At 60.4% G+C, this 112,047-nt stretch carries 114 protein-coding genes and 1 pseudogene (2 of these 115 cut by a window edge); 27 read left to right on the top strand and 88 right to left on the bottom strand.

The features are described from left to right. Positions 1-332, top strand: the 3' portion of a protein-coding gene (locus AC3I65_RS05335) for a PA3611 family quorum-sensing-regulated virulence factor (protein ID WP_047230027.1). It extends 91 nt beyond the left edge of the window; 332 of the gene's 423 nt are visible here — the last part of the coding sequence; its start codon lies beyond the left edge, outside the window; it ends in the stop codon at positions 330-332. On the opposite strand, the gene AC3I65_RS05330 is transcribed toward AC3I65_RS05335, so the two are convergent. Continuing rightward, entirely contained in the window at positions 333-527 is a 195-nt protein-coding gene (locus tag AC3I65_RS05330; protein ID WP_076386115.1) for a hypothetical protein, read from the bottom strand. Positions 528-977: 450 nt separating this feature from the next. On the opposite strand from AC3I65_RS05330, the gene AC3I65_RS05325 reads away from it, so the two are divergent. Then, on the top strand, positions 978-2,096 hold the full coding sequence (locus tag AC3I65_RS05325) for an LOG family protein (protein ID WP_274090923.1): 1,119 nt from the start codon (positions 978-980) through the stop codon (positions 2,094-2,096). Between the two features lie 46 nt (positions 2,097-2,142). Here AC3I65_RS05325 and recX read toward each other — a convergent pair whose 3' ends face one another. The 39 genes from recX to AC3I65_RS05130 all read right to left on the bottom strand — a co-directional run bounded on the left by recX (position 2,143) and on the right by AC3I65_RS05130 (position 32,638). Continuing rightward, positions 2,143-2,610, bottom strand: coding sequence for a recombination regulator RecX (recX, locus tag AC3I65_RS05320; protein WP_047230024.1), 468 nt, complete (start codon positions 2,608-2,610; stop codon positions 2,143-2,145). An 8-nt stretch (positions 2,611-2,618) separates the two neighbouring features. Then, a complete protein-coding gene (recA, locus tag AC3I65_RS05315; RefSeq protein WP_047230023.1) occupies positions 2,619-3,671 on the bottom strand; it encodes a recombinase RecA in 1,053 nt (350 codons plus the stop codon). Between the two features lie 83 nt (positions 3,672-3,754). After that, positions 3,755-4,255: a CinA family protein gene (locus AC3I65_RS05310; RefSeq protein WP_047230022.1), complete on the bottom strand. Its 501-nt coding sequence runs from the start codon at positions 4,253-4,255 to the stop codon at positions 3,755-3,757. A 69-nt stretch (positions 4,256-4,324) separates the two neighbouring features. Next, a complete protein-coding gene (locus tag AC3I65_RS05305) occupies positions 4,325-4,861 on the bottom strand; it encodes a lysis system i-spanin subunit Rz (RefSeq protein ID WP_047230021.1) in 537 nt (178 codons plus the stop codon). Further along, the gene (locus tag AC3I65_RS05300) at positions 4,843-5,406 is read right to left on the bottom strand and encodes a glycoside hydrolase family 19 protein (RefSeq protein ID WP_488523523.1); all 564 of its coding nucleotides are present in this window, start codon (positions 5,404-5,406) and stop codon (positions 4,843-4,845) included. The genes AC3I65_RS05305 and AC3I65_RS05300 overlap by 19 nt, the downstream gene beginning before the upstream one ends. A 20-nt stretch (positions 5,407-5,426) precedes the next feature. Further along, positions 5,427-5,876, bottom strand: coding sequence for a tail fiber assembly protein (locus AC3I65_RS05295; RefSeq protein WP_047230019.1), 450 nt, complete (start codon positions 5,874-5,876; stop codon positions 5,427-5,429). Further along, entirely contained in the window at positions 5,877-6,776 is a 900-nt protein-coding gene (locus AC3I65_RS05290) for a gp53-like domain-containing protein (protein WP_047230018.1), read from the bottom strand. 120 nt (positions 6,777-6,896) lie between these two features. Then, positions 6,897-7,457 (bottom strand): tail fiber assembly protein, encoded by a 561-nt coding sequence (locus tag AC3I65_RS05285; protein WP_047230017.1) that lies wholly within the window; start codon positions 7,455-7,457, stop codon positions 6,897-6,899. A gap of 8 nt (positions 7,458-7,465) precedes the next feature. After that, positions 7,466-8,560 carry a phage tail protein gene (locus tag AC3I65_RS05280; RefSeq protein ID WP_305467581.1) on the bottom strand — a complete coding sequence of 365 codons (1,095 nt, stop codon included), beginning with the start codon at positions 8,558-8,560 and terminating at the stop codon, positions 7,466-7,468. Positions 8,561-8,571: 11 nt separating this feature from the next. Beyond that, a complete protein-coding gene (locus AC3I65_RS05275; RefSeq protein WP_305467579.1) occupies positions 8,572-9,171 on the bottom strand; it encodes a YmfQ family protein in 600 nt (199 codons plus the stop codon). Beyond that, a complete protein-coding gene (locus AC3I65_RS05270) occupies positions 9,159-10,199 on the bottom strand; it encodes a baseplate J/gp47 family protein (protein WP_419417656.1) in 1,041 nt (346 codons plus the stop codon). The genes AC3I65_RS05275 and AC3I65_RS05270 overlap by 13 nt, the downstream gene beginning before the upstream one ends. Beyond that, a complete protein-coding gene (locus tag AC3I65_RS05265; RefSeq protein ID WP_488523522.1) occupies positions 10,189-10,587 on the bottom strand; it encodes a phage GP46 family protein in 399 nt (132 codons plus the stop codon). Before AC3I65_RS05265 ends, AC3I65_RS05270 begins: the two co-directional genes overlap by 11 nt. Next, a complete protein-coding gene (locus tag AC3I65_RS05260; protein WP_076386133.1) occupies positions 10,587-11,096 on the bottom strand; it encodes a phage baseplate assembly protein V in 510 nt (169 codons plus the stop codon). The genes AC3I65_RS05265 and AC3I65_RS05260 overlap by 1 nt, the downstream gene beginning before the upstream one ends. Before the next feature lie 252 nt (positions 11,097-11,348). Then, positions 11,349-12,389, bottom strand: coding sequence for a phage baseplate assembly protein (locus AC3I65_RS05255; RefSeq protein ID WP_417693658.1), 1,041 nt, complete (start codon positions 12,387-12,389; stop codon positions 11,349-11,351). Positions 12,390-12,392: 3 nt separating this feature from the next. Continuing rightward, positions 12,393-13,631 (bottom strand): DNA circularization protein, encoded by a 1,239-nt coding sequence (locus AC3I65_RS05250; protein WP_076386137.1) that lies wholly within the window; start codon positions 13,629-13,631, stop codon positions 12,393-12,395. Then, positions 13,618-15,192 carry a phage tail protein gene (locus AC3I65_RS05245; RefSeq protein WP_488523521.1) on the bottom strand — a complete coding sequence of 525 codons (1,575 nt, stop codon included), beginning with the start codon at positions 15,190-15,192 and terminating at the stop codon, positions 13,618-13,620. The genes AC3I65_RS05250 and AC3I65_RS05245 overlap by 14 nt, the downstream gene beginning before the upstream one ends. 130 nt (positions 15,193-15,322) lie before the next feature. Then, positions 15,323-15,619, bottom strand: a complete 297-nt coding sequence (locus AC3I65_RS05240; RefSeq protein ID WP_047230006.1) for a phage tail assembly protein — start codon at positions 15,617-15,619, stop codon at positions 15,323-15,325. Further along, positions 15,616-15,963 (bottom strand): phage tail tube protein, encoded by a 348-nt coding sequence (locus AC3I65_RS05235; protein ID WP_003198314.1) that lies wholly within the window; start codon positions 15,961-15,963, stop codon positions 15,616-15,618. The genes AC3I65_RS05240 and AC3I65_RS05235 overlap by 4 nt, the downstream gene beginning before the upstream one ends. A gap of 67 nt (positions 15,964-16,030) precedes the next feature. Beyond that, complete coding sequence (locus AC3I65_RS05230; RefSeq protein ID WP_047230005.1) at positions 16,031-17,527, bottom strand: phage tail sheath subtilisin-like domain-containing protein; 1,497 nt, start codon at positions 17,525-17,527, stop codon at positions 16,031-16,033. Continuing rightward, entirely contained in the window at positions 17,527-17,709 is a 183-nt protein-coding gene (locus AC3I65_RS05225; RefSeq protein WP_047230004.1) for a DUF2635 domain-containing protein, read from the bottom strand. The genes AC3I65_RS05230 and AC3I65_RS05225 overlap by 1 nt, the downstream gene beginning before the upstream one ends. After that, positions 17,706-18,290, bottom strand: coding sequence for a phage tail terminator protein (locus AC3I65_RS05220; RefSeq protein ID WP_488523520.1), 585 nt, complete (start codon positions 18,288-18,290; stop codon positions 17,706-17,708). Before AC3I65_RS05220 ends, AC3I65_RS05225 begins: the two co-directional genes overlap by 4 nt. 139 nt (positions 18,291-18,429) lie before the next feature. Further along, positions 18,430-19,446 (bottom strand): phage late control D family protein, encoded by a 1,017-nt coding sequence (locus tag AC3I65_RS05215; RefSeq protein ID WP_488523519.1) that lies wholly within the window; start codon positions 19,444-19,446, stop codon positions 18,430-18,432. A gap of 9 nt (positions 19,447-19,455) precedes the next feature. Then, positions 19,456-19,668, bottom strand: coding sequence for a tail protein X (locus AC3I65_RS05210; protein WP_047230001.1), 213 nt, complete (start codon positions 19,666-19,668; stop codon positions 19,456-19,458). Next, a complete protein-coding gene (locus AC3I65_RS05205) occupies positions 19,661-20,044 on the bottom strand; it encodes a phage tail protein (protein ID WP_047230000.1) in 384 nt (127 codons plus the stop codon). The genes AC3I65_RS05210 and AC3I65_RS05205 overlap by 8 nt, the downstream gene beginning before the upstream one ends. Continuing rightward, entirely contained in the window at positions 20,044-22,203 is a 2,160-nt protein-coding gene (locus tag AC3I65_RS05200; protein ID WP_488523518.1) for a phage tail tape measure protein, read from the bottom strand. The genes AC3I65_RS05205 and AC3I65_RS05200 overlap by 1 nt, the downstream gene beginning before the upstream one ends. A gap of 128 nt (positions 22,204-22,331) precedes the next feature. Continuing rightward, on the bottom strand, positions 22,332-22,907 hold the full coding sequence (locus tag AC3I65_RS05195) for a phage tail assembly protein (RefSeq protein ID WP_047229997.1): 576 nt from the start codon (positions 22,905-22,907) through the stop codon (positions 22,332-22,334). 179 nt (positions 22,908-23,086) lie between these two features. Beyond that, positions 23,087-23,593, bottom strand: coding sequence for a phage major tail tube protein (locus AC3I65_RS05190; RefSeq protein WP_047229996.1), 507 nt, complete (start codon positions 23,591-23,593; stop codon positions 23,087-23,089). Beyond that, the gene (locus AC3I65_RS05185) at positions 23,593-24,759 is read right to left on the bottom strand and encodes a phage tail sheath protein (RefSeq protein ID WP_047229995.1); all 1,167 of its coding nucleotides are present in this window, start codon (positions 24,757-24,759) and stop codon (positions 23,593-23,595) included. Before AC3I65_RS05185 ends, AC3I65_RS05190 begins: the two co-directional genes overlap by 1 nt. A gap of 2 nt (positions 24,760-24,761) precedes the next feature. Beyond that, a complete protein-coding gene (locus AC3I65_RS05180; RefSeq protein WP_107321584.1) occupies positions 24,762-24,971 on the bottom strand; it encodes a hypothetical protein in 210 nt (69 codons plus the stop codon). 98 nt (positions 24,972-25,069) lie between these two features. Further along, positions 25,070-25,498, bottom strand: a complete 429-nt coding sequence (locus AC3I65_RS05175; protein WP_488523517.1) for a phage tail assembly chaperone — start codon at positions 25,496-25,498, stop codon at positions 25,070-25,072. 2 nt (positions 25,499-25,500) lie between these two features. Then, positions 25,501-27,390: a phage tail protein gene (locus AC3I65_RS05170; RefSeq protein WP_488523516.1), complete on the bottom strand. Its 1,890-nt coding sequence runs from the start codon at positions 27,388-27,390 to the stop codon at positions 25,501-25,503. After that, positions 27,391-28,026 (bottom strand): phage tail protein I, encoded by a 636-nt coding sequence (locus AC3I65_RS05165; RefSeq protein WP_047229992.1) that lies wholly within the window; start codon positions 28,024-28,026, stop codon positions 27,391-27,393. Next, a complete protein-coding gene (locus tag AC3I65_RS05160) occupies positions 28,023-29,018 on the bottom strand; it encodes a baseplate J/gp47 family protein (RefSeq protein WP_488523515.1) in 996 nt (331 codons plus the stop codon). The genes AC3I65_RS05165 and AC3I65_RS05160 overlap by 4 nt, the downstream gene beginning before the upstream one ends. After that, positions 29,015-29,347: a phage baseplate protein gene (locus AC3I65_RS05155; RefSeq protein WP_076386161.1), complete on the bottom strand. Its 333-nt coding sequence runs from the start codon at positions 29,345-29,347 to the stop codon at positions 29,015-29,017. The genes AC3I65_RS05160 and AC3I65_RS05155 overlap by 4 nt, the downstream gene beginning before the upstream one ends. An 11-nt stretch (positions 29,348-29,358) precedes the next feature. After that, positions 29,359-29,970 carry a phage baseplate assembly protein V gene (locus tag AC3I65_RS05150; RefSeq protein WP_281459505.1) on the bottom strand — a complete coding sequence of 204 codons (612 nt, stop codon included), beginning with the start codon at positions 29,968-29,970 and terminating at the stop codon, positions 29,359-29,361. A 3-nt stretch (positions 29,971-29,973) separates the two neighbouring features. Then, positions 29,974-30,486, bottom strand: a complete 513-nt coding sequence (locus AC3I65_RS05145; protein WP_488523514.1) for a hypothetical protein — start codon at positions 30,484-30,486, stop codon at positions 29,974-29,976. A gap of 46 nt (positions 30,487-30,532) precedes the next feature. Next, complete coding sequence (locus tag AC3I65_RS05140) at positions 30,533-30,883, bottom strand: phage holin family protein (RefSeq protein WP_305467553.1); 351 nt, start codon at positions 30,881-30,883, stop codon at positions 30,533-30,535. Between the two features lie 89 nt (positions 30,884-30,972). Then, positions 30,973-31,392: a tail fiber assembly protein gene (locus AC3I65_RS05135; protein ID WP_305467552.1), complete on the bottom strand. Its 420-nt coding sequence runs from the start codon at positions 31,390-31,392 to the stop codon at positions 30,973-30,975. Between the two features lie 511 nt (positions 31,393-31,903). Further along, a complete protein-coding gene (locus tag AC3I65_RS05130; protein ID WP_047230040.1) occupies positions 31,904-32,638 on the bottom strand; it encodes a LexA family transcriptional regulator in 735 nt (244 codons plus the stop codon). A 781-nt stretch (positions 32,639-33,419) separates the two neighbouring features. Between AC3I65_RS05130 and AC3I65_RS05125 the strand changes: the two genes are divergently transcribed. The 3 genes from AC3I65_RS05125 to fdxA all read left to right on the top strand — a co-directional run bounded on the left by AC3I65_RS05125 (position 33,420) and on the right by fdxA (position 37,646). Next, entirely contained in the window at positions 33,420-33,773 is a 354-nt protein-coding gene (locus AC3I65_RS05125) for a DUF6124 family protein (protein WP_305467550.1), read from the top strand. A gap of 827 nt (positions 33,774-34,600) precedes the next feature. Then, the gene (gene mutS / locus AC3I65_RS05120) at positions 34,601-37,180 is read left to right on the top strand and encodes a DNA mismatch repair protein MutS (protein WP_076386171.1); all 2,580 of its coding nucleotides are present in this window, start codon (positions 34,601-34,603) and stop codon (positions 37,178-37,180) included. Positions 37,181-37,322: 142 nt separating this feature from the next. After that, on the top strand, positions 37,323-37,646 hold the full coding sequence (fdxA, locus tag AC3I65_RS05115; protein ID WP_076386173.1) for a ferredoxin FdxA: 324 nt from the start codon (positions 37,323-37,325) through the stop codon (positions 37,644-37,646). 495 nt (positions 37,647-38,141) lie between these two features. Here the strand turns inward: fdxA and rpoS are convergent, their stop codons facing one another. The 8 genes from rpoS to AC3I65_RS05075 all read right to left on the bottom strand — a co-directional run bounded on the left by rpoS (position 38,142) and on the right by AC3I65_RS05075 (position 45,333). Continuing rightward, the gene (gene rpoS / locus AC3I65_RS05110; RefSeq protein WP_047227588.1) at positions 38,142-39,149 is read right to left on the bottom strand and encodes an RNA polymerase sigma factor RpoS; all 1,008 of its coding nucleotides are present in this window, start codon (positions 39,147-39,149) and stop codon (positions 38,142-38,144) included. A 106-nt stretch (positions 39,150-39,255) separates the two neighbouring features. Beyond that, on the bottom strand, positions 39,256-40,101 hold the full coding sequence (locus tag AC3I65_RS05105) for a peptidoglycan DD-metalloendopeptidase family protein (protein ID WP_047227587.1): 846 nt from the start codon (positions 40,099-40,101) through the stop codon (positions 39,256-39,258). 226 nt (positions 40,102-40,327) lie between these two features. Beyond that, positions 40,328-40,963: a protein-L-isoaspartate(D-aspartate) O-methyltransferase gene (locus AC3I65_RS05100; protein ID WP_171061419.1), complete on the bottom strand. Its 636-nt coding sequence runs from the start codon at positions 40,961-40,963 to the stop codon at positions 40,328-40,330. Positions 40,964-41,004: 41 nt separating this feature from the next. Continuing rightward, the gene (gene surE / locus AC3I65_RS05095) at positions 41,005-41,754 is read right to left on the bottom strand and encodes a 5'/3'-nucleotidase SurE (protein WP_047227585.1); all 750 of its coding nucleotides are present in this window, start codon (positions 41,752-41,754) and stop codon (positions 41,005-41,007) included. Further along, positions 41,742-42,800: a tRNA pseudouridine(13) synthase TruD gene (truD, locus tag AC3I65_RS05090; RefSeq protein ID WP_047227584.1), complete on the bottom strand. Its 1,059-nt coding sequence runs from the start codon at positions 42,798-42,800 to the stop codon at positions 41,742-41,744. Before truD ends, surE begins: the two co-directional genes overlap by 13 nt. Next, on the bottom strand, positions 42,797-43,270 hold the full coding sequence (gene ispF / locus AC3I65_RS05085; RefSeq protein WP_076386175.1) for a 2-C-methyl-D-erythritol 2,4-cyclodiphosphate synthase: 474 nt from the start codon (positions 43,268-43,270) through the stop codon (positions 42,797-42,799). The genes truD and ispF overlap by 4 nt, the downstream gene beginning before the upstream one ends. Positions 43,271-43,363: 93 nt before the next feature. After that, complete coding sequence (gene fghA, locus AC3I65_RS05080) at positions 43,364-44,212, bottom strand: S-formylglutathione hydrolase (RefSeq protein WP_488523513.1); 849 nt, start codon at positions 44,210-44,212, stop codon at positions 43,364-43,366. Between the two features lie 8 nt (positions 44,213-44,220). Then, positions 44,221-45,333 carry an S-(hydroxymethyl)glutathione dehydrogenase/class III alcohol dehydrogenase gene (locus AC3I65_RS05075; RefSeq protein ID WP_025212132.1) on the bottom strand — a complete coding sequence of 371 codons (1,113 nt, stop codon included), beginning with the start codon at positions 45,331-45,333 and terminating at the stop codon, positions 44,221-44,223. 107 nt (positions 45,334-45,440) lie between these two features. On the opposite strand from AC3I65_RS05075, the gene AC3I65_RS05070 reads away from it, so the two are divergent. Next, entirely contained in the window at positions 45,441-46,337 is an 897-nt protein-coding gene (locus AC3I65_RS05070; RefSeq protein ID WP_047227581.1) for a LysR substrate-binding domain-containing protein, read from the top strand. Between the two features lie 136 nt (positions 46,338-46,473). Here the strand turns inward: AC3I65_RS05070 and ispD are convergent, their stop codons facing one another. The 23 genes from ispD to rpsB all read right to left on the bottom strand — a co-directional run bounded on the left by ispD (position 46,474) and on the right by rpsB (position 72,652). Then, positions 46,474-47,181 (bottom strand): 2-C-methyl-D-erythritol 4-phosphate cytidylyltransferase, encoded by a 708-nt coding sequence (ispD, locus tag AC3I65_RS05065; protein WP_076386179.1) that lies wholly within the window; start codon positions 47,179-47,181, stop codon positions 46,474-46,476. Next, positions 47,178-47,456 carry a cell division protein FtsB gene (gene ftsB / locus AC3I65_RS05060; RefSeq protein ID WP_047227579.1) on the bottom strand — a complete coding sequence of 93 codons (279 nt, stop codon included), beginning with the start codon at positions 47,454-47,456 and terminating at the stop codon, positions 47,178-47,180. Before ftsB ends, ispD begins: the two co-directional genes overlap by 4 nt. 170 nt (positions 47,457-47,626) lie before the next feature. Beyond that, positions 47,627-48,916 (bottom strand): phosphopyruvate hydratase, encoded by a 1,290-nt coding sequence (gene eno, locus AC3I65_RS05055; protein WP_047227578.1) that lies wholly within the window; start codon positions 48,914-48,916, stop codon positions 47,627-47,629. Positions 48,917-49,075: 159 nt separating this feature from the next. Continuing rightward, positions 49,076-49,921, bottom strand: a complete 846-nt coding sequence (kdsA, locus tag AC3I65_RS05050) for a 3-deoxy-8-phosphooctulonate synthase (RefSeq protein ID WP_047227577.1) — start codon at positions 49,919-49,921, stop codon at positions 49,076-49,078. Positions 49,922-49,925: 4 nt separating this feature from the next. Further along, positions 49,926-51,557, bottom strand: coding sequence for a CTP synthase (gene pyrG, locus AC3I65_RS05045; RefSeq protein WP_047227576.1), 1,632 nt, complete (start codon positions 51,555-51,557; stop codon positions 49,926-49,928). A 298-nt stretch (positions 51,558-51,855) separates the two neighbouring features. Then, the gene (gene tilS / locus AC3I65_RS05040) at positions 51,856-53,160 is read right to left on the bottom strand and encodes a tRNA lysidine(34) synthetase TilS (protein ID WP_488523512.1); all 1,305 of its coding nucleotides are present in this window, start codon (positions 53,158-53,160) and stop codon (positions 51,856-51,858) included. A 135-nt stretch (positions 53,161-53,295) separates the two neighbouring features. Beyond that, positions 53,296-54,243: an acetyl-CoA carboxylase carboxyltransferase subunit alpha gene (locus AC3I65_RS05035; protein ID WP_047227574.1), complete on the bottom strand. Its 948-nt coding sequence runs from the start codon at positions 54,241-54,243 to the stop codon at positions 53,296-53,298. A 151-nt stretch (positions 54,244-54,394) separates the two neighbouring features. Next, entirely contained in the window at positions 54,395-57,916 is a 3,522-nt protein-coding gene (gene dnaE / locus AC3I65_RS05030) for a DNA polymerase III subunit alpha (RefSeq protein ID WP_281459506.1), read from the bottom strand. A gap of 96 nt (positions 57,917-58,012) precedes the next feature. Continuing rightward, the gene (gene rnhB / locus AC3I65_RS05025) at positions 58,013-58,657 is read right to left on the bottom strand and encodes a ribonuclease HII (protein WP_160891751.1); all 645 of its coding nucleotides are present in this window, start codon (positions 58,655-58,657) and stop codon (positions 58,013-58,015) included. Positions 58,658-58,668: 11 nt separating this feature from the next. After that, entirely contained in the window at positions 58,669-59,799 is a 1,131-nt protein-coding gene (gene lpxB, locus AC3I65_RS05020) for a lipid-A-disaccharide synthase (RefSeq protein ID WP_488523511.1), read from the bottom strand. 2 nt (positions 59,800-59,801) lie between these two features. Continuing rightward, positions 59,802-60,578, bottom strand: coding sequence for an acyl-ACP--UDP-N-acetylglucosamine O-acyltransferase (gene lpxA / locus AC3I65_RS05015; RefSeq protein WP_107321575.1), 777 nt, complete (start codon positions 60,576-60,578; stop codon positions 59,802-59,804). Next, positions 60,575-61,015, bottom strand: coding sequence for a 3-hydroxyacyl-ACP dehydratase FabZ (gene fabZ / locus AC3I65_RS05010; RefSeq protein WP_047227569.1), 441 nt, complete (start codon positions 61,013-61,015; stop codon positions 60,575-60,577). Before fabZ ends, lpxA begins: the two co-directional genes overlap by 4 nt. 108 nt (positions 61,016-61,123) lie before the next feature. Continuing rightward, the gene (gene lpxD / locus AC3I65_RS05005) at positions 61,124-62,179 is read right to left on the bottom strand and encodes a UDP-3-O-(3-hydroxymyristoyl)glucosamine N-acyltransferase (RefSeq protein WP_047227568.1); all 1,056 of its coding nucleotides are present in this window, start codon (positions 62,177-62,179) and stop codon (positions 61,124-61,126) included. A 3-nt stretch (positions 62,180-62,182) separates the two neighbouring features. Then, on the bottom strand, positions 62,183-62,686 hold the full coding sequence (locus AC3I65_RS05000) for an OmpH/Skp family outer membrane protein (RefSeq protein WP_047227567.1): 504 nt from the start codon (positions 62,684-62,686) through the stop codon (positions 62,183-62,185). Positions 62,687-62,731: 45 nt separating this feature from the next. Further along, positions 62,732-65,107 carry an outer membrane protein assembly factor BamA gene (gene bamA / locus AC3I65_RS04995; RefSeq protein ID WP_047227566.1) on the bottom strand — a complete coding sequence of 792 codons (2,376 nt, stop codon included), beginning with the start codon at positions 65,105-65,107 and terminating at the stop codon, positions 62,732-62,734. Positions 65,108-65,181: 74 nt separating this feature from the next. Beyond that, positions 65,182-66,534 carry an RIP metalloprotease RseP gene (gene rseP / locus AC3I65_RS04990; protein WP_076386185.1) on the bottom strand — a complete coding sequence of 451 codons (1,353 nt, stop codon included), beginning with the start codon at positions 66,532-66,534 and terminating at the stop codon, positions 65,182-65,184. 52 nt (positions 66,535-66,586) lie between these two features. After that, positions 66,587-67,777: a 1-deoxy-D-xylulose-5-phosphate reductoisomerase gene (ispC, locus tag AC3I65_RS04985; RefSeq protein ID WP_488523510.1), complete on the bottom strand. Its 1,191-nt coding sequence runs from the start codon at positions 67,775-67,777 to the stop codon at positions 66,587-66,589. After that, positions 67,774-68,580: a phosphatidate cytidylyltransferase gene (locus AC3I65_RS04980; protein WP_047227564.1), complete on the bottom strand. Its 807-nt coding sequence runs from the start codon at positions 68,578-68,580 to the stop codon at positions 67,774-67,776. The genes ispC and AC3I65_RS04980 overlap by 4 nt, the downstream gene beginning before the upstream one ends. Beyond that, a complete protein-coding gene (gene uppS / locus AC3I65_RS04975; protein WP_047227563.1) occupies positions 68,580-69,335 on the bottom strand; it encodes a polyprenyl diphosphate synthase in 756 nt (251 codons plus the stop codon). The genes AC3I65_RS04980 and uppS overlap by 1 nt, the downstream gene beginning before the upstream one ends. 13 nt (positions 69,336-69,348) lie before the next feature. Then, positions 69,349-69,906 carry a ribosome recycling factor gene (gene frr, locus AC3I65_RS04970; RefSeq protein ID WP_047227562.1) on the bottom strand — a complete coding sequence of 186 codons (558 nt, stop codon included), beginning with the start codon at positions 69,904-69,906 and terminating at the stop codon, positions 69,349-69,351. Further along, the gene (gene pyrH / locus AC3I65_RS04965) at positions 69,903-70,646 is read right to left on the bottom strand and encodes a UMP kinase (protein WP_024779012.1); all 744 of its coding nucleotides are present in this window, start codon (positions 70,644-70,646) and stop codon (positions 69,903-69,905) included. Before pyrH ends, frr begins: the two co-directional genes overlap by 4 nt. 210 nt (positions 70,647-70,856) lie before the next feature. Next, positions 70,857-71,723, bottom strand: a complete 867-nt coding sequence (gene tsf, locus AC3I65_RS04960; protein ID WP_047227561.1) for a translation elongation factor Ts — start codon at positions 71,721-71,723, stop codon at positions 70,857-70,859. A 191-nt stretch (positions 71,724-71,914) separates the two neighbouring features. Continuing rightward, on the bottom strand, positions 71,915-72,652 hold the full coding sequence (gene rpsB, locus AC3I65_RS04955) for a 30S ribosomal protein S2 (protein WP_003198231.1): 738 nt from the start codon (positions 72,650-72,652) through the stop codon (positions 71,915-71,917). A 350-nt stretch (positions 72,653-73,002) separates the two neighbouring features. On the opposite strand from rpsB, the gene map reads away from it, so the two are divergent. The 5 genes and pseudogenes from map to AC3I65_RS04930 all read left to right on the top strand — a co-directional run bounded on the left by map (position 73,003) and on the right by AC3I65_RS04930 (position 78,527). Then, a complete protein-coding gene (map, locus tag AC3I65_RS04950; RefSeq protein WP_047227560.1) occupies positions 73,003-73,785 on the top strand; it encodes a type I methionyl aminopeptidase in 783 nt (260 codons plus the stop codon). A 42-nt stretch (positions 73,786-73,827) separates the two neighbouring features. Further along, a complete protein-coding gene (locus AC3I65_RS04945) occupies positions 73,828-76,530 on the top strand; it encodes a [protein-PII] uridylyltransferase (protein WP_047227559.1) in 2,703 nt (900 codons plus the stop codon). 123 nt (positions 76,531-76,653) lie between these two features. Continuing rightward, positions 76,654-77,853 (top strand): succinyldiaminopimelate transaminase, encoded by a 1,200-nt coding sequence (gene dapC, locus AC3I65_RS04940; RefSeq protein ID WP_488523509.1) that lies wholly within the window; start codon positions 76,654-76,656, stop codon positions 77,851-77,853. Positions 77,854-78,040: 187 nt separating this feature from the next. Continuing rightward, positions 78,041-78,214 (top strand): annotated as a pseudogene (locus tag AC3I65_RS04935) (type II toxin-antitoxin system RelE/ParE family toxin); the annotation flags it as partial. A gap of 10 nt (positions 78,215-78,224) precedes the next feature. Beyond that, the gene (locus AC3I65_RS04930; RefSeq protein WP_419417670.1) at positions 78,225-78,527 is read left to right on the top strand and encodes a Fis family transcriptional regulator; all 303 of its coding nucleotides are present in this window, start codon (positions 78,225-78,227) and stop codon (positions 78,525-78,527) included. A 260-nt stretch (positions 78,528-78,787) separates the two neighbouring features. Here the strand turns inward: AC3I65_RS04930 and AC3I65_RS04925 are convergent, their stop codons facing one another. After that, positions 78,788-79,150, bottom strand: coding sequence for a DUF6124 family protein (locus AC3I65_RS04925; protein ID WP_047227557.1), 363 nt, complete (start codon positions 79,148-79,150; stop codon positions 78,788-78,790). 484 nt (positions 79,151-79,634) lie between these two features. On the opposite strand from AC3I65_RS04925, the gene AC3I65_RS04920 reads away from it, so the two are divergent. Continuing rightward, positions 79,635-80,030, top strand: coding sequence for a type II toxin-antitoxin system PemK/MazF family toxin (locus tag AC3I65_RS04920; protein WP_210643046.1), 396 nt, complete (start codon positions 79,635-79,637; stop codon positions 80,028-80,030). A 9-nt stretch (positions 80,031-80,039) separates the two neighbouring features. Here AC3I65_RS04920 and AC3I65_RS04915 read toward each other — a convergent pair whose 3' ends face one another. Then, positions 80,040-81,686 (bottom strand): Na+/H+ antiporter, encoded by a 1,647-nt coding sequence (locus AC3I65_RS04915; RefSeq protein WP_488523508.1) that lies wholly within the window; start codon positions 81,684-81,686, stop codon positions 80,040-80,042. Between the two features lie 319 nt (positions 81,687-82,005). Between AC3I65_RS04915 and AC3I65_RS04910 the strand changes: the two genes are divergently transcribed. The 4 genes from AC3I65_RS04910 (at position 82,006) to AC3I65_RS04895 (ending at position 85,118) form a co-directional block, all read left to right on the top strand. After that, on the top strand, positions 82,006-82,368 hold the full coding sequence (locus AC3I65_RS04910; RefSeq protein ID WP_076386191.1) for an ArsC family reductase: 363 nt from the start codon (positions 82,006-82,008) through the stop codon (positions 82,366-82,368). Positions 82,369-82,400: 32 nt separating this feature from the next. Then, a complete protein-coding gene (gene dapD, locus AC3I65_RS04905; protein ID WP_047227554.1) occupies positions 82,401-83,435 on the top strand; it encodes a 2,3,4,5-tetrahydropyridine-2,6-dicarboxylate N-succinyltransferase in 1,035 nt (344 codons plus the stop codon). Between the two features lie 76 nt (positions 83,436-83,511). Further along, positions 83,512-84,717 (top strand): aminotransferase class V-fold PLP-dependent enzyme, encoded by a 1,206-nt coding sequence (locus AC3I65_RS04900; RefSeq protein ID WP_188251271.1) that lies wholly within the window; start codon positions 83,512-83,514, stop codon positions 84,715-84,717. Next, positions 84,714-85,118, top strand: a complete 405-nt coding sequence (locus AC3I65_RS04895; RefSeq protein WP_488523507.1) for a SufE family protein — start codon at positions 84,714-84,716, stop codon at positions 85,116-85,118. The genes AC3I65_RS04900 and AC3I65_RS04895 overlap by 4 nt, the downstream gene beginning before the upstream one ends. A gap of 117 nt (positions 85,119-85,235) precedes the next feature. Here the strand turns inward: AC3I65_RS04895 and tcdA are convergent, their stop codons facing one another. Then, positions 85,236-86,048, bottom strand: a complete 813-nt coding sequence (tcdA, locus tag AC3I65_RS04890) for a tRNA cyclic N6-threonylcarbamoyladenosine(37) synthase TcdA (RefSeq protein ID WP_003198205.1) — start codon at positions 86,046-86,048, stop codon at positions 85,236-85,238. Positions 86,049-86,447: 399 nt separating this feature from the next. Here tcdA and dapE point away from each other — a divergent pair, with 399 nt between their 5' ends. The 3 genes from dapE (at position 86,448) to AC3I65_RS04875 (ending at position 88,868) form a co-directional block, all read left to right on the top strand. Then, on the top strand, positions 86,448-87,599 hold the full coding sequence (gene dapE, locus AC3I65_RS04885) for a succinyl-diaminopimelate desuccinylase (RefSeq protein WP_047227551.1): 1,152 nt from the start codon (positions 86,448-86,450) through the stop codon (positions 87,597-87,599). Further along, complete coding sequence (locus AC3I65_RS04880) at positions 87,599-88,408, top strand: putative RNA methyltransferase (protein ID WP_076386196.1); 810 nt, start codon at positions 87,599-87,601, stop codon at positions 88,406-88,408. The genes dapE and AC3I65_RS04880 overlap by 1 nt, the downstream gene beginning before the upstream one ends. 82 nt (positions 88,409-88,490) lie before the next feature. Beyond that, positions 88,491-88,868 (top strand): hypothetical protein, encoded by a 378-nt coding sequence (locus tag AC3I65_RS04875; RefSeq protein ID WP_047227549.1) that lies wholly within the window; start codon positions 88,491-88,493, stop codon positions 88,866-88,868. A gap of 177 nt (positions 88,869-89,045) precedes the next feature. Here the strand turns inward: AC3I65_RS04875 and AC3I65_RS04870 are convergent, their stop codons facing one another. Further along, positions 89,046-89,255 carry a cold-shock protein gene (locus AC3I65_RS04870; protein ID WP_003184959.1) on the bottom strand — a complete coding sequence of 70 codons (210 nt, stop codon included), beginning with the start codon at positions 89,253-89,255 and terminating at the stop codon, positions 89,046-89,048. 226 nt (positions 89,256-89,481) lie between these two features. Between AC3I65_RS04870 and plsB the strand changes: the two genes are divergently transcribed. The 3 genes from plsB to AC3I65_RS04855 are packed head-to-tail and all read left to right on the top strand — an operon-like array spanning position 89,482 to position 93,155. Next, positions 89,482-91,983, top strand: a complete 2,502-nt coding sequence (gene plsB / locus AC3I65_RS04865) for a glycerol-3-phosphate 1-O-acyltransferase PlsB (protein ID WP_488523506.1) — start codon at positions 89,482-89,484, stop codon at positions 91,981-91,983. A 51-nt stretch (positions 91,984-92,034) separates the two neighbouring features. Next, entirely contained in the window at positions 92,035-92,433 is a 399-nt protein-coding gene (locus AC3I65_RS04860) for a YbaY family lipoprotein (protein WP_047227547.1), read from the top strand. A 32-nt stretch (positions 92,434-92,465) separates the two neighbouring features. Continuing rightward, positions 92,466-93,155, top strand: a complete 690-nt coding sequence (locus tag AC3I65_RS04855) for a DUF4197 domain-containing protein (protein WP_076386199.1) — start codon at positions 92,466-92,468, stop codon at positions 93,153-93,155. Positions 93,156-93,291: 136 nt separating this feature from the next. On the opposite strand, the gene AC3I65_RS04850 is transcribed toward AC3I65_RS04855, so the two are convergent. Both AC3I65_RS04850 and AC3I65_RS04845 read right to left on the bottom strand, forming a co-directional pair. After that, positions 93,292-96,357, bottom strand: a complete 3,066-nt coding sequence (locus AC3I65_RS04850; RefSeq protein ID WP_047227545.1) for an efflux RND transporter permease subunit — start codon at positions 96,355-96,357, stop codon at positions 93,292-93,294. A gap of 6 nt (positions 96,358-96,363) precedes the next feature. Next, on the bottom strand, positions 96,364-97,464 hold the full coding sequence (locus AC3I65_RS04845; RefSeq protein ID WP_160891642.1) for an efflux RND transporter periplasmic adaptor subunit: 1,101 nt from the start codon (positions 97,462-97,464) through the stop codon (positions 96,364-96,366). Positions 97,465-97,558: 94 nt separating this feature from the next. Here AC3I65_RS04845 and AC3I65_RS04840 point away from each other — a divergent pair, with 94 nt between their 5' ends. Next, positions 97,559-98,203 carry a TetR/AcrR family transcriptional regulator gene (locus AC3I65_RS04840; protein ID WP_047227543.1) on the top strand — a complete coding sequence of 215 codons (645 nt, stop codon included), beginning with the start codon at positions 97,559-97,561 and terminating at the stop codon, positions 98,201-98,203. Between the two features lie 120 nt (positions 98,204-98,323). Here AC3I65_RS04840 and AC3I65_RS04835 read toward each other — a convergent pair whose 3' ends face one another. Further along, complete coding sequence (locus AC3I65_RS04835; RefSeq protein ID WP_047227542.1) at positions 98,324-99,106, bottom strand: class I SAM-dependent methyltransferase; 783 nt, start codon at positions 99,104-99,106, stop codon at positions 98,324-98,326. Between the two features lie 108 nt (positions 99,107-99,214). Between AC3I65_RS04835 and AC3I65_RS04830 the strand changes: the two genes are divergently transcribed. Beyond that, positions 99,215-99,835, top strand: a complete 621-nt coding sequence (locus AC3I65_RS04830; protein ID WP_047227541.1) for a hypothetical protein — start codon at positions 99,215-99,217, stop codon at positions 99,833-99,835. Between the two features lies 1 nt (position 99,836). On the opposite strand, the gene AC3I65_RS04825 is transcribed toward AC3I65_RS04830, so the two are convergent. From AC3I65_RS04825 to ppc, 7 genes are all read right to left on the bottom strand, one after another. Beyond that, positions 99,837-100,535 (bottom strand): extensin-like domain-containing protein, encoded by a 699-nt coding sequence (locus AC3I65_RS04825; protein ID WP_047227540.1) that lies wholly within the window; start codon positions 100,533-100,535, stop codon positions 99,837-99,839. 16 nt (positions 100,536-100,551) lie between these two features. Then, positions 100,552-101,373 carry an isocitrate lyase/PEP mutase family protein gene (locus tag AC3I65_RS04820; protein WP_173407347.1) on the bottom strand — a complete coding sequence of 274 codons (822 nt, stop codon included), beginning with the start codon at positions 101,371-101,373 and terminating at the stop codon, positions 100,552-100,554. A 31-nt stretch (positions 101,374-101,404) separates the two neighbouring features. Continuing rightward, entirely contained in the window at positions 101,405-102,265 is an 861-nt protein-coding gene (locus AC3I65_RS04815) for a DUF72 domain-containing protein (protein ID WP_076386203.1), read from the bottom strand. After that, positions 102,265-102,573: a hypothetical protein gene (locus AC3I65_RS04810; RefSeq protein ID WP_047227537.1), complete on the bottom strand. Its 309-nt coding sequence runs from the start codon at positions 102,571-102,573 to the stop codon at positions 102,265-102,267. Before AC3I65_RS04810 ends, AC3I65_RS04815 begins: the two co-directional genes overlap by 1 nt. Positions 102,574-102,834: 261 nt before the next feature. Continuing rightward, on the bottom strand, positions 102,835-103,512 hold the full coding sequence (tsaB, locus tag AC3I65_RS04805; RefSeq protein ID WP_047227536.1) for a tRNA (adenosine(37)-N6)-threonylcarbamoyltransferase complex dimerization subunit type 1 TsaB: 678 nt from the start codon (positions 103,510-103,512) through the stop codon (positions 102,835-102,837). 94 nt (positions 103,513-103,606) lie between these two features. Continuing rightward, on the bottom strand, positions 103,607-104,257 hold the full coding sequence (gene adk / locus AC3I65_RS04800) for an adenylate kinase (RefSeq protein ID WP_047227535.1): 651 nt from the start codon (positions 104,255-104,257) through the stop codon (positions 103,607-103,609). Between the two features lie 290 nt (positions 104,258-104,547). After that, a complete protein-coding gene (ppc, locus tag AC3I65_RS04795; protein WP_047227534.1) occupies positions 104,548-107,178 on the bottom strand; it encodes a phosphoenolpyruvate carboxylase in 2,631 nt (876 codons plus the stop codon). 189 nt (positions 107,179-107,367) lie between these two features. Between ppc and AC3I65_RS04790 the strand changes: the two genes are divergently transcribed. The 3 genes from AC3I65_RS04790 to lptF all read left to right on the top strand — a co-directional run bounded on the left by AC3I65_RS04790 (position 107,368) and on the right by lptF (position 109,319). Beyond that, positions 107,368-107,712, top strand: coding sequence for a hypothetical protein (locus AC3I65_RS04790; RefSeq protein ID WP_047227533.1), 345 nt, complete (start codon positions 107,368-107,370; stop codon positions 107,710-107,712). Positions 107,713-108,065: 353 nt separating this feature from the next. Further along, the gene (locus AC3I65_RS04785; RefSeq protein ID WP_047227532.1) at positions 108,066-108,479 is read left to right on the top strand and encodes a DUF4398 domain-containing protein; all 414 of its coding nucleotides are present in this window, start codon (positions 108,066-108,068) and stop codon (positions 108,477-108,479) included. A 51-nt stretch (positions 108,480-108,530) separates the two neighbouring features. Beyond that, positions 108,531-109,319: a lipotoxin F family OmpA-related lipoprotein LptF gene (lptF, locus tag AC3I65_RS04780; protein WP_160891745.1), complete on the top strand. Its 789-nt coding sequence runs from the start codon at positions 108,531-108,533 to the stop codon at positions 109,317-109,319. A 179-nt stretch (positions 109,320-109,498) separates the two neighbouring features. Here lptF and AC3I65_RS04775 read toward each other — a convergent pair whose 3' ends face one another. From AC3I65_RS04775 to AC3I65_RS04765, 3 genes are all read right to left on the bottom strand, one after another. Next, complete coding sequence (locus AC3I65_RS04775; protein ID WP_047227531.1) at positions 109,499-109,828, bottom strand: PA3694 family proteiin; 330 nt, start codon at positions 109,826-109,828, stop codon at positions 109,499-109,501. After that, positions 109,825-110,730 carry an alpha/beta hydrolase gene (locus AC3I65_RS04770; protein ID WP_139051075.1) on the bottom strand — a complete coding sequence of 302 codons (906 nt, stop codon included), beginning with the start codon at positions 110,728-110,730 and terminating at the stop codon, positions 109,825-109,827. The genes AC3I65_RS04775 and AC3I65_RS04770 overlap by 4 nt, the downstream gene beginning before the upstream one ends. Before the next feature lie 148 nt (positions 110,731-110,878). Next, on the bottom strand, positions 110,879-112,047 hold the 3' portion of the coding sequence (locus AC3I65_RS04765; protein ID WP_047227529.1) for a flavohemoglobin expression-modulating QEGLA motif protein. The gene runs 109 nt beyond the window's last position; the window shows 1,169 of its 1,278 coding nt (coding positions 110-1,278); the start codon falls outside the window, past its right edge; it ends in the stop codon at positions 110,879-110,881.

The raw sequence follows: 112,047 nt of genomic DNA, 5'->3' as shown, positions 1-112,047 counted from the left end.
AGATGCTGCGCAATGTAGCCGCGCAAAGCAGCGCCGGCACGCCCCGGGCAATCAACGAGGACATTCTCGACCAGGGCTACACCGTAGAAGGCACTGAGCTGATCAATCATCTGAGCGTGCAAAGCAGCCACGCCCAGAAAATGCGGGCCGACCCCAAGGCCGTCTATTTCCAGCTGGGTGCCACCGTGTGTACCAACCCAGGCTTGCGCAAATTGATGGCCCAGGGCGCGACCATGCGCTACGAGTTCACCGAAGTTAAGACCAATCGCCCCATTGCGACTGAGCGCTTCCAGGAATCCGACTGCCCGAAACCGGCCAAGACCAAAAAATAATCAACCCGAACTGGCGCGCCGCTGCTCATCGTCGGCGCGCAGTTCCGCCACCAGCGCCTGCAGGTAGCGCGAGCGCCATGCTCGGCCTTCCAACCGGCGACAGCACTCCTCCTCGAGGCTTACCCGATTAGCATGAGCCGCTTCCAACAGCGTCAGGTACAACTGCTTGTCGAGCTCCAAAGTTACTCTGGTCATCAGTCCCGCCTCCATGCCCGATCCACTTCAATCCATCGCGCAGCGTCCAGTCCTGGACGCGCCATAGCATTGAATGCTTGCTAATCAGTTAATCAGAGCGGCGCGCACCTAGTTGGCAATCTGACGAGCGGCATGACATTTGAGCGGTTGCCAACGATGTTTTTTGAGCGCCATGATCAAGACAGCGAAGATCCGCGCGAGGGACTAGATTCAAAAGTATCTCTTTGCTTCAGGCAGAACGAGGCTGCCCTACCGACACCTTTGCGCGTGACAGTTCTTTCATACAAGGGAAACGCAGAACCCGCAGGATGGCTTGGTCGCCTGTCGCACGCCGCGTCGAACCAGGTCGAACGTCCAGGCACGGTCCTGGGCTGACAACGACACACGGAGTGTCGTGGCCCTGACGAATCTCTCGTTCGGGCTGGGGTTTTGCCAAGAAGGAGAAGCTGAATGCCTTACAAACCGAATGACTTGCTGAGTCGTCATTTTGAGAACCATGGACACGACCTCACCCGCAAGGTCGAAGAGCAACTCAACCTGGTCTCCCCCAACAGCCCGAACCTCCCCATCTACCGAGACATGATCCTGACCGTCCTGCGCATGGCCCAGGAAGATCACAACCGCTGGAATGCCAAGATCACGCTGCAGGCCTTGCGAGAACTGGAGCACGCTTTTCGCACGCTCGAACAATTCAAGGGCCGACGCAAGGTCACGGTCTTCGGTTCGGCCCGAACGCCCATCGAACATCCGCTGTACGGCCTGGCCCGGGAACTGGGGGCGGAGTTGGCACGCTCGGACATGATGGTCATCACTGGCGCCGGCGGTGGCATCATGGCGGCCGCCCATGAAGGCGCTGGCCGGGACCACAGCCTGGGTTTCAACATCACCTTGCCTTTCGAACAGCATGCGAATCCGACCGTTGACGGCACGCAGAATCTGCTGCCGTTCCACTTCTTCTTCACCCGTAAGCTGTTCTTCGTCAAAGAGGCCGACGCGCTGGTGCTCTGCCCGGGCGGTTTCGGCACCCTCGATGAAGCGTTGGAAGTCCTGACGTTGGTGCAAACCGGTAAAAGCCCGCTGGTGCCGGTGGTGCTGCTGGACGTGCCGGGGGGCAAGTTCTGGCAAGGCGCCCTGCACTTCATCCGTGAGCAACTGGAAGAAAACCGCTACATCCTGCCCACCGATATGAAGTTGATGCGCCTGGTGTACAGCGCTCAAGAGGCAGTAGAGGAGATCAATCAGTTTTACAGCAACTTCCACTCCAGCCGCTGGCTCAAACATCAATTCGTGATCCGTATGAATCACAAGCTGAACGAGCAGGCCCTTGGGCATTTGCAGGCGGAGTTTGCCGACCTGTGCCTCAACGATTGTTTTCATCAACACGCCTACGCCGGCGAGGAACACGACGAGGCCCGTTTCAGCCATCTGACCCGACTGGCCTTTACCTTCAATGCCCGCGATCACGGTCGTTTGAGGGAACTGGTGGATTACATCAACCTGTCGGAAAACTGGGCCCAGCCCACCACCAAGGTCCAACCCCTCACCTGGGAGCCGATCAAGGTGACCTGAGTCCATAAAAAAACGGCCCGCTATCAAAATAGCGGGCCGTTGTTGTTTAGTCGTCCATGCCGCGACCGCTGAATAAACGGTTGATCATTTCCATGGAATATCCTCGATATGCCAGGAAACGTCCTTGCTTGGCTCGCTCCCTAGCATCGATGGGCAGATGCCCTGAGAACTTTCGACGCCAGGTGTCCGTCAGTTGCGCCTGCCAATCGATACCGCTTTCGCGCAAGGCCAGTTCGATATCCGGACGCTGCAAGCCACGCTGACCGAGTTCCTCACGAATTCGCAAGGGGCCGTATCCAGAGCGAGCGCGATAAGAGACAAAGCTCTCAAGGTAACGAGACTCCGACAACAAGCCCTCTTCCGTCAAACGGTCGAGGGCCGTGTCGATCAACTCATCTGGAGCGCCGCGCTGACGCAGCTTACGCGTCAGCTCGACTCGACCGTGCTCGCGCCTGGCGAGCAGGTCCATCGCGGTTCGCCGCACCGCGACGAGGTTATCGAGTACGACGGTCATCGAATCGATCAGATGTCAGCGTCAGCCAGGTCGTCTGCAGTCTCGCGGTTAGCCACCGACTTGACGTCCGCAACTGGGCTCAGAAGCTTGTCACGCAGTTGCTTCTCGAGGGTTGCTGCAATTTCCGGGTTATCCGCCAGGAACTTGGCCGAGTTGGCCTTGCCCTGACCGATCTTGGTGCCGTTGTAGGCATACCAGGCGCCGGATTTTTCGACGAAACCGTGCAACACACCCAGGTCGATCATCTCGCCATTAAGGTAGATACCCTTGCCGTAAAGAATCTGGAACTCCGCCTGACGGAACGGCGAAGCGACCTTGTTCTTCACAACCTTGACGCGGGTTTCGCTGCCGACAACCTCGTCGCCTTCTTTCACGGCGCCAGTGCGGCGGATATCCAGACGAACCGAAGCGTAGAACTTCAGCGCGTTACCACCGGTGGTGGTTTCCGGGCTGCCGAACATCACGCCGATCTTCATGCGGATCTGGTTGATGAAGATCACCAGGCAGTTGGCGTTCTTGATGTTACCGGTGATCTTGCGCAGGGCCTGGGACATCAGACGAGCCTGGAGGCCCACATGCATGTCGCCCATTTCACCTTCGATTTCCGCTTTTGGTACCAGTGCAGCCACGGAGTCGACGATGATCACGTCAACGGCATTGGAACGCACCAGCATGTCGGTGATTTCCAGGGCCTGTTCACCGGTGTCCGGCTGGGAAACCAGCAGGTCATCGACGTTAACGCCCAACTTGCCGGCATATTCCGGGTCCAGGGCGTGTTCGGCATCGACGAAGGCGCAGGTCGCACCGGCTTTTTGAGCCTGGGCGATCACGGACAGGGTCAGCGTGGTTTTACCGGAAGATTCAGGACCATAGATTTCAACGATACGGCCTTTTGGCAGGCCGCCGATGCCAAGCGCAATGTCCAGGCCCAGGGAGCCGGTGGAGATGGAAGGAATAGCCTGACGGTCCTGATCGCCCATACGCATTACGGCACCCTTGCCGAATTGACGTTCGATCTGACCCAAGGCCGCAGCCAAGGCTTTCTTCTTGTTGTCGTCCATTAAAGTCCTCACGTAATCAATAAGGCCTGACGGCCAACACCTGTATAAGTAGCCAGTATTATTCCACAGCGATTACAGATCGCCTACCCCTGATTTGAGATTTCTACAGCGGCATGTTGCAACAGCCCCTCTAGCGCGGCCTTCACCGTTTGTCGGCGGACCTCGTCGCGGTTACCCGGGAAGAATCGCTGCTCACTGATGACCGTCTCGCCAACGCCCCAGGCCAGCCATACAGTGCCCACTGGTTTGTTCGGCGTACCACCATCGGGGCCGGCCACGCCGCTGACCGCCACGGCAAAACGCGCCAGGCTTTTTTGCTGCGCGCCCCGCACCATTGCCTCGACCACCTCGCGACTGACCGCCCCCACCGTTGCGAACAGCTCGGCCGGCACACCCAGCTGCTGAGTCTTCTGGCGGTTGGAATAGGTGACATAACCCGCCTCGAACCACGCCGAACTCCCGGGAATGCGGGTAATCGCCTCGGCAATCCCGCCTCCAGTACAGGATTCGGCCGTGCTCACATGGGCATTGACCCGCTGCAGGCGTCGGCCCAGCTCAGCGGCCAATTCGGTAATGTCGTCCATGATGCTCTCCTGATTCGATGCAAGGGCCCTACCGTACACGAGCATTCCAGGCTTGCAAGGCTCGCCGGATCAGCGCCCCAATGCCCTGACGTACGCCTGACAGGCCTGCAGAGCGATCAATCCGCGATCCCCTTCGTCGGTGATGGCGATAATTCGTTGAGCATGCGCCGGGTCAAGTCGGGCGCGTGGGGGGCCATGATCCACGCCGCCGGCGCTGGCGGTGGCAGGCACTGCACAACCGGCGGCAACATCGTCGGCGTCGAGGAGGACTGACAGCCGGACATCGGCAGTAGCAAGACGATCGCGCAAGCGATCCTGATCACGTTGGGCATCGCTCAAGGCTCGGTAATGGGATTGTTCGCTGGCGGAGAGTTGTTGTTCCAGGGCTAGGCGCTTGTCTTGCTCGGCCTTCTGTTGAATCGCTGCTGCCTGGGTGATTTGATTCAGCGTCTGCGCCTGGACCTGGGCCGCTTGCGCCAGTTTCCGGTCATAACGCCACGCCTGGACTTGCCAGGCCAACACCGCCGGGCCGCCGGCCACCAACGCCAGCAACACAGCGACGCCAAGGGTGCGGGAAGAAAATGGCATCAGGTCGAAGGCTGACATAACACCGCCCTCGCCCGCGCCCAGAGTTGCAGACGATCCTGCAAGCCATTCAAACCGCCGTTGATACGGCGGGTGATGGTGTTGAACTGATCACGGTCGGCCAGTTCGTTCAAACCGTTCTGATTCCAGAACCAGGCGGCAGACTCAGCCGCCCATTGCGGTTGCTCCAGCAGTTGCGGCAATGCCAACAGTCGTTCATCGCCGAACAAACCCAGGCTGCAACGCCGATAATTGTCACGCCCGGTAATCTGAATCAGGCCGCGACCACGATATTGCTGACCGTCACCGTCGGCCTGGGGCGTATTGCCCAAGCGAACGGCCAACGATCCCGTGTCGTACCTGCTGAGATATTGCTCACTGCCAAGTTCGCGCACGTAGCGCAATTGCCCTGATTCATGGCCAATCTGGGCCAGAAACGCGGCCATGCGTTTGGGTGTGTCGACACGATGGCGCGACATCGCGGTGTTTAGCGCGGAAACAAAAACGCCCGCTTGGGCGCGGGCGTTGGGCATGATGTTGATGAGTTGCTGTTGGGTAACTTCCATAGATCAGTTCATCGAAGGCGTTATTGAAGTTGCTCGGCCAGCCAGGGTGGCGCGACCGGACGATATTCAGCAGTAGGGAAAAGCTCATGCTGTGGCCATTCCCTGAGGGCCCGTCGGTACGTCTGCAGTTGTGTGTATTGCGTCTGGTCCAGTGTGGTGCCGCTACCGTCGTCCATTTCATCGCGATCCCGCGCGACGAGACGGTCCGTTGCCGATAGCTGGGCATTGCGCCACGCATACTCGTTTTCAGCAGCTTGGCCTGACGTCAGAGGAGGTGGATCTACGAGGACGGGATAACCATTGTCAGGATTGACTGCAATTTTCTTGGGCGACATAGCCAGCTGCTGAAGCAACGACAGCCAATAGGCCCTGGGGACTTCGATGACATCTTCTGGGATATCCGAAGTATTGATACCCGGGACATAAGCGCCGCAGGTACTTGGACTGAACAACACAGTGAATTCGTTCACTCAATACCCCTTCGCAAAATAATATACACCCCACCCGGCCATCGCCTGTCCATCCATATTGCGAACCCGGAAACGACAGCCCTGTTTAGTACCGCTTCCTCCAACGAGAATAACCACCGCACCATCACCGCCGACATGGTTGGCTACAACAGAAGCAAAAGCGGTTGGAAATGAAATAGGAAAAGTGACGAACACATCGCCGTTAGCATCGGTCGTGCCGGCTCCCCATTGGTCGATAATCCCACTGGCGTATTTTTGATAACCCGGATTACCGAGATGACCTGAAAACAACGAGGTGTACTTCAGCACAATGGTGCCGCCGATCAGCCGCCATTGGTTGTCGAGTTTGACGAACTCCGCCGTTTCACCCCGCCCCAGATCGATTGGCCCCAAGGCGGCACTTGACGAACCTATCGTATCGGCAGCCGAGGCCGTCGATATGGTGACCACGCCGACACCAACGTTAATAAGTGTCAGCGTCGCCCCATGCATGATCCCGGTAGTGCCAGGCAGCGTGACGCTGATCGGCGTAGCACTGGCAAAACTGACGGCTCCGCCGATGTGCGCCAGTGTCAACGCGGTATTGGTTGCGTACGCAGCAAAGCCGGAATACTGCAGCCCGCTACGTCTCACGAACTCCGTGGTGGCTACTGACCCGTCACTGTCAAACTGCGCGGCGGTGGTAAATAACCCGTTGCCACGCAACGCCGTCAAAAGTTGATTGCTCAGTTGTTCCGAGGGTGTCAGCCCGGCGGCTTGAATGACATTGAGCATCTCCTGCGTGACGCCATTGCCCCAACTGGCGGGGATCAAAGACCCCGGCGTCCCCGTCAAGGGATCCTCATCCACAAACCTGCCATTCACTAAACCCGCACTGGGCACACTTCTTGGATAGTCCACGTTGTCCTCCCTTGATATTCAAACAGCCAAAAAACAGGCAATAGAAAACTGCGCCTGTTGATTCGCCCAACAGAGCCCGAAAAAAATTGAGAAGGTTTAAGCGGTTTGGTCCGTGCCGCTTTAAGCCGCAGACTCAGGCACGACCGGCCAGTTGATGTCGGTTGGAAAACCGGTTTGGTGCTGGATACGGTTCAACTCGACGCAGTAGAGCTTCCACTCCATCAGGGCCAGTTGTTCCTGGTCGTTGGCATCGCCGATGTCTTCGGCGTATTGAAGCGGTGCTATACGCAAAACCGCCTCACGAAGAAATGTATCGCGCTTGGCCAGAACTTGAACCTTGGTATCGTTCAACTGAGATTCGCCATCGAACTGCCAGGCATTATTAGTCCAGATATAGTAATCGCCAGGCCATGGTTCAGCTGTAAAAGCTTCCGGCAACTCTCCAAGCTCACTCCAAATCTGTTGCCCTCCATCGTCCTTGCGATACACCACCCCGCGACAGTCAACTACCTCTCTAGGAACGTTATTCACCAGCGCCCACGTACGCCCGTTCTCAGATGAGGGTAGTTCAAAGGAAAGCTCAATGGCATTACTGGGAAGTTGAACACCAATACCTGGCGTCACGGAAAACTCTACGGGGCCTGACAAGACACCCGCTCTGTCAAATAGATAATAAAACACAAAGCACCTCAAATAAGTTTTATACGCGCTGGATAGGCTATGTTGCGCGGACGAGATTTAAAGGAATAGAGCAATGTATTGGCCGGATCCATCTGGTAAGTGGTCCCGGTGGGAAAAATGGGGCCACCGTTTACTAAATCTCCTATGATTTTAATTTCCTCACGGGTATTAGCACCGAATCCGGTAAGGCTATCGGACCATCTTGATCCAACCGCACCCGCGCCTTGGGCTCCTAATGCATGGGAATGAACAGTGCCAGGTTGAAAGGTACCCATTGTCCGCCCAACGTCTACCGAACGCCCTTCGTCCAAAACTCTTAAGAACTCCCCTCGCCCTTCAGGGCCGCGAAAGGTTAGCGCTCCATCACCAGTGGTCCATCTGCCTTCATTGCCTTCCCTAGTGGCTTCGATGCCAAGCATTCCGGACTGCTGGGCGTGATCCCAGAGCCAAGGCCATTCAGCACGCTTCATGATCGTGCCATTTAGCGCACCGTAGCCTCCCGGGCTCAGTTGGATGGTCGTCTCAAAAAAGGGGCGACCCAAGGGAGTGTTATCAAACCTCCCTACGGGCCACCAGCTCCCAGCACCGTCACTGCGCAAATGCCACCAGTCACCGCCGCCCATCAACACCAGAAATGGATAGCCAGCGACCGAAAGATGAGTATGAAATCTTATTCGATCGGTACCGGCAGTCTGAACCACAAGGCGATTACCGCTGTTATCAAGACGTCGAACGATGACGTCCCGCACACCCAACCCTGCATTCGCCGAAGGCAAACTAACAGTAGAAACACCAGCACTAGCATCAATCAGCACCAGCCCCAGCTCGTCGGCTGTCAGCGCTTTAGAAGCCGTTAACCGCGTCACCACCGAACGCATCGGGCTGCTACGCCCGAGAATAGCCTGCAACGCCTTGATCAACTGGCCGGTGTCCGCTTCAGACGGTGTGATGCCAGCGGCGGAGATCACGCCCAAAATCTCCTGTGTAACGCTGTTACCCCACACGGCGGGAATCAAAGATCCCGGCGTGCCTTCAACGGGATTTTCATCCACAAACCGACCGTTCACCAGCCCGACGCTGGGAACGCTTTTTGGATAGTCCATCTCTCTACTCCTTAGTCATAATTGATATGCACCCGCGTATGCGCCGGCGCACTACGATGAATCAGGCACTCGAGCGCCGATCCCGGATTGACGCCGAAACGCTCCCCCCAATAGCTGGCGCCAAAACGTCGGCCGAGCAGCAGGCGGCCTCCGGTGTTGAGGGTCCACATGAATTGCGCCTGCCAAGTGCCGAAGTGCGCTTCGCCGAAGCGGGCGCGGCCCATACGAGGGGCCTTGAGCTCGGTGATGGTGGCGTTGGGATAGCCCTGGCTCTTGGCGATTTCCACGTAATAAGCGATGGCCTGACTGCCCACCGCCAACAACCGCCGACGCACCGCCAACCGGCGATCGTCATACAGCGGTGTAGCGCCGAGGCACGGGTCGGGCAGGTTCATCACCCGCTCCCAATCCGGCACCAGCTCACTCACCCCCGCCGGGTCCATTTCGTGGAGCAGGTCGGCGGCGCGGGCGTCGAGACGCGCCAATTCCTGGGCGATGCCTTCGAGCACCTCTTCCAGTTCCGGCACACGCTCCGGGTCCCACGCCGGGCCGCTGGGCAGCAGGCTGCGCAGTTGGGCCTGGTACTGCTCGGCGGTTCTTATTCCAGCCATACGCAGCCTCCGAAGGTCAGCAACTGATTGCTGGCAGCGACCACGTCAGCGATGGGTGCGGTGAGTTTGTGGTCGGTTTCGCCGGTGGCGCTGCTGATGGCTTCGGCGATGTGGGTCAGCAACAGGGTTTCGCCGAGGCCAGCTTCGCGGTTATGCAGGTCGCGCAGTTGCGCTTCGATGGCGGCGCGCACGGCGCTGGTGTCCGGGGTAATGCGCAGCCGGTAGGTCACCGGCACCTGGGTTGGCGCCAGCACATGCACCTCGGCGGTGACCGGGCGCAGCGGCTCGATATAGGCCCGGACTTCTTCCAGTTGTTCGGCGTTGGGAATCGGCAGTGGATCGTCGTCACGCATGACGAACACGCCAACGGTGCCGGGCCCCAGGTAACTGCCACGACACCAGGCGCGGGTGATGCCAGGGCATTCCAGGGCCCAGGTTTCATAGTCCTGCGCGGAACCGCCGTGGGGAATGATGCGGTAGGAGCGGATCACCCTGGCTCGCAGGGATTCGAGGCTTTCCCGGGCGAGACCGCCGGTCAGCCCGGGCGCGAGCACGGTGAAGCTGTTGCCGATCCCAAGGATCGGCTGCACCGGCGTCAACACCAGGCCGGCATCGGCATTCCCCAGGCTACCGGCGTCCAACGCGGCGACAGTGGTGCTGTTCAGGCCATTGCTGGTGGTGCGGGCGCTGGTCACTTTGTAGGTGCGCCCATCGCTGGATTGCAGCAGCGTGTCGACATCCAGCACCGCACCAGTGGTGGCGGTGAAACTGACACTGCCGCTGGCCACCTGGGCCGCTTTGCGCGCCTGGTTCAGGCGCAGGGCGGCGATGCGCTCCAGGGTGGATTCGTCGGCCTTGTCCGGGAGGATCTGCTCAGCGATCCAATCCAGGTAGCCATACAGGCCATAGGCGGCGCCACCCAGGGTGCGGGCCAACACTTGGGCATCGGACTGGCGCAGCGAATCGCTGGCCAGGTCGCTTTGGGCGCGCTTGATCAGCACCGGCAGCGAAGGGGTTTCAAAAGGCATAGGTCACCTGCCAACTGTTATCGGGGTTGATGTCCAGGCGCTCGCCGTCGGCCAGGGTCAAAACCGTGCGCAGATTCAGGCGCTGGGCGTCGAGGCGTTCGCTGATGATGTCGATGGCGCTGCAATGGCCGTCGTCGATCAGCCATTGCAAGGCTTCGCGGGCATAGAATTCGGCGTCGAGCTGGGTCTGCCGGGTCAGCTTGACCCGGCGCAACAGCCACAGCCGCGAACCGATGCGGTCGTCGGCGACGGTGGGAAAAGTGTCGCCCCACCAGCCGAAACGTTGCTCGTCATCCACGGCATCGTCGTCAGCGGCGCGGCGCCAGGTGAACAGGCTGATCAGCACCGAGCGGGTCAGCGCGGCGTGCAGGTTCTGGCTGATGAACATCATTGGCCTCCCGCCGGCACGCCGGTCTGGCCGTTACCGGCCTGCACGCCGACGTGCACATGCTTGATCTGGCTGATGCCGCCGGCGATCTGGTCGCCCTGGGAAACGAGCTTGCCGGTGTGGTTGATGACCGGGCTGTCGATATTCACCGCGCTGCTGGCGCGGATGTTCAAGGTCGCGGTGTCGATGTCGATGACCCGACCGCGCTTGAAGTGGATCTTGTCGCCTTCATCGGTGTAGATCGCCACTTCGCCAGGGGCCAGGGCCTTGAGGCGGAAACGACGGTCGGCGACCACCAGCACCACGGCATGGGAACGGTCACCGCCCAGGAACGTGGCGATGCCCTCGGCACCCGCCAACGGGTTGCTGGTGAAGCCGTAGGGTTCGAAGTGCTCCATGTCGTCGTTCACTTCACCGGCGGTGAGGCGCATTTGCAGCGATTGCAACTTGGTGGCCGAATTGGCGAGCACGACAGTGCCGCGCGCCAGGAGTCGGGTCAGTAGGCTCATTGAGGTTTCCTTCGGAATCGGAAGTTTGAAAGCGGTGTTTATTGGCCATAACTTCGGTTGGCTGTACCGACGCCATCGCGAGCAGGCTCGCTCCCACAGGGGGATCTGTGCCGAACACACAACTTGTATCCACTGGAGATCCCTTGTGGGAGCGAGCCTGCTCGCGATGGCCTGGGCTCATTCAACATTGAGGCAAGCTGACCCACCGCTTTCGCGAGCAAGCCCGCTCTCACAAGGAGTTTTGCGTTGGGCTCAGGTTTTGGGCGGCACCGGGTTCGCGTCGAACGTATGGGGCGGGGCGACTTGCAGGGTGGTGACGGAGCCTTGGGCGGACAGTGAATACGTCACTTTGGAGATCAGCATGTCGCCGTCAAACCCCAGCACCGGGTCGATCACTCGCACCAGAGTGTTATGTCGCCACAAATCACCATTGGCCTGACGCCAGCCCTGCACGCGGTAGGTCGTGGTCAGGGCCTTGCCAGTGCGGATGGCGCTTTCCCAATCGGCCCGTTGCTGGGCCAGCTCGAAGGTCAATTGCGCGCTTTCGCTGATCACCGTGACCCGCTTGCGCTTGAAGCCCAGGTCGGTCGCGGTGCCGCAGACTTCGCTCACCGCCGCCCCGCTCTGCTGGTCATTGCCTTTGTGCTGGCCGATGACCCGGTATTCGGAGAACACCTGGCTGTAGTCCATCGGTGCATTGCCCGAGAGAATGTTTTTCCCCAGTTCCAGCACATCACTGGCTCGCCCGCCACTCCCGGGTTTGGCCAGCAACACGCGGCCTTCGGCATCGTCAGTGGAAAACACCCGGAACAACGTCAGCAGACGGTCGATGGATTGAAAGACCGTTTCCCCCGGCACGATGCTGTGTTCGCTCAACCGAGCGGTTTCAGGGATCTCACTGATCACTCCCACGCCATATTGCGAGGCCAGGGCCTGGACGATGCTCAGCACCGTTTGCCCGCGCCATTGGCTCGGGCGATTGATCGCCGCGCAGTCCACCAAGTCCTGGGTCCTGGAACCACCCTCGATGCTCAGGCTGATCTGGCGCCCGTCATAACTGACCGGGGCTTTGAACACGTAGCCGCTGAGCACCAGGTCGGCACCGATGCGCACCTGACATTCATCCCCAGGTCGAATCGGCACCGACTGAGTCTGCCCCGGCCATTGCCAGGTGATGTCGAGTTTGAAGGTGCGGAACTGCCGCTCCAGGTCCGCACTGATTTCCACGCTTTTCCAGCCGCCGTAATCCAGCCCGCCGACGGTGAGCGAGACAGCGTTGTCGAGCTCGTTCATGGTTTATTCCCCCGAGACTTTCAGGTCGTTGGGCGGCAGGAAACCAGGGTGAGCCACGCCATTGCGCTGGGTCACTTCGGTGACCCGGGTAGCATCGGCAAATTGCTGATACGCCACCACCAACGCCGGCAGGCTTTGCTTGAACGACAGGTTGATCAGCCTTACGCCCGACGACGCTACCGCCGTCAGGTGCGCGGCCATCTGCTGACGCAAATTGTTCATTGCCTGGTAGTGATCCGGATCGGCCTTGAGCGAGGCTTGCCAGATGGCCTCGTTGAGGGCATCGCGCAGGGCCAGCACATCGTCGGCCACCGGCACGTCACGACGCTGGACCGGCTGCACCGCCTGCTGCGCCACCGATGGGGTGGCGCCCAACTTGACCGCCGGTGCGGCCACCGGCATCGCCGCAATCCATTGCGCGGCCTGCACCAACAGCGTGTCCTGCACCAGATCGGCCACGGCCTGGGCCGCCGCCGTGGTGTCCTTGCCAGTGGTGAGTTTGGGGGCGTCCGCCTTGCGAATCGCCTCGACCTGTTGCGACACGCTGGCAATCACGCCGCGATAGCCGTCACGGGCAAAGTCCTTCAATTCCCGGATGTCCCCCAGCAACCCTTTGAACTCGGCCGCCACTTCCTTGGGCAGCTCCTTCACCGCCTTGACCAGATCGCTGAGTTGCCGATAAGTCTCGATCAACGGTTTGAGTTCCTGCTCGATGACGCCGTAGACATCCTTGAGGCTGTTGCGCAGGTCAGCGATGCCGATCCGCGCGGCCTTGATCAGCGTCATCGCGTCTTCGAAGCGCCGCACCGCCGCCCCCAGGAAACTGTCAGCCGACACCAGCAACAGTTTCTGGCTGTTGATCGCGGCCGACGGGAATTGCAGCGGTTGGTCGGGATAGAACTTCAGGGCAAAGGTCACCAGGCCACCGTCCTGACGGGTGTGGGTCATGTCGCATTCACCGACCTTGACCTGCAAGCGCCCCAACCACGGATGCACCAGTTCGCCGCTGCCCTGCTCCAGGGCCTTGAGCAACTTGTCGCGTTGCTCCAGGCAATCGGGGCCGACGATGAACGCGGTCAGCTCATGAATCTTCGCTTGCTGACCGAGACCTTCGAAGAACGGCTGGTCACGCTGGGGATATTCATGCAACTGACCCTTGTGGCCGACCGGGGTTTTCGCCTGATCGACCCAGAACCCGACACCACGAAACGACGCCGGCAACAAACGATCACGCCAGCTCATTGGAACCTCCTGTGGAAAGTGAGCGATAGCCGATGCGCGAACTCACCGCCAGGGCCGGTTGATTGGTCTGTGGTGGATCGGCGCGCAAACCGGCCGGCGCGTTTTCGAAGCGCACGGTCAGGCCGCCTTCGAGCTGCGTGCGATTGTTGGCGGCGCTTTGTTGCACCAGGGCGCTGGAGGTTTGCGGCAATGCGCCTGGCGTCAATGAGGTTTTCATCGGCAGGTTGCCGGACGCCGGCGCAAGACTGGAAGACAGGCCCGCTGGCGGCTCACTGGCCCCACCAAAAAACGCCGGCGCCAGCTCGCCCTTGCCTTCGGCATTGGTCTGGCGCTGCGCCTCGGTCAACCCTTCGACCTTGCCGGTGAACGAGGTGATGATTTCGCCGAAGCCGCCGTTGAAGAACGCCTTGATCGGTGCAATCACGCCCTGCAGTTCGTCCCACCACTGGCTGAACCATTCACCCACCGGCCCCCACTGTCGGGTCAGGCCCTCAATGGGCGACCAGTCGAACAAACCGCTGAACACCGCCAGCATGATCGACACCTGATTGCGAATGCCTTCCCAGATCCCGGCGAAGACTTCCCCGATCGTGCCCCAGTTGGCCATGATCAGCCCCAGCGGCGTCCAGTCGAACAGACCTTTCAGCGCGTCCATTACCGGCACAGTCAACGCCTTGAGCAGATCCCAGATCGCTGCGAACAACCCGCTCAGGGGAGCCCAGTTGCTGACGATCAAACCCAACGGTGACCAGGCGAACAGCGTCTGCATGAAACCGATGACCGGCGTTGCGGCCGCCACGATGACATTCCAGAGCGCGCCAAAGAAGCTGCTGATCGGGCCCCAGTTGCTGATCACCAGCCCCATCGGGGTGAAGGCGAACATCGTCTTGAAGAACTCGACCATCGGCATGACGATCGGCGCTAGCTTCTGCCAAAGCCCGGCGAAGAACGCCGAGATTGGTGTCCAATGGGCGATGATCATTCCGGCCGCCAAGGCGATGCCCATGGCAATCAAGCCGATGGGGTTCATCTTCAAGGCCAGGTTGACCACTTCCAGCGCCTGGCTCGCACCACTGACCGCCGTTTGAATCGCATTGAACGCCACGACGCCAGTCGCCAGGCCCTGCACCAATTGCGGGTTATCCTGCAGCACCTGGGCCACACCCGTGACCATCGGCTGCAAGCTGGCTGCCGCCGCGTTGACCGCCGGCCCCAGGGCCGAACCGAACTGTACCGACACATTGCTGATGGAAGTCTTCAATCCATCCAGGCTTTGTGCCGCCACACGCGGCGCCTCAGGTGCCTTCAAGCTGCTGGCCGCCGCGTTCGCCGCGCCCACTTCACCTTTGAAAGCCTCTGCTGACGTGAGCCCCTCCATGAACGGTTTGGCCAGGCCGCCCTCGGGGAGCAGAGCGGAAATATCCAGGCTGCCAAGGCCCGTGGCATCGAGGTTCTGCTTGAAGCTGGCGACCTTCGCTCGAAGACTGGCAAGCTTGGGCGACAGCTCATCGATGCCGGTCAGCAGCACTGCTTTTTTCTCTACCTTTTGTGTCTCTGCCATCACTGCACCTGCTGCATCGCATTGATCCGTTGCGCGTGCTCCAGGGACTCGCGGAGCACATCCAGTGGCCTGGCCATCATCTGTTCGGGGTCAACCTTCCAGAACCAGGCCAGGTCATAGGCGGCTGCGATCAGGTCGCCGATGGCTGCGACGCCGCACTCATGAAAAAACTCGCGACGGCCCAGCTCAATGCGTTGAGGTCAGCCAGGTCCAACTGGTTGACCGACGACGGCGGGATGCCGGCGCAGACCGCGATGTATTTGGCCGCGACGTCCATGTCCAGGCTCACCTCCTCGCTCTTGTCGATCTTGTACGGCAGCGCCTTGATCGCACGGACCTCCTGCACCGTCGGACGGCGCAGGGTCAGTTCGCTCAGCGGCTCGCCGTGGGCCTCAATGGCCACGCGCAGCGTCACGACATCGCTCATTGCCAGGTCCCCTTGATGCCTTCGAATTTCAGTTCGATGGTGGCGTCGTCGCCCTTGGACACCGGCTCTTCCACCAGGTAGGCGCCGGCCAGTACGTAAACCTTGCCGTTGTTGAATTCGCAGGTGACGGTCATGTCGGTGCCAGCGACCAGTTGCTTGAGCGGGAAGTCCGCGGTGTGCAGCGCCGTCACCTTGAAGGACGGGGCAATGTCGGTTTCCTTGTAGAAACCCGGTACGACGGTTTCGCGTTTGGTGAACATCAGTGGCGCTTCGCAGCCGCCGTTGATGGTCAGTTGAGCGCCGTCCACTTTGACGTAGCAGGTGCCCGCAATCAGTTGACCCATGGTGTTTCTCCCTTCAAATAAAAAGCCCACACGAGGTGGGCGCAGTTCATACGTTCAAACGCGACTTTCAGGCGGCGTCGTCGTATTGCAGACGGAACTGGTTGAGCAGTGCGAACACCCGCAAACCATTGATGTAGTCCGGCGGGAACAGCACATTGACCCGGCTCGGGTCCTGACTGTCACGCTCGACAACCAGGTGCTCGGCGAACAGCTCGGCGTTTTCCACGTGGCCTTCCAGCTCCAGCTTGGCGTACTGGGCGATCAACTCGCCGCGAATGGTGCTCGGCGTCACGATGGGCTGGCCGGCGCCGAAACGGGTGCCGTCGGCAGCCAGTTTGTGGCGCCCATATTTGCTGGTGATCACACTTTGCAGGCGACGCACGATGAACGCCGACTGGTGCATGGTTTCGCTGTCCAGGTAGGAATTGTCAGCCTGGCCAAAAGCGTTCTTCTGATAGGTGGTGATCGAACGCTGGATGCGCACGTAGCCACCTTCGTAGTACGCCGTGGCGATACCGTAGTTGAGCAGCGACTGACGCTCGGTCAGGGTGAAACGTTCGCTGGCCGGCGCCGGATCCAGGCCTGGCAGACTGCCGCTCTGGGTCGGACGGCTGGCGTCGGCGGAAATGAACACCGCAGTACGGGCGGCCAATGCAGCGGCCTGGACCCAGAACGGTTGCGGCACACCCAATTCCAGGGCCTGGATAGTCATGTGCTGGTCGTTGCGCGCCTGACCGGCCGCCACCAGGGTGCCGATGGTGCCGCGCTTGGCGCTGTAGACATGGCCGAACAACTGCTTGGCCCAGGACCAGCGACCAGTGCTGTCGTCCATGACCGCTTGCCAGGTGTTGAGGCTTGCCACGTCGGACCACGGCATCGCGATGAATTCGAACGGCTCGTCACCCAGCGCCGCGACGGCGGCCGTCTGGTCCGGCACACCGGCCCCACCGGTCATTGCCGTGATGGCGGTGGTCAGGCCGGCCGGGGTGTCTTCGCCATTACTCTTGCCCAGGCGATTGAATTGCAGGCTGATGTCGTTACCGCTGTCGCCGGTCCATTTGGCGCTCAGGGTCACAACACCCTCGGCAGCCGCAGCAATCACCGGCAGATCGGCCGCCGCGTTGATCTTCAAGGCCAGCGCAGTGGCGGCTTGAGCGGCCGTCGCTCCATTGACGATAGCCGCTTGAACACGCACGCCACCCACATACAGATTGAGCATGCCGCTTTGAGTGGCGGCGCCGGTCAGGGTCAGCACGCCCTGGGCAATGGCACCTTCGACGTTGTGCAGCGGCAGGCACCAGATCTCGCCCAGCGGGTCGGTCTTGCGCCAGGTTTCGTACATCGAGGCAAGCATCGAACCTTGACCGCCGATGTTTTTGGCCAGCGCAACGCTGGACACCAGCACCAGTTTACCGACCTCGGCCGGGGCCACGTTGTCGTTGACCTGAGCCACGATCAACCGGCGCATGGCCGACGACGCGCTATTGGCCGCCGAGTTGTCCATTTCGGCGTAGAACAGCGGAACACGAATGTCCGCGGGAATGTTGCTGAATCCGATCGCCATTATTTGGCTCCCTGTGGTTTTGCCGCTTTCACGGTTTTGGTAGTGATATCGCCATCGGCCAGACGTCGACGCCACCAGGCGCTGTCCGGTACTTCACGGCCCTCGAGGGGCAACAGATCGCCCGCTTCCGGGTCCGGTACGGCACGGCCCGGGGCCGGCAGCACGGTGATGCGTTTGCTCATGGGGTTACGTCTCCAGAGAAGGTCAGTTCCACGCGCCCATCAGGGCCGGGACGTTTCAGGTTGGGGTCCGCCGGGTCGATGGCATCGACCCGCACGGTGGCCCCGGTAAAGGACGACAAGCCGTCCAGTTCACGCTCGTGCCAGCTTTCGGCAGGCTGGCTCGCCAGATTGCGGCCCAGCTGGAACTCGGCGAAAAAGTGCAGCCGGTACAACACGCGGCTGCTGTTGATGGAAACCAGTTCGCTGCCGTCGTACTCGATGCCGGTGTAGTCACCACCGGGCTTGAACCCCACCAGCGCCCGCCATAGTTCGGCGCGCAGGTCGTGCAGCAGATCCAGCGCTTTTGTCGCATCGGTGGCGTCGAGCACCAGTACGGTGTCGAAACGGTCACGCACCGCTTGCAGCGTGGCGTTCTGGGCGGCGTTCTTGCTGGCAACGTCGGCGCTTGGCAGGACATAGGCGCAGGGGGGTTGCAACGGCATGTCGGCTTGCAACGTGGCGAGGTCAAACCCTGCTGCCACGCGATTGCCGAGCGCAGGACATTGCTCACGCAGTTGCGTGAGGATCGGAGTGATCTTCATGGAGGTGCTCCAGTTGTATGGAAGGCGCAGTCAGAACTGTGGGAGCGAGTCTGCTCGCGATGGCGGTGTGTCAGGCAACATCAATGCTGGCTATGACGGCCTCATCGCGAGCAGGCTCGCTCCCACAGGGGAGTGGTGTTTAGGCCCCGGCATCCAGGCAGGTTGCATCAATCCTGCTGCGATAGCTTTTTTCCCGATCGCCGCTGGCGGTGACTTTGTCGATCGACCAGCGCCCGCGCATGAAGTCCGGCCAGGAGGCGTCCAGCAGCACGATGCCTTCGGCGCACAAGCCTGGATTGCCGGGGCATTCGATCGCCACCTTGAGTGCTTCGCGCATCATCCGGCGTACCTCGCCTTCACCGGCGGCGCGAGCATCGTTGGCGCTTTGAAAGCGCTGGCGAAGGGTCTTGAACGGCGCGATGCCGCTCTCCTCGACGCGCATTTTCCCTGCCGCCGCATCCCACCAACTGGCCTTGCAGCCCTGGTATTTCGCCCGGGCGGTGTCATCCAGGACGGCGGAGATAAAGGCGTTGTCGCCCGGGCGGTTATTCGTCGTCACCGACAGTTTTGTCTCGGGCAGGACTTTGCCCGACAAAGACTTCGCCTGCCCCCGGCGCGCCAGCACATACAGCTCGTTGACCGGCTTGGCGACGGCGTCATAACGGTGAGCCAGTCGCGTCAGAAAACCCATGTCGGTTTCGTTGGACTGATCGATGTGCTCGATTTTTATCAGCGCCAGGTCCGGCGCCACACGCGGGGAAAACCCGTGTCTGGAGGTCAACTGACGAAACAGCGCGCCCAGGGTCGTCGGACCATGACTGACGGATCGCCGTTGCTTGAAACCGGTCTGATCGGCCGCACTGAACGGCGCCGCCGTCGCGACAAGCGTCAGGCGCAGGGGAAACAGCGTCGGCGTGCGCCGGGTCACGACGAACTCACCTTTATCCACCAGCCCCGACTCCAGATAACCGACCCGCAGGCCGATTTTCCCGCCCAGGCTGGGCAATCCTTCAAGCCCTTCCAGGCTGATGGTGAGCGTCAGTTGATCGGACTCAATCCCCGCCGCGTCGATGTGCGTCCAACTGAGCAAGCGTTCGTTGAGCAGCGCCGCGTTCGCACCGTAGATTTCCACCGCTGGCGTGAAACCCAGTGACATATTGCCTCCTTAATCCCAGGCCGAAACCGGTGTGGGTGCGACGGGCTGTAGATCCACTTCCGGCAGGACAATCCATACACCCGCCGGCAATACCGGCCCCCACTCGGCCAGCTTCGGATTGAGTCGCCAGAGCGCCTCTTCGGCGGCATCGTCACAACGCTCAAGCTCGCGGTACAGCAACAGATTCACCGAATCACCGGCGATACTTCGAACCCTACGCATTGGCGAACTCCGTCAATTCAATCACCCAGCCGACCACCATCGCGGTGCCGTCATCAATGATCTCGGTCTGGGTTTCCGACACCTTGTTGATCTGCCATAGGCCCCAGTTGCGGCCGATGCCGTCAACCAACGGCACCGGAGCGCGTCGGGCCTGTAATGCACGCAGCTCATCGAGTCGGTCCATGGCAGTGGCGTACATCGACTTGCCGGTGATCGTCAGCGCTTGCAGCCCTTGACCGACCTGACTGGATTTGGGTTTGCTGGTGAGGATGTCGATGCTTTTCCAACCGCCATCCGAGGTGCGGACCAAGGAGTGGTAGGCGAAGTTTCTGGACAGACCGAAAATGAAACTGCCCAGTGCCATTTGCTGACGCATCACGTACCTCCGTCAGTCAGCGCCGCATCACTGCGCATGGCGAGTGAGTTGGGCATGGTTGTCAGGCCGAACTGGCCCGAGAGCTGTTGCACAACCAGGTTGGCCAACTGACTGGCACTGGCCTGGTCCTGGCCGTTGATGTAGATGTTTGCGGTCATGGTGTTCTGATGAGTGCTTGTCGGGGTGCTGGTCAGGTCTTTGCTGACCTGCTCTGGAGCGGCGAGTCTGTCGGTGGGTGCGACGAGTTTTTCGCCCAGAGACGCCCCGGCATCGCTCCCCAACCAACCGCCCAGCAGTCCGCCGATCAGCCCACCAATGGCAGTGCCGATCACCGGAACGACGCTGCCCAAAGCGGCACCGGCCGCGGAACCTGCGGCAGCGCCTGCCCAGCCGCCACCTGCGGCTCCCAGGCCTGCGCCCATCATCCGTTTGTCGCCGGTGAGCACTCCCTCGGCTACATCAGCGACGGCGCCGACGACTTTCAACGGGCCGGGCGCCTTGCGAGTCATCGAGCGCAATGAGGCCGTTGGCGCGAGTGAAAAACGCCCTGCGCCTCCCTGTGAGCCTCGTGGCCTTCTCGTGGATTCGGGACGCTGGTTGGCATTGCTTGTATCCAGCTTGCCCACACGAGGATTTCTGAGATCTTCGGAGATCACCTCACCCAATCGGCCGGGAAGGTGCGGGGCGGCCCTACCCAGCACTCGCTTGGCCACCTGACTGGACATTTCATCCACTACGGCCTTGAGCAGCACACCCACCAGCGGTTTGATCGCTGCGGCAACAAGCACAATTGCAGCGGTGGCTTTAGGTGAGGATTCAGCCAATTCACTCATGCCATCGGCCAGCGAACCCAGCCACTGGGACGAGGTATCCGCCGAAGGCATCAGGGCATTTCCCGTAGCCACCGACAAACGCTCGCTACGGGCGTTGAGGATGTTCAGCTGGCCTTGTTGGGTTTTCGACAGCGCCAACGCGTCCTGCCGCACCGAGCCGTCGTTGCCCAATTGCGACGTGGCATATTGGCCTGGGTCTTTCACCTGCAAGAAGGCTGCGTTCACATCAGGCAGTTTCTGCGCCATGCGCAGCACCGCCTCATCGCCATTGCCGAAGAGCGTGCCGGCAAGGGCCGAGCGCTTGTCGGCCGGTTGCGCGTTCAAGGCCGCCAGCACCGTCATCACCGTGCCAGACGCCGTGTCCTTGTCACGCAAGCCGCTCGCCACCGCCGTGGGCGCCAGACCCAGCTGTTTCCAGGCCGTTTGCTCGGTGGCGGAGGCCTGGTCACCCTTGCCCAGGGCCGTCGTGAAACTATCCAGCGCCACCCCGGCTTCAGCTTGTTGGGTACCGGTATTGAGCAATGCCGCCGTCAACGCGGCGGCTTGTGCAGGGGCCAGGCCCGCCGTCGTCGCAGCGGCACCTTCACGCTGCAAGACCGCACCGATCTCAGCCGCTTTCGCACCGTTGGGTAATTTGCCCAATTGGTTAGCGGCATCCGCCAGGTCAAAGGCTTGCGCGCCGCTGAGCTTCATGGAGATGCGCCAGTCGGCCAGCATTTCGGCGGCCTTCATGGCCGGCATCTCGAACGCCGCCGCGGTGACGCCAGCATCCGAGGCGAAGTTCGACAGGACCAACTGTCGCTCCGAGGCATCGTGCACATCGCTACCGATGCCTTTCCTGGCCGCCAGGCTTTGCATCCTCACCACTTCAACCGCCGTGGTGCCCCCGCCCGCCACCAGCGGTGCGGTGGCGATCTGCGGGGTTGACTCAGCCACCTGTTGAATCTGGCGCGGTCCGAATTGGCTGGCCTTTTTCAGATCGGCCATGGCCGAATCCATCGCTATCGCAGGTTTGAGCAGCGCCGGTGGTTCGATACCGCCACCCGACTTCCCCTTGGGCTCACTGGCTGACTCACCCTTGGCGCCGGCGCCCATCGTTTGGGAGAACAATCGTTGCGCCGACAGTTTCACGGTCAGCGACTCGATCGCCGTGGTCAGCAACCCGAGTTTGAGCCCGAGTTTGTCCAGCACCCGATCGAGGCTCAGCAGCTGATCCCCGGCGAACGCACCTTGCGCTGCCACACCACTCGTGAGGCTGGTATTACCGAACGCCAGCCCGCTCTCATTGAAGGCTGCGTATTTGAGCGAATATTTATCGTCCGCCATCCGGCCCTACTCCTTTTTCACGCCAAGGCGAGTCATCGCGATGTCGTAACGACGTAATGCCTTGCCGACGTCCCACTCCAGAATTTCCGCTTCACTTACCGGGTAAATGAGCGGCACCACATCGAGGATCACTTCGATGTCGCGCTCCGAAAGAAGTCCGCCGGTTTGTTTAAAAAATCGTCGATGCGTACCTGAAGCTGTGTCCAGTCGGGCACGGTCAGCAGGTCCAGATCGGGAATCATCAGGCCGGTGCAATGGGCGGTGATGAACTCGGCGCGTTCCTTGGCCGTCTTCAGTTTTTTCATCGCCTTGGTCGCTCGCAGCACGGGCATTTCCAGGGTCAGCGAGGTCAGGCTGCGGCCAGCGACGTTGAGCGTTTGGAGCAGTTGTACCTGGTCGGGGTCGACTGCTGCGCCATCCGTCGATTCCAGAAAGTGGGACGTCGGGCGAGTGGACATTTCGTGCACGTATTGCGCGATGCTCACGTAGTCCGGGCGCTTGAGCTGATCCAGCTCCTTGACCGACAGGCCGGTGGCCAATTTGGCCAGCTCGAAAAACTGATCGTCCTCATCGTCGCCGGCACGGGCCAGGGCATCTTTCTGTGCGGCGTAGTGCAGCGGCTTGAGCTGAAGCTGCTCGATTTGCGCCCCGTCATCACCGGTGATCGGCGACAGCAAGACGTGAACAGGAGGTGTCCAGGACATGAAGTGAATTCCTTGGTCAATCATGGGAAGTTGCGCGGTGCCGGTCAGTGGAGGACGCAACCTGTGGGAGCGAGCCTGCTCGCGATGACGGCGGTACACCCAGCATCAAGGTGTCTGACACACCGCTATCGCGAGCAGGCTCGCTCCCACCGGATTGCGTTCAGTTGCCAGGCATTTGCTTAGGGCAACAACACCGCACGACGGGCGTCGCCGAGGATGTCGACGCCGTTGAGCACGAACTTCTGGGTGCGCACGTCGATGTCGATCACCGGGACACCATTTTCGAGACGGTTGTAGGTACGGCAGGCCAGCTCAAGTGTCGTGGTGGGTTTGTCGCCCATCTTCAGCTTGGCCTCTTCCAGGGATTTGAGCTTGCCGCCGACGGTGTGGTAGGTGAACCAAGTGTTGCCATCCTGATCCTGACCGGCTTCACGCACGTTCAGCAGAATGTCGTCGCCCAACTGCACACCCAGGGCGAGCATGATTTCCGGCCCGGCCCCTTGCAGTACGAGGGTAGCGTTCAGCACCTTGCCGCTCTTGGCCATTTCTTCGGCAATGAAGCGTCCACCGACCATCGCCTCCATGTCGAATTCGATCTTCGGCGGGCTGAACTCTTCCACCGTCGCCGACAACGGCAGGCCTTGCAGGGTGGCCGCGATGGCCTGTCTTACGCGGTTGGTAAACATTAGAGAACGTCCTCCAGGAACTGCTCGATGATTTCATCGCGGGCATTGAGTTGATAAATCATGTGTTCGTTCGGCGCGTAGCGGCCGTAGTCGATGACCACGTACCAGGTGCCGTTCTTGTACTTCTCGACGCTGTTCAATTCCGGGTGCAGGTACACGCTGCCGCCGGGGATGGTTTCGTCGGCGACCAGGGTTTGCAGCCAGTCGTTGATGCGCTTGACCTCCTGGTCCATGAAAGATTTGGTCAGGTTCTTGGCCATGGCCTTTTGGCCGGCTTTCACCAGCTTGCGGCTGATGGCATCTTCAAGGCCGACGTAGCTGATGAACTTGCCAGTGACGGAGCGGTTACCCAGCAGCGAGAAGCCGCCGAGAATGGTCCGGGCGTAGTAGCAAACGCCGTAGCGGTTGAGCAGATCACCTTCGGTGGAGGTGTCGAGGATGTTGTATTCCACGGTGCGCGACACGTCTTCGGCGTAGGTCACCTGGTTGCCCGGGCTCTCCCATTGCTTGACCTTGGCCAGCGCGGCGATGGCCAGGCTCGACGGCGCCAGGAAGACATTTTTCTTCGCCGCTTTCGAGTACACCGCTGGCATGTTGTGCACCACCAGGCAACGGTCGAAACCGAGGTCCGCGCCACCCAGTTCCTGGCTGTAGGTCACTTGATCAGCAACTGCCGCGTCCTTGCCGTCGAGCACCACGCGCGCCTTGATACGCTTGCCGAACGAGGCGAACTCGCTCGCCACCGCCTTGGTGCCGGTGAAGCCTGGCGCGCCGATGATGGTCAGGTCTTCAGCGACCCCACTGAGCGCCGCCAGACCGAGTTTGCGCCCGGTCTCGGGCTCGATGCCGCCAATCACGTTGTTCTGCGTATCGGCCGGTGTGGCGCCCTCTTCGACGATGACCACGTAGACCGGCACCTTGACCACTTTGAGGATCTGGTAAACCGCCTGAAACAGCGTCCCCGCCTCAGCACCGGTCGGGTCCAACTGGGCCTGAGTGGTGAAGCTGTTGATGCGAAATGGGGTGTTTTTCGGAATCAGCAGATTGGCATTCGGCGCGGTGCCGACCAGCCCGATGACGTTGTCACCCAGGCCACCCATGGCCTCGGGAGATTCAGTGGCATTGACGGTGATGCCGTTGTGCTCGAAGTTCAAAACCTCAGCCATGGTTATTCAGCCTTTTTGGTGGTGGCCTTTTTGGCCGGGGTGGATGCAGAAGCCGGTTCGACGGCTTCGGTTTTTTTCAGCTCCAGGCGACCAGCGCTGCGCAAGGCGTTGGCCTCGACGTCGAGCAGGTCGAGTTCCTGGCCGACACTCGACCAATGGCCGCCGCCGGTGGGAAATGGGAGGAGCACGGTGTAGGTTTGGCGTAGTGCCATTTGGGGTTCTCCAGATACGAAAAAGCCCCGTGTGTGCGGGGCTGTTGTCAGGTTTGTGATGTTGCGGAAAAGAAAACGCCCCGTCGGTGCGGGGCGTTTTATTGGGGTTGGTCAGCGAGCCAAGGGGGTGCAATCGGCCGCGACTCCAACAAAGGAAAGTCAGACGCTTGCGGCCAGTCCCGAAGCGTCTGGCGGTAGGAGAGCAACTCGGAAAATTGCTCTGCATTCAACGTAGGCACCATTCCTAACTCCTGTTCTTCACGGTGACGTGCGACCAACCATTCAGTGCTTCGAATTTCAGAATCGCGCCAGCTACGCTCGAAGGCAATCATTTGATCAGGCGCTATCACCCGGTCAAAGGCCTGGGGCCAACCATTGACGACCCTTATTTCTTTGCCTTGATCAATCTCATCTCTCAAGGCTTGGTACGCCCCCTGAGAAAGCTCTACACACTCCTTCCCGACCGCATCGCCATAAGGCTCTCCGGGATAAAAGCCGCCTGTTTCTGCGCAAAAAAATACAGTCATGATCAATATCCCCAATATTCCCAGGTTCCACTGGTGTTAGTTAGCGCCAACGTGGAGTTGTTGTTAACACAGACGACAACTGTGGTTTTTGAAGACCCGTTCGGGCGCGGCTGTGCACTGCACAAGCCTTGACTATGAACTGACGCCGAGGCAGAAAGAAGACCATTCGGGAAAGCTTTGGGCAAGGTAATTACTAGCCCGACGTACGCACCGCTTGCAATAGAGGGCGCGTTAAAAGTTCCCCATTGACGGATCAGCCCGCTCGGAAAGTCTTGACTGCCACTAGGCCCGATACTAGTGGAAAACATCCCCGAGTACTTATTAAGTACGGTCCCCGAAACCACCCTCCATCCACCGACATGGGAAACCAATATGATGCTTTCGAAAACATCAATAGGGACTACGGAGAGAACAGATAATCCGATAGATATCAGGTCGTCCGCAAAGGCTCGTAAATTGAAACTTCCTGCACCTGCGGAAATAATGATTGACTGGCCTGATGTTGTCGTTGACAACTTTGGCAACGTGACATCTAAACCAGCTAACCCAGCGGATCCGATAATTAGACATCCTGTATCGTTTACCGTCAGCGCTGTTGATGATGTAATGATCTTGACGCCCGAATAGTTTCCAATTAGGGAGTTAATGGCTGTCGAATCTGCAATCTGGGCGGAACCTGATGCCCACCATCCACTGGTGCCGTCAGTAGTAAGATCCAGCGTGGAACCCGCGGGCATAACCATCGTAGTTTTAATGAGACTGCCCGACTTAATATTGTCTGAGCCTGGGCAAAGAATGGTTACTACACCCGTCCCCCGGTTTCGAAGACTTACTGTTCCGCCTGCACCGCCGCTGTTGGCAGCAGGTAGAGTGATGTTAAACGTCCCAAGGCAGGACACCATAGAACCGAACGCCGTAGAAGCTACCAGCGTCGTATTGGATGTTGCGTTAAGGAATCCTCGATAGTTCCCTTTTGCGCGCTCTACAAATTCGGTAGTGGCCAGCAACTTGCTGCTATCGAAAATCGATGGTGTGTTTGCCGTAGGGTCTACCAGAGCTGGAGAGTTAATCGGCGCAAACCCTTGAGTGATGTTCTGAAACGCCAACGCCGTAGTACCCAGAACAATCCCACCATCTGTTATTAACTGCCAGATCGTATTGGCAAGCGTCGTGCCCTCCTCCACCGAGACAATCAATCCTGAAGTAACCTCGGCGTTCGCATCAGCATCCTTTGCCCGAACCCAAGCGCTGTTCGCGGCAACGTAGATACCGTTGTCTTTCGCCAAGGTCTGTGATTTAACAAGCACCCGATTCCCGGCAACCACGGCAATACCATCAATCGCCTGCGCACCACTCAAAACAATATTGGTCGTCGTCGCCACCCGCACCGACTGCTTCCTGTCGAGCTTGGCCAGCTCATCAGCGACGTAGCTGGCAACCCAGGCCCGCGTCGCCTTGACCACCGTGTCATCAATCAGCAGCGTCACCAACTCAGCATTACTGGTCTCGAAAATCGACCGGATATAAAACTCTTTCCCCGAACCCGACGTCGCCAACACCGGCTTGAACGACTCCGGATATTTGACGATCGCATACAGAATCCCGGTATCGGTCCAGATCCCGGCCTCACGTACATACCAGCCGCCCACGTCGGGCGGGATGGTGACTTCAGCGAGCAACCAGCTCGGGTTTTTCTCATCCTGGAACAGCGCATTGAGTGGCCCGCGCCACACTTCGCGTTTGAGCGCCGTGGCAGTTGCGGCCGGGTTGTAAACTTCGCCGCCGCCGTCACCGACAGAAATCTGCGACAGCTTGATCGGTGTGCCCGCCGCCTTGCAGGCGGTTTCGTAGGCGATCCCCGCATCGGTGAGCAGGGTGTAATAGTCGGCCATTTAGGACCCCTGTGGATAAATAGTGGAGGTTTCGACGGTGTAGAGCGCGGCGGCCTTGAAGGCCTGGCCCGAGGCTTCAAGCCCTTCGATGACAATCGGATAAACCGTGGTCAGCTCGCCGCAAAGAGTGGCGGCGCCGATGACGTGACGGCCGAACGCACTCAAGCCGACAGAGACCGTCAAGGTGTCGCGCTCGCTTTTGGCATCGGCCAGACGGCGGTCGAGACGGGCGTCGATGGCTTCGCTGTAGGGCTGTTCGGTAAACGCCCTGACAGAAAAGCTGTAGGGTGGGCCGGGGGGCGTTTGCTCATGCCAGGCGCGCACCTCAGGCATCAGTTGCAAACCCTTGGCGGCGTTTTCCAGCGCCTTTCGCGTCCCGGCTTGCCGTGCGGTGGGCCAGGCCACTTCAACCGTCAGGCGCTTTTCAGCTTCGGGCGCTGAGGAACTCCATTCACTGACCCCGCGATCCGCCGCGAGATAGGGCAGGAACGCCAAAGGCGTGGCTGCCGGATTCATCAACTCGGGAAACGGCGGATCGATACGCTCCAGCAGCCGGGCGAAACCCAGATCGAGCGCCCTTTCCAGCGGCGAGCTGTTGGCTGGCAGCAGGCTTGGGCGAGGTGTGTCGTCACTCATAACGTATCCACCTCGACCTCGACACCCGTGCAGTACGGGGCTTGAAAAGCCGTTGTCACAATCGGCTCGAGCGGTTCGAGAATCTGCAGCTGAACCGCCCCCGCGCTGTGCAGCGTGTAGTCGATCCAACTCGGGTCCACCCGGCCCTCCAAGTGATGACAGGCCTCGGCGTACGCCTGCAGCTGCTGTTGTGCCGCAACCTGGGTCAAGCCCGAATCCGGGCCGGCATTGATCTTCGCCACGACGCGGATTTTGTAGGGTTTGATTTGCGCAGCCTGAACGATGATGTGATCCGTCTCCGGTCGCACATCAGGACGAGCGAAGTGCTGACGAACACCCTCAAGGAGTGTCTCGGACGGTGTGCCATCTCCCTCCCGGGACAGCACCGTGACCGTGACTTCGCCCGGCGCGGTGCGGCGTCCATTGCCGTCCTTGACCTGCGCCGCATAGCCATCCGGGTTGAAGGTGTAGGTAACCGTCACGACACCGGCCGAGGCGTTTTCCACCTTCACGACGGGCCGTTCACCCAAGGTAAAAATCTCCCGCCGATACTGCATGCGCGAGCCGGCCGCCGGGGCATGGGGCGCCAGGTAATAGCGCAAGCGGGCGTCATCATCGCTCTCGTAAACCGGAGGGATGGGCGGGAATGCTGCCGGGTCGCCAGGATCGAGCAGCTGGCGTTCGAGACCCATGTCCGCGAGGCGCGCATCGAGGTTGGTCCCCGTGGCCCACCACGCCAGCATCTGCTTGATGCGGGCGTTGTATTTGCGTTCGTGGGTTTGCAGGCGGACGCAGAATGCCTCGAGGGCCAAGGTCAGCAATTCGCTTTCGTTTTCCAAGCTGCCCACAAGCTTGGCCGCACTCTCGGGAGAGCGAGCGCCGACGTACTCGACCACAAAGGTTTTGAATTCGGCGAGCAGATCCTCGAACGCTTCGACAGTGACGATTGCCGGTTCGGCCAACTGGTTCTGGCCGGGTATCAACATGCTCATGTCACCACCTCGAAAGTCTGTTTGCGGTTTTTCCAGGTGCCGGCGAAGCGCAACAACAAACCGGCACCCTGTCGGCTGGCGACAATGACCTGCGGCTCGAAGTCTCCAATGCCGTTGTCCGGGTTGTAGAACGCTTGGGCCGCGTGGCTCTGGGCAAGGATCAGCAGGTCATCGCCGAGGTTCTGCCCTAGCAACTGCGTGAGGGCGCAGCCATACAGAGGGCGCTTCTGGCGAGTGCCCAGTGGCGTGGTCAATGCACGGGTGGCGCGCTGCACGAACTGCAGCCAGTCGTCGACCGTGGCGCCGGTATTTCGATCGATTCCAATCATGAGGAAATCTCTTATGCGGTACTGATGACGCGCCCCTGGTGATCCACTACCGGGCCGCTCAGGTGCACACCGGACGCGTCGAGCCGTATGCCGACGGCGCCCAGTTGCAGTTCGATGGCCTGCGGCGTCATCGCCAGCCTCGCCGGGCCAATGCTTAAGTCGATGGACTCACGGGAACCGGTGAATGCCGTCGGGCCGTTTTGCCAGTGCAGGACATGGCTGGCGTGGTCGTAGCCGTTTTCCGTGCCGTCCTGATACAGGCGTCGGGTCAGTGATGCCTGTGTGGACACGGGCGGGAATTGACCGCCATTGAGGCCGAACAACGCAACCGACTGCCCACCGCCCTCGCCGCCGCCATGGTTCAGCAGCAGGCACTGCTCGCCCACGGAGGGAATCCGCGACTCGCTCTGTTCGCCAGCACTGGGATTGAAAAAACGGATCGCGGGGGTCAGCAATTCGCCATGGCTGACCTTGCAGGTGTTGCTGGCCGCGTCGACTTCCTGGCAAACGCCGATGCGACAAAAACTGTCGGCGCGCCGATGCAGGTCTTCCAGCTCGGTTTCCATCTCGGCCAGACGCTCGATGAGCGGCCCCAGATGCATCCGTAATAGCGCATCAAACATGGGTCAGCCCTCAAGTGCGGTGTATTGAGCCGGGTCATCGATGTTCGAGACTTCCCAGATCCGGGCAAATTTCGGGATGCCCAACGGGTCCTCCAGCAGCGTCGGGCCGAGGTAGAGGGTTTGGGTAAATGAAAGGGTCCAGGCGGTGTACGCCCGAGCTTCGTGGGTGAACGTGGATGCAAGGCCATCGATCTCCGTGGGCAGATCACATTGATCGCCCGACAGCCCCCAGCGGTTATCCACCACCAGATGTTTCAGCTCACCGGCCAGATCGCACGCCTCCCATCCCGCAACGGCCATGACCACTTGCAGGGAAACCGTCAGGACATGGGCGATACGTCCGTCGTTGGCGCGGTTGCCTGACGCATCACGTTCGAGGGCAATCAGCACCCAGGGTTGGTCGTCGGTGCCATCGAACTCCTGGGGGCTGCCGATTTTCAAAGTGGGATAAGTGGCGCGTAGCGTCTGGGCAATGGCAGAGAACAACTGCGACGGTTTTTCGATGATGGCAGGCATTGATCGCCTCCTTTTGTAGAGCAACGCGCAGATCAGCAATGTCGATTTAACGTTGGTCGGGCGGAAGGTCTCGCGGTGGCACTTCGCAGACGCCAATCCGCTTGGCAACCCATCGTTCATAAAGTCCGATGGCCACATCGGCACCGGCCATGGCAGTCAGGCAACCCAGGGCGCAAGCACTCCAGATCGACATGCCGAGGGCATACAACAGCATGGTTGCCGAGACCCCGCAGACCACGCAGGCACCAGAGCGCAGAACCACGCGGCGCAGCAACGGCCAGCCACGGGCGCCCTCCTTGTCGGCGCGCCACATCTCGCCGGACACCCCACCCACCAAGGCGAGCACAATGACCAGCCAGATCGGCATGTCCAGCAACGCTTGTTGCTCGTTTGTCATGTCACGCCTCCTGGGGGTGATGGATGAGTGTTTGGAAGACAATGCAAAAAACCCGGCACTGAACCGAGCTTTTCAAACAGACACTCCGTTCAGGGCAGCTCTGGCCAAACAATGCTCAGTGGAAAACCGGGTTGTTTGTTGACCTGAGTGAAGGCGATGCAATACTCCTTGAAGGCAATCAAGTAAGCCTGCTCGGCAGCACTAGCGACGCCCAGATCGACTTTGAATTGCAATCCCGAAGACGCCACGCGGGTCATGATGCTGTCGAGCCGCCTGGCTTTTTCATTACGCATCTGCTCTGCAAGAGCAGTCTGTGGCCAAGGGAAACCGGAGTTAAACGACCAGACCCCATCAGTGTTGACTGCGATGTAGTCATAATCGACCTCCGCGCTGGAACTGCCGGTAACGTCAATCCAAAGTTGGTCTGCTGGGAATTCCTCAGAGATCGGATTGACGGTTTCGTAGATGTTGTCGACTTTACCGTCCACAACCCGTGCGTATTTTTTCATGCTCATATCCTTATTTATTGCCGGCTCTGCGGCGTTCTTCGATCTGCCTGCTTCAGGTAGGCATTCCAAAAAGCCCGGCAACTGACCGGGCTTTTCAGTAATGCGGTCCTTCGCCTTCCCTGGCCGATGGCCAGAAGGAAGTTGATCTTTCGGCGCGACTGGCGCGGTACGGATCCATTCAAATTGTTTTTCCGACCGCGGTCCCTGCCCGCCGGATAACTGCTTCTGGTGCTTTACGCTGCACACCCGGGTCAGTTGCCAACCCTCTGAACCGTTAAGGCCGGTTCATCGCTGCCTGTTGGTGGAACTAAAGAGCTTCGTTGCCAGCCGCTTTGTCGAGCGGCTTGGACACAGAATATGCATGGATGCATATACAGTCAATGCGTAAATGCATTTATTTATGCGCATAGAATGCATAGGCGCATAAAGCCCAGCAAACACAGGGGTCAGGGGATTTTCACAGGCGTAAAAAAACCCGCACGATGGCGGGTTTTATCTGACAGCGGAGGGGTTAACGGGCGTACATGCCCCACCAGAAGACGTGGCCGAGGATGACGATTTGCTCATCCTGCATGTCCTGGAAGGTGTAGTCCTCATCCGGATGCTCGTCGCGGTTGAAGCTGCGCAGACGGATGCCGGTGGGCAAACGATAAAGCTGCTTTACCCGCAGTTGACCGTTGTGGTTGATGGCATAGAGATCGCCGTCGACGATGTCGCCGATCCCGCACTTGCCTGCGTTCACCCCGACCGTTGCGCCATCGCGCAGCACCGGCAACATGCTGTTGCCGCGTACCGTCACGCATTTGGCCTGATCGAACTGCACGCCGTTATGACGCAGGCTGCGCTTGCCAAAGCGCAGGCTTGAGCGCTCGCTCTCCTCGATGACGAATCTTCCTGATCCAGCAGCCAATTCAACCTCACGCAGAAAAGGGACCGACACCTCGTCTTCTTCGACGGGAGTGTCGTCATCCCACAGGCTTATGTCCTTGAGTTCGGAATGCGGCTCGTCGCGGCGCGGATGGCCGGCAGACGCAATGTCCGCGCGCCCGCGCAACTGATCGGTACTCACGGCAAAGTATTCGGCGATCTTCGAGATGTGTTTATCCGAAGGGTCGACAATCTTGCCGCTGAGAATCCGCGACAGGGTTGACTGAGGCACGCCGGTACGACGGTGAAGCTCCGTGGGGGAGATCCCGTGCTGATCGAGCAGTGCCCTTAATACGGTAGAAACGTTGCGTTTTTGCATAACGCGCATGATGCGGGTTCTTTTTGCAGAAGACAAATGCTGTTTTGCATAAGTGTGCATATCGATGGTGAAGTGTTTCCGTCCAACATCAATGCAAGCTGACCCAGCGCTATCGCGAGCAGGCTCGCTCCCACAGGGGATTTGGGGTGTATGCGAGGTCTGTGAACGACTCGGTAAAACTGTGGGAGCGAGCCTGCTCGCGAAGACCACAGCACATTCAACATCAATGCAAGCTGATCCACCGCTTTCGCTAGCAGGCTCGCTCCCACAGGGGATTTGGGGTGTATGCGAGGTCCGTGAACGACTCGGTAAAACTGTGGGAGCGAGCCTGCTCGCGATGACGGCGGCACATTCAACACCGATGCAGGCGGCCCTAACGCGCTGGGCTGGTGTCAGCTATTGTCGGCACTTGGAAAAAACCCCTACAACCTCTTGGGAAACCGCCCGATCTGCCTCCTTCAAATTTGCGAGGCCGGGCTACGTCGCCTTGCGCCTCTGCCTACAACTGCGCCAGAATCCGCCGGCTTGTCCACCTTGGATCCAATTAGTACTTTTGATCCCGTCACTGCCCATCAGTGATCGGGTTTAGTCGCTCGGTATTCCAAGGTGCTCATTGCTCCATTCAGTCAGGTATCCCCATTCCTGCACTTGATGGTGGCTGTGCGCAGGGCGCCCTCGGGCGCGCCGGTTCCTTGGATCCCCGGTCGACTAACCTGCGTACAGCTGCCCCCCCCTCGTTTAGTCGCGAGTGAGTGGTGGCTCAACTTCAAGGATCCATAGAATGCCGAAGAACACACCGAATCCCCCAGACAATCACACCTCCCGCCCCCAGTCGGCCAACGCCAAGAAACTCGACGAAGCCGCCACCCGCGCTCTGGACTACTACCTCAAGCCGCCAGCCGACAAAGAAACATCCGACACACTCGATACCCTTTACGTCATCGCTCCGAACATCGACGCCGAGTGCCTGCTCGCCAACCTCAGCGAAACCCTGGCCTCGGCCAACGCCATGGTCAGTGATCTGGCATTCGACCTGAAGGGCTCGCGGCGGCATATCGCGCTAGGGGTCCAGCAGATGATCGAACTGGGGCAGTTGCTGGCGAATCGGGCGCTGGATGTGGTTGAGCCGAGGTAGGCATTCATGATGCAAGCCGAGACCTAAGAGAAGCCCGAGTAATCACTGTGGGAGCGAGCTTGCTCGCGATAGCTGTAGTCCAGTTACAACTAAGTTGTATTGGCAGCCGTCATCGCGAGCAGGCTCGCTCCCACAATTGGATCGGAGTACGACCGGGAGAACCATGCCGGCTGTCAGGCCGCCTCGCGAGCAAGCTTTGCTCCCACAGATATGATGGGTGTACGACCGGAAGAACCAGGCCGGCTGTCAGGCCGCCTCGCGAGCAAGCTTTGCTCCCACAGATATGATGGATGTACGACCGGAAGAACCAGGCCGGCTGTCAGGCCGCCTCGCGAGCAAGCTTTGCTCCCACAGATATGATGGATGTACGACCGGAAGAACCAGGTCGGCTATCAGGCCGCCTCGCGGTGGACGTTGATCTCGGCGCCCCGTTAACCACGATGGCCGAACGCAGGTATTGCGTAGTGGGTATCCCGGCATGGATGCCGGGATAGCCGCGCTGGACCATGGATGGTCCTTCGCGGCGGGCCCACGGAGCAATGCCGGAGTGAGGGCACACCGAGCCTAGGCGAGGTGCCAAGTGGTGGGGCAAAAGCGTTTTGCTTACTTTTGCGCTTCTCAAAAGTGAGCCGCCGTAAGGGCGGAACCATAAGCAGCCGTTACCGCAGCAACGGATATACACCCAATCCCCGATACACCCAACCCCAAAAACCACTCACATATGGGTCGCACCAGACCGCCCATGTTAACCTTGCGCCCATCGCGGAAAAGCCGGGCCAATGCCCCTCCTTTTGCCCCACACCTTTCAACGAGCCTCCCTGACACCCATGAATACAGCCGTAAACGACCTCTCCAGCCACACGCCAATGATGCAGCAATACTGGCGCCTGAAGAATCAGCACCCCGATCAGCTGATGTTCTACCGCATGGGCGACTTCTACGAGATCTTCTACGAGGACGCGAAGAAAGCCGCCAAGCTATTGGACATCACCCTGACGGCGCGTGGGCAATCGGCGGGCATGGCGATTCCGATGTGTGGGATTCCTTACCACGCGGCGGAAGGTTACCTGGCGAAGCTGGTCAAGCTGGGCGAGTCGGTGGTGATCTGCGAGCAGGTCGGCGACCCGGCTACCAGCAAAGGGCCGGTGGAACGCCAAGTGGTGCGGATCATCACGCCGGGCACGGTCAGTGATGAAGCCTTGCTGGATGAACGCCGGGACAACCTGATCGCCGCCGTGCTGGGCGATGAGCGCCTGTTCGGCCTGGCGGTGCTGGACATCACCAGCGGCAATTTCTCGGTGCTAGAGATCAAGGGCTGGGAAAACCTGCTGGCGGAGCTGGAGCGGGTCAATCCGGTGGAGTTGCTGATCCCGGATGACTGGCCCAAAGACCTGCCGGCGGAAAAACGCCGTGGCGTTCGGCGCCGGGCGCCGTGGGACTTTGAGCGCGACTCGGCGCTGAAAAGTCTCTGCCAGCAGTTCTCCACTCAGGACCTTAAAGGCTTCGGTTGCGAAAACCTGACCCTGGCCATTGGCGCGGCCGGCTGCCTGCTGGCCTACGCCAAGGAAACCCAGCGCACCGCCCTGCCCCACTTGCGCAGCCTGCGTCATGAGCGCCTGGATGACACCGTGGTGCTGGACGGCGCGAGCCGACGCAACCTGGAGCTGGACACCAACCTGGCCGGCGGGCGCGACAACACCCTGCAATCGGTGGTCGATCGCTGCCAGACCGCCATGGGCAGCCGTCTGCTGACCCGTTGGCTGAACCGTCCGCTGCGAGACCTGACGGTGCTGCTGGCGCGTCAGAGCTCCATTACCTGCCTGCTGGATCGTTATCGCTTCGAGCAGTTGCAACCGCAGCTCAAGGAAATCGGGGACATCGAGCGGATCCTGGCGCGTATCGGCCTGCGCAACGCCCGCCCCCGTGACCTGGCGCGCCTGCGCGATGCCCTCGGCGCCCTGCCCGAGCTTCAGGTGGCGATGACCGACCTGGAAGCGCCGCACCTGCAACAACTGGCGCGCACCACCAGCACTTACCCGGAGCTGGCTGCGCTGCTGGAAAAGGCCATTATCGACAACCCGCCAGCGGTGATCCGTGACGGCGGTGTGCTGAAAACCGGCTACGACGCCGAACTCGACGAACTGCAATCGCTGAGCGAGAACGCCGGGCAGTTCCTGATCGACCTCGAAGCCCGGGAAAAAGCCCGTACCGGCCTTGCCAATCTCAAGGTCGGTTACAACCGTATCCACGGTTACTTCATCGAATTGCCGAGCAAACAGGCCGAACAGGCGCCGGCTGACTACATTCGTCGCCAGACGCTAAAAGGCGCCGAGCGTTTCATCACCCCGGAACTCAAGGCGTTCGAAGACAAGGCGTTGTCGGCCAAGAGCCGTGCCCTGGCCCGGGAAAAGATGCTCTATGAGGCGCTGCTCGAAGACTTGATCAGCCAACTGCCACCGCTGCAGGACACCGCCGGCGCCCTGGCGGAGCTTGACGTGCTGAGCAACCTGGCTGAACGCGCGCTGAACCTGGACCTCAACTGCCCGCGGTTTGTCAGCGAGCCGTGCATGCGCATCACCCAGGGTCGTCACCCGGTGGTCGAACAGGTATTGACCACGCCGTTCGTGGCCAACGACCTGAGCCTGGATGACAACACCCGCATGCTGGTGATCACCGGTCCGAACATGGGCGGTAAATCCACCTACATGCGTCAGACCGCCTTGATCGTGCTGCTGGCCCACATTGGCAGTTTCGTGCCGGCAGCCAGTTGCGAATTGTCCCTGGTGGACCGGATCTTTACCCGCATCGGTTCCAGCGATGACCTGGCCGGCGGGCGTTCGACCTTCATGGTGGAAATGAGCGAAACCGCGAACATCCTGCACAACGCCACCGAACGCAGCCTGGTGCTGATGGACGAGGTCGGACGCGGCACCAGCACCTTCGACGGCCTGTCCCTGGCTTGGGCAGCGGCCGAACGGCTGGCGCACCTGCGGGCGTACACCCTGTTTGCCACCCACTATTTCGAACTCACCGTACTGCCGGAAAGCCAGCCGCTGGTGGCTAACGTGCATCTCAATGCCACCGAGCACAACGAGCGCATCGTGTTCCTGCACCATGTGCTGCCCGGCCCGGCCAGCCAGAGCTACGGCCTGGCGGTGGCGCAACTGGCCGGCGTCCCCAGCGAAGTGATCAGCCGTGCGCGCGAGCATCTGAGCCGTCTGGAAACCACCAGCCTGCCCCACGAAACACCGCGCCCGAGCAAAGGCAAACCGGCGGCTCCGCAGCAGAGCGACCTGTTCGCCAGCCTGCCGCATCCGGTGCTTGATGAACTGGCCAAAGTGGATCTGGACGACCTGACGCCACGGCGGGCACTTGAATTGCTTTATTCATTGAAGACACGGATCTAACGCACTGGCGTTCAAGCTGGTAGAATCTCGCGCGGTTTGGGATGCTGCGGACTATTAGCCTGGTCCGCAGACTATCGCTCCCGAACCTGGCGAGCCCACCGTGAAGGGGTTCCGCTGCCGCCGCCTGAGGAGAGAATTAGAAATGACCTTCGTCGTCACCGACAACTGCATCAAGTGCAAGTACACCGACTGCGTAGAAGTCTGTCCGGTGGACTGCTTTTACGAAGGGCCGAACTTCCTGGTCATTCACCCGGACGAGTGCATCGATTGCGCCCTGTGTGAACCGGAATGCCCGGCGAATGCCATCTTCTCGGAAGACGAAGTGCCGGCCGGCATGGAGAACTTCATCGAGCTGAACGCTGAACTGGCGGACATCTGGCCAAACATCACCGAAAAGAAAGACGAGTTGCCAGACGCCAAAGAGTGGGATGGCAAACCAGACAAGCTCAAAGACCTCGAACGCTGATATCACCCTGCGCTCGTTGAAAAAGGCCCCTTGCGGGCCTTTTTGTTTTCTCGGATTCAATAAATCGCAGGCAAAAAAAGGGGCGGTTTGACCCGCCCACATTTTTTCCCTAATCCCTTTGATCCTTTTCATCGTCCTGATGAATCGCATCCTGCGATGTCCTTCCTTCCCCATCGTCCGTGACAGGTGTGTCTGTCCGTCGACACAGGACTGATATTAGTATTTTCCCCAGCGAGTGCAATTGGCCAAACGCCGTCGCCGTGCCTCGTCACAGGACTGAAATACATAAAAATATAGCTATATATCAACAACATACGAAAAATACGACGGCCTTTATAGTCGTCTATCCCTTCGACGGGAAACCAAACGCTTACGCAACACTAGGCAAAAGCTTACACGCCAAGCCGGCAAACAGAGTAAGCGCTGCAACAGCCGCCAAAAAAACGAAAAAGCCCCGAACCAGTCGGGGCTTTTCTTATTACGCGTGCGTTCCCGTTATTGGAACAACGACTCGCTCGACAGGCCGTTCTTCTCCAGGATCTCCCGAAGACGTTTGAGGCCTTCGACCTGAATCTGCCTGACCCGCTCACGGGTCAGCCCAATTTCCAGGCCCACATCTTCAAGGGTGCTGCTTTCATGACCGCGCAAGCCGAAGCGGCGAATCACCACTTCCCGTTGCTTGTCCGTGAGCTCCGAGAGCCACTGGTCGATGCTCTGGGACAAGTCATCGTCCTGGAGCAGTTCGCACGGGTCGGTAGGTCGGTCATCGGTGAGCGTGTCCAGCAGGGTCTTATCCGAGTCCGGCCCCAGCGAGACATCAACCGAAGAAACCCGCTCGTTGAGCCCAAGCATGCGCTTGACCTCGCCCACCGGTTTCTCCAGCAGGTTGGCGATCTCTTCGGGTGAGGGTTCGTGGTCGAGCTTTTGGGTGAGTTCACGGGCAGCCCGCAGGTAGACGTTCAGCTCCTTGACCACATGGATCGGCAACCGGATGGTCCGGGTCTGATTCATGATCGCCCGCTCGATGGTCTGGCGAATCCACCAGGTCGCGTAGGTCGAGAAACGGAAGCCTCGCTCGGGGTCGAATTTCTCGACAGCGCGAATCAGCCCCAAGTTACCCTCTTCGATCAGGTCCAGCAGCGATAGGCCACGATTGACGTAGCGTCGGGCGATCTTCACCACCAGGCGCAGGTTGCTTTCAATCATGCGTTTTCGCCCGGCCGGGTCGCCACTTTGCGACAGACGCGCAAAATGAACTTCTTCCTCGGGGGAGAGCAGCGGCGAGAAGCCGATTTCGTTGAGGTACAGCTGAGTGGCGTCCAGCGCCCGTGTGTAGTCGATGTACTTATGTTGTTTAAGCGAAGCGGAGTGTCTGGATTTGGCACGAACGGAAGGTGGAGTCGCCCCTTCATCATTCGACATCGAATCCATAGCGATGCCGGTCTCCATAAGGAGAACCTCATCGTCGATGTCAAACTCCGGCACTTCTTTACTGAGAGCCATTGTTATAGTCCTTTGGTGAGTTCGACCTCAAGCTCAAGCGACGCCTTTATCCTTGGCAACGCTGGAGCCTGTTCCCTCTACGTGACGGAACAGGCTGACAATCAAATCAACGACGTGGCAGGAATTGCAGCGGATCGACTGGCTTACCTTGTCGGCGAATCTCAAAATGCAGTTTCACCCGGTCCGTTCCCGTTGATCCCATTTCGGCAATTTTTTGCCCGACCTTGACCTGCTGCCCCTCCCGAACCAACAGCCTGCGGTTGTGACCGTAGGCACTGACGTAGGTATCGCTGTGTTTGATGATCACGAGTTCGCCGTAGCCCCTTAAACCACTCCCGGCGTACACAACCGTGCCATCAGACGCGGCTAAAACAGGCTGTCCCAAATCCCCGGCGATATCAATTCCTTTATTCAAACTACCGTTTGAAGAGAATTTTCCAATAAGAACGCCATTAGAAGGCCATCCCCAGCCGCTCGGGCTGGGGCCTGGCGCGGGGGTAGGAGCAGGTGTCGGTTTGCTCGCGACGGACGGTACTGTTGCCGTTGCGGCACCGACCGGACGTTGAATCACCGTGGTTCTACTCGACGACGAAGCCGTCGAACCGGACTGAGTCACCACCGCGGTAGGCGTTGAACCACTGCGCCCATCAAAGCGAATTCTCTGACCCGGATGAATCGTATAAGGCGCAGGAATGTTGTTTCGCGCTGCGAGGGCTTTGTAGTCCCAGCCATAGCGAAAAGCGATGGAAAACAGCGTATCACCGCGACGGACTACATACTGACCGGTCGTTACTGTAGGACGTTGAGGCGTTGCGTTGGTGCGATCGACAACCCGGACGTTACCCGACGGGGTACTGGAGCAACCGACCAGCAAGGTACTCAAGACAAGGCCAGTCACCAGGCGCTGAAAGCTCGTGATACCCATACGCTGCGCAATGACTGTGAGACTCACCCGCCGCTCCCTTTGTGGTGGTTGAAAAATTGGAAACTGCCTGTGCAGGCAACGGTATTACAAATACAGCTGGCCGCAACCCCACCTCTATTAATGAAGCGCGAGGCGCTGCCGCACACGTTTGCTGGACGCCGTTGCAATCCGTTTAACCAATCAACGGTTAATTGATCAGCGCCGGTGTAAGACACAACCCACGCCACGGAATTCAGCGTCTGTTTATAAATGCTCAGGCCAATGGCCCGTTAAGCAACGGAACAAACCGAACCGCCCCCAGCACGTGACGTGAAAAACCCTGTTCTTCGCGCACGATCAGCATCAACTGCTGGACTTCACCAGCCCCCACCGGAATGACCAGCCGGCCGCCGGGGGCCAGTTGATCCAGCAAGGCCTGGGGCACATCAGTGGCAACGGCGGTCACGATGATGCCGTTATAAGGTGCCAGGGCCGGCCAGCCTTCCCAGCCATCACCCCAGCGAAACACCACATTGCGCAGGTTCAGTTCCACCAGGCGTTCCTTGGCGCGATCCTGCAGCACCTTGATCCGCTCCACGGAAAATACCCGCTCCACCAGCTGCGACAACACCGCCGTCTGGTAACCCGAACCGGTGCCAATCTCCAGCACCTTGTCCAGCGGGCCCGCCTCCAGCAGCAACTCGCTCATGCGGGCCACCATATAAGGCTGGGAAATGGTCTGGTTGTGGCCGATCGGCAATGCGGTGTCTTCGTAGGCGCGATGGGCCAAGGCTTCATCGACGAACAAATGCCGTGGGGTACGGCGAATCACTTCCAGCACCTGGGCGTTGGAAAGGCCTTCTTCATACAGCCGTTGAATCAGGCGCTCCCGGGTACGCTGGGAGGTCATGCCGATTCCGCGGCGCAGTATATCGTCTTGCTCGCGAGCCATCAGCGCAGCCCCTCCAGCCAGCCATCGAGCGTTCGAAAAGCATCGTTGAAGGTCCGATCCAGCTGCAACGGCGTTATCGAGACATAGCCTTGCATCACTGCATGAAAATCGGTGCCCGGCCCGCCATCCTCGGCATCACCGGCGGCGGCGATCCAGTAACCGGCCTTGCCCCGGGGATCGACCACCTGCATGGGCTTGGCCGCGCGGGCACGATGACCCAGGCGAGTGAGCTGGATGCCTCGGATGTGATCCAGTGGCAGGTTCGGAATGTTCACGTTCAGCACCGTGCGCGGTGGCAGGTCCAGCTCGCCATGGGCCTCGACCAACTTGCGAGCGAAGTAGGCGGCGGTAGGCAGATTATCGACTTGCCGCGAAACAAACGAAAAGGCAAACGACGGATGCCCGAGGAAACGGCCCTCAAGGGCGGCGGCCACGGTGCCGGAATAAAGCACGTCATCCCCCAGGTTGGCCCCCAGGTTGATGCCCGAAACCACCATGTCCGGCTCGCGCTCCAGCAAGCCGTTGAGGCCCAGGTGCACGCAGTCGGTGGGGGTGCCGTTGAGGCTGATGAAACCATTATCCAGATAGCACGGGTGCAATGGTCGGTCGAGCGTCAGCGAACTGCTGGCGCCGCTTTTGTCCTGGTCCGGGGCGATGACCACACATTCGGCAAAATCCGCCAGCGCAGCATAAAGCGCGGCAAGGCCGGGTGCTGTCACCCCGTCGTCGTTAGAAATCAGAATACGCATGGGCTGTCCGTCTGCCCCACCGGCACCAGATCGACGAGTTCGCGCACCAAGACAGTGGCGAAACATCCGGCCGGCAGGACGAATTCCAGTTGCAGAATGTCAGGCGAGGGATAATGCCACGACAGGCCGCCAATGGGCAGTCGCAGGATGCGACGTTCGTGACTCATTCCCGCGTTTATCAACCAGTCGCGCAGATCGGCCTCCGCCTCGGCGATGGCCTGCTCCAGATCATGGACCGCGCCGGCGGCAGGCGAAGGTCCCTCGCCCCACTGCGGCCCGGTGGGGTGCAGGTCGAGAATCGCTAGGCGTGGGTCACTGCACTCGGCCTCGCCGGCGGGGAAAAAACTGCGGCTGTCGGTGAAGGCCAGCAAGTCGCCCACCTGCGCGTGCTGCCAGGTGCCATCGGCCACCCGAGCCGCCAACACCCGGTTGAAGAGAAAACTGCGGGCGGTGGACAACAGCCGCGAACGCACATTGCGCTGTTCCGGCAAAGCCTTGCGCGCCGCCCAGGCGCGGGCATCGACGAGGTTACCGCCGTCATGCCCGAAGCGCTGGGCGCCGAAATAATTGGGAATGCCCAGACGGGCGATCTGTTGCAGACGCGCATCGATCGCCGCTGGATCGCCCTTGAACTGGGTCAGGCGCAAAGTAAAGCCATTGGCCGAGTGCGCGCCGCGTTGCAGCTTGCGTTTATGGCGACCGGTCTTGAGGATCTTCAGCGTTTCGTTTTCCGCCGCCGACAGGTCCGGGTCGGCCTTGCCCGGCAACTGGACGCTGAACCACTGGCGGGTCAGCGCCTGGCGGTCCTTGAGACCGGCATAACTAACGGTGCGCAACGATACGCCGGCGGCCTTGGCAATTCGCCGAGCAGCCTCTTCAGTGTTCAAACCGCGTTTTTCAACCCAGATCCATAAGTGCTCGCCTTCGCCCGTGAGCGGGATGTCGAGCACTTCGTCGACCTGAAAATCTTCAGCAGTGGCCTTGAGTACTGCGCTGCCCAGCGACTCGCCGTAGGCACGGGGGCCTAATAGTTCCAGTTCGGTCATGGGCGCAGCAACAAGGCAACGCTATGAACGGCAATGCCTTCTTCGCGACCGACGAAACCAAGTTTCTCGGTGGTGGTGGCTTTCACGTTGACCTGGTCCAGCTCAACTTGCAGGTCCTCGGCAATCAACCGACGCATCGTTTCGATGTGTGGCGCCATTTTTGGCGCCTGGGCGACGATGGTGTTATCGACATTGCCGACTTTCCAGCCCTTGGCGTGGATCAGCGAGACCACATGGCGCAGCAGCACCCGGCTGTCGGCGCCCTTGAACTGCGGGTCGGTGTCGGGGAAATGTTTGCCAATATCCCCCAGCGCGGCCGCGCCAAGCAAGGCGTCGCTCAAGGCGTGCAGCAGGACGTCACCGTCAGAATGCGCGAGCAGCCCGAAGCTGTGTGCAATACGCACGCCGCCCAGAGTAATGAAGTCGCCTTCAGCGAAACGGTGAACATCGTAGCCGTGGCCAATACGCATAAAAAAACGCCCCGATTTTTGTCAGGGCGTGATTCTACCTGCATTCAGCGTGGGGAGCGCCCTCAATTAGCTCCCTCGCCAAGGGGAAACAGACTAAGAGCCCCCTAAAGCGTGGGCATGATGTTGCAAGTGTTCCTCAATGAAGCTGGCGATGAAGAAGTAGCTGTGGTCGTAGCCCGGTTGCAGGCGCAGCTCCAACGGATGACCGGCAGCCTTGGCCGCTTGCTGCAAGGCTTCGGGCTTGAGCTGGTTGGCCAGGAAATCATCGCGATCGCCCTGATCCACCAGCAACGGCAGCTTTTCGCCAGCTTCGGCGATCAATGCACAGGCATCCCACTCACGCCACTTCGAGCGGTCTTCCCCCAGATAACGAGAAAACGCCTTCTGGCCCCACGGGCAATCCATCGGATTGTTGATCGGCGAAAATGCCGACACCGAGCGGTAACGCCCTGGGTTACGCAAAGCGCAGACCAGCGCGCCGTGGCCACCCATGGAGTGACCACTGATGCCGCGCTTATCCGAGGCCGGGAAATGCGCTTCGACCAAGGCCGGCAATTCCTGCACCACGTAGTCATGCATCCGATAGTGCCGCGCCCACGGTTCCTGCGTGGCGTTCAGATAAAACCCCGCACCCAGGCCAAAGTCCCAGGCACCGTCCGGATCGCCCGGCACGTCGGCGCCGCGCGGGCTGGTGTCCGGCGCGACAATAATCAGGCCCAGTTCGGCAGCCATGCGCTGGGCGCCGGCCTTTTGCATGAAGTTCTCGTCGGTGCAGGTCAATCCGGACAACCAATACACCACAGGCAACTTGCCGCCCTGCTCGGCCTGGGGCGGCAGGTACACGGCAAACACCATGTCACAACCAAGCACTTCGGAACGATGCCGGTAACGCTTGTGCCAGCCGCCGAAGCTTTTCTGGCAGGAAATGTTTTCAAGACTCATGACCGACCTCAGAAATGAATAACGGTACGGATGCTCTTGCCTTCATGCATCAGGTCGAACGCCTTGTTGATATCTTCCAGGCCCATGGTGTGGGTGATGAAGGTATCCAGCGGAATCTCGCCCTTCTCGGCCATTTCCACGTAGCTTGGCAATTCGCTGCGCCCGCGCACACCGCCAAACGCCGAACCGCGCCAGACGCGCCCGGTCACCAACTGGAACGGACGGGTGGCGATTTCCTGGCCGGCCCCGGCCACACCGATGATCACCGACTCGCCCCAGCCCTTGTGGCAGCATTCCAACGCGGCACGCATCAGTTGCACATTGCCGATGCACTCGAAGGAAAAGTCCACGCCGCCGTCCGTCATGTCGACGATGACTTCCTGGATCGGACGGTCGAAATCCTTCGGGTTGACGCAATCGGTGGCACCCAGTTGCTTGGCGATTTCGAACTTGGCCGGGTTGATGTCGATGGCAATGATGCGCGATGCCTTGGCTTTCACCGCACCAATCACCGCCGACAGGCCAATGCCGCCCAGGCCGAAGATCGCCACGGTGTCACCCGGCTTGACCTTGGCGGTGTTGAGGACCGCGCCGATACCGGTGGTGACGCCGCAACCCAGCAGGCAGACTTTTTCCAGCGGCGCTTCTTTGGGGATTTTCGCCACGGAAATTTCTGGCAATACGGTGTATTCGGAGAACGTCGAGGTCCCCATGTAGTGGAAAATCGTCTCACCCTTGTAGGAAAAGCGCGAGGTGCCATCTGGCATCAGGCCTTTGCCTTGGGTGGCGCGAATCGCCTGACACAGGTTGGTCTTGCCCGACTTACAGAATTTGCACTGGCCGCACTCCGGCGTATACAGCGGAATGACGTGATCGCCCACCGCAACCGACGTCACGCCTTCGCCGATAGCTTCGACGATGGCGCCACCTTCATGGCCGAGGATCGACGGGAAGATCCCTTCCGGGTCGGCGCCCGACAAGGTGTAGGCATCGGTGTGGCAGACACCCGAGGCCACCACGCGCAGCAACACTTCGCCCGCCTTGGGCATGGCGACGTCGACTTCAACGATTTCCAGGGGTTTCTTGGCCTCGAAGGCAACGGCCGCGCGTGACTTGATCATGGGGAGTCTCCAGCAAATAAAAACAAGACAGGGAGTGTAATCCCTCACCAGACGATGAATAATCCAACCAAAAGCAAAACATTATTGCTGCACAGGGATAATCATTCATGTCCGATAACCGCTGGGAGGGCATTGACGAATTCGTCGCCGTGGCCGAATGCAGCCAATTCACCGCCGCCGCCGAACGCCTGGGCGTTTCGTCTTCCCACATCAGTCGACAAATCGTACGGCTTGAAGAGCGTCTGCAGACACGACTGCTGTATCGCAGTACCCGCCGGGTCACCCTGACCGAGGCCGGCCAGACGTTCTTGCAGCATTGCCAGCGCCTGCAGGACGGACGCGAAGAAGCACTGCGGGCGGTGGGCGACCTCACCAGCGAACCCAAGGGCATGTTGCGCATGACCTGTGCCGTGGCCTACGGCGAGCGGTTCATTGTGCCGCTGGTGACACGGTTCATGACGCTTTATCCGCAATTGCGGGTGGACATCGAACTGAGCAACCGCCCCCTCGATCTGGTTCACGAAGGCCTGGACCTGGCGATTCGCCTGGGCCGCTTGCAGGACTCACGCCTGGTTGCCACGCGCCTGGCGCCACGGCGCATGTACCTGTGCGCATCGGCGTCCTACCTGGAGCGCTACGGTCGCCCCCATAGCTTGTCGGAATTGAGCCGCCACAACTGCCTGATCGGTAGCTCCGACCTCTGGCAACTGGAGCAGAACGGGCGGGAATTTTCCCAACGAGTGCAGGGAAACTGGCGTTGTAACAGCGGGCAGGCGGTGCTGGATGCGGCTTTGCAAGGGGTGGGATTGTGTCAGTTGCCGGATTATTACGTGTTGGAGCATTTGCACAGCGGGGCGTTGATATCGCTGTTAGAGGCTCACCAGCCGCCGAATACAGCGGTGTGGGCGTTGTATCCGCAGCAACGGCATTTGTCGCCGAAGGTGCGCAAGTTGGTGGATTACTTGAAGGAGGGGTTGGCGCAGCGGCCGGAGTATCGGGGGTAACACTGGTCTTTATGTTATCTGAGCGATTGCTATCGCGAGCAGGCTCGCTCCCACACTGGATCTTCAGCGGCTACAAATTTTTGTGTACAGCCAAAGCCCCTTGTGGGAGCGAGCCTGCTCGCGATGGCGATTCCACTTAATGGCGATTCGCCCAACGCTGGCGCAACCACTCCAGATCTTCAGGGCGTGTGACCTTGAGGTTATCGGCCCGCCCTTCGATCAGGCGTGGCGCCTGCCCTGCCCATTCCATGGCGGACGCTTCATCGGTAATCACGGCATCGGCCACCAGGCTGTCAGCCAGGGCCCGGTGCAAGGCACCGAGATGAAACATTTGCGGTGTGTAGGCTTGCCAGATGACGCTGCGGTCAACAGTTTCCACTACACGGCCGTGCTTATCGACTCGCTTGAGGGTGTCACGCGCCGGCACGGCCAGGAGACCGCCGACCGGATCATTCGCCAGTTCCCTGAGCAATGTGTCCAGATCGTCCCGGGCCAGGTTGGGCCGGGCGGCGTCGTGCACCAAGACCCAGTCGTGATCATCGGCACCCTGTCCGTGAAGATGCAGCAAGGCATTGAGCACCGAATCCGAACGTTGTTCGCCACCGTCCACGCGCTGGATGCGTGTATCGCTGGCACAGGCCAGGGTCGGCCAATAAGGGTCATCGTGTGCAACACTGACCACCACGCCTTTTACGGTCGGATGATCGAGGAAACAGCCAAGGCTGTGTTCGAGAATTGTGCGTCCGCCCAGTTGCAGGTATTGCTTGGGACGGTCCGCAGCCATACGGGCTCCAACGCCCGCGGCAGGAATCACGGCCCAGAAGGCCGGCAAACGGATGCTCATTGGGCCAACTGGTAGAGGGTTTCGCCCTCTTTAACCATGCCCAGTTCATGGCGAGCCCGCTCTTCAACGGTCTCCATGCCTTTTTTCAGTTCACTGACTTCGGCGTCCATCACCCGGTTACGCTCCAGCAACGCCTCGTTTTCGGCATGCTGTTCAGCAATCTGCTGAGTCAGGTCCGCCACTTGCGCCAGACTGCCATTACCCACCCAAAGGCGGTACTGCAGGCCAGCCAGCAACAGGAGCAAGACAAGAAACAACCAATTGGGACTGCGCATCGAATCTCAGGTATCCAGTGAAAAAGACAGCCATGCCACACTTTGAAGCGTCTGATAGCACGAAGCCTGGAAAAACCAGGCTTGTGCTTGATAAGGCATCAGATTAGAGGCAAAACCGCCGCTATTGCGACTTTTTTGACATCATCCGGTGTCTTTTTACCATCTACCGCTTAACCGCGAAACTCGGCACGACCGTTGTACTTGGCCTTGCCGTTCAACTGCTCTTCAATACGCAGCAGTTGGTTGTACTTGGAGACGCGATCGGAACGGCACAGCGAACCGGTCTTGATCTGGCCCGCCGCAGTGCCCACGGCCAGGTCGGCAATGGTCGAATCTTCGGTTTCGCCGGAGCGGTGGGAGATCACGGCAGTGTAGCCGGCGGCCTTGGCCATCTGGATGGCTTCCAGGGTTTCGGTCAGGGTACCGATCTGGTTGAACTTGATCAGGATCGAGTTGGCGATCTTCTTGTCGATGCCTTCTTTCAGGATCTTGGTGTTGGTGACGAACAGGTCGTCGCCTACCAGCTGGGTTTTTTCGCCGATCTTGTCGGTGAGGATTTTCCAGCCGGCCCAGTCGGACTCGTCCAGGCCATCTTCGATGGAGATGATCGGGTAGCGCTCGGTCAGGCCCTTGAGGTAGTCGGCAAAACCTTCGGCGGTGAACACCTGGCCTTCACCGGACAGGTTGTACTTGCCGTCTTCGAAGAACTCACTGGCCGCGCAGTCCAGGGCCAGGGTCACGTCGGTGCCCAATTTGTAACCGGCGTTGGCCACGGCTTCGGAGATCACTTTCAGTGCGTCTTCGTTGGACGCCAGGTTCGGTGCGAAACCGCCTTCGTCGCCAACGGCGGTGCTCAGGCCACGGGCCTTCAGCACAGCCTTGAGGTGATGGAAAATCTCGGTGCCCATGCGCAGGCCTTCGGAGAAGGACTTGGCGCCCACTGGCTGGACCATGAATTCCTGGATGTCGACGTTGTTATCGGCGTGCTCGCCACCGTTGATGATGTTCATCATCGGCACCGGCATCGAGTAGACACCCGGGGTACCGTTGAGGTTGGCGATGTGTGCGTACAGCGGCAGGTCCTGGTCCTGGGCGGCAGCCTTGGCAGCGGCCAGGGACACGGCGAGGATCGCGTTGGCGCCCAGGGTGGCTTTGTTTTCGGTACCGTCGAGCTTGATCATCGCGTGATCGAGGGCTTTCTGGTCGGCAGGATCCTTGCCCAGCAACAGGTCACGGATCGGACCGTTGATGTTGGCGACGGCTTTGAGCACGCCCTTGCCCAGGTAACGGCTCTTGTCGCCATCACGCAGCTCCAGCGCTTCGCGCGAGCCAGTGGAAGCACCGGACGGCGCGCAGGCGCTGCCGATGATACCGTTGTCGAGAAGCACGTCCGCTTCAACAGTGGGGTTGCCACGGGAGTCGAGAACTTCACGACCTTTGATGTCGACGATTTTTGCCATTGTTGTAAACACTCCAAAGTTGACGAAACGCTGTAACAGTAAGGCTTGCCGACGACGGTCCCGAAGGACGTCATCGCTGGCAAGCCATGCTCCCACAAAAGCAGTGCGGCCAGCGGGCCAGAGCGATAATCGAGCGGTACTTTACCGGAGAAAACCGCGTTACGCGGTTTCTATCGTCGGAAAACTCTTGACCAGTTCGTCCAACGCCTTGAGCTGAGACAAGAAGGGTTCCAGCTTGTTCAAGCGCAAGGCACAAGGGCCGTCACACTTGGCATTGTCCGGGTCCGGGTGGGCCTCGAGGAACAGACCTGCCAGGGACTGGCTCATGCCGGCCTTGGCCAGGTCGGTGACCTGGGCGCGACGCCCCCCTGCGGAATCGGAACGACCACCGGGCATTTGCAGCGCGTGGGTCACGTCGAAGAACACCGGGTATTCGAACTGCTTCATGATGCCGAAACCAAGCATGTCCACCACCAGGTTGTTGTAGCCGAAGCTCGAACCACGCTCGCAGAGGATCAACTGGTCATTGCCGGCCTCTTCGCACTTGCTCAGGATGTGCTTCATTTCCTGGGGCGCGAGGAACTGGGCTTTCTTGATGTTGATCACCGCACCGGTCTTGGCCATCGCGACCACCAGGTCGGTCTGGCGCGACAGGAAGGCCGGCAGCTGGATGATGTCGCAGACCTCAGCGACCACTGCGGCCTGGGCAGGCTCGTGGACGTCGGTGATGATCGGCACGCCGAAGGCTTGCTTGATGTCCTGGAAGATGCGCATGCCCTCTTCCAGGCCCGGGCCACGGTAAGAGGTCACGGACGAGCGATTGGCCTTGTCGAAACTGGCCTTGAAGACATAAGGGATGCCCAGCTTCTGGGTGACCTTCACGTACTCCTCGCAGACCTGCATCGCCATGTCGCGGCTTTCCAGTACGTTCATGCCGCCGAACAGCACCATGGGCTTGTCGTTGGCAATCTCGATGTCGCCGACGCGAATGATCTTCTGGGCCATCGTTTTATGCCTTCTTCTGGTGTTGAGCCAAAGCGGCTTTCACGAAACCACTGAACAGCGGGTGGCCGTCCCGAGGCGTCGAGGTGAACTCGGGGTGGAACTGGCAAGCAACGAACCATGGATGATCCGGGGCTTCGACCACCTCCACCAGCGCGCCGTCACCGGAACGACCGGAGATTTTCAGGCCGGCCTCGATCAGTTGCGGCAGCAGGTTGTTGTTCACTTCGTAGCGATGGCGGTGACGCTCGACGATCACGTCCTTGGCGTAGCAATCGTGCACCTTGGAGCCGGCTTCAAGCAGGCATTCCTGGGCACCGAGACGCATGGTGCCGCCCAAGTCGGAGGCTTCGGTGCGTACTTCCACGGCGCCGGTGGCATCTTCCCACTCGGTGATTAGGCCCACGACCGGGTGACCGCTGGCGCGATCGAATTCGGTGGAGTTGGCGTCCTTCCAGCCCATCACGTTACGGGCGAACTCAATGACCGCCACTTGCATGCCCAGGCAGATGCCCAGGTAAGGCACCTTGTTTTCGCGAGCGTATTGAACAGCGGTGATCTTGCCTTCCACGCCCCGCAGGCCAAAGCCGCCCGGCACGAGGATCGCATCGGCGCCTTCGAGCAGACCGGTGCCCTGGTTCTCGATGTCTTCAGAGTCGATATAGCGCAGGTTGACCTTGGTACGGTTGCTGATACCGGCGTGACTCATCGCCTCGATCAGCGACTTGTAGGCATCCAGCAGCTCCATGTACTTGCCGACCATGGCGATGGTGACTTCGTGTTCCGGGTTGAGCTTGGCATCGACCACCGCTTCCCATTCGGACAGGTCGGCGCTGGCGCACTGCAGGCCGAAACGCTCGACGACGAAATCGTCCAGGCCCTGGGAGTGCAGGATGCCCGGGATCTTGTAGATGGTGTCAGCGTCTTCCAGGCCGATCACCGCACGCTCTTCAACGTTGGTGAACTGGGCGATCTTGCGCCGCGAAGAGATATCGATCGGATGATCGGAGCGGCAGATCAGTACATCCGGCTGCAGGCCGATGGAACGCAGTTCCTTGACCGAGTGCTGGGTGGGCTTGGTCTTGGTTTCGCCAGCGGTAGCGATGTACGGAACCAGGGTCAGGTGCATCAGCATCGCGCGCTTGGCACCGATTTCGAAACGCAACTGGCGGATGGCTTCGAGGAACGGCTGGGACTCGATGTCACCCACCGTGCCGCCGATTTCGACCATCGCCACGTCGGCGTCGCCGGCACCCTTGATGATGCGGCGCTTGATTTCGTCGGTGATGTGCGGGATGACCTGGATGGTCGCCCCCAGGTAATCACCACGGCGCTCTTTGCGCAGCACGTGCTCGTAGACACGGCCGGTGGTGAAGTTGTTGTTCTGGGTCATGGTCGTGCGGATGAACCGCTCGTAGTGGCCCAGGTCCAGGTCGGTCTCGGCGCCGTCGTGGGTGACGAACACTTCACCGTGCTGGAACGGGCTCATGGTGCCCGGGTCGACGTTGATGTACGGGTCCAGCTTGAGCATGGTGACCTTAAGTCCCCGCGCCTCCAGGATGGCCGCCAATGAAGCCGAGGCAATGCCTTTCCCCAATGAAGAAACAACACCGCCCGTGACGAATATGTAGCGCGTCATGAAAAACCCTAGAAGTCTGCGTTAAAGCGGTCCGAGCCGCCGGGGAAAGCGAAGGAAGGCCGAAGCCCCCGATCACCTGCATTAATCACAGTGCACCTTTCAAAAAAACCGCCGCGTTGGGACAGACCGGAAGTGAAATCACCGGTACGTTGCTCGCTACACATTTTTTGGAATCGCCCAGCAAAGACTGCTTGGTAATCGGCAACTCCTGCAATTCAGGCGAATCCACAGAAGTTGTATCAAGAAGGGAGCGTAGTCTACCGGAAAGCCCCTTTCAGCTCAAACCCAGATCTTGGTTTCATGGCTGCCAGATCAGTTGCCAGTTGCCATCAATGCCGCTGTCGAGTCCTGGTAAGCCAGCCACTGCCAGCAATTGCTCGTCCCGATACAGCAGCGGCAATCGACCGCGCGCAAACGCCGGCACGCCTCTTTCGTTGAGCAAACGCTTGAGGTCCCGGTGACCACGACCAGGCAACATCATGGCTTCACCTCCCTGACGATAGCGGACGCAGAGCGGTTCGTCGGGCATTTTACCGTCGAGGGTCACCGTGCCGTTGTCTGGCAGGGTCAATGCTTGAGCAGTCAGCGTCCATTCTACGGGGCCTGCGGCCGGTCGCAGCCAGCGGTCGGATAACCACCAGACGCGTCCGCCGGTGCGGTGCAGTTCGCCACCGGCCAGCCGCCAGATCGGCCGGGCGTCGTCCGCTGCATCGCGCAACGAGTCCCAGCCAGACCAATGATCACTGTTGGGCAGCGTTGTCATCGACGCCAGCCAATGACTCAACGCATTACGCTGACGGGCCGGCGACAAGGCTCGCAACGGGGCCAACTCAAGCGACCGCAACCCAAGCCAGTCGAACGCGCTGGGCGTGATGGCTCGGTGCAGATCGATTCGCGCCAGGTCATCCAGCAAGCCTTGGGCCTCACTCAGGTGCGCAGCGCTGCGGGCGAAGGTCGTCGAGGCTTGGGACCACTGCTCGGTCAATACCGGGAAAACTCGCTGGCGCAGGAAATTGCGCGCGTACCGGTGATCGTCGTTGGAAGGGTCTTCGATCCAGTTCAAGCCCTGTTGCGTCGCGTAGGCTTCCAGCTCCGCCCGGGACACATCGAGCAAGGGTCGCAGCAAGTACCCCTGGCCCAGAGGACGCTGCCGAGGCATCGCCGACAAGCCCCTCACCCCTGCCCCACGCAACAAACGAAACAACAGGGTTTCAGCCTGATCGTCGCGATGTTGACCGGTGAGTAGCACTTCATTGCTGTGGAGCAGCGCCACGAAGGCAGCATAGCGCGCCTCCCGGGCGGCACGCTCGACGCTGGCACCGGCCGGGACTTGCACGTTCACTACTTCCAGCGGCACCCCAAGGGCCTTGCAGACCGAGCGACAATGGTCCGGCCATGCATCGGCCACAGCCTGAAGGCCATGATGGACGTGGACAGCACGTAACGGTGGCAGGGCTTCATTTTTGGAGAGAGACGCGAGCAGGTGCAGCAGGACGGTGGAATCGAGGCCACCGGAGAAGGCGATGCGCCAGGTGACGGCGTTGCGCCAGGGGGATAGCTGTGTGAGGAGCCGGGTTGGCAGGTCAATCGTGGGCTGATTCATAGGAACTGGCCTTCACACAAATCAGATGTGGGAGCGAGCTTGCTCGCGATGGCGGTGTATCAGTCAACTTATCTGTTGAATGTTAACCCGTCATCGCGAGCAAGCTCGCTCCCACACAGAGGTACCGCGCTTGAATCAGAGACCGTAGCTCATCAACCGCTCGTAGCGACGGGCCAGCAGCGCTTCGTTGTCGAATTTCTTCAGCATCGACAGTTGCGAACTCAGCTCGGCACGAATCAGCGCCGCAGCCGCGGCCGGATCACGATGAGCGCCGCCTACAGGCTCGCTGATCACTTTATCCACGATACCCAGGCCTTTGAGACGCTCAGCGGTGATGCCCATGGCTTCGGCGGCATCCGGCGCCTTCTCGGCGGTTTTCCACAGGATCGAGGCGCAGCCTTCCGGCGAGATCACCGCGTAGGTGGAGTATTGCAGCATGTTCAGCTGATCGCAGACACCAATGGCCAGCGCACCGCCGGAACCACCTTCGCCGATCACGGTGGCGATGATCGGGGTTTTCAGTCGCGCCATTACGCGCAAGTTCCAGGCGATCGCTTCGCTCTGGTTGCGCTCTTCGGCGTCGATGCCCGGATAAGCGCCCGGCGTGTCGATGAAGGTCAGGATCGGCATCTTGAAGCGCTCGGCCATTTCCATCAGGCGGCACGCCTTGCGATAGCCTTCCGGACGCGGCATGCCGAAGTTGCGGCGCACCTTTTCGCGGACTTCGCGGCCTTTCTGATGGCCGATGACCATCACTGGCTGGTCGTCCAGACGGGCGACGCCACCCACGATCGCGGCGTCGTCGGAGAAATGCCGATCGCCGTGCAGCTCATCGAACTCAGTGAAGATGTGCTCGATATAGTCCAGGGTGTAGGGACGACGCGGATGACGCGCCAGGCGGGCGATCTGCCAGCTGGTCAGCTTGCCAAAGATGTCTTCGGTCAGCGTGCGGCTTTTGTCCTGCAGACGAGAGATTTCATCGCCGATATTCAGCGAATTGTCATTACCGACCAAGCGCAACTCTTCGATCTTGGCTTGCAGGTCGGCGATCGGCTGTTCGAAATCTAGAAAATTCGGGTTCATAGGCGTCCGTCTTGGGTCGACGTCCAAGAGAGCTTGGGCCGGCCGGTTGTCTATTCGCGCCCTACCTTAAGGGAGAGGCGCGTTCAGGTCGAGATTAAAAATTCGGGTCGAGATCAGGGCCGCTCCAAGGTTCAGGAGTGGCACCTGGCCGTCAACGGTATTGGAGGAAGACGTTGTCTTTGCCGAACTGGTCACGCAAGGCTTGAATCAACGCATCCGCCGGATCGATCCGCCAGCCTTCGCCGAACTGCAGCACAGCCTTGGCGTCGGGGCGCACGTACTCCATGGTAATCGGGCAAGCACCGCGATGGCGCTTGAACAATTCCCCCAGCCAGCGTAGCTGATCGCCCTTGAGATCCTGGGTCTGCAATTTCAGGCGCAGGCTCTCGGCCAGGTTGGTCCGGGCATCTTCCATGCTCATCACCCGTTTGACCCGCAGCCGCAGGCCACCGGAAAAATCGTCGTTGCTGACTTCGCCTTCCACCACAACCATCGCGTCAGTCTGCAACAGCGACTGGGCCGAATGGAACGCATCGGCAAACAACGACGCCTCGATGCGCCCGGAGCGGTCGTCGAGGGTGATGAAGCCCATCTTGTCGCCCTTTTTGTTTTTCATTACCCGCAGGGCGATGATCATACCGGCGACGGTCTGCGTGTCACGCGCCGGCTTCAGATCAATGATGCGCTGGCGGGCGAACCGGCGGATCTCGCCTTCGTACTCGTCGATCGGGTGACCCGTGAGGTACAGGCCCAAGGTGTCTTTCTCACCCTTGAGACGCTCCTTGAGCGTCAGCTCCTTGGCCTTGCGGTGATTGCCGTAGACATCGGCATCTTCCTCGACAAACAACCCGCCAAACAGGTCGGCGTGACCACTGTCATGGGTCCGGGCGGTTTGCTCGGCGGCCTTGATCGCTTCTTCCATGGCCGCCAGCAGCACCGCGCGGTTGCGGTCGATATTGGCCTGGTAGGCCTTGGGTTCATCCTGGAAGTACGGGCCCAGACGGTCCAATGCACCGCTGCGGATCAAACCGTCGAGGGTACGTTTGTTGATGCGTTTGAGATCGACCCGGGCGCAAAAATCGAACAGGTCCTTGAACGGTCCGTCCTGACGGGCTTCGGTGATGGCTTCCACCGGTCCTTCACCCACGCCCTTGATCGCCCCCAGTCCATAAATGATGCGGCCTTCGTCGTTCACCGTGAACTTGAACTCCGAAGCGTTCACGTCCGGCGCGTCGAGGCGCAACTTCATGGTCCGCACTTCTTCGATCAAGGTCACGACCTTGTCGGTGTTGTGCATATCCGCCGACAGTACCGCGGCCATGAATGGCGCCGGGTAGTGGGCCTTCAGCCACGCGGTCTGGTACGACACCAGACCATAGGCGGCCGAGTGGGATTTGTTGAAGCCGTAACCGGCGAATTTTTCCACCAGGTCGAAGATGTTACCGGCCAGGTCCGCATCAATGCCGTTGTTCGCACAACCCTCGATGAAACCGCCGCGCTGCTTGGCCATCTCCTCGGGCTTTTTCTTACCCATCGCCCGACGCAGCATGTCCGCGCCGCCGAGGGTGTAACCGGCCATTACCTGGGCAATCTGCATCACCTGTTCCTGGTACAGGATGATGCCGTAGGTCGGTGCCAGGACCGGCTTGAGGCCGTCGTACTGATAATCCGGGTGCGGGTACGCCAGCTCGGCGCGACCGTGCTTACGGTTGATAAAGTCATCCACCATGCCCGATTGCAGCGGGCCCGGACGGAACAGGGCCACCAGTGCGATCAGGTCTTCGAGGCAGTCGGGCTTGAGCTTTTTGATCAGCTCCTTCATACCCCGGGATTCAAGCTGGAACACCGCCGTGGTTTCGGCTTTTTGCAGCAGGCTGTAGGTCGGCTTGTCATCCAGCGGGATGAAGGCGATGTCCAGCGGCTCTTCGCCGACCTTGGCCCGGTCACGGTTGATGGTTTTCAGCGCCCAGTCGATGATCGTCAGGGTCCGCAGGCCAAGGAAGTCGAACTTCACCAGGCCCGCCGCCTCGACGTCATCCTTGTCGAACTGGGTCACCAGGCCGTCGCCCTCTTCATCGCAATAGATCGGCGAGAAGTCAGTCAGCTTGGTCGGCGCGATCACCACGCCCCCGGCGTGCTTGCCGACGTTACGCACCACGCCTTCAAGCTTGCGGGCCATCTCCCAGATTTCCGCGGCTTCTTCATCGACCTTGATGAAGTCCCGCAGGATTTCTTCCTGCTCGTAGGCTTTTTCCAGGGTCATGCCGACTTCGAACGGGATCATCTTCGACAGACGATCCGCCAAACCGTAGGACTTGCCCTGCACCCGCGCCACGTCACGCACCACAGCCTTGGCGGCCATGGAACCGAAGGTGATGATCTGGCTCACCGCGTTGCGGCCGTATTTCTCGGCCACGTAATCAATCACCCGGTCGCGACCGTCCATGCAGAAGTCGACGTCGAAGTCGGGCATGGACACCCGTTCCGGGTTGAGGAAACGTTCGAACAGCAGGTCATATTCCAGCGGGTCGAGGTCGGTGATCTTCTGCACGTAAGCCACCAGGGAGCCTGCACCCGACCCCCGGCCTGGCCCCACCGGCACGCCGTTGCTCTTGGCCCACTGGATAAAGTCCATCACGATCAGGAAGTAACCGGGGAAGCCCATCTGGATGATGATATCCAGCTCGAAATTCAACCGGTCGACATAGACCTGGCGCTTGGCCTCGTAATCTTCGGTGGTGTCCTTGGGCAAGAGAACGCTGAGGCGCTCCTCCAGGCCATCGAAGGATACCTTGCGGAAATACTCGTCGATGGTCATGCCATCGGGGATCGGGAAGTTGGGCAGGAAGTGCTTGCCCAGCTTCACTTCGATGTTGCAGCGCTTGGCAATCTCGACGGTGTTTTCCAGCGCCTCGGGCAGGTCGCTGAACAACTCGGCCATTTCCTCGGCGCTTTTGAGGTACTGCTGATCGCTGTAGTTTTTCGGACGACGCGGATCATCGAGCGCCCGGCCCTCACCGATGCAGACGCGGGTTTCGTGAGCCTCGAAATCTTCCTGCTTGATGAAGCGCACGTCGTTGGTCGCCACCAGCGGCGCGCCGATCCGGTCGGCCAGGGCCACGGCGGCATGCAGGTGTTCTTCGTCGTTGGGGCGATTGGTGCGTTGCACTTCAATGTAGAAGCGGTCCGGGAACACCGCCATCCAATCGCGGGCCAGTACTTCGGCTTCTTCTGGATTGCCACTGAGCAGGGCCAGGCCGATTTCACCTTCCTTGGCCGCCGACAGCATGATCAAACCTTCATTGGCCTCAGCTACCCATTCGCGCTCGATGATGATCGAGCCGTTGCGCTGGCCATCGATAAAACCGCGGGAGATCAACTCGGTGAGGTTGCGGTAACCCACGGCGTTCATCACCAGCAGGCTGATGCGGCTCAGCGGCGCGTCCGGGTCTTTGTTCGACAGCCATAGGTCGGCCCCGCAGATCGGCTTGATCCCGGCGCCCATGGCATTTTTGTAGAACTTGACCAGCGAACACATGTTGTTCTGATCGGTGACCGCCACAGCAGGCATGTTCATGCCCACCAGGGTCTTGACCAGTGGCTTGATCCGCACCAGGCCATCGACCAGGGAGTATTCAGTGTGCAGGCGTAGATGAACGAATGAAGCCGGCATAGTGATCCTGCGTTAAGTCATGAAAACAACAAGGCCCGGATTGTACCGAGCCTTGGGTAAAACATCAGCATGATTGCCTTGCCACAAAAGCCTGCATCAAGAGACCGCAGTCTGATGACTTACGATCAAACCCTCACGGGCTTCATAAGCCAGTCGCACCGGCGCGAACGAGCGCCGATGGATCGGCGTTGGCCCAAGGCGCGCCAGCGCTTCCAGATGAACGGGTGTCGGGTAGCCCTTGTGGCCGCCGATGCCGTAGCCCGGGTAAATCAATTCAAAGGCGCTCATTTCCCGATCACGGCTAACCTTGGCCAGAATCGATGCCGCCGCAATGGCCGGCACCTTGCCGTCCCCCTGAACGACTGCTTCGGCGCGCATAGACAGCTTCGGGCACCGATTGCCATCGATCATCGCCAGTTTCGGGGTGATGTGCAGGCCTTCCACGGCACGCTGCATCGCAAGCATGGTGGCGTGCAGGATATTCAGCTCGTCGATCTCTTCCACTTCAGCCCGGGCAATGCACCAGCTCAGGGCTTTCTCACAGATTTCGTCGTAGAGCTTTTCGCGACGGGCTTCGGTGAGCTTCTTGGAGTCGTTGAGGCCCAGAATGGGCCGGTTTGGATCGAGAATCACCGCTGCCGTCACCACTGCGCCGCACAACGGACCACGACCGACCTCATCAACACCGGCCACCAGTTCTTCAACTTCAGCCACCAGATTGAAGTCCAGGCCCATCTGCAATTTCACGTTACTCATGGTTTGGCGCCGATCAGGGTCAATACTGCGTCGGCGGCCTGGTTGGAGGCATCGCGGCGCAAGGTACGGTGAATGTCATCAAAGCCCCGGGTCTGCTCCTGGCCACCGTCGATCAAGGGCGACAGCTTACGGGCCAGCGCATCGGCGGTTGCCTCGTCCTGCAGCAATTCAGGCACCAGCAAGCGCTGGGCCAACAGATTGGGCAAGGAGATGTAGGGGCTCTTGACCATGCGTTTGAGGATCCAGAACGTCAACGGCGCCAGACGATAGGCGACCACCATCGGGCGTTTGTACAGCAACGCCTCAAGGGTAGCAGTGCCAGACGCAATCAACACGGCGTCACACGCAGCCAGTGCGAGATGAGAGCGGCCATCGAGCAATGTGACAGGCAGATCGCGCCCGGCCAGCAGCGCTTCAAGCTGAGCCCGTCGCTGCGGGCTGGCACAGGGCAGAACAAAACGCACGCCGGGACGCATCGCTCGCAGACGCTCGGCGGCGTCGAAGAACAAGCCTCCCAGGCGACTGACCTCGCCGCCACGGCTACCGGGCATCAAGGCCACCAGCGGGCCGTCGGGCAGGCCCAACGTCTGACGCGCCGCGTCACGATCCGCTTGCAGGGGAATGGTATCGGCCAGGGTATGGCCGACAAACCGTACCGGCACGCCCTTCTCTTCGTAGAATCGGGCTTCGAACGGCAGCAGCGTGAGCATCAGGTCGCAGCCTTCGCGGATTTTCAACACGCGCTTCTGCCGCCAGGCCCAGACCGAGGGGCTGACGTAGTGCACCGTCTTGATACCGGCCTGACGCAACTTGAGTTCGATATTGAGAGTGAAATCCGGCGCATCGATGCCGATGAACACATCCGGTCTTTCGTCGATCAGGGTCGCGATCAGCTTCTTGCGGCGAGCCAGCAGTTCGCGCAGACGTCCGAGCACCTCAACCAGCCCCATCACCGACAGGCGTTCCATGGGGAAATATGACGCCAGCCCTTCGGCCTGCATCAAGGGGCCACCGACACCGATGAACTCCACTGCTGGGTGCTGCGCCTTGAGCGCGCGCATCAGACCGGCACCCAGAATGTCACCGGAAGCCTCTCCCGCCACCAGTGCTATACGCAAGTTAGCCATGGTTAGCGAGTGATGCCGCGAGTCGAGGACTGGATGGAGTCACGGAATATCGCAACTTCCGGGAACTGCGCCGAAGCCTCGGCCAGCTCGACAAGGGCCTGTTCGACGGTCAACCCCTGGCGGTACACAACCTTGTAGGCGCGCCGCAATGCCGTGATCGCCTCTTCGCTGAAACCACGACGGCGCATGCCTTCGAAATTCATACTGCGGGCTTCGGCCGGGTTACCGAACACAGTGACATAGGCCGGTACGTCCTTGCCGATGGCGGTGCCCATGCCCGAGAAGCTGTGGGCGCCGATATGACAATATTGATGGACCAAGGTGAAACCGGACAGGATCGCCCAGTCGTCCACATGCACGTGGCCAGCCAACGCGGTGTTGTTGACCAGGATGCAATGGTTGCCAATGACGCTGTCATGACCGATATGGGCGTAGGCCATGATCAGGTTATGGTTGCCCAGAGTCGTTTCGGAACGATCCTGAACGGTGCCACGGTGAATCGTCACGCCTTCGCGGATCACGTTGTGATCGCCAATGACCAGCCGGGTTTCTTCACCTTTGTACTTGAGATCGGGCGTGTCCTCGCCTACCGAAGAAAACTGGTAGATGCGGTTGTGCCGACCGATCCGGGTCGGACCCTTGAGAATTACATGGGGCCCGATCACCGTACCCTCGCCGATTTCCACACCTGGGCCGATGATCGACCATGGGCCGACCTCGACATCGGCGGCCAGGACTGCCGCCGGATCGATGATTGCGCGAGGGTCAATCAAACTCATAGTTTGCGTTCCGCACAGATGATTTCAGCGGAGCAGACTGGCTTGCCGTCGACCGAAGCCTGGCATTCGAACTTCCAGATCTGGCGCTTGCAACTGATGAATGTGGCTTCGAGGATCAACTGATCGCCCGGGGTGACCGGCTGGCGAAAACGCAGCTTGTCGGAGCCCACGAAGTAGTAAAGCGTGCCGTCGGCAGGCTTCACGTCGAGCATTTTGAAACCAAGGATCCCGGCAGCCTGAGCCATTGCCTCGATGATCAGCACGCCGGGCATGATTGGATGCGCGGGAAAGTGACCATTGAAGAACGGTTCGTTGATGCTGACATTCTTGTAGGCGCGAATCCGCTTGCCTTCAACGTCAAGTTCCACCACCCGGTCCACCAGCAGGAACGGGTAACGGTGAGGCAGGTATTCGCGAATCTCGTTGATGTCCATCATTTCGGGGGGAAGCCTATGTAAAGATTGGAAGCGCACGATCGACGCGCGCCCCTCTAGCAAATCAAGGAGGCAGTCTAGCGGCTGTGCACACTTGATATGGAAATGGTATCAGCCATCTGATGAAGCATTACCGTCAGGGGTCACGTCCCCTACACGCTTTTCCAACTGACGCAAACGCCGCGCGATGTCATCGAGCTGGCGGATTCGGGCCGCGCTCTTGCGCCATTCGGCCGCCGGTTGCATCGCCGTGCCGGAAGAATAAGCACCCGGCTCGGTGATCGAATGGGTCACCATGGTCATTCCGGTGAGGAATACGTTGTCACAAATATCAATGTGCCCCACCAGCCCCACACCGCCGGCGAGCATGCAATGCTTGCCGATCCGGGTGCTGCCGGAAATGCCTACGCAGGCGGCCATGGCGGTGTGATCACCGACCTGGACGTTGTGGGCGATCTGAATCTGGTTGTCGAGCTTGACGCCATTGCCGATGACCGTATCAGACAGGGCACCCCGGTCGATCGCGGTGTTGACACCGATTTCCACGTCATCACCGATGGTCACGCCGCCGATCTGGGCGATCTTTTGCCAGATCCCCTTCTCCTTGGCAAAACCGAAACCTTCACCGCCCAGTACCGCACCCGACTGGATCACCACCCGCTTTCCGATACGCACGTCGTGATACAACGTGACCCGGGGAGCAAGCCAGCCACCCTCACCGATCTCGCAGCGCGCACCGATGAAGCAATGGGCGCCCAGCGTGACGCCCGGGCCTACCCGGGCGGCGCTTTCAATGACGACAAAAGGACCGATGCTGGCCGTGGGATCAACCACCGCATCCGCCGCGATGACCGCGCTGGGATGAATGCCGGGGGCCGACTTGGGTTTGGGGTCGAACAGGTGGGAAATCCGCGCATACGCCAGGTAGGGATCCGGTACGATCAGCGCATCGCCCGCGAACCCGTCAGCATCGGCAGGCTTGAGCAACAGCGCTGCGGCCCGGCTGTCGGCCAGGTATTTGCGATATTGAGGATTTGCCAGGAAGCTCAACTGAGCTGGGCCAGCCTCTTGCAAAGTGGCTAGCCCAGTGATGACCTTCTCCGGGTCGCCACGCAGGGTGGCGCCGAGGAACTCAGCCAGTTGGCCGAGCTTGATAGTCGCTGTCATGGATTACTTCAGCTGATTCATGCGCTCGATAACCTGGCGCGTGATGTCGTACTGGGGTTTGACGTCAATCACTGCACCACGCTCGAACACCAGGTCAAAACCACCTTTCTTGATGACTTCTTCCACCGCCCGATCGAGCTTTGGCTTGAGCTGCTTGAGCATCTCGCGGTCGGCAACGGCTTTCGCTTCGTTCAGCTCCTTGGACTGGAACTGGAAGTCACGGGCCTTTTGCTTGAACTCAAGCTCCAGACGCTCACGCTCGCCCTGGGCCATTTTGTCGCCACCGGAAACCAGACGATCCTGGATACCCTTGGCGCTGCTCTCCAGGCTCTTGAGCTTGGTCAGCTGCGGGCCGAACTTCTTCTCGGCATCCACGGCGTATTTCTTCGCCGCGTCGGATTCCAGCAGGGCCATCTGATAGTTCAGTACGGCAATCTTCATGTCGGCAAAAGCCGGACCTGCGACCATCAAGGTCGCCAGGAGAACCAATTGAGTCAACTTACGCACGATGTACTCCTACAAAATCCATTGTCGTTATCTTGGGTCAGACGCTTAGAACGTCTGGCCGAGGGAGAATTGGAACACTTGGGTTTCAGCGTCATCCGGTTTCTTGATCGGCATCGCCAGGGCGAAGCTCAAAGGACCGAGCGCGGTGACCCAGGTCACACCCACGCCCACGGAACTTGCCATGTTGCTCAGGCTGATGTCGTTGCACTTGGTATTGGACCTGGTGCCGTCGGCGTTGGTGGTGTCCTCGCACGAAGAGTCGAATACGTTACCCACGTCCCAGAATACCGAGGTACGCAAGGAGCGCTGATCCTTGACGAACGGCATCGGGAACAACAGCTCGACACCGCCCTGGATCAGGACATTACCACCGAACGGCAGCGGATCCTGGTCCGGATCACGTATGGTTCCCGGGTTGGTGCCCCGGCTCGGCGTACTGCGCGGACCAAGAGTGCTGTCCTTGAAGCCACGGACCGAGTTGAAACCGCCGGCATAGTAGTTCTCGTAGAACGGCAAGCCGTCGGTGGAACCATAACCGTCGCCATAACCCAGCTCAGTGTGCAGGCGCATGGTGTAATTATCAGACAGCGGCTGGAACAGTTGGCCACGATAGTCGAGCTTGAAGAACGAGAGGTCGCTGCCAGGGGTGGTAGTTTCCAATACCAGGCTCTGGGAACGACCACGGGTCGCCAGCACACCTTTGTTCAGGGTCGATTCGGACCAACCGACAGACGCCTTGAAGTTCAGGTACTTGTCGCCTTCCTTTTCAACGAAGTCAAAAATCTCGTCAACGGTATAACGCCCGGTGCTGATCTCGTCCTGCTGGGCGGTGAGACCGAACGTCAGACGCGAAGTCTCGCTGATTGGATAACCCACGTTGACGCCTGCACCCAGGCTGTCCACGGCATAGCTGGAGATGTCGGAGTCGAGCTCGTCATAGTCAGTGGTGCGATAGAAGGCGTTGTAGCCCAGGCTCACACCGTCTGCAGTCCAGTAGGGGTCGACAAAACCGAAGTTGTAGCGGGTCTGGTATTCGCTGCGGGTCAAGCCAACGCTGACCCGGTTACCGGTACCCAGGAAGTTGTTCTGGGTGATCGAACCACCGAGGATCAGGCCGGCGCTCTGGGCGAAACCGACGCTGGCGGTGATCGAGCCGGACGCCTGCTCTTCAACGCTGTAGTTCACATCGACCTGGTCATCGACGCCCGGTACTGCCGGCGTCTCGACGTTGACTTCCTTGAAGAAGCCCAGGCGCTCCAGACGGGTCTTGGACTGGTCGATCAGGTAGGTCGACGCCCAGCCACCTTCCATCTGGCGCATTTCACGGCGCAGCACTTCGTCTTCGGACTTGGTGTTGCCACGGAAGTTGATGCGGTTGACGTAGGCGCGCTTGCCCGGATCCACGGCGAAGGTGATGTCGACGGTATGGTCTTCATCGTGCGGTTGCGGCACGCCGTTGACGTTGGCGAAGGTGTAGCCCTCGTTACCCAGACGACGGGTGATCAGTTCGGAAGTGGTGGTCATCAGCTTGCGCGAGAACACCTGCCCCTTCTGCACCAGCAGCAACGAGGTGACCTGGTCTTCCGGCACCTTCAGGTCGCCGCTGAGCTTGACGTCACGAACGGTGTACTTGTCGCCTTCGTTGACGTTCACGGTGATGTAGACGTGCTTCTTGTCCGGGGTGATGGACACCTGGGTCGAAGCGATGTCCATGTTGATGTAGCCGCGGTCCAGGTAGTAGGAACGCAGACGTTCCAGGTCACCGGAGAGCTTTTCACGGGCGTACTTGTCGTCGTTCTTGAAGAACGACAGCCAGTTGGTGGTCTTGAGTTCGAACAGGTCGATCAGGTCTTCATCAGGGAAAACGGTGTTGCCCACCACGTTGATGTGCTGGATCGCCGCCACGGTGCCTTCATTGATGTTGACCTTCAGGCCTACGCGGTTGCGCGGCTGCGGCACCACTTCGGTGTCGACGGTGGCCGAGTAACGGCCCTGGGCAACGTACTGGCGTTGCAGCTCGTTACGAACACCTTCGAGGGTGGCGCGCTGGAAGATCTCGCCTTCGGCCAGGCCGGACTGTTTGAGGCCCTTCATCAGGTCTTCAGTGGAGATCGCCTTGTTGCCTTCGATCTCGATACTGGCAACCGATGGACGCTCAACTACCGTGATGACCAGTACATTGCCATCACGACCCAGCTGGATATCCTGAAAGAAGCCGGTTTTGAACAGCGCGCGAGTGGATTCCACCAGACGCCGATCATCCGCCTGCTCGCCGACGTTTAACGGCAAGGCACCAAAGACACTACCCGCGGAGACCCGCTGGAGGCCATTGACGCGAATATCAGAGATAGTGAAGGACTCGGCGTGAACTTCGGCGATCATCAATACGGTGAGAACCGCAGTTAGCAGCAGACGTTTCATGAAGTCCTTTCTTATTCCAACTGGCAATAAACAAACTGCCGCAAAATGCGGCAGATTCGCAATTCAGCGAAGCGTTACAGACGACCCAGATCGTTGACCAAGGCAAGCAACATTACCCCGACCACCAAGCTGATACCGATCTGTATCCCCCAACCTTGCACCCTATCCGACAAGGGACGACCACGCGCCCACTCGATCAGATAAAACAACAAATGCCCCCCATCCAGTACCGGAATGGGCAGCAAATTCAGAACCCCCAGGCTAATACTCAGATAAGCAAGGAAATTCAGGAAATCAGCGACGCCCGACTGGGCAGAAGCGCCCGCCACTTTAGCAATGGTTATCGGTCCACTCAAGTTTTTTACCGAGAGCTCGCCGAACAACATTTTCTTGAGCGAATCGAGGGTCAGGATGCTCATGGTCCAGGTACGACGCGCGCCCTCGCCAATCGCCGCCAAAGGGCCGAAACTGACCTCGCGGATCATTTCCGGCGGCCAGTCGACAGCCTTGACGCCGGCACCCAGATAGCCGGTCGGCGCCTTGCTCTCGCCACGGGCGCCCAGGGTTACCGGGACGTCGATCGGCGCACCATCGCGCTCGACGCGCAGCACTATCTTGCTATCCGGACGTACACGAACCGAATCGACCACCTGCTGCCAGTCACTGACCGGCAGGCCATCGAGCGCCAGCAGCCGATCACCGGTCTTCAGGCCTGCAGCCTGGGCCGGGCCTTTCGGGTCGAGTTCGGCGAGTATCGGCGGCAAGGCCGGACGCCATGGCTTGATCCCCAGGGAACGGATCGGATCCGGCTCGTCGGCGCCCTTGAGCCAGTTGTCCAGGATCAGTTCGCGAGGCGAATCCACCGTGGAACCCTGCTCGCGCACCATCAATTGCAACGAACCGCTCTCACCCAGGCGACGCACCAGTTGCAGGTTGACCGCCGCCCAGCCCGATGTCGGCTCCCCATCGATGGCAACGATTTCCTGCCCGACACCCAGCCCGGCACGGGCGGCGACGCTGCCGGCCTCCACCCCACCGATGACCGGACGCACCTGCTCGCTGCCCAGCATGGCCAGGGCCCAGAAAAAAACCATGGCCAGCAAAAAGTTGGCTATCGGCCCCGCCGCCACGATGGCAATACGCTGACGGACGGTCTTGCGATTGAAGGATTGGTCGACCTGATCGGCCGGCACTTCACCTTCGCGCTCGTCGAGCATCTTCACGTAGCCGCCCAGCGGAATGGCTGCCACAACGAATTCGGTGCCCTTTTTGTCATGCCAGCGCAGCAGCGGCATGCCGAAACCGACGGAAAAACGCAGAACCTTGACGCCACAGCGCCGCGCGACCCAGAAATGACCGAATTCGTGAAAAGTGACCAACACCCCCAATGCAACCAGGGTGCCGACAATCATATAGAGCGCGCTCATCTGTTTTCTCCGCAATCCTGCCCAGGACAACCCTGGCTAACGTACCGCAGCCTCAACGCCCGTGGCGCTTCAACCATTGGCCCGCCAGCTCACGAGCCCTGGCGTCCGCCGTGAATACCGCATCGAGGTCATCGAGCGAAACCACAGCCTCGAGGTTCAAGACCTCCTCGATGATACTCGCGATCTCGAGGTAACGGACACGTCCGTCGAGAAACGCTGCAACCGCCACTTCATTGGCAGCATTGAGCATGGCCGGAGCACTGTTGCCTGCCTCAGCCGCTTGTCGCGCCAGACGCAGGCATGGAAAGCGCTGCTCATCAGGCGCCTGGAAATCCAGGCGGGCAATGGCGAACAGGTCCAGCGGCGCCACGCCCGAATCAATCCGCGCAGGCCAGGCCAGCGCATTGGCGATCGGAGTACGCATGTCCGGGTTGCCCAATTGAGCCAGCACCGAACCGTCTATGTAATCCACCAGGGAGTGAATCACGCTCTGCGGGTGAATCACCACTTCCACCTGGGACGGCTTGGCATCGAACAACCAGCAGGCCTCGATCAGTTCCAGGCCCTTGTTCATCATGCTGGCCGAATCCACGGAAATCTTGCGCCCCATGGACCAGTTCGGGTGAGCACAAGCCTGCTCGGGTGAAACATGCACCAACTCTTCCAGCGGAGTCTGCCGGAACGGACCGCCGGAAGCCGTCAGTAAAATCCGCCGGACCCCCACTGCGCCCAGGCCGCGGGAAAAGTCCTGCGGCATGCATTGAAAAATCGCATTGTGCTCGCTGTCGATGGGCAGCAGCACCGAACCGCTTTTGCGCACGGCCTGCATGAACAGCGCGCCGGACATGACCAGTGCTTCTTTATTGGCCAGCAGGATTTTTTTGCCTGCCTCTACCGCCGCCAGCGTTGGACGCAAACCCGCCGCGCCGACAATCGCCGCCATCACCGCGTCGACTTCAGGATCGGAGGCGACCTGACACAACCCTTCCTCCCCCACCAGGACACGGGTAGGCAAGCCCGCCGCGCGCAAGTCGTCCTGCAAGGCGCGGGCAACGCCAGCCTCAGGCACCACGGCGAAACGCGGGGTATGGCGTATGCACAGCGCCAGCAGCTCACTCAAGCGAGTAAAACCACTGAGGGCAAATGCCTGATAGCGCTCCGGGTGACGGCCGATGACATCAAGCGTACTCAGGCCGATCGAACCGGTAGCACCCAGGACGGTAATTTGTTGAGGGCGACTCACGATGCCGCCATCCATAGCAGCACGGCAAAGATCGGAATCGCAGCGGTCAGGCTGTCGATGCGATCCAGCACGCCACCATGGCCGGGCAGCAGATTACTGCTGTCCTTGATGCCGGACTGACGCTTGAACATGCTTTCGGTCAGGTCGCCGACCACCGATACAAATACGATGAGAGCAGCCCCAAACAGGCCCATCAGCAACTGCCCGGCACTCCACTCCCGCACGACGCCGACCACCGCTGTGATCACCAGGCTCAAGGCCAGGCCTCCATAGACCCCTTCCCAGCTCTTGCCGGGACTGACCTTGGGAGCAAGCTTGCGCTTGCCAAACGCCCGTCCGGAGAAATAGGCACCGACATCCGCCCCCCAGACCAACACCATCACAGCCATGATCTGCCAGTTGCCCAACGGGCCTTGCTTGATCCAGATCAGCCCTTGCCAGGCCGGCAGCAGGATAAGCAGGCCAATCACCAGCTTCGCGGCAGCACCTGCCCAATGATGCGTGGTGCGCGGATAGGTCAACACCAGGAAGGTCGCCGTGGCCCACCACAATACCGCTGCCCCCAGAACCCAGGGCGCGATACCCGGCACCAGGTACATGACGAACAGCATCGCCGCCACGGCCACGGCATAGGCCACGCGCGCAGACTGCGCCGGGAAGCCCGCCAAGCGCGCCCACTCCCATGCCCCCAAGGTCACGACCAATCCGATGAACAGCGCAAAACTGGCACCTTCAAGCAGGAAAAATCCACCCAGGGCGATGGGCAACAGGATCAGAGCGGTGATGATTCGTTGTTTAAGCATTAAACCCGGGCTCCAGCTTCGATCTGCTCGCTCGTTTTACCGAAACGACGCTGACGGGAAGCGAAATCGGCCAGCGCCGTGCGCATGGCTTCGTGTTTGAAGTCCGGCCAGAACAGGTCGGAGAAATACAGCTCGGCGTAAGCCAGCTGCCAGAGCAGGAAGTTACTGATGCGATGCTCGCCACCGGTACGAATGCACAGGTCCGGCAACGGCAAGTCGCCAGTGGCCAGACAGGTCTGCAGCAGCTCAGGCGTGATGTCTTCCGGCCGCAGATGCCCGGCCTGGACCTCCCGCGCCAGCCGCTGGGCTGCCTGGGCGATGTCCCATTGGCCGCCATAGTTGGCGGCAATCTGCAGGACGAACCGATTGGCACCCGCCGTGGCGGCCTCGGCTTCGCGCATCGCAGCCTGCAACTCGGGATGAAAGCGCGAGCGGTCACCAATGATGCGCAGGCTGATGCTGTTGTCGTTGAGGCGCTTGGCCTCACGCCGCAGAGCCTTGAGGAACAGATCCATCAAGGCGCTGACTTCATCGGCCGGACGCTGCCAGTTCTCGCTGGAGAAGGCGAACAGGGTCAGCACCTCGACCCCGGCCTCGGCACACACCTCGATGACCGCGCGAACTGCATCGACCCCCGCCTTGTGCCCGGCCACGCCAGGCATAAAGCGCTTCTTGGCCCAGCGATTATTGCCATCCATGATGATCGCCACGTGACGCGGAATCGCAAACGGCACGGCCTGTTTGGTCTTTTCCATGAAAACGAGACCCTTATACGGCCATCAGGTCTTTTTCTTTCTGCGCCAAATCCGCATCGATCTTAGCCACGTACTTCTTGGTCAGATCATCAATCTCGCCAGCGGCGCGACGCTCTTCGTCTTCACTGATTTCCTTTTCCTTGACCAGATCCTTGAGCTGGCTGTTGGCATCACGACGGATGTTGCGCACGGCAACGCGAGCGTCTTCAGCCACATCACGGGCCTGCTTGGTGAAGCCCTTACGGGTTTCCTCGGTCAGGGCAGGCATGGAAATCAGCAGCAACTCACCCAGGTTGGTCGGGTTCAGGTTCAGGCCGGCACTGCCGATGGCCTTGTCGACCGCGCCCAGCATGTTGCGCTCAAAGGCAACGACTTGCAGGGTCCGGGCATCCTTGACGGTGATGTTGGCCACTTGCTTGATCGGCGTATCAGCGCCGTAGTACGGCACCATCACGCCTTCGAGAATGCTTGGGTGCGCCTGGCCGGTACGAATGCGACCGAAGTTGTGTGCCAGCGATTCCACGGATTTCTGCATGCGCTCTTGAGCGTCTTTCTTGATTTCGTTGATCATTGTTGTACTTCCTCGATCAGTGTTCCTTCGGCGCCGCCATGCACGATATTCAGCAGGGCGCCGGGCTTGTTCATGTTAAAGACGCGCAGCGGCATCTTGTGGTCGCGGCACAGACAGATAGCCGTCAGGTCCATGACACCCAGCTTGCGATCCAGTACTTCATCGTAGGTCAGATGATCGAACTTCTCGGCATGCGGATCTTTGAACGGGTCAGCGGTATAGACGCCATCGACCTTGGTTGCCTTGAGCACGACATCGGCATCGATCTCGATCGCTCGCAAGCAGGCGGCCGAATCCGTGGTGAAGAACGGATTGCCGGTGCCGGCGGCAAAAATCACCACTTCCTTGGCATTGAGGTGGCGCATGGCTTTGCGGCGGTCGTAGTGATCGGTCACGCCGACCATGGAAATGGCCGACATTACGATGGCCGAGATATTGGCACGCTCCAGCGCATCGCGCATAGCCAGGGCGTTCATCACAGTGGCCAGCATGCCCATGTGGTCGCCCGTAACCCGATCCATGCCGGCCGCGCTCAGCGCTGCGCCGCGGAACAGGTTGCCGCCGCCGATGACCAGGCCGACCTGAACGCCAATTCCGACCAACTGGCCGACTTCCAGCGCCATGCGATCCAGCACTTTCGGATCGATCCCGAACTCTTCCGAGCCCATCAGGGCCTCGCCGCTAAGCTTGAGTAGAATGCGTTTATAGCGAGCCTGATAACCACTGCCCTGCTGAGCCATTGCGAATCTCTCCTGCGGCGTATTTTCGAAAATTCTTTCAGGCTGTTTGCAGCCTGCGTTCACTCTAGCTTGACGCTGACACAGCGCCATCGAAACACGGCTTTGTAAGCCAGTTCCGACAGGAAACCAATAAAAATCGGCATCCCATCCAAAAAGAGGCTGCGCGCGTAAGCGGGCAGCCTCTTCAGGGCGACAGTTAAAAAAACCGTCTTATTGCTTGGAAGCAGCCGCTACCTGAGCAGCAACTTCGTCAGCGAAGTTGTCGACTGGCTTCTCGATGCCTTCACCTACCGCAAAGCGAGTGAAGGAAACGATTTCAGCGCCGCCTTTCTTGGCCAGGGCACCCACGGTGATTTCCGGGTCCTTGACGAAAGCTTGCTCAACCAGGCTGGCTTCAGCCAGGAACTTGCTGATGCGGCCGCCGATCATTTTTTCAACGATTTCAGCTGGCTTGCCTTTCATCTTGTCTTCGTTGAGGCTCATGAACACGGCTTTTTCGCGTTCGATGGCTTCAGCGGAAACTTGCGATGGCAGCAGGAACTCAGGGTTGCTGGCCGCTACGTGCATGGCGATGTCCTTGGCCAGTTCAACGGAACCGCCCTTGAGGACAACTGCAACACCGATCTTGTTACCGTGCAGGTAAGTACCGACCACGTCACCTTCAACGCGAGCCAGACGACGGATGTTGACGTTCTCGCCGGTCTTGCCGACCAGAACCAGACGATCAGCTTCACGAGCTTCGATCAGCGGAGCGACATCAGTCAGTTTGTCAGCAAAGGCTTTTTCGACGCTGGCAGCGACGAATGCCTTGAAGTCATCCTGCAGAGCCAGGAAGTCGGTCTGGGAGTTGACTTCCAGCAGAACGGCGACCTTGCCGTCGTCCTTGATGGCGATGGCGCCTTCAGCGGCGACGTTGCCGGCTTTCTTGGCAGCCTTGATGGCGCCCGAAGCACGCATGTCATCAATGGCTTTCTCGATGTCGCCGCCAGCCTTGGTCAAGGCCTTCTTGCAGTCCATCATGCCTTCGCCGGTACGCTCGCGCAGTTCTTTGACCAACGCTGCAGTAATCTCTGCCATTTCAAAATCCTCTTGGATAGGTTTTCAACCATTCCACCCGATTGAACGGGCGTGCAATTCTTCCCGAGCCACCCTTGTTAGCCGCTGCACGTTACAGATGCTGTAGCTGCGCTGCTGACAAATGGTTTTCGAGGTGGCAAAAAGGGGGCCAAGCCCCCTTTTTGCTTACTGAGTCAACGCCAGGGCGTCAATTACTCAGCGGCTGCTGCCGGAGCTTCTTCAGCGAAGACTTCGGTGCCGCCATTAACATTGTTGCGACCACGGATAACAGCGTCAGCCATCGAACCCATGTACAGCTGGATGGCGCGGATGGCGTCATCGTTGCCTGGGATGATGTAGTCAACGCCTTCCGGGCTGCTGTTGGTATCGACAACGCCGATGACCGGGATACCCAGCTTGTTGGCTTCGGTGATCGCGATGCGCTCGTGGTCAACGTCGATCACGAACAGTGCGTCAGGCAGACCGCCCATGTCCTTGATACCGCCCAGGGAGCGGTCCAGCTTCTCAAGATCGCGAGTGCGCATCAGCGCTTCTTTCTTGGTCAGCTTGGCGAAAGTACCGTCTTCGGACTGCACTTCAAGGTCACGCAGACGCTTGATGGAAGCGCGAATGGTCTTGAAGTTGGTCAGCATGCCGCCCAACCAGCGGTGATCGACGTACGGCGAACCGCAACGTGCTGCTTCTTCAGCAACGATCTTGCCAGCGGAACGCTTGGTGCCGACGAACAGAATCTTGTTTTTGCCCTGGGCCAGGCGCTCTACGAAGGTCAGTGCTTCGTTGAACATCGGCAGGGTTTTTTCAAGGTTGATGATGTGGATCTTGTTACGCGCGCCGAAAATGTACTTACCCATTTTCGGGTTCCAGTAACGGGTCTGGTGACCGAAGTGCACACCGGCCTTCAGCATATCGCGCATGTTGACTTGGGACATGATAGTTCCTTGATAAGTCGGGTTTGGCCTCCACGTATCCCAATGACCAACCAGCGGCCTATATAAGCCGAAGGCACCCAGGTCATCGTGTCGACACGTGTGTGGATTTAAGCTTGCGGGGTCATCCCCGGAAAGCGGCGCATTTTATACCACAGCAAGGGCGAAAACGGAACACGGATTCTGAAAACCCCTGTGGAAGGGGTTTTATCCCCTCGCCACAGAGTTCCATCCAGGCGATAGGGTTCATTGCGCTGATCGTCTGTTAGAATCGCCTCTTTCAGGGCCGCGCTGCTCATCATCCGCCGCCTATTTCGTTTTGAACAGCGCCGCCGGGCGCAGAGAGAGCCTGTATGACCGTCACCCTCAAGACCCCCGAGGACATCGCAAAAATGCGTGTCGCCGGCAAACTCGCCGCCGACGTGCTGGAAATGATTGCCGAACACGTCAAGCCGGGCGTTACCACCGAAGAACTGGACCGGATCTGCCACGACTACATCGTCAACGAGCAGAAAGCCATTCCTGCCCCGCTCAACTATAAAGGCTTCCCCAAGTCGATCTGCACCTCGATCAACCACGTGGTCTGCCACGGCATCCCCAACGAAAAGCCGTTGAAGGATGGCGACACCCTGAACATCGACGTTACCGTCATCAAGGATGGTTACCACGGTGACACCAGCCGCATGTTCCATGTCGGCAACGTGCCGGAATGGGCCCAGCGCCTGTCGAAAGTCACCCAGGAATGCATGTACATGGCCATCGAACTGGTGAAACCGGGCTGCCGCCTGGGAGACATCGGTGAAGTGATCCAGAAACACGCGCAGAAGAACGGCTTTTCGGTGGTGCGCGAATTCTGCGGCCACGGTATCGGCAAAGTGTTCCATGAAGAACCGCAGATCCTGCACTACGGCCGTGCCGGCACCGGCATGGAGCTGCAAGCGGGCATGACCTTCACCATCGAGCCAATGATCAACCAGGGTCGCGCCGACACCAAGGTACTGGGCGACGGCTGGACCGCCATCACCAAGGACCGCAAGCTGTCGGCCCAGTGGGAACATACCTTGCTGGTTACCGAGACTGGGTACGAGATCTTCACCCTGCGCAGCGATGACACCATCGCTCGCGTTTCCGCCTGATCCACAACCCAGCTATAGATAGAAAGAAAGGAAAGCCATTCGATGCCGCAGGTGGATCCCGAACTCTTCGACCGCGGCCAGTTCCAGGCTGAACTGGCCCTGAAGGCAAGCCCCATATCGGCCTTCAAGAAGGCGATCCGCCAGGCTCATGAAGTGCTCGACCAGCGCTTTCGCAGTGGCCGGGATATTCGCCGGCTGATCGAAGACCGTGCCTGGTTCGTCGATAACATCCTGCAAAAGGCCTGGGAGCAGTTCAACTGGAGCGAAGATGCCGACATTGCCCTGGTGGCGGTGGGCGGCTATGGGCGCGGTGAGCTGCACCCTTACTCCGACATCGATCTGCTGATCCTGCTGGACAGCGCCGACCATGAAGTTTTCCGCGACTCCATCGAGCGTTTCCTGACACTGCTGTGGGACATCGGCCTGGAAGTCGGTCAGAGCGTGCGCTCGGTGCAGGAATGCGCCGACGAGGCCCGCGCCGACCTGACGGTGATCACCAACCTGATGGAAAGCCGCACCATCGCCGGTCCCGAGCGCCTTCGCCAGCGTATGCTCGAAGTCACCAGCACCGCGCACATGTGGCCCAGCAAGGACTTTTTCCTGGCCAAGCACGCCGAACAAAAGGCCCGCCACCACAAGTACAACGACACCGAATACAACCTGGAACCCAACGTCAAAGGCTCCCCTGGCGGATTGCGGGACATCCAGACCATCCTGTGGGTTGCCCGTCGCCAGTACGGCACCCTGAACCTGCGCGCCCTGGCTGGCGAAGGCTTCCTGGTGGAAAGCGAAAATGCCCTGCTGGCCTCGTCCCAGGAATTCCTGTGGAAAGTGCGATACGCCTTGCACATGCTTGCCGGGCGCTCCGAAGACCGCTTGCTGTTCGATCACCAGCGCTCCATCGCGGGCTTGCTGGGTTTCGAGGGCCAGGATGCCAAGCAGTCCATCGAAAACTTCATGCAGCAGTACTACCGGGTGGTGATGAGCATCGCCCAGCTCAGCGAACTGATCATCCAGCACTTCGAAGAGGTCATCCTCGCCCCCGAAGACGAAGAACCGCCGCAGCCGATCAACTCACGCTTCCAGCTCCACGATGGTTACATCGAAGCGCGCAACGCCAATGTATTCCGCCGTACGCCGTTCGCCATGCTGGAGATTTTCGTGCTCATGGCCCAGCAGCCGGAAATCAAGGGGGTGCGCGCCGACACCATTCGCCTGCTGCGGGAAAACCGTCACCTGATCGATGACGACTTCCGCCACGATATCCGCAACACCAGCCTGTTCATCGAGCTGTTCAAGTGCAGGATCGGGGTGCATCGCAACCTGCGGCGGATGAACCGCTACGGCATTCTGGGGCGCTACCTGCCGGAGTTCGGTTTCATCGTCGGTCAAATGCAGCACGACCTGTTCCACATCTATACGGTCGATGCCCACACGCTGAACCTGATCAAGCACCTGCGGAAGTTGCAATACACCCAGGTATCGGAAAAATTCCCGCTGGCCAGCAAGCTCATGGGCAAGCTGCCCAAGCCCGAACTGATCTACATGGCGGGGCTTTACCACGATATCGGCAAGGGTCGCCAGGGCGACCACTCCGAGATCGGCGCGGTGGATGCCGAGGCGTTCTGCCAGCGCCATCAACTGCCGGTATGGGACAGCCGGCTGATCGTCTGGCTGGTGCAGAATCACCTGGTGATGTCGACCACCGCCCAGCGCAAGGACCTGTCCGACCCGCAAGTGATCCACGACTTCGCCCAGATCGTCGGTGATGAAACACGTCTGGATTACCTCTACGTGCTGACCGTGGCCGATATCAATGCCACCAACCCGAGCCTGTGGAACTCCTGGCGCGCCAGCCTGTTGCGCCAGCTCTACACCGAGACCAAGCGTGCCCTGCGCCGCGGCCTGGAAAACCCGGTGGACCGCGAAGAGCAGATCCGTCGCACCCAGACTGCCGCCCTGGACATCCTGGTGCGCGGCGGCACCGATCCGGACGACGTCGAACAGCTCTGGTCGCAGTTGGGCGATGACTATTTCCTGCGCCACACTGCCGGCGACGTCGCCTGGCACAGCGACGCGATTTTGCAGCAACCGGCCGATGGCGGGCCGTTGGTGCTGATCAAGGAAACCACCCAGCGCGAGTTCGAGGGCGGCACGCAGATTTTCATCTACGCCCCAGACCAGCACGACTTCTTCGCCGTGACTGTGGCGGCGATGGACCAGCTCAACCTCAACATTCACGACGCCCGGGTCATTACCTCCAGCAGCCAGTTCACCCTCGACACCTACATTGTGCTCGACACCGATGGCGATTCGATTGGCGACAACCCGACGCGGGTCAAACAGATCCGCGACGGTCTCACCGAGGCCCTGCGCAACCCGGCGGATTACCCGACCATCATCCAGCGCCGGGTCCCGCGCCAGCTCAAGCACTTCGCCTTCGCTCCCCAGGTAACGATCCACAACGACGCCCAGCGTCAGGTCACGGTGCTGGAGCTCAGCGCCCCGGACCGCCCTGGCCTGCTGGCGCGGGTCGGGCATATATTCCTGGAGTTCGACCTGTCGTTGCAGAACGCCAAGATCGCCACCTTGGGCGAACGGGTGGAAGACGTGTTCTTCATCACTGACGCGCATAACCAGCCGCTGTCCGATCCGCAGCTGTGCAGCCGCTTGCAGGACGCGATTGTCCGGCAGTTGAGCGTCAACCAGGAACCTGATGCTCACCTGACACGGATCAGCATCTGAACGAACAAATTTCCCCCTGTGGGAGCGAGCCTGCTCGCGATGACGGCAGAACATCCAGCACAGATGTTTCCTGACATACCGCTATCGCGAGCAGGCTCGCTCCCACATTGAAAGAGGCCCCCGATGAACAACGCTCTGAACCAGTTGCAGCCCTACCCGTTCGAAAAGCTCCGCGCCCTGCTGGGCAGCGTCACGCCCAACCCGGACAAACGCCCGATCGCGCTGTCCATCGGCGAGCCCAAGCACCGCTCGCCAAGCTTTGTGGCTGAAGCCCTGGCCAGCAATCTGGAAAAAATGGCCGTGTACCCGACCACCCTCGGCATCCCGGAATTGCGTGAAGCTATCGCGGGCTGGTGCGAACGCCGCTTCAACGTGCCGAGCGGCTGGCTGGACCCGGCGCGCCACGTGCTGCCGGTCAATGGCACCCGTGAAGCGCTGTTTGCCTTCACCCAGACCGTGGTCAACCGTGGCGACGACGCCCTGGTGGTCAGCCCGAATCCGTTCTATCAGATCTATGAAGGCGCCGCGTTCCTGGCCGGAGCCAAGCCACACTACCTGCCGTGCCTGGACGACAACGGCTTCAATCCGGATTTCGATGCGGTCTCGCCGGACATCTGGAAACGCTGCCAGATCCTGTTCCTGTGCTCACCGGGCAACCCGACCGGTGCGCTGATCCCGGTGGATGTGCTGAAGAGGCTCATTGCCCTGGCCGACGAGCACGACTTCGTGATTGCCGCGGACGAGTGCTACAGCGAGTTGTACTTCGACGAACAGACCCCGCCACCAGGGCTGCTCAGCGCCTGCGTCGAGCTCGGCCGCCAGGATTTCAAGCGCTGCGTGGTGTTCCACAGCCTGTCCAAACGCTCCAACCTGCCAGGCCTGCGCTCCGGTTTCGTGGCCGGCGATGCGGACATCCTCAAGGGCTTCTTGCTGTATCGCACCTACCACGGCTGCGCGATGCCGGTTCAGACCCAACTGGCGAGCATCGCCGCATGGAACGACGAAGTGCACGTACGGGCCAACCGCGCGCTGTACCGGGAAAAGTTCGACGCGGTACTGGAAATCCTCAGCCCGGTACTGGACGTGCAACGCCCCGACGGTAGCTTCTACCTGTGGCCGAACGTAGCGGGCGATGATGCGGCGTTCTGCCGTGACCTGTTCGAACAGGAACACGTGACCGTGGTACCGGGCTCGTACCTGTCCCGCGAAGTGGATGGCGTCAACCCAGGCGCCGGACGCGTGCGCATGGCCTTGGTCGCGCCATTGGCTGAATGTGTGGAAGCGGCGGAGCGGATTCGCGCGTTCATTCAGCGTCGGGGTTGATGGCTGCACCAGGACTTGAGCGAACTGCTGTTGTGGCGAGGGGATTTATCCCCGCTGGGCTGCGCAGCAGCCCCAAGCAGTGCTCTGACACACCGCAGTCTTGGGGCCCTGTACAAATTCTCGGTGACTCCCGGGTTGCGCAATGCACCTATTTCGGTACACTCCATTCATGGTTGATATCGCCCCCAAACTGGACACTGGGCTATGGGAGGTCAGGATTGACCTTGGAGATACCATCGCCCGCGTTCTTTTCACTGTGGTGGGCTTTGACATGGTTCTACTCCACGCTTTCATAAAGAAAAGTCAAAAAACGCCAACCACCGACATGGCAACCGCCAAGCAGCGCAAAGCAAGACTATGAGGCACAGCAAATGAACAAGCACATCGGATCTGATTTTGACGACTTCCTCGCCGAGCAAGGTATCGCCGAAGAAGTTTCCGCAGCTGCGCTCAAGCGCGTTATTGCCTGGCAGATTGCCGAAGCAATGAAACTTCAGAAAGTGACCAAAAAGGGCCTTGCACAGCGGATGCACACCAGTCGCACTGCTGTTGATCGTGCGTTGGATCAGAACGATGCAGGAATGACGCTGGCAACGCTTGCCAGCGCAGCGCGTGCGTTGGGTCAGAGAGTGGAAGTGCGGCTGGTTCCTGAGCAGGAAGAGGCTCACGCATAAGCGCTGTTGTGGCGAGGGAGCTTGCTCCCGCTGGGCTGCGTAGCAGCCCCAAGCAGTCAACTCAATCTGCCTGATGTATTCCGTTTGATCGTTCCCACGCTCTGCGTGGGAATGCATCCCGTGACGCTCTGCGTCACATCCCCGAATTGGAACGCGGAGCGTCCCTGGCGGCATTCCCACGCAGAGCGTGGGAACGATCCATATCGATACCGGATCCTGTGGGAGCAAAGCTTGCTCGCGATGAGGACGGCACTATTACATCAAGCCCGAAGCTCTACCCGATCCAGGCACTTGTTCGCCAACAACATCCCCAACTCAATCATCTGGGCCACTCCCAATGCTACATGTCGTCGCGAGCCGTCCTGATCGAAGGCAAGGTCATTGAGCATTGCATTGGCCGAAGCCAGGGTTTCGCTGAGATTGGCCAGCAACACTTCGGTGTCGATACCGTCAGCCACAGTGAATAGCTGTACTGAGGGCTTGGGTTCTGACTCGCTGTCGTCAGGTTTGAGATAGTGATCCAGCACACGATCAGCGGCTTCTTGCAGTTTTTCGGGTGCGTAATCGCCGTAGGGGAAAGTGGATGCGGGCTTTGGTGCGTTTTGAGTCTCTTTGTTGTCCATCAAAATTGCTCCCTAGAGCTGAAGTATGTAAAGCCCCGCGCTTGGATAGCGCAGAAGCCCGTGCTCCTAGAGGTTTTGTTCGGATTCTCACGTCCGGTCGCTGAATTGGCAGCGACACCCAGAGGCTAGAGCCCTCGCTTCCGACGGACAACCTTAAAAACTTGTCGGAAACTTCGGCGTGTCTGACAGACCACGGTCTGTCTGCTCAGACAAGAAAAGACATAAAACGTACCGCGAACGCCAAGCCACTGATTTCGCTTACTTTGTACACCGAAAGATCTCATTCAACCCTGTTACGAGGGTTCAAGCTGGCTTGAATTCGCTATCCCCTGTAGCCATAATCCTCCCCGTCACCAGCGAAAGCTGGCAGGAGTCTGGGTCCCTCTCGAGGTTGACCCAGCGGCGCAGAAAGGGCGAAGCAAGCTCAACTGCGTGTCGATTGAAGCCGCCTTCGGGCGGCTTTGCTTTTTTATGAGGATAAGGAATGCCTCTTTATTACCATCCCAAGCAAGGCGATGTTCTTCTTTGCGACTTCACGCGGGGCTTTGTTGCGCCTGAAATGCTGAAGATCCGCAAGGTGGTGGTGATCTCTCCTACTGCCACACACAGTCGCAAGCTCTGCACTGTGGTGCCGATTTCCTCCACAACTCCACAAACTCAGCAGGACTGGCACCACCTGCTCCGCACCAACCCCCTCCAGTCCGATGGCTACAAAGAGCTGTGGGTGAAGTGCGACATGATTTATACCGTGAGTTTTGAACGTCTGGACAAGCTGCATAAAAAGACTCGATCCAAGGGCCGAGAGTACTTCGTTCCTCGCCTGGGCTCTGAAGACATGCAAGGCGTGATCGCCGGTGTGAAGGCCTACCTTCCGCTCTAACCCCAACCGTTATTTACCCAACCCCAAATTCGCCTCCGCCAGATCCAACTCCCCCAGCACCTCTCGCAGCACATCATCCCCAATCTGGTGATGACGGCTGAGGCGATACAACTCCAGCCGCTGCGCCCGATAGGCCTTCAAGCGCAGCCGGCGTTCCAGCAGGTCCATCTCAAACGCCAGCGCCTGGGCTTCGGCGGAGTCGTTGAACACCTCCAACTGATGGCGATATTCAGACATCAACCGCGCCTTGACCTCGGTCGCCAGCGCCGCTTGGGTCGCGTCGGGCGCGCTGGCAGCCTCGCTCGTTTCGTCCACTTCCAATGCATGGATCGCCGCTTCAGCAGTTTTGCGCCAGGCATCGCGCACTTCGTGGCGGCGCTTGTCATCGGGGCTTTTCTCGATACCTCGCAGCAGCAATGGCAGGGCGATGCAGGCGGCGATCAATGACAGCAGAATCACCCCGGCGGCAATGAAGATCAGCAAGTCTCGCTCGGGAAACGGCTCACCCGCCGCCAACAGCATCGGCACCGACAGCACGCCCGCCAGTGTCACCGCTCCGCGCACCCCGCCGAAGGTCAGCAACCAGCAGGAGCGCGCAGTCGGCACGAGCGTCAGCTCGCCCTTGCCACGCCAGCGGCGCAATAGCCCGGACAGGCGCCAGGTGCTTTGCACCCAGACAAACCGCAGCACCAGCAACACCAGGAAAATCGCCACCACGTCCAGGCAGCGGTAGAACAGCGTCGGCCACAATGTGGTTTCGTGGCTGGTCACCGCCTTGGCGATGTCCGGCAATTGCAGGCCCAGCAGCAGGAAGATCAAGCCGTTGAAGGCGAACTCCAGCAGTGACCAGACGCTGCGGTTGAGCAACCGCGTGCCGGTCTGGCGCGGCAGCAGGTCGAGCCAGCTCTGCATCATGCCGGCCGCCACTGCCGAGAGAATCCCCGAAGCGCCCAAACGTTCAGCCAGCACATAGGCCGCGAATGGCAACAGCAACATGAACACTACGTGGGTGGCCGGGTCGTCCCAGCCGCGCCCGATCATCAAGGCCCGCATACGGCCCACCAGCCAACTCAAGGCCACGCCGACCAGCAGTCCACCGATCGCCACCAGCACGAAGGCCAGGCTCGCGTTGGCCAGGGAAAACACCCCGGTGATGGCCGCCGCCAGGGCGAACTTGAAGGTGACCAGACCCGAGGCGTCGTTCATCAGCGCTTCGCCCTGGAGCATGTGCATCAGGGGGGCGGGCAAGCGGTCGCGAGCAATCGCCGACACCGCCACCGCGTCGGTCGGCGACAGGACCGCCGCCAGGGCAAACGCCACCGGTAGCGGGATGCTCGGCAGCAGCCAGTGAATGAAATAACCGGCGCCCACCACCGTAAACAGCACCAGCCCCACCGCCAGTGTCAGGATCGGCCCGCGCAGGCGCCAGAATTCGCGCTTGGGCATACGCCAGCCGTCGGAGAACAGCAGCGGTGGCAGGAATAAAAACAGGAACAACTCCGGATTGAGCGTTACATGCAAACCCAGGGATGGCCAGGCCAGCAACGCCCCTGCGCCGATCTGCACCAAGGGCAACGGCAGCGGAATCAACCGTCCGATCAGCCGTGAAACACCCACCAGCGTCAACAGAATCAGCACGGTATAAGCGCTTTGCATAACGAGTTTCCATTTACAGCGACACACATCCGGCAACAGCTTGCCGTTGAAGTGCCATATTAACCGCCTAGCATTAACTTGGCCGCTACACCTATGTCGCAGTCAGCCCTGTGGAATGAGCCTGTGGGAGCAAAGCTTGCTCGCGATGAACGATGGCGCAGTCTTGCAGTTGAACCGTGTCGCCTGTATCGCGAGCAAGCTTTGCTCCCACAGACTCGCCCACAGGTTTGGGTGCATGCCGATCTGGCGTCGCGAAACCGTCCGGTCATGGCATAATCCTTGACCTTTTATTTCCAGCACCTGCAAAGGGGGCAATTCCTTGACCGATTCAAGTAAAACGTTGCACCTTTTCGGTATCAAAGCCTGTGACACGATGAAAAAGGCGCGCACCTGGCTCGATGAACACGCTGTGCACTACGACTTTCACGATTACAAGACCGCCGGCATCGACCGTGAGCACCTGACCCAATGGTGCAACGAGCATGGCTGGCAAGTGGTGTTGAACCGTGCCGGTACGACCTTTCGCAAACTCGACGACGAACGCAAAGCCGATCTCGACCAGACGAAAGCCATCGAACTGATGCTCGGCCAACCCTCGATGATCAAGCGCCCGGTGCTTGATCTCGGTGACCGAACCCTGATTGGCTTCAAGCCAGATATTTATGCGGCAGAGATCAAGTAAGCCTGCCCAGTCCATTTTGTAGAGGTAATTTCATGTCCAATACTCTGTTCAGCCTGGCCTTCGGTGTCGGCACGCAAAACCGTCAAGGTAGCTGGCTGGAAGTGTTCTACGCCCAACCGTTGCTCAACCCTTCGGCCGAGATCGTCAAGGCCATCGCGCCGATTCTGGGCTATAGCGAAGGCAACCAGGCCATCACCTTCACCACCGCACAGGCTTCGCAACTGGCTGACGCGCTCAAGGGCGTCGATGCCGCGCAAGCCGCGCTGCTGACCCGTCTGGCCGAGAGCCACAAGCCGCTGGTCGCCACTCTGCTGGCTGAAGACGCCCCACTGAGCTCCACGCCCGAGGCCTACCTCAAGCTGCATCTGTTGTCGCACCGTCTGGTCAAGCCTCACGGCCTGAACCTGACCGGTATTTTCCCGCTGCTGCCGAACGTGGCCTGGACCAGCCAGGGCGCAATCGACCTGGGCGAACTGGCCGAGCACCAGCTCGAAGCCCGTCTGCGCGGCGAGCTGCTGGAAGTGTTCTCGGTGGACAAGTTCCCGAAAATGACTGACTACGTGGTCCCGGCCGGCGTGCGTATCGCCGATGCCGCACGGATCCGCCTGGGCGCCTACGTGGGCGAAGGCACCACAGTGATGCACGAAGGTTTCGTCAACTTCAACGCCGGCACCGAAGGGCCGGGCATGATCGAAGGCCGTGTATCGGCTGGCGTATTCGTTGGCAAGGGGTCTGACCTGGGCGGCGGTTGCTCGACCATGGGCACCCTGTCGGGCGGCGGCAACATCGTGATCAAGGTCGGTGAAGGCTGCCTGATCGGTGCCAACGCCGGCATCGGCATTCCGCTGGGCGACCGCAACACCGTGGAGTCGGGCCTGTACGTGACCGCCGGCACCAAGGTGGCGCTGCTGGACGAGAACAACCAACTGGTCAAGGTGGTCAAGGCCCGCGAGCTGGCCGGCCAGCCCGATCTGCTGTTCCGCCGCAACTCCGAGACCGGCGCGGTGGAATGCAAAACCCATAAATCGGCCATCGAACTGAACGAAGCACTGCACGCCCACAACTAAGCCGCTTCACACCATCACCTGTGGGAGCAAGCTTGCTCCCACAGGGTCCGGCGTAACTCCAGCAGGGCCCGAAAGCATGTTGATTCCCTCTCCCTGGCGCGCCGATTTCCCGGCCATCGCCGCCTTGCAACGGCAAGGCCAGACCTACCTGGACAATGCCGCCACCACGCAAAAACCCCAAGCCCTGCTGGACGCCCTGGCGCATTACTACGCCAATGGCGCGGCCAACGTGCACCGCGCACAGCATCTGCCGGGCGCCCATGCGACCCAGGCATTCGAAGACAGCCGACTCAAAGTGTCGCAATGGCTCAATGCCGGGGATTGCGGGCAAATCGTCTTCACCCATGGCGCCACTTCGGCGCTGAATCTTCTGGCCTATGGGCTGGAACATCTTTTCAATCCGGGCGATGAAATCGTCATCAGTGCCCTGGAACACCACGCCAACCTGCTGCCGTGGCAACAACTGGCCGAGCGTCGTGCGCTGACGCTGGTGGTGTTGCCGCTGGGTGCCGACGGGGTGATCGATATCAGCGCCGCCGCCGAACTGATCGGCCCACGTACGCGCCTGCTGGCGGTGAGCCAGCTGTCCAACGTGCTGGGCACCTGGCAGCCCTTGCCAGCGCTATTGGCCCTGGCCAAGGTCCAAGGCGCGCTGACGGTGATCGATGGCGCCCAGGGTGTGGTTCATGGCCGTCACGATGTGGAGGCACTGGGCTGCGACTTTTATGTATTTTCCAGCCACAAGCTCTATGGCCCCGAAGGACTGGGCGTGTTGTTCGGCCGCACCGAAGCGCTTCATCAACTGCGTCATTGGCAGTTCGGCGGCGAGATGGTGCAACAGGCCGACTACCACAGCGCCACGTTCCGTCCGGCGCCACTGGGCTTCGAAGCCGGCACGCCGCCGATTGCCAGTGTGATCGGCCTGGGCGCGACCCTCGACTACCTGTCCGGCCTCGACCCGCAGGCAGTCAGCGACCATGAAACTGCATTGCATGACTACCTGCTCCACGGGCTGCTGGCGCGCAATGGCGTCCGCCTGGTGGGCAATCCGAGCCTGGCCCTGGTCAGCTTCGTGGTCGAAGGCGTGCACAACGCCGACCTGGCCCACTTGCTGACCGAACAAGGCATTGCTGTACGCGCCGGGCATCACTGCGCCATGCCGCTGTTCAAACATCTGAAGCTGTCGGGGGCGATTCGCGTGTCGCTGGCGCTGTACAACGACTCCGCCGATATCGAACGCTTCTTCGAAGCCCTGGACCAGGCCTTGGAGCTACTGCGATGAGCCTGCCGTTCGAGGCCGCCGAGGCGCTGCAGATTTTCCAGGACGCATCGAGCTGGGAGCAACGCGCCCGGCTGCTGATGAAATGGGGCGAGCGCCTGCCGCCCTTGAGCGATGCGGATAAGTGCGACGCCAATCTGGTCCATGGTTGTGAAAGTCAGGTGTGGTTGGTGGGACGGCTGCAGGACGGACATTGGCAGTTTGCCGCCAGCAGCGATGCGCGGTTGATTCGTGGGCTGGTGGCGTTGCTGCTGGCGCGGGTCAACGGCTTGTCGGCTGACGAGTTGCAACAGGTGGATTTGCCGGATTGGTTCAATCAGTTGGGATTGTCGCGGCAGTTGTCGCCTTCGCGCAGCAATGGTTTGAATGCGGTGTTGAAGCGGATGCTTGAGTTGACTGAATGATCGCCATCGCGAGCAGGCTCGCTCCCACAGGGGATCCGTGTCGTACACAAAACTTGTGTTCCATGAGATCCAATGTGGGAGCGAGCCTGCTCGCGATGAGGCCATCAGCCCCAGTGCTCAAACCTGAGGCTTAACCCGGTCCGCAGGCCGCCGCACACCCGCCACAATCTTATCCACAGCCTTGGTCGCCGCGACCATGCCGAATGTCGCGGTCACCATCATCACCGCGCCAAACCCGCCAGCACAGTCGAGCTTGACGCCGTCGCCGACAAAGCTCTTCTGCAAGCAGATGCTGCCGTCAGGTTTGGGGTAGCGCAATTGTTCGGTCGAGAACACACAAGGCACGCTGTAGTGACGGGTCACGGTACGGGAAAATCCGTAGTCGCGGCGCAGGGTGGAACGCACTTTCGAGGCCAGCGGGTCGTTGAACGTGCGGTTCAAGTCGCACACCTGGATCAACGTCGGGTCGATCTGCCCACCCGCGCCGCCGGTGGTGATGATCTGGATCTTGCGGCGTTTGCACCAGGCGATCAGCGCCGCCTTGGCGTTGACGCTGTCGATGCAGTCGATCACGCAGTCAATGTTCGGCGTGATGTATTCGGCCATGGTGTCGCGGGTGACGAAATCCGCCACGGCATGCACCGTGCAGTCGGGGTTGATGCCGCGCAGGCGCTCGGCCATCACCTCGACCTTGGGTTTGCCGACGGTGCTGTCCAGGGCGTGCAGTTGGCGGTTGGCATTGCTGACGCAGACATCATCCAGGTCGAACAGCGAAATCTCGCCCACGCCGCAACGGGCGATGGCTTCCGCCGCCCAGGAACCAACGCCGCCCACCCCGACAATCGCCACATGGGCCGCCCGCAGGCGCTCCAGGCCTTCGATGCCATACAAACGGGCGATACCGGCAAACCGTGGATCTTCTGTACTCATGACCATTACCCCAAAAACCGGCGCGCATTATAGGGCTTTGCTGCGGCAATTCGAGCCGGTCGCGAAATGAATCCGACCAATTTCCCTTGTGGGAGCGAGCTTGCTCGCGATAGCGGTGTGTCAGTCAATATTGATGCGGCTGATCCGACGCCATCGCGAGCAAGCTCGCTCCCACAGGTTTCGTGGTCCAACTGACCAGCACCAGGGGCCCACCGGGGTCGTTTTGCTATAAGATAACCGCCATTTTGTAAGCCTCGACCGAATACAATCCAACGGTCGAACTCAGGACCTGTGGGAGCAGGCTTGCTCGCGAAGGCGTCATCACTGACGCTAAAAGCTTCGCGAGCAAGCCTGCTCCCACATGGACTGTGATCTCCTTTCCAGCTTTCGGAGTTTTCCATGACGGCCCACGCCGACCTCTCGCCGACCCTGCAACTCGCCTGCGACCTGATCCGCCGTCCGTCCGTGACGCCGGTGGATGCCGATTGCCAGAAACTGATGATGCAGCGCCTGGGCAGCGCGGGCTTTACGCTCGAACCGATGCGCATCGAGGATGTGGATAACTTCTGGGCCAGCCATGGCAAGCATGACGGCCCGGTGCTGTGTTTCGCCGGGCACACCGACGTGGTGCCGACCGGTCCGGTGCAAGCCTGGCAGCTCGACCCGTTCGATGCGGTCATCGATGAACACGGCATGCTCTGTGGCCGTGGCGCGGCAGACATGAAAGGCAGCCTGGCGGCTATGGTGGTGGCAGCGGAACGGTTTGTCGCCGACTACCCGGACCACAAAGGCTCGATCACCTTTCTGATCACCAGCGACGAAGAAGGCCCGGCCCACCACGGCACCAAGGCCGTGGTCGAGCGCCTCAAGGCCCGCCAGGAACGCCTGGACTGGTGCATCGTCGGCGAGCCGTCGAGCACCACCCTGGTGGGTGACGTGGTCAAGAACGGCCGCCGCGGCTCCCTCGGCGCCAAACTGACGGTGCGCGGCAAGCAAGGCCACGTGGCCTATCCGCACCTGGCGAAGAACCCCATCCATCTGGCCGCGCCGGCCCTGGCAGAGTTGGCCGCCGAGCATTGGGACCACGGCAACGACTTCTTCCCGCCCACCAGTTTCCAGATTTCCAACCTCAACGCCGGCACTGGCGCGACCAACGTGATCCCCGGCGACCTGGTGGCGGTGTTCAACTTCCGCTTCTCTACCGAGTCCACCGTCGAAGGCTTGCAAAAACGCGTCGCCGATATCCTCGACAAGCATCAACTGGACTGGCACATCGATTGGGCGTTGTCGGGCCTGCCATTCCTCACCGAACCAGGCGCGTTGCTGGATGCCGTGTCTTCGAGCATCAAGGATGTCACCGGTCGCGAGACAAAAGCCTCCACCAGCGGTGGCACCTCCGATGGCCGCTTCATCGCCACCATGGGCACCCAAGTGGTGGAACTGGGGCCGGTCAACGCGACCATCCACCAGGTCAACGAGCGCGTGCTGGCGGCCGACCTCGACGTGCTGACCGAGATCTACTACAAGACGCTGATCAAGTTGCTCGCCTGATGCTCGCCTGCCCGATCTGCAGTGAACCGCTGAACGCGGTGGACAACGGCGTGGTATGCCCGGCCGGCCATCGCTTCGACCGCGCGCGGCAGGGTTACCTGAACCTGCTGCCAGTGCAGCACAAGAACAGCCGCGATCCCGGCGACAACCAGGCGATGGTCGAAGCCCGCCGCGACTTCCTCAACGCCGGGCATTACGCCCCTGTCGCCCGGCGCCTGGCCGAACTGGCCGCCGAGCGCGCGCCCGGTCGCTGGCTGGACATTGGCTGTGGCGAGGGTTACTACACCGCGCAGATCGCGCAAGCCTTGCCGGATGCCGATGGCTACGCCCTGGACATCTCCCGCGAGGCGGTCAAACGCGCCTGCAAACGCGATCCACGGCTGACCTGGTTGATCGCCAGCATGGCCCGCGTACCGCTGGCGGACGGCTGCTGCCAGTTTCTGGCCAGCGTGTTCAGCCCGCTGGACTGGCAGGAGGCCAAACGCCTGCTCAGCCCCGGTGGCGGCCTGATGAAGGTCGGCCCGACCAGCGGCCACCTGATGGAATTGCGCGAGCGACTGTACGACGAAGTGCGCCAGTACACGGATGACAAACACCTGGCCCTGGTGCCGTCGGGCATGGTGCTCGATCACAGCGAAACCCTCGAGTTCAAGCTCACACTCATAAGTGGCCAGGACCGCGCCAACCTGTTGGCGATGACGCCCCACGGCTGGCGCGCCAGTGCCGAACGCCGCGCCAGCGTGATCGAGCAGGCCGAGCCGTTCGAGGTCACCGTGTCGATGCGCTACGATTATTTCGTTCTTCAATAACTTTTAATTCCCGGCCTCGGGCAACCGCCAGAGGCCAGTTAAATCCGCGAATGGATTTTTCAAGACCGCAGCGAGGACATCCATGCGCCAACCCGATATCGAGATTTACCTCAAAGACGCCGACGTCGATCACAAGGCCATTGCCGCGTGGCTCGGCCAGGCCCTGGGCCCGTGCAGCGACTGGGTCCAGAAAGGCCAGACCTACAAGTGCAAGGCCGGCGATATCCCGGTGACCTGGCTACCCAAGGCTGTGGGTAAATGGAACAGCCTGTACCTGGAAAGCGACCAGACCCCGTGGGAAGACGACATCGCCTGCGCCCGTGCAGCCTTTGCCGCGCTGAACGTCGAAGTGCGCTGCGCACCTGGGTCGTGGGTGGAGGAAGAAGGTGAAGAGTCGGCGGATCGCTGGATTCGCATCAGCGCCGATGGGGAAGAAGAGATTACCTGGAAGACGGCGTGACTATCTGAGGGCCACCCTCGCGATGCCCGCCGCAGATACAAAGGTAAAAGCACAACCCATGTGGGAGCGAGCCTGCTCGCGATAGCGGTAGATCAGCCAGATTAGAAGTGACTGACACACCGCTATCGCGAGCAGGCTCGCTCCCACAAGGGGTTTTGTGTCGCCAGTGAATGCGGGTTACAACCCCACCACATCCTCAGCCTGCAAGCCCTTCTGCCCTTCCACCACCGCGTACTCGACCTGCTGGCCTTCAGTCAGAGAACGATGGCCTTCGCCACGGATCGCGCGGTAATGCACGAATACATCCGCCCCGCCTTCACGCTGGATGAAGCCGTAGCCTTTGGCGTCGTTGAACCACTTCACATTGCCGGTTTCGCGTGCTGCCATGATTGCTCACTCCCATTTTTATTTTTAAGTCGGCCTTTCGATAGAAAGCCGTACGATCTTCGCCGCCGTCCGGCCGTCCACGAGGAAGGCAGAGGCAGTCAGCCGCCCGAGTATATGACAGACGTAAAAACTCTCAACTGACTTTACTTCGGCGCTTTTTTGCCGATTTTCGACGAATCCGGCACACTAGCCGCCGCTTTATCTTATCCACTCATGCAGAAGCCGTATGACCCGTTCCCCGTTCCGCCGTCTTGTGTTTGGCACCCTGCGCCGACTGTTGTACCTCTGGGTTCGCTCCGAGACGATCAATCAGTCGTCCTTCACCCTCAACCTCGACCGCAGTCGTCCGGTGTTCTACGTCCTGCAAAACCCTTCGCTCACCGACCTGGCGGTGCTCGACACCGAGTGCACCAAGGCTGGCCTGCCCCGCCCGGTACTGCCGGTGTCCGTGGGCAACCTGTTGGAACCGGCGGCGTTTTTCTACCTGACCCCGGAGCCGGACTGGCTCGGCCGGCAGGACAAACGCGGCGCGCCGCCGACCCTGACGCGACTGGTCAATGCCCTGACCCACAACGCCGCCGAAGACGCACAGATCATCCCGGTCAGCGTGTTCTGGGGGCAGTCGCCCGACAGCGAATCCAGCCCGTGGAAACTGTTGTTCGCCGACAGTTGGGCCGTCACTGGCCGGCTGCGGCGCTTGCTGAGCATCATGATCCTGGGGCGCAAGACCCGCGTGCAGTTTTCCGCGCCGATCCATTTGCGCGAACTGATCGAGCACGACAAGGGCCACGAACGCACCGTGCGCATGGCCCAGCGGATCCTGCGGATACATTTTCGCAACTTGAAAGCGGCGGTCATTGGCCCGGACATTTCCCACCGACGCAACCTGGTCAAGGGGCTGCTGAACCAGCCTCTGGTCAAACAGGCGATTGCCGACGAGGCCGAGCGGGAAAAAATCACCCCGGAAAAAGCCAAGGCCCAGGCGCTGCGTTACGGCAACGAAATCGCCTCGGACTACACCTACACCGCGATCCGTTTCCTGGAAGTGGTGCTGAGCTGGTTCTGGAACAAGATCTACGACGGCATCAAGGTCAACCACATCGAAGGCGTGCAGAAGGTCGCTCAGGGCCACGAAGTCATCTACGTGCCGTGCCACCGCAGCCATATCGACTACCTGCTGCTGTCGTACCTGCTGTTTCGCAACGGCCTGACCCCGCCGCACATCGCCGCCGGCATCAACCTCAACATGCCGGTGATCGGCGGCCTGCTGCGTCGGGGCGGGGCGTTTTTCATGCGTCGTACCTTCAAGGGCAACCCGCTCTATACCGCGGTGTTCAACGAGTACCTGCACACACTGTTCACCAAAGGCTTTCCGGTGGAGTATTTCGTCGAGGGCGGTCGCTCGCGCACCGGACGCATGCTGCAACCCAAGACCGGCATGCTCGCCATCACCTTGCGCAGCTTCCTGCGCTCATCGCGCATGCCCATCGTGTTCGTGCCGGTCTACATCGGCTATGAGCGCGTCCTGGAAGGCCGCACCTACCTGGGTGAACTGCGTGGGGCGAGCAAGAAGAAAGAATCGATCTTCGACATTTTCAAGGTCATCGGCGCCCTCAAGCAGCGCTTCGGCCAAGTAGCGGTGAACTTCGGTGAGCCGATCAAACTGGCGGAGTTTCTCGACGGCGAACAGCCGGGTTGGCGCCAACAGGAGCTGGGCCCGCAATTCAAACCGGCCTGGCTCAACGCAACCACCCACCGCCTCGGCGAGCGGGTGGCCCGGCACCTGAACGAAGCGGCGGCCATCAACCCGGTCAACCTGGTCGCCCTGGCGCTGCTGTCCACTAGCCGCCTGGCCCTGGACGACCGTGCCATGGCCCGGGTGCTGGACCTGTACCTGGCGTTGTTGCGCAAAGTGCCGTACTCGCCTCACACCACCTTGCCCGAGGGCGATGGTCGAGCGCTGATCGAGCACGTCAAAGGCATGGACCTGCTGTCGGAACAGAGCGATGCCCTGGGCAAGATTCTGTATCTGGACGAGCAGAATGCCGTCCTGATGACCTACTACCGCAACAACGTGCTGCACATCTTCGCCCTGCCGGCGTTGCTGGCGAGTTTCTTCCAAAGCACTTCGCGCATGAGCCGCGAACAGATCCTGCGCTACACCCGCGCCTTGTACCCCTATCTGCAATCGGAATTGTTCATTCGCTGGTCACTGGAAGAACTGGACGCCGTGGTCGACCAATGGCTCGAAGCGTTCGTCGAACAAGGGCTGCTGCGTTTCGAAAAAGACCTGTATCTGCGCCCGGCCCCGAGCTCACGGCATTTCGTGCTGCTGACCCTGTTGTCCAAGAGCATCGCGCAGACCTTGCAGCGCTTCTACATGACCGTCTCCCTGCTGCTCAACAGCGGCCAGAACAGCATCAGCGCCGAAGAACTGGAAGACCTCTGCACGGTCATGGCCCAGCGCCTGTCGATCCTGCACGGCTTGAACGCACCGGAATTCTTCGACAAGAGCCTGTTCCGGCATTTCATCCAGACAATGCTGGACCTGGACGTACTGCGCCGGGACGAAGCGGGCAAGCTAAGCTATCACGAGCTGCTGGGTGAACTGGCCGAAGGTGCGGCCAAGCGGGTCCTGCCGGCGGAGATCCGTTTGTCGATCCGTCAGGTGGCGTTGCATCGCAGTGAAGATGCGGCAGATCAGGTCATCCCGCTGGTTGCGGACTGACCCCACAGGCGCCAGGTTCTCTCTGGCGCCCTCAATATGGAAATGCCCCCAATGAAAAAGCTTCTTCTCGTCGCCGTTGCCACGTTACTCAGTGCCTGCTCCAGCGCACCGCTGGCGAGCAAAAACAGTCTCGACGGTGAAGTGTTCTACCTGCAGCGCATCGCCCTGCCGCCTACCGCTGTCTTAAGCGTGAGCCTGCAGGATGTGTCCCTGGCCGACGCCCCCGCGGTGGTGCTTGATGAACAGAGCGGTCCGGTCAAGGGCCAGGTCCCGCTGCCGTTTCACCTCAGCTATGATCCGGCCCAGGTCAAACCCGGCCATCGCTATGCCGTGAGCGCGCGCATTGAAGTGGACGGCCAGTTGATGTTCATCACCACCGAACAACACACCGTGCAGCTCGATGGCAAAGATCCACAGCCGCTGAAGATCCGCGTCAACGCCGCCCGCTGATTTCTCTTTCTAATTTTTTCAAGGAAGCTGCCATGCTCCGCTCTACGCTCCGTTTCACCAGCCTGTGCGCCGGCCTGTTGTTCTGCGCCAACACCATGGCCCTGTCCCTGGCCGACCTCTCGCAGAAGGACGCCACCGGCGGCCTCAAGGACGCACTGACCCAGGGCGCCCAAGTAGCCGTCAAGCAGTTGGGCACACCCGGTGGCTTCAGCAACAACCCCGAGGTGAAGATCGAACTGCCGGGCAAGCTCGGTAAAGTCGCCAGCAAGATGAAAGCCTTTGGCATGGGCGATCAGGTCGAACAACTGGAAGCCAGCATGAACCAGGCCGCTGAAGCCGCTGTGGTCCAGGCCCAGCCGATCCTGGTCAATGCCGTGAAGAACATGAGTGTGAGCGATGCCAAGGGGATCCTGAGCGGCGGCAACGATTCCGCCACGCAGTACCTGAACAAGAGCAGCCGCGAGCAGATCCGCGCCAAGTTCCTGCCCATTGTCAAGCAAGCCACCGACAAGGTTGGCCTGGCGCAGAAATACAACACGTTCGCAGGCCAAGCGGCGACCTTCGGCGTGCTGGACGCCAAAAGCGCCAACATCGAAAACTACGTGACCGAACAAGCGCTGGACGGTTTGTTCGAGATGATCGGCAAACAGGAAGCCACCATCCGCCAGAACCCTGCGGCGGCGGCGAGCAGTTTGGCCAAGAAGGTGTTTGGTACGCTCTGAGATTCAGCGCAAAAACACTGTGGGAGCGAGCCTGCTCGCGATAGCGGTATCAGCCATAACATCTGTGTTGACTGATACTCCGCCATCGCGAGCAGGCTCGCTCCCACATTTGATCTTCAGTGCTATCAGGATCGTGTCAGGTCTTCTTGACCCTGAACCACGCCGCATACAACGCCGGCAGGAACAACAGCGTCAACGCCGTCGCCACGATCAGCCCGCCCATGATCGCCACCGCCATCGGGCCAAAGAACAGGCTACGTGACAGCGGAATCATCGCCAGCACCGCCGCCAGCGCGGTGAGCACAATCGGGCGAAACCGTCGCACAGTGGCTTCGATGATCGCCTGCCACGGGGCGAGCCCCGCCTTGATGTCCTGTTCGATCTGGTCCACCAGAATCACCGAGTTGCGCATGATCATCCCCGACAAGGCGATGGTGCCCAACATGGCAACGAAACCGAACGGCTGGCGGAACACCAGCAGGAACAGCGTGACACCGATCAGCCCCAGGGGCGCGGTGAGAAACACCATGGCCGTGCGGGAAAAACTGCGCAGTTGCAGCATCAGCAACGTCAGCACCACGACGATGAACAGCGGCACGCCGGCGTTCACCGATTGCTGGCCACGGGCGGCATCCTCTACCGTACCGCCCACTTCCAGCAGATAACCGTCCGGCAGCTCGGCACGAATCGGGGCCAGGGTCGGGAAGATCTGCTGCACCAGGGTCGCCGGTTGTTCCTTGCCATAGATATCAGCCCGCACGGTCACACTTGGCAGGCGATTGCGGTGCCAGATAACGCCTTCTTCGAAGCCGTATTCCAGCGTCGCGATCTGTGACAGCGCAACGCTTGTGCCATTGTCGGTCGGCACCGCCAGGCTCGGCAGCAGCGACAATTCGGTGCGCTCATGCACCGTGCCGCGCAGCAGAATCTCGATCAGTTCGTTGTCTTCCCGGTATTGGCTGACGCTGGAGCCGGTGAGGGAACTGCGCAAAAAGCTCGACAGGTTAGCCGTACTCACGCCCAACGCTCGGGCGCGGTCCTGATCGACGTTCAGGTACACCACCTTGCTCGGCTCTTCCCAATCCAGATGCACGTTGGCCACGTAGGGATTCTCACGAACCTTGGTCGCCACTTTCCGCGCCAGGGCCCGGACTTGTTCGATGTGCTCACCGGTCACGCGAAACTGCACCGGATAACCCACTGGCGGGCCATTTTCCAGGCGCGTGACCCGCGAGCGCAGGGCCGGGAACTGCTCGTTCAACGTGGTGATCAACCAGCTGCGCAGGGGCTCGCGGTCTTCGATGGTCTTGGCCAGCACCACGAACTGGGCGAAGCTGGGTGCCGGCAGTTGTTGATCCAGCGGCAGGTAGAAGCGCGGTGAACCGGTGCCGACATAAGCCACGTAGTTGTCGATGCCCGCGTGGTCCTTGAGCAGCGCTTCAAGGCGCTTGACCTGCTCGGCGGTGTTGCTCAGGGACGCGCCTTCGGCCAGCTTCAGGTCGACCATCAGCTCAAGTCGCCCCGAGGCCGGGAAGAACTGTTGTGGCACGAAACGGAACAGCGCCACCGAGCCCACAAATAACAGCACGGTCAGCACGATGACGGTTTTGCGCCGCCGCACGCACCACTCCACCAAGCGCCGGACACGCTGGTAGAACGGCGTGCCGTAGGGGTCGAACTGGCCATCAGCGGTGCCGTGTTTGGCGGCATGAATTTTCGCCAGGTCCGGCAACAGTTTCTCCCCCAGGTACGGCACGAACACCACCGCGGCCACCCAGGAGGCCAGCAGCGCCAGGGTGACGACCTGGAAAATCGAACGGGTGTACTCACCGGTGCCTGACTGCGCCGTGGCGATCGGCAGGAAACCCGCAGCGGTGATCAGCGTACCGGTGAGCATCGGGAATGCGGTGCTGGTCCAGGCATAGCTGGCGGCCTTGATCCGGTCGAAGCCCTGCTCCATTTTGATCGCCATCATCTCGACCGCGATGATCGCGTCATCCACCAGCAGACCCAACGCCAACACCAGCGCGCCAAGGGAAATCTTGTGCAGGCCGATGCCCAGGTAATACATCGCGGCGAAGGTCATCGCCAGCACCAGCGGAATCGCCAGGGCGACCACCATCCCGGTCCGCAGCCCGAGGGAGAAGAAGCTCACCAGCAACACGATCGTCAGGGCCTCCACCAGCACCTGGACGAACTCGCCAACACCGGTTTTCACCGCCGCCGGCTGGTCCGAGACCTTACGCAATTGCATGCCGGCCGGCAGGTTGTTCTGGATACGGGCAAACTCCGCCTCCAGGGCCTTGCCCAGAATCAGAATGTCGCCGCCGTCCTTCATCGCCACGGCCAGACCAATGGCATCTTCGGCCATGAAGCGCATGCGCGGGGCTGGCGGATCGTTGAAACCGCGATGAACATCGGCGACATCGCCGATACGGAACGTGCGATCAGCGACACGAATGGGAAAGTCGCGGATCTCTTCTACTGTCTGAAAATTTCCCGATACCCGTAGTTGGACCCGCTCGCTGCCGGTTTCGAAAAAACCTGCGGTCGATATTGCGTTCTGCTCTTCCAACGCCTGCTGGACTGCCGCCAGCGGCACGCCGAGGGTCGCCAGCTTCACGTTCGACAGTTCGATCCAGATTTTCTCGTCCTGCAAACCCAGCAGTTCGACCTTGCCCACATCCTTGACCCGTTGCAGTTGGATCTGGATGCGATCGGCGTAATCCTTGAGCACGCCGTAGTCAAAACCATCACCGGTCAGCGCATAGATATTGCCGAAGGTGGTGCCAAACTCATCGTTGAAAAACGGCCCCTGGATGCCCGGCGGCAAGGTGTGACGGATGTCACTGACCTTCTTGCGGATCTGGTACCACAACTCGGGAATCTGCGCCGAATGCAGGGAATCGCGAGCCATGAAAGTCACCTGGGATTCGCCCGGGCGGGAGAACGAGACGATTCTTTCGTAATCGCCGGTTTCCATCAGTTTCTTTTCGATGCGTTCGGTGACCTGGCGAGAAACCTCCTCGGCCGTAGCCCCCGGCCAGTTGGTGCGAATAACCATGGCCTTGAAGGTAAACGGCGGGTCTTCGCTCTGGCCGAGCTTGGTGTAGGAAAGCGCGCCGACGATTGCCAGCAACAACATCAGGAACAGGACGATCTGGCGGTTACGCAGCGCCCATTCGGAAAGATTGAAGCCCATCGGGGATTACTCCTTGGCCGCCAGATTGACCACGCGGTTGGAGCGATCCACCGGCCGCACCTGCTGGCCGTCGAGGAGCACGTGCACACCGGCTGCGACGACCCAGTCATTGGGGCTCAGCCCTTCAAGCACCGGAACGTTTTTTTCGCCAAACGGGCCGACGCGCACCGGGACTTTTTTCAGGGTGTTATTGCCGTTGACTACCCACACGTAAGTGGCGCCGTTCTCGGCGGTGAGTGCCGACAGCGGCACCGACAGCGACACCTGGTCGCCGGTCTGGATAAACACTCGGGCACTCTGACCCAACTCAGCCGGAACACTGCCGGCGGTGAAGGCAACGCGAGCGGCGAAGGTGCGGGATCTGGGATCGGCGGCTGGCGACAGTTCGCGGATGCGTCCGCTGAAACGCTGATCGGGCTGGCTCCATAACTCCACCGAGACCGGCTGACCAATCTTGAACCGGCCAAAGCCCTGCTCCGGCAGGCTGATCAGCACTTCACGCTCGCCGTCAGTGGCGAGGGTGAAGACCGTTTGACCGGCCGACACCACCTGCCCTACCTCCACGGAACGCCGGGCAACCACGCCATCCTGAGGCGCACGCAGCACCGAGTAACTGGCCTGGTTGCTGGCGACATCGAATTCAGCCTTGATCTGCTTGAGCCGCGCGGCACCGGAGCGGTAGAGGTTTTCTGCGTTGTCGTACTGGGAGCGGCTGACCATCTGCCGCTCCATCAAGGTTTTGTAGCGATCACGTTCAGCGCGCACCAGGTTCAGGTTGGCTTCGGCGGCGGCGACTTGGGCACGGGTGGCTTCCAGCTGCAGGCGCACGTCCTGGGGATCGAGCTCGGCCAGGGGCTGGTTGGCCTTGACTCGCTGGCCCTCTTCGACCAGTCGTCGGCTTACTTTGCCGCCGATGCGAAAGGCCAGGTCTGGCTCGAATCGCGCCCTGACTTCACCCGGATAACTTTCCATCGCCTGGCCCGAAGGCTCTGGCTGCACCACCATGGCGGGGCGCACGGCAAGGGACACGGGTTCGTCCTGACCACACGCAGACAATAAAAAAACCAGGCTCACTGGCAGGGCGAGGGGCAAGGCATAGCGGAACATGGCGAGTGACCTTTCGCTAATGGTGCTTGGAATAATTATACTGACGAGTATGTTATTAATAGCAAACTCACCAGTCCAGTATTAAAAGCGAATAATGTCGAACAATCTTTCACCTCCCAACGGCCCAGGCCGTCCGAAGGATCTGGCCAAGCGCCAGGCCATTCTCGACGCGGCAAAAAAACTCTTCGTCAGCCTGGGGTATGCCAACACCAGCATGGACGCGGTCGCCACCGAGGCCGGTGTGTCGAAGCTGACGGTCTACAGCCACTTCAACGACAAGGAAACGCTGTTTTCCGCTGCCGTGGTGGCCAAGTGTGAAGAGCAAGTGCCGCCGCTTTTCTTCGAATGGCCTGACGGCGTGCCGATCGAACATGTGTTGCTGAACATTGCCCGTGGTTTTCACCAACTGATCAACAGCGACGAATCGGTGAACCTGCATCGGTTGATCATGGCCTTGGGCAGTCAGGACCCGCAGCTGTCGACGATCTTCTTCGAAGCAGGCCCGCAACGGATGCTCTCAGGCATGGAAAGGCTGCTGAACAAGGTCAACCAGAGCGGCGCCCTGAGCATCGACAAACCGCGCAATGCGGCGGAACACTTCTTCTGCCTCATCAAGGGTGCGGCGAATTTCCGCTTGCTGTATGGCTGCGGCGCACCGCTGGAAGCCGCAGCGGCCGAGGCTCATGTCGAGGAAGTGGTGGGGTTGTTTATGCGCGCTTATCGGCCGCAGATCATCTGATAGATTCTCGCCGACTGGGCGGGCCTCATCGCGAGCAGGCTCGCTCCCACAGGGTAAGGTGTAGTTAACACAACACACATCTGTGGGAGCGAGCCTGCTCGCGATGGAGGCGACGCGGTCTCAGGCCTTGAGCGCCTTCTTGGGATAGATGTCGTAGCGGCTGGATTTACCCTCAAGCCCGTGGCTGGGTTTTGGCCCTTCGATGCACGGTGCCTTGCGCGGACGCTTGACCACGACGCGGTGAGTCGCCAGGGCCAGGGCCGCGGCCAACAACGCCGGAGCGTCCAGGTCGTCGCCCACCAGCGGCCGGAACAGGCGCATTTCCTTCTTCACCAGGGCCGTTTTCTCACGATGAGGGAACATCGGGTCCAGGTAGATCACCTGGGGCGGCTCGCCTTGCCAGTTGCGCATCACCTCGATGGAATTGCCCTTGAGCAACCGCATGCGGGCGACGATCGGCGCCACGTCGAAGTCCTCCGCGCCTCGGGCCAGGCCATCCTCGAGCAATGCGCCGATCAGCGGCTGGCGCTCGATCAGGCTCATTTCACAGCCCAGGCTGGCCAGCACAAACGCATCCTTGCCCAACCCGGCCGTGGCATCCAGCACACGCGGACGTACGCCCTGGGCCACACCGACGGCTTTGGCGATCATCTGGCCGCTACCGCCGCCGTACAAGCGGCGATGGGCCGCGCCGCCTTCGACGAAGTCCACCCGCACCGGTCCCGGCGCATCCGGCCCCAGTTGCTGCAATTGCAACCCCTGCTCACCGACCTGCAAGGCAAACTCGCCATCGTCCACCTGCAACGGCAGGTCAAGGCGCTGTGCCCAGTGCTCGGCCTGCGGCTGGAAGGCCGGGGCCAGGGCCTCAACATGGATGCGGCAGGCCGCGGGTTGATCACTCATGGAAGTTGTTCATTCTTGGAAACATGCTCAAAAAATTAAGGATCGGCAAAAACGGCCGATAACAACGGTGAACGGCATTTTGCCAGAGCTGAGCGTCGACCGAGAAAAATGTCAGACATTCAATCCACATCGATAGGCGTCATCTCCCCTTACGGCGATTACAGCCTGCGCAACACCCAAGCCCTGAGCGGCGTCAGTCACCTGTGGCAGGATTTTTTTGCCCGGGCCCTGGCCGATCAACTGGGTGATAACGCACCGGCGCCTGGCAGCTACCAGCCAGTTGCCCTCGATGCGGCTGTTGAACCGACCCTCGGCGCCGAATTGCTCGAGCACATTGTCAGCCAGCGCAACTGCCAAGTGACAGAAACCCAAGTCAAACCGCCTGAGCCGCTGTTCCTGCCAATCGCTGAATTTGAACTCGACCTGCTGGACAAACCCTTCCCGCCGTTCCCGCCGGAAGAAATCGCCACCCAGCAAAAACAGCAGACCTTCGAAAGCAACTGGGTTCGCCCTCTGGTGCTTGCCGCCGGCCAACCGCTGCCAGAACCGGGACCTGCGCCTCAGCCACGTCCACTGCACCTGCCGATTGCCGAATTCGAACTGGACCTGCTGGACAAGCCGTTCCCGCCGTTCCCGGAAGAGGAACTGGTGGCACAGCAGAAGCAACTGGACTTCGATACCCGCTGGGCACGCCCGATCGTGTTGCAGAACCTGCGCATCGCCGCCTGAATCAACGGCAAATCCACCACGGCCCGACATCCAGATGAAAATGGTTGCGGTGCGCCGCGTTGTAATCCGGACTCAAGACCACATTGAACACGTCACAGGCACCGTCGCGCACCTGGCGCAGGAATTGGGCGTGGGTGTTGTCCTTCGGCCAGTCCTTGAGCACGTTCACGCGACGGCCGTCCGCCAGGCGAAACCCGGCGATATCCAGCGCACTGGCCGTGGCATGCTGGCTGCGCGCCCCGCTCTCCCGACCGTACATATTGCGACAGGCGAAACTGCCCAGATGATCGACCTGCACCACTTCCTGCCCATAGGTCGCCAGCGCCGCCGGCTGCAGCGCGTGACGTTCAAACAAGGCGAACGCCACCGCCAGCGGGCAACTGGCCAGGAAGCTGCTGCTCAACGCCACCTCGCCGCCCTGCACCCTCAGCACATTGCTCAGCGGGCAACTGGCCTGGGGACTGCTGTCGGCCTGGCGGGTGGCCCGCAGCCCCGAGGTCGCGAGCGCCTGGTCGCATAACTGCGGATCGTTGCGCAGGGCCATGAGTTTGTAACGGGTCAGCAGGTTCGGCGGCGCATTGACGTCCAGGGGCGCCCAGGGATTCCATTGTGGCGGCACCGACAGCCAACCGCGCCATACCCCCAGCACTGCGACGCCAACAACCAGCACCAATAGCGTAAAACCTTTCAAAACCCGCACGACAATGCCTCGGGCCTCAACCCTTGAATAATTGGTTGGCCTGGTTGAAGGGCATCGAACGACGGGTGAAGGTGAACGAGCCCTGTTCGCGGATTTCCTCGGCGGCGCGGAAAAACTCGCCATACGCCGCCAGGGCCAGCGCGGACCCGACACTGATGCGCTTGACGCCCATCTCGCTCAGCTGCGCAACCGTCAGGTCCAGCGCCCCGGACATCAACACATTCACCGGTTTCGGCGCCAGCGCCCGGACCACCGCCAGCACCTGCTCGGCCGAGCGCAAGCCTGGGGCATAGAGCACGTCGGCACCGGCATCGGCGAACGCCTTCAGGCGGGCAATGGTGTCATCCAGGTCGGGCTTGCCGTGCAGAAAATTCTCCGCCCGGGCGGTCAGCACAAAGGGATACGGCAGACTGCGCACCGCGTCAGCCGCAGCTTTAACCCGCGCCACGGCATGCTCGAAGCCATAGATCGGGCTGTCTTCGCGCCCTGTGGCATCTTCGATCGAGCCACCCACCGCGCCGGCCTGCGCCGCGCGGATCAGGCTGCTGGCGCACGCCTCGGGGGCATCGGCGAAGCCGTTCTCCAGATCGACCGCCACTGGCAAGTCAGTGGCCGCCACAATCGCCCGGACATTGGCCAGGGTGTCATCCAGCCCCGCGGCACCATCGGGCCGTCCCAAGGAAAAAGCGTAACCGGCACTGGTGGTGGCCAGGGCCTCGAAGCCGAGACTGGCAAGCATCTTTGCCGAACCGGCGTCCCACGGGTTGGGAATGACGAACGCGCCTTCGCGTTCATGCAAGGCTTTGAAGGCCTGGGCTCGACGGGTTTGCGCATCCATGGAAATCACTCCTGGGCAGAGAAATTTTGCCTCAGAGCAAACCCAGTTGCTCGGCGGCGGGCTCTCTGTATAGCTCAGGCAGGGCCGGCAAGCCAGGCAAACGGCTCATCAATCGGCGATGAAAGTGTTGCGCGAGTTTGGCCGCCAGCACGTTGTCGGCGGTGTGCAGAAAGATATAAGGCGTGCGCCCCTCTTCGATCCACCCGGCGATTTTTTCCACCCAGGGGGTCAGGAACGGTTCGTTGGCCTCCAGCACTGGATGGCCGATGAAACGCACCTGCGGGCAGTCGGTGAACGCGGTCGGCCGGGGCGGTACGCGCGGTTTCTTCGATTGAGCATGGAGCACGGCAGGATCGGTCGAGGTGCAACTGAACAATGCCCGGGGATCCAGACAGATGCGTTCTACCCCGCGATCAAGGAGCAGGCGGTTGAGCTGTCGTTCTGCATCGCCCTTGGCAAAGAAGTCACCGTGACGGACCTCCACGGCCAAGGGTCGCTCAAAGGCATCGATGAAGCCCGCCAGCTCCGGCAAGCGATTCGGGGTAAAGGCCTTGGATAGCTGCAACCAGAACGGTGAAACCCGTTCGCCCAGGGGGCTGAGCAATTGCACGAAGGTTTCGATGGCCGTCAGGTGCTCACGCAAATCGCCATTGTGGCTGATGTCACCGGGCAACTTGGCGGTGAAGCGAAACTGCTCGGGCATGGTCTGCGCCCAGCGCTGAACGATGGCCGCAGAGGGGCTGGCGTAGAAGGTCGTATTGCCTTCCACGGCATTGAACACTTGAGAATAGAGGTTCAGGAAATCGGAGCTTTTGGCGTCTTGCGGATAAAGATAATCGCGCCAGGCGTTTTCGCTCCAGGACGGGCAGCCCAGGTAGTAAGGCAACCCCATCAGATGTAGAGGTCGAGTCCCAGCACTTCCATATCCCAGTCAACGAAACCGGCAGTGCTCAGGTAGCTGGCCAGGGCCGCGGATACACTGCGGCTCATGGCGCGGTGATACAGCATGTCTTGCTGACGGGCCGGAAGATTGCTCAGGCGTTGCGCCGAGGCTTTGGCAGCGCGAGCGGCCAACTGCTCTTCGGACGGAAATTCCAGTTCGCCATCGATGTCATCGAAGGACTCATCCGCAGCAACTTTGCCTGCACGAGGCCTGCGTTTGATGGGGTAGGACTGGGATGAAACGCCGTCTATACGCATAACAGAATGCTCGGTATCAATGATGGCAATTTAGCGGCACTTTCACAGCCGCGCAAATGCGCAAGTGATAACTAGAGCACATAAAGTCAAAAAGGTTTAAAACCGGCTCGAAAAAATGACGACTGGTAATATTGGGTGTGACTTTTGGGGGAGCAAATGACTTTGTAGGAGCAAGGCTTGCCCGCGATGAAGATGACGCGGTCCGCCGGAGAACCGGGGCCCCCGTATCGCGAGCAAGCTTTGCTCTCACAACGCCTGGGTCTACCGTTCGGATTTGGGTGTTGCAACCTTGTCCCGTAAGTACACCGGTTGTGCATCGTCGGCCGGAATGGCTTCGCCGCGCTCCCAGGCGAAGCGGGCCAGGGTCAGCAGGTCTTCGGCATGGGGCAGCATCGAGGCGTCCTGGCCGCTGAGGGGGACGGCAATCCGCTCGCCGTAGCCCCAACCGGTACCGGCGCCGAACCAGTCGCCGCTGGCGTTGGCAGGCAACGCCGCCGCTTCGGGGGGGAGCACCGCTTCGGCGCCCACCAGGCGCATCTCACCCTCGGACTCGCGGTAGCAGCCCCAATACACCTCATCCATGCGCGCATCGATGGCCGCCGCGACTTGGCTGACGCCCTGTTCACGCAAGGCGCGCTGGGCGAGTACCGCCAGGTTGGACACCGGCAACACCGGCCGCTCCAGGGCAAACGCCAGGCCCTGCACCACGCCGACGGCAATGCGCACGCCAGTGAACGCTCCCGGCCCACGACCAAAGGCAATCGCATCCACCGCCTGCAAGGTGGTCCCTGCATCGCTGAGCAATTGCTGGATCATCGGCAGCAGCTTCTGGGCGTGCAAGCGCGGGATCACCTCGTAATGGCTCGTGACCTTGCCGTCGTGCAGCAAGGCAACGGAGCAAGCTTCAGTCGCGGTATCCAGGGCCAGCAAGGTGCTCATCGGTGTGTCCGTAAATCAGATGGGGAAAAGTGCGCCAGTATAAACAACTACGGCCCGCAAGCGGGCCGTTGTTATTTGCTGCACAGCAGACTTTTCAGCTCAGTGCTTCAAGCACCTTGCCGGTGATCGCTTCAACCGAACCAACGCCCGCGATGTAGCTGTACTTGGGCTTGCCCTGGGTCTTGGCGGACAGCTTCTGGTAGAACTCCACCAGCGGCTTGGTCTGGGAATGGTAGACCGACAGGCGATGGCGCACGGTTTCTTCGGTGTCGTCCTTGCGCTGCACCAGTGCTTCACCGGTGATGTCGTCCTTGCCGGCGAGTTTCGGCGGGTTATAGACGGTGTGGTAGACACGGCCGGACGGCTCATGGACACGACGACCGGCAATGCGTTGAACGATCTCCTCGTCGTCGACGGCGATTTCGACAACGTGATCCAGCTCCACGCCAGCCGTAACCAAGGCTTCGGCCTGCGGAATGGTGCGCGGGAAACCGTCGAACAGGAAGCCGTTGGCGCAATCGGCTTGAGCGATGCGATCCTGGACCAGCGCGATGATCAGGTCATCCGACACCAGGCCGCCGGCATCCATGATGCTCTTGGCCTTGACGCCCAGCTCGGTGCCGGCCTTGACCGCGGCACGCAGCATGTCGCCAGTGGAGATTTGCGGGATACCGAATTTTTCGGTGATGAACTTTGCCTGAGTACCTTTACCGGCCCCGGGAGCTCCCAGCAGAATGACGCGCATCGATGTGCTCCTCAATTTTTTTATGTAAACGCTCGGATTCGCCTCGTGGGGCCAATCTCGGAAAACAGGATCGTGACCGCCCAAACGGCCAAAGGCTGATCAAGATACACAGCAGGCCCGACCCACACAAGCCGCCGAAAGTCGAAGGAACCCGCGCCTGACGCGCCCTTGGGAGGAGGTGGCGATCGTCGCAACCGGACAACAAACTGTCGCCCGACCGACCTCCTCCCTGCCCACCCGGCCTCCGCCCGGGGGATACCGGGCGGGCCGTTTCGGTACGCCGCTTAACCTTAGCCGGTGTTACGCAAACCGGCGGCAATCCCCGCCACAGACACCAGAAGCGCCTGTTCCACGGGGCTGCCCTGGGCAACGTCCTGCTGCCGCGAACGGGCAAGCAGTTCAGCCTGCAACAGGTGCAACGGGTCGAGGTAGGTGTTGCGCAGGCGAATGAATTCCAGGGTGTCAGGGCTATGTGCCAGTAGCTGCGACTGACCGGTCAACCCCAGGACCACCGCGCACGCCTGCGACAATAGGTCGCGTAAATGCTCGCCCAACGGTAGCAACCCAGGTTCGACCAAACGCTCATCGTAGGAGCGCGCGATGTCCGCGTCGGCCTTGGCCAGCACCATCTCCAGCATGTCGATGCGGGTGCGGAAAAACGGCCATTGCTCGCGCATCTGCCCCAGCAACTCGCCCTCGCCGCGCTCCAGCGCCTTGCCCAGGGCGGTCTCCCAACCGAGCCAGGCCGGCAGCATCAGGCGCGTCTGGGTCCAGCCGAAGATCCACGGGATCGCCCGCAGGCTTTCGATGCCTCCGGCCCGGCGCTTGGCCGGCCGGCTGCCCAGCGGCAGACGGCCCAGTTCCTGCTCCGGTGTGGACTGGCGGAAATACTCGACGAATTGCGGATTTTCCCGCACCACGGCGCGGTAAGCCTTGACCCCGTCGGCCGCCAGTTCATCCATCAGATGACGCCACTGAGGAGTGGGCGGAGGCGGTGGCAGCAGCGTCGCTTCCAGCACGGCGGCGAGGTACAGATTGAGATTCTGTTCGGCGATGTCCGGCAGGCCAAATTTGAAACGAATCATTTCACCCTGCTCAGTGGTACGGAACCGCCCGGCCACCGAACCCGGCGGTTGCGACAGAATCGCCGCGTGAGCCGGACCGCCGCCACGCCCCACAGTGCCTCCGCGGCCATGGAACAACAGCAGTTCGACTTGCTGTTCGCGACAAATGTCCACCAGCCGTTCCTGGGCTCGATACTGTGCCCAGGCCGCCGCTGTCGTGCCGGCATCCTTGGCCGAATCGGAATAGCCGATCATCACCTCCTGAGGCCCTTGCAGCCGCGAGCGATAGCCCGGCAGCAGCAACAATTGCTCGATCACCGGCCCGGCGTTGTCCAGGTCGGCCAGGGTCTCGAACAGCGGCACCACCCGCATGGGTCGCAACACGCCGGCCTCTTTCAACAAGAGCTGCACCGCGAGCACATCGGAAGCGGCGCCCGCCATCGAGATCACGTACGAGCCCAGGGACGCCGCCGGCGCCGCCGCCACTTCCCGGCACGTGGCCAGGACTTCCGCCGTATCGGCCGACGGTTTGAAATGAGCGGGCAAAAGCGGACGCCGGTTGTTCAGCTCCTCCAGCAGAAAGCTGATGCGCTGCTCCTCGCTCCAGTCCTCATAGCGGCCCAGGCCCAGGTAGTCAGTGATTTCAGTCATGGCTGCGCTGTGGCGCGTGGAGTCCTGGCGCACATCGAGGCGCACCAGGAACAACCCGAACGTCACCGCCCGGCGCAAGCAGTCGAGCAGCGGCCCGTCGGCGATCACGCCCATGCCGCACTCGTGCAGGGACTGGTAGCAAAGCTCCAGCGGGTCCAGCAGTTCGCGGTTGTTCTGCAACACATCGGCAGAGGCTGGGGTAGTGACTTTCAGGGACGCGTGCGCCCAATTGCGCGTGGCGCGCAGGCGTTCACGCAATTGCTTGAGCACGGCACGGTAGGGTTCAGCGCTATCACCGGCCTGGGCGCGCAAAGCCTCGCTGGCTTTTTGCATGGACAGCTCAGCCGCTAGGTGGTCAACGTCGCGCAGGTACAGATCCGCCGCCATCCACCGCGCCAGCAACAGCACTTCGCGGGTTACCGCAGCGGTGACATTGGGGTTGCCATCCCGGTCGCCGCCCATCCACGAGGCAAAGCGGATCGGTGCAGCCTCCAGCGGCAGGCGCAAGCCGGTGGCGGCATGCAGGGCCTGATCGGCCTTGCGCAGGTAATTGGGAATGGCTTGCCACAGCGAATGTTCGATCACCGCAAAGCCCCACTTGGCCTCGTCCACCGGGGTCGGCCGGGTGCGGCGTATTTCTTCGGTGTGCCAGGCTTCGGCGATCAGCCGTTGCAGACGCTCGTGGATTTGCGCACGTTCGGCGCTGGTGAGATCGCGGTGGTCCTGGGCCGCCAGTTGCGCGGCGATGGCATCGTATTTCTGGATCAGCGTGCGCCGGGCCACTTCCGTGGGGTGGGCGGTGAGCACCAGCTCGATTTCCAGCCGTCCCAATTGCCGCGCCAGGGACTCGGCGCCATGGCCCTCGGCCCGCAATCGAGCAAGCAGTTCGGGCAACACCCGCGCCTCGAACGGTGCCGGTTTGGACTCTTCGCGTCGGTGGATAAGTTGATACTGCTCGGCGATGTTGGCCAGGTTGAGGAACTGATTGAACGCCCGCGCCACCGGCAGCAGTTCGTCCTCGCCCAACTGATTGAGGCTGGCGCTCAGTTCGGCGTCCATGGAGCCGCGTCGATCGGCCTTGGCACCCTTGCGGATCTGCTCGATCTTGTCGAGAAACCTGTCCCCGTACTGTTCGCGGATGGTGTTGCCCAGCAGCTCGCCGAGCAGGTGAACATCCTCGCGCAAGCGTGCATCGATATCGGTCATCAGCAGTTCTCCAGCAAAAGGTCCGGACAGCTCTTGGGTTAGACGTTTTACAGAGAGTGCCGACGCAAGACGTTTATGACAAGCGACGAGGGGACATTAAACCTTGTCGGACAAAGCTAGTCTTAACAGTAAGCCACACAACGGCTTGTCACTCTGCGCGCCTGCCATCCGCGGGCTATTGAGGCCATCATGAAAATCCGTGAGCTCGCCCAACACTGGGAAGAAAACGCCAAGGGTTGCCTGACCCAGACCGGCTACACTATTCACCTGGACGTGGAGGCCGCCGCACGACTGGCGGCGATCTGCGAGATGTACCCCAAGCGCCAACCCGAGGAACTTCTCGGCGAATTGATCGGGGCGGCGCTGGAAGAACTGGAAGCCAGCTTCCCTTACATCAAGGGCTCGCAAGTGGTGGCCACCGATGAAGAGGGTGACCCGCTCTACGAAGACGTCGGCCCGACCCCGCGTTTTCTCGCTCTGTCGCGGCGTCATCTGCATCAACTCTCCTCGCAGAACGACAAGTCCAAGCACTAATTTTCTTTAGGAGCGGGGCTGCGATCTTTCCCAGACGACAGATCAAAAGATCGTCCGAACGCAGCCCCAGCCTTCGCCAGTTCCTACATGCGCTCCCCACAAAAACGCACGCCTCCTACGCCGGGAATACCGCTACGCGCCTTGAAAGTTCAGCTTTTCTGGCGCTGACCAATCAGTCAGCAAAACTTTTGGCGATTGGCCATCCTCGCTGAACTTTTGAAAAACGCCTCAGGTCACACCGAGTAACCATACTGGAACGGTCGTTTAAATAAACGCGCCCCGGCGCCAGCGCCGAAACAGACGTCCCGGCTTCGGTCCCAGCATGGATCTGTAGTTTTTTCAGGAGTTTTCCAATGGAGTTGAAGCCTATGAATACCTGCACTGCCAAACCCTCATCCACTGGCCTGCGCGGCCTGAAGTTGGCTGCCCTGGCTATCGGTAGCAGCTTCATCCTCGCCGGTTGCGCCGGCAACCCGCCCTCGGAGCAGTACGCGGTGACCCAATCGGCGGTCAACAGCGCCGTCAGCGCCGGCGGTACCGAATTCGCCGCCGTGGAAATGAAGTCGGCCCAGGACAAGCTCAAGCAGGCCGAGATCGCGATGCACGACAAGAACTACGAAGAAGCTAAGCGTCTGGCCGAACAGGCCGAGTGGGACGCCCGCGTCGCTGAGCGCAAGGCCCAGGCCGCCAAGGCCGAACAGGCTCTCAAGGACTCCCAGAAAGGGGTTCAGGAACTGCGTCAGGAAGGCATGAACAAGCTTCAGTAAGCCGTTCACGCCGCGACGTACTTCTCATTGATAAAAGGACGACAGACTATGATGCACAAACATTTGATGATCCCCGCCCTGCTGGCCGCCTGCGTCTCGCTGGCCGCGTGTTCCACAGATCCGAACGCTAATCTGGAACAGGCCCGTACCAACTACAACGGTCTGCAGGCTGACCCGGCGGCGACCAAGGTTGCAGCTCTGGAAACCAAGGACGCCGCCGACTTCCTGGCCAAAGCCGACAAGGCTTACATGGACAAGGAAGATGAAGCCAAGGTCGACCAGTTGGCCTATCTGACCAACCAGCGCGTGGAGGTGGCCAAGCAGACCATCGCCCTGCGCACCGCTGAAGCCGAGCTGAAAAACGCCGGTGATGAACGCGCCCGCGCACTGCTCGAGGCCCGTAACGCGCAGATCAAGCAACTGCAAGACAGCCTCAACGCCAAGCAAACCGAACGCGGCACGCTGGTGACCTTCGGTGACGTGCTGTTCGCCACCAACAAGTCCGAGCTGCGCTCCAGCGGCCTGGTCAACGTGAATAAACTGGCCCAGTTCCTCCAGGAAAACCCCGACCGTAAGGTGATCATCGAAGGCTACACCGACAGCACCGGTTCGGACTCCTACAACCAGTCGCTGTCCGAGCGCCGCGCCGCTTCCGTACAACGCGAGCTGGTAAAAATGGGCGTAAACCAATCCCGCATCGTGACCCAAGGTTACGGCAAGGAATTCCCGGTGGCGGACAACACCAGCGTCTCGGGCCGTGCCATGAACCGTCGGGTCGAGGTGACCATCTCCAACGACAACCAGCCAGTCGCCCCGCGCTCGACCATGAGCGCCAACTGATCGGCTGACTGCAACTGGAAAGCCCCGCCTGACGTGATCAGGCGGGGCTTTTTTATCGGCCAACACATTTCCCTGTGGGAGCGAGCCTGCTCGCGATAGCGGTGGGTCAGTCAATGCAGTTGCGACTGGTCCACCGCTATCGCGAGCAGGCTCGCTCCCACAGGGGAATTATGGCTGGGTTATGGCTCGAGCTTCTGCGGCGTCTCCTGCCCCATGCAGCGCACCGCACGCTTCTTCTCATTGATCAGCACGCCGGTCAGGCCTTTCTGTTCGGTGTCGAACAGCACCAGCACACCATCGATGCACTGGGCGACCTGGGGGGCAGGCTCCAGGGCGACTTTGTAGTCTTCGCCCGGCACGGTCTTGAGCATGGTGAACTCGTTGAGCAGCAACGCATCCTCGGGTTTGGCGAAGTGCAGGTAGCCGTAGTACCAGAGCACCGCGACGGTGCCGAGGATGCTGCAGATACCGGTGATGATCAGGGGGATGGCGTTACGTTCTTCGCTCATTGCGGGCTCTCTGAAGATTCAACGGATGATTTCGGATAATTCGGGATCTCGCCCAGGCGGCGCAGGCCGTCGAAGTGCCAGGGGTCGTCGAGATAGCGCAGCATCACCGTTCGCCAGACCGGGTCGGCGAATGTCTGCACATGCCCACCGCGAGTCAGTTGCAGGACCCGGGGCGGCGGCGCAGCTTGATACAGACGGATGCCGTTGGAAAGAGGCACGATCGGGTCATCGAGGCTGTGGTAGATCAATTTCGGTACGCCCTTCAATTGCGCCACCGAACCGATTGCACTGTCACCGTCGGGCACCAGCCAGGACAGCGGCACCTGCAATGCCCAGGTCAGCCATGAAGTACTCAGGGCAAAACGCCCTACGTCGCGATAACTGGCGGGCACGCCATCGAGCACCAGGGCCTTGAGTTGCGGCTGACGCTCGGGATGATCGGCCAGGTAATGCACCGCCAGCGCGCCGCCCAGGCTCTGGCCGAGCAGCACCAGAGGCTTGCCTTGAACCTGTGGCGCCTGGTCGAGCCATTTGAACGCCGCGTCGATGTCCTGATAGATCGCCGGCAGGCTCGGCTCGCCTTCGGACCGGCCGTAACCGCGGTAATCCACCATCAATACCTGGTAACCCTGCTCGGGTAACCACCAACTCCCCCCCAGATGCCAGGCCAGGTTGCCGCCGTTACCGTGCAAGTGCAGTACCGTGCCCTTGACCTCCACCCCTTGTTTGACCGGCAGCCACCAGCCGTGGAGCCTGACACCGTCGGCGGTGGTCAGGGTGACGTCGCGGTAGTCGAGCTTGGCCCGTTCCGGGGTAAAGGGCAGGCCGCGTTCGGGGTAGAACAGCAGGGAACTGCAACCGCTCAGGGTCAGCAGCAGGCATAAGATGCCGAGGGTTCGCATCCGGTGAAACCTCGCAAAAAATAAATGAAACACCGTCCCCTGTGGGAGCGAGCCTGCTCGCGATTGCGGTAGAACGGTCAACATCAATGTTGACTGGAACATCGCAATCGCGAGCAGGCTCGCTCCCACATTTTCAACCACATTGTATTCAGAGGATATTGGAATAATCCGCTTCGATCCGGTCCAGGCTCAGGTGGTTGAGGAAGTTGGAGAAACACATCCAGGCCGACAGCGCGTTCATGTCGCGGAACTGTTCCGGCAGGTATTTGGGCGGCACGACCAAGCCTTCGTCCACGAGTTGGCGCATCGTGCGCATGTCTTCAAGGGTGGTTTTACCGCAGAACAGCAGCGGCACCTGCTCCAGCTTGCCTTTGCGTACGGCCAGCTGAATGTAGTTGTAAACCATGATGAAGCCCTTGAGGTAGGACAAGTCTTTGGTGAATGGCAGACCGGTTGGCACCGAACCACGGAAAACCCGGCTGGCGTTGCCGTAGCTTTCGCCCATCTCAAAGCCCTGCTCACGGAAGAACTCGTATATCTGCAGAAAGTCCGCCCCCTCCTCCACCATGTGAATGGCCCGGGTGCGATTGGTCAGCTTGCGCAGACGACTTGGGTAAGAGGCGAAGGTGATGATCTCCATCAGGATCGCCAGGCCTTCCTGGGTCACCGTGGACGAGGGTGGCCCCTTGGACAGGAAGGTGCAGATCGGCTGATTCAGGCCATTGAGGGTGGTGCCGACGTGCACCAGACCTTCATGGACTTCCAGGGCCCGAACGTCACGGTCGTTGAACATCGCATCGGTGCGAATCTTGATGTAATCGGCGCCAGCCGCCGCATCGGCCACGATCCCGTCGGACTCGAACACCCGGATGGTTTCCTCGGCCTCACCAAAAACCCGGTTGAGCCGATGCTGCAGCAGGCTGACAGCGTCCTGGGCGGTCAAAATCTTCGGCTCGTCCTTCAGGTCGCCACGGCCATCAATGTTGTTCAGGTAATCGGACAGCATCAAGCCCAGGTCAGCCAGGGTCGGGTCGCCGGCATGGAACGCATCGGAGGCGGCGCCGTACAACTCCTGGGAGATCAGCCCGAAATCCTCGGTGCCGCGTGCTTCGAGCATGCGCACCACCATGCGGTATTCCTTGCACATGCGACGCATGATCTGGCCGACCGGGTTGAACTGCCCGAGCTGACGGGTGATGTCACGTTCGATGTTCTGGAATTCGAGCTTCACTTTGCTGGAATCGAACGACAGGGGCCGGTTGAGGTAATAGTCGCGGTCCACGGCGGGCATTTCCTTGCCCTTGGCCTTGAGGAAAC

This window comes from Pseudomonas sp. N-1-13 (genome assembly GCF_057787095.1).
This window is presented reverse-complemented; position numbering and strand designations above follow the sequence as displayed.

Excerpts from the sequence above, each read along its gene's own strand:
- AC3I65_RS05325 (WP_274090923.1), top strand. The coding sequence starts at position 978 with ATGCCTTACAAACCGAATGACTTGCTGAGTCGTCATTTTGAGAACCAT.
- lptF (WP_160891745.1), top strand. The coding sequence starts at position 108,531 with ATGCACAAACATTTGATGATCCCCGCCCTGCTGGCCGCCTGCGTCTCG.
- AC3I65_RS05305 (WP_047230021.1), bottom strand. The coding sequence starts at position 4,861 with ATGTCAGCCTTCGACCTGATGCCATTTTCTTCCCGCACCCTTGGCGTC.
- AC3I65_RS04980 (WP_047227564.1), bottom strand. The coding sequence starts at position 68,580 with ATGCTTAAACAACGAATCATCACCGCTCTGATCCTGTTGCCCATCGCC.
- ispF (WP_076386175.1), bottom strand. The coding sequence starts at position 43,270 with ATGCGTATTGGCCACGGCTACGATGTTCACCGTTTCGCTGAAGGCGAC.
- AC3I65_RS05275 (WP_305467579.1), bottom strand. The coding sequence starts at position 9,171 with ATGGCTGGAATAAGAACCGCCGAGCAGTACCAGGCCCAACTGCGCAGC.
- AC3I65_RS04860 (WP_047227547.1), top strand. The coding sequence starts at position 92,035 with ATGAAAAAGCTTCTTCTCGTCGCCGTTGCCACGTTACTCAGTGCCTGC.
- tsf (WP_047227561.1), bottom strand. The coding sequence starts at position 71,723 with ATGGCAGAGATTACTGCAGCGTTGGTCAAAGAACTGCGCGAGCGTACC.
- AC3I65_RS04775 (WP_047227531.1), bottom strand. The coding sequence starts at position 109,828 with ATGAGCGAAGAACGTAACGCCATCCCCCTGATCATCACCGGTATCTGC.
- adk (WP_047227535.1), bottom strand. The coding sequence starts at position 104,257 with ATGCGCGTCATTCTGCTGGGAGCTCCCGGGGCCGGTAAAGGTACTCAG.
- AC3I65_RS05250 (WP_076386137.1), bottom strand. The coding sequence starts at position 13,631 with ATGAGCTGGCGTGATCGTTTGTTGCCGGCGTCGTTTCGTGGTGTCGGG.
- recA (WP_047230023.1), bottom strand. The coding sequence starts at position 3,671 with ATGGACGACAACAAGAAGAAAGCCTTGGCTGCGGCCTTGGGTCAGATC.
- ftsB (WP_047227579.1), bottom strand. The coding sequence starts at position 47,456 with ATGCGCAGTCCCAATTGGTTGTTTCTTGTCTTGCTCCTGTTGCTGGCT.
- AC3I65_RS05075 (WP_025212132.1), bottom strand. The coding sequence starts at position 45,333 with ATGATCAAGTCACGCGCGGCCGTTGCCTTCGAGGCCAAGAAACCCCTG.
- AC3I65_RS05240 (WP_047230006.1), bottom strand. The coding sequence starts at position 15,619 with ATGAGCGATGTCGTGACGCTGCGCGTGGCCATTGAGGCCCACGGCGAG.
- AC3I65_RS05150 (WP_281459505.1), bottom strand. The coding sequence starts at position 29,970 with ATGTTTGATGCGCTATTACGGATGCATCTGGGGCCGCTCATCGAGCGT.
- AC3I65_RS05260 (WP_076386133.1), bottom strand. The coding sequence starts at position 11,096 with ATGAGCCTACTGACCCGACTCCTGGCGCGCGGCACTGTCGTGCTCGCC.
- AC3I65_RS05215 (WP_488523519.1), bottom strand. The coding sequence starts at position 19,446 with ATGTCACTGGGTTTCACGCCAGCGGTGGAAATCTACGGTGCGAACGCG.
- AC3I65_RS04930 (WP_419417670.1), top strand. The coding sequence starts at position 78,225 with ATGAACAAGCACATCGGATCTGATTTTGACGACTTCCTCGCCGAGCAA.
- AC3I65_RS05035 (WP_047227574.1), bottom strand. The coding sequence starts at position 54,243 with ATGAACCCGAATTTTCTAGATTTCGAACAGCCGATCGCCGACCTGCAA.
- AC3I65_RS05230 (WP_047230005.1), bottom strand. The coding sequence starts at position 17,527 with ATGGCGATCGGATTCAGCAACATTCCCGCGGACATTCGTGTTCCGCTG.
- fabZ (WP_047227569.1), bottom strand. The coding sequence starts at position 61,015 with ATGATGGACATCAACGAGATTCGCGAATACCTGCCTCACCGTTACCCG.
- AC3I65_RS05140 (WP_305467553.1), bottom strand. The coding sequence starts at position 30,883 with ATGACAAACGAGCAACAAGCGTTGCTGGACATGCCGATCTGGCTGGTC.
- AC3I65_RS05300 (WP_488523523.1), bottom strand. The coding sequence starts at position 5,406 with ATGGAAGTTACCCAACAGCAACTCATCAACATCATGCCCAACGCCCGC.
- AC3I65_RS05180 (WP_107321584.1), bottom strand. The coding sequence starts at position 24,971 with ATGGCACTACGCCAAACCTACACCGTGCTCCTCCCATTTCCCACCGGC.
- lpxA (WP_107321575.1), bottom strand. The coding sequence starts at position 60,578 with ATGAGTTTGATTGACCCTCGCGCAATCATCGATCCGGCGGCAGTCCTG.
- AC3I65_RS04900 (WP_188251271.1), top strand. The coding sequence starts at position 83,512 with ATGTTGATTCCCTCTCCCTGGCGCGCCGATTTCCCGGCCATCGCCGCC.
- ppc (WP_047227534.1), bottom strand. The coding sequence starts at position 107,178 with ATGACCGATATCGATGCACGCTTGCGCGAGGATGTTCACCTGCTCGGC.
- AC3I65_RS04845 (WP_160891642.1), bottom strand. The coding sequence starts at position 97,464 with ATGTTCCGCTATGCCTTGCCCCTCGCCCTGCCAGTGAGCCTGGTTTTT.
- AC3I65_RS04855 (WP_076386199.1), top strand. The coding sequence starts at position 92,466 with ATGCTCCGCTCTACGCTCCGTTTCACCAGCCTGTGCGCCGGCCTGTTG.
- AC3I65_RS04870 (WP_003184959.1), bottom strand. The coding sequence starts at position 89,255 with ATGGCAGCACGCGAAACCGGCAATGTGAAGTGGTTCAACGACGCCAAA.
- AC3I65_RS05280 (WP_305467581.1), bottom strand. The coding sequence starts at position 8,560 with ATGGACTATCCAAAAAGCGTTCCCAGCGTCGGGCTGGTGAACGGTCGG.
- AC3I65_RS05220 (WP_488523520.1), bottom strand. The coding sequence starts at position 18,290 with ATGAAGATCACTCCGATCCTCACGCAACTGCGTGAGCAATGTCCTGCG.
- lpxD (WP_047227568.1), bottom strand. The coding sequence starts at position 62,179 with ATGACAGCGACTATCAAGCTCGGCCAACTGGCTGAGTTCCTCGGCGCC.
- AC3I65_RS04920 (WP_210643046.1), top strand. The coding sequence starts at position 79,635 with ATGCCTCTTTATTACCATCCCAAGCAAGGCGATGTTCTTCTTTGCGAC.
- AC3I65_RS05070 (WP_047227581.1), top strand. The coding sequence starts at position 45,441 with ATGTCCGATAACCGCTGGGAGGGCATTGACGAATTCGTCGCCGTGGCC.
- kdsA (WP_047227577.1), bottom strand. The coding sequence starts at position 49,921 with ATGGCCCAGAAGATCATTCGCGTCGGCGACATCGAGATTGCCAACGAC.
- mutS (WP_076386171.1), top strand. The coding sequence starts at position 34,601 with ATGAATACAGCCGTAAACGACCTCTCCAGCCACACGCCAATGATGCAG.
- pyrG (WP_047227576.1), bottom strand. The coding sequence starts at position 51,557 with ATGACGCGCTACATATTCGTCACGGGCGGTGTTGTTTCTTCATTGGGG.
- uppS (WP_047227563.1), bottom strand. The coding sequence starts at position 69,335 with ATGGAAAAGACCAAACAGGCCGTGCCGTTTGCGATTCCGCGTCACGTG.
- AC3I65_RS05145 (WP_488523514.1), bottom strand. The coding sequence starts at position 30,486 with ATGCCTGCCATCATCGAAAAACCGTCGCAGTTGTTCTCTGCCATTGCC.
- AC3I65_RS04810 (WP_047227537.1), bottom strand. The coding sequence starts at position 102,573 with ATGCGTATAGACGGCGTTTCATCCCAGTCCTACCCCATCAAACGCAGG.
- AC3I65_RS04835 (WP_047227542.1), bottom strand. The coding sequence starts at position 99,106 with ATGAGTGATCAACCCGCGGCCTGCCGCATCCATGTTGAGGCCCTGGCC.
- AC3I65_RS05135 (WP_305467552.1), bottom strand. The coding sequence starts at position 31,392 with ATGAAAAAATACGCACGGGTTGTGGACGGTAAAGTCGACAACATCTAC.
- tcdA (WP_003198205.1), bottom strand. The coding sequence starts at position 86,048 with ATGAGTACAGAAGATCCACGGTTTGCCGGTATCGCCCGTTTGTATGGC.
- AC3I65_RS05185 (WP_047229995.1), bottom strand. The coding sequence starts at position 24,759 with ATGGCTGAGGTTTTGAACTTCGAGCACAACGGCATCACCGTCAATGCC.
- dapE (WP_047227551.1), top strand. The coding sequence starts at position 86,448 with ATGACGGCCCACGCCGACCTCTCGCCGACCCTGCAACTCGCCTGCGAC.
- AC3I65_RS05245 (WP_488523521.1), bottom strand. The coding sequence starts at position 15,192 with ATGGCAGAGACACAAAAGGTAGAGAAAAAAGCAGTGCTGCTGACCGGC.
- recX (WP_047230024.1), bottom strand. The coding sequence starts at position 2,610 with ATGACCGTCGTACTCGATAACCTCGTCGCGGTGCGGCGAACCGCGATG.
- AC3I65_RS05210 (WP_047230001.1), bottom strand. The coding sequence starts at position 19,668 with ATGCGTAGGGTTCGAAGTATCGCCGGTGATTCGGTGAATCTGTTGCTG.
- fdxA (WP_076386173.1), top strand. The coding sequence starts at position 37,323 with ATGACCTTCGTCGTCACCGACAACTGCATCAAGTGCAAGTACACCGAC.
- AC3I65_RS04770 (WP_139051075.1), bottom strand. The coding sequence starts at position 110,730 with ATGCGAACCCTCGGCATCTTATGCCTGCTGCTGACCCTGAGCGGTTGC.
- AC3I65_RS04945 (WP_047227559.1), top strand. The coding sequence starts at position 73,828 with ATGCCGCAGGTGGATCCCGAACTCTTCGACCGCGGCCAGTTCCAGGCT.
- AC3I65_RS04875 (WP_047227549.1), top strand. The coding sequence starts at position 88,491 with ATGCGCCAACCCGATATCGAGATTTACCTCAAAGACGCCGACGTCGAT.
- AC3I65_RS05125 (WP_305467550.1), top strand. The coding sequence starts at position 33,420 with ATGCCGAAGAACACACCGAATCCCCCAGACAATCACACCTCCCGCCCC.
- fghA (WP_488523513.1), bottom strand. The coding sequence starts at position 44,212 with ATGAGTCTTGAAAACATTTCCTGCCAGAAAAGCTTCGGCGGCTGGCAC.
- AC3I65_RS05165 (WP_047229992.1), bottom strand. The coding sequence starts at position 28,026 with ATGAGTGACGACACACCTCGCCCAAGCCTGCTGCCAGCCAACAGCTCG.
- surE (WP_047227585.1), bottom strand. The coding sequence starts at position 41,754 with ATGCGTATTCTGATTTCTAACGACGACGGGGTGACAGCACCCGGCCTT.
- rseP (WP_076386185.1), bottom strand. The coding sequence starts at position 66,534 with ATGAGCGCGCTCTATATGATTGTCGGCACCCTGGTTGCATTGGGGGTG.
- AC3I65_RS04785 (WP_047227532.1), top strand. The coding sequence starts at position 108,066 with ATGGAGTTGAAGCCTATGAATACCTGCACTGCCAAACCCTCATCCACT.
- AC3I65_RS05100 (WP_171061419.1), bottom strand. The coding sequence starts at position 40,963 with ATGACCTCCCAGCGTACCCGGGAGCGCCTGATTCAACGGCTGTATGAA.
- AC3I65_RS04815 (WP_076386203.1), bottom strand. The coding sequence starts at position 102,265 with ATGGGGTTGCCTTACTACCTGGGCTGCCCGTCCTGGAGCGAAAACGCC.
- dapD (WP_047227554.1), top strand. The coding sequence starts at position 82,401 with ATGTCCAATACTCTGTTCAGCCTGGCCTTCGGTGTCGGCACGCAAAAC.
- bamA (WP_047227566.1), bottom strand. The coding sequence starts at position 65,107 with ATGAAACGTCTGCTGCTAACTGCGGTTCTCACCGTATTGATGATCGCC.
- tsaB (WP_047227536.1), bottom strand. The coding sequence starts at position 103,512 with ATGAGCACCTTGCTGGCCCTGGATACCGCGACTGAAGCTTGCTCCGTT.
- AC3I65_RS04820 (WP_173407347.1), bottom strand. The coding sequence starts at position 101,373 with ATGGATGCGCAAACCCGTCGAGCCCAGGCCTTCAAAGCCTTGCATGAA.
- rpoS (WP_047227588.1), bottom strand. The coding sequence starts at position 39,149 with ATGGCTCTCAGTAAAGAAGTGCCGGAGTTTGACATCGACGATGAGGTT.
- AC3I65_RS04830 (WP_047227541.1), top strand. The coding sequence starts at position 99,215 with ATGTCAGACATTCAATCCACATCGATAGGCGTCATCTCCCCTTACGGC.
- AC3I65_RS05235 (WP_003198314.1), bottom strand. The coding sequence starts at position 15,963 with ATGGGTCAACTGATTGCGGGCACCTGCTACGTCAAAGTGGACGGCGCT.
- AC3I65_RS05160 (WP_488523515.1), bottom strand. The coding sequence starts at position 29,018 with ATGAGCATGTTGATACCCGGCCAGAACCAGTTGGCCGAACCGGCAATC.
- AC3I65_RS05200 (WP_488523518.1), bottom strand. The coding sequence starts at position 22,203 with ATGGCGGACGATAAATATTCGCTCAAATACGCAGCCTTCAATGAGAGC.
- AC3I65_RS05205 (WP_047230000.1), bottom strand. The coding sequence starts at position 20,044 with ATGCGTCAGCAAATGGCACTGGGCAGTTTCATTTTCGGTCTGTCCAGA.
- AC3I65_RS05310 (WP_047230022.1), bottom strand. The coding sequence starts at position 4,255 with ATGGACGACATTACCGAATTGGCCGCTGAGCTGGGCCGACGCCTGCAG.
- map (WP_047227560.1), top strand. The coding sequence starts at position 73,003 with ATGACCGTCACCCTCAAGACCCCCGAGGACATCGCAAAAATGCGTGTC.
- tilS (WP_488523512.1), bottom strand. The coding sequence starts at position 53,160 with ATGAATCAGCCCACGATTGACCTGCCAACCCGGCTCCTCACACAGCTA.
- AC3I65_RS05270 (WP_419417656.1), bottom strand. The coding sequence starts at position 10,199 with ATGCCTTTTGAAACCCCTTCGCTGCCGGTGCTGATCAAGCGCGCCCAA.
- AC3I65_RS05265 (WP_488523522.1), bottom strand. The coding sequence starts at position 10,587 with ATGTTCATCAGCCAGAACCTGCACGCCGCGCTGACCCGCTCGGTGCTG.
- rpsB (WP_003198231.1), bottom strand. The coding sequence starts at position 72,652 with ATGTCCCAAGTCAACATGCGCGATATGCTGAAGGCCGGTGTGCACTTC.
- AC3I65_RS04925 (WP_047227557.1), bottom strand. The coding sequence starts at position 79,150 with ATGGACAACAAAGAGACTCAAAACGCACCAAAGCCCGCATCCACTTTC.
- AC3I65_RS05330 (WP_076386115.1), bottom strand. The coding sequence starts at position 527 with ATGACCAGAGTAACTTTGGAGCTCGACAAGCAGTTGTACCTGACGCTG.
- AC3I65_RS05130 (WP_047230040.1), bottom strand. The coding sequence starts at position 32,638 with ATGCAAAAACGCAACGTTTCTACCGTATTAAGGGCACTGCTCGATCAG.
- AC3I65_RS05195 (WP_047229997.1), bottom strand. The coding sequence starts at position 22,907 with ATGTCCTGGACACCTCCTGTTCACGTCTTGCTGTCGCCGATCACCGGT.
- AC3I65_RS04915 (WP_488523508.1), bottom strand. The coding sequence starts at position 81,686 with ATGCAAAGCGCTTATACCGTGCTGATTCTGTTGACGCTGGTGGGTGTT.
- AC3I65_RS04840 (WP_047227543.1), top strand. The coding sequence starts at position 97,559 with ATGTCGAACAATCTTTCACCTCCCAACGGCCCAGGCCGTCCGAAGGAT.
- plsB (WP_488523506.1), top strand. The coding sequence starts at position 89,482 with ATGACCCGTTCCCCGTTCCGCCGTCTTGTGTTTGGCACCCTGCGCCGA.
- AC3I65_RS05155 (WP_076386161.1), bottom strand. The coding sequence starts at position 29,347 with ATGATTGGAATCGATCGAAATACCGGCGCCACGGTCGACGACTGGCTG.
- pyrH (WP_024779012.1), bottom strand. The coding sequence starts at position 70,646 with ATGGCTCAGCAGGGCAGTGGTTATCAGGCTCGCTATAAACGCATTCTA.
- frr (WP_047227562.1), bottom strand. The coding sequence starts at position 69,906 with ATGATCAACGAAATCAAGAAAGACGCTCAAGAGCGCATGCAGAAATCC.
- AC3I65_RS05190 (WP_047229996.1), bottom strand. The coding sequence starts at position 23,593 with ATGTTTACCAACCGCGTAAGACAGGCCATCGCGGCCACCCTGCAAGGC.
- dapC (WP_488523509.1), top strand. The coding sequence starts at position 76,654 with ATGAACAACGCTCTGAACCAGTTGCAGCCCTACCCGTTCGAAAAGCTC.
- ispD (WP_076386179.1), bottom strand. The coding sequence starts at position 47,181 with ATGAGCATCCGTTTGCCGGCCTTCTGGGCCGTGATTCCTGCCGCGGGC.
- AC3I65_RS05255 (WP_417693658.1), bottom strand. The coding sequence starts at position 12,389 with ATGAACGAGCTCGACAACGCTGTCTCGCTCACCGTCGGCGGGCTGGAT.
- AC3I65_RS04850 (WP_047227545.1), bottom strand. The coding sequence starts at position 96,357 with ATGGGCTTCAATCTTTCCGAATGGGCGCTGCGTAACCGCCAGATCGTC.
- AC3I65_RS05170 (WP_488523516.1), bottom strand. The coding sequence starts at position 27,390 with ATGGCCGACTATTACACCCTGCTCACCGATGCGGGGATCGCCTACGAA.
- AC3I65_RS05225 (WP_047230004.1), bottom strand. The coding sequence starts at position 17,709 with ATGAGCAAACGCATCACCGTGCTGCCGGCCCCGGGCCGTGCCGTACCG.
- AC3I65_RS04880 (WP_076386196.1), top strand. The coding sequence starts at position 87,599 with ATGCTCGCCTGCCCGATCTGCAGTGAACCGCTGAACGCGGTGGACAAC.
- AC3I65_RS04790 (WP_047227533.1), top strand. The coding sequence starts at position 107,368 with ATGAAAATCCGTGAGCTCGCCCAACACTGGGAAGAAAACGCCAAGGGT.
- truD (WP_047227584.1), bottom strand. The coding sequence starts at position 42,800 with ATGACCGAACTGGAACTATTAGGCCCCCGTGCCTACGGCGAGTCGCTG.
- AC3I65_RS05175 (WP_488523517.1), bottom strand. The coding sequence starts at position 25,498 with ATGACTGTATTTTTTTGCGCAGAAACAGGCGGCTTTTATCCCGGAGAG.
- eno (WP_047227578.1), bottom strand. The coding sequence starts at position 48,916 with ATGGCAAAAATCGTCGACATCAAAGGTCGTGAAGTTCTCGACTCCCGT.
- lpxB (WP_488523511.1), bottom strand. The coding sequence starts at position 59,799 with ATGGCTAACTTGCGTATAGCACTGGTGGCGGGAGAGGCTTCCGGTGAC.
- AC3I65_RS04895 (WP_488523507.1), top strand. The coding sequence starts at position 84,714 with ATGAGCCTGCCGTTCGAGGCCGCCGAGGCGCTGCAGATTTTCCAGGAC.
- dnaE (WP_281459506.1), bottom strand. The coding sequence starts at position 57,916 with ATGCCGGCTTCATTCGTTCATCTACGCCTGCACACTGAATACTCCCTG.